The sequence below is a fragment of the Adlercreutzia sp. CNCM I-6207 genome (genome assembly GCF_977072305.1).
The window spans coordinates 56,905-141,883 of sequence record NZ_CDRVLZ010000006.1 but is presented as its reverse complement, the minus strand read 5'-3'; the positions used below and the strand labels follow the sequence as shown (position 1 = coordinate 141,883).

The following is an 84,979-nucleotide window of genomic DNA, read 5'->3' as shown; positions in this document are numbered from 1 at the left end:
TCGAATCTAGACAACTCGAATCATACCGAAGGCCGGAGCCGTGTCTTTTGGTATCTAGGCTATGCTGCTGTGAAAGTGCGCAAGAGATTGTACGTTACCTGTGTAAAATGCGGATGCCCGCTTGGGGGCGATGCCGATGAGGGTAGTGGGACAGTGATTGTCTACGGGCTCTCGCAAATGAACCTCATAGGCGGCTCCCTCAAGATATACGCTAATGGCGTTCATGCGGGCACGGTTAAAAAACATGGCGTACTTGAGTTCTCAATCAGAGAGAATTCCATCATCACTGCAAAATGCGGCATTAATCCTAGCAAAGGGGTCATTGAGGTCAAAGTTGGAAGAACCACCAAAATCAAGTACGATTACAATCGTATAACTGGTTGCTTGGTCCCCCAGATTGTCGATGAGGTTGTCAACCGGCCGGCGTTTTGAGTCTGGGGCGTATTCTGGGAAAGATATGAAGTTTGTGGGAGTTGCGGGCAAGCAGAGAAAAACGTATATCGTCATTTGGCAAGAAACCCGTGGAGAGAATGGGGGTCGGTATGGACGGGAAGGATGTTGCAGAGGCAGTAGCAGCTGTGGCGGCAATGATGGGTAAGATTCAGAATCCGAAGGTCAAAGCTGCTGCAAAGGTGGTGCATAAGGCCGCTCCTGCGGTTGCGGTGGCTGCGCAGGTTGCTCCTGCAGCCGCCAAGGCGGCGGCACCAGTCGTAAAGAAGGCCGGTCGTGCTGCAGCTGGAGCAGCTGGCGCCGCGAAGGACAAAGTTGTTGAAGTTGTCGGAGACGGCAGGGATAAGATGAGGGAAAAAAGCCGAGCAGCCTCTGAGAGAAAGCAACAGCAGATGGCACAAGTTGAGGCTCGGAAGGAATTGCTCGCGTGTGCTCCGGTGGTTATCGACGCTAAGACGCTGAAGCACGACTCTGGGGATTGCGGAGATGTAAGCGCAGGTCGGTTTGTCAGCTTCCCCGGCTGCTACGTCGCGATAACCTATGGGGAAAAGTTTAGCGGGAAGCATATTGCCGAATATCGCGAGGCTCGTGTGTTCTATTCCGATAATATGGGACGCTCGATCATCGATGATATAGAAGGGCGAGGAGATGCCGACATCTACGCAGATGTAAAGTATGGCCAGGGTGTCAGATTCTACCTATTCCCTTGTGATGAGGAGAATTCTGCCAAGCTTTTAGAGTCTTTGTCGCAAGTGCTGGTCGAAGACGACAGCGTAGAAGCGCGCGCCTGATGTCTATTATCGCGAACATAATCTGGATCATCTTCGGCGGGCTGGTCACGGCGATTGGGTGGTGTCTTGCGGGGATTGTGTTCTCCATCACCATCATTGGCATTCCGCTCGGACGGCAGTGCTTTAAGATGGCATCGCTCACGCTGGCGCCCTTCGGGAAGACGATCGTCTACGGCGGCGGTGCGCCGTCGCTTATCGCCAACATATTCTGGCTCATCTTGGCCGGCCTGCCCATGGCGGTTTCCTACGCGGTGCTCGGTGTTCTCTACTGCATCACCGTCATCGGTATCCCCATTGGCCTCCAGTGTCTTAAGATGGCGAAGCTGTCGCTTTTGCCCTTTGGCGCGCAGGTGATGTAGCCGTCGCACGATATGGCGGACGGCGGTGGGGGCGTGCTCGCCCGATTTAGGCTGCCTCGGGGTTCTCGTTCGGCCCTAAATCCTCGGGGACGGTTTGCTCCTCGAACTCGGTCTGCTGCACCTTCTCGGCCTGGGTGGGGTTCATCCAGTCGCCGGCGGCGGCGAAAGCGATGCAGAGCGCGATGACCGCCACGATGGCGATGATCGCCCATATGAGCCCGGGATGCTTGCGCGTGTTCGCTTTGGGGCCGCCCTCGTCTACCTCGAACTCCTGCGTGGCGGGAAACTCCGGATCGCTTGCGGAGGATTCCAAGACATCGGGCTCCTCGGCGGTCAAGGGGTCGCGCTCGGCGAAGGTCTCATGGTGCTTGCGACCTTCGCGGGCCTTCTCGTGCTCGTTGTGCGTGTGCTCGCTCATGGTACGTCCTCTCTCATCGACGCGCCGCCGCTGTGTGCGTTCGCGTGTTTCTGCCGTGCGTTGCCGCGGCTTCTCCTCCTGCGGCCCGACCTTGTTGTATCCTATGGTGACCCATTCAACGATCCCCAAACGGCGCGGTTGGCGCATTGTCGCCAACCGCTTTGCTGTCTGTCGAAGAAGTGAAAGAAACAGGAGCGCTCCATGCCCATCGACATCGACACCTTAAACGGCCCGCAGCGCGAGGCGGTTGTGACTACGGAAGGTCCGCTTCTGGTGCTGGCCGGCGCCGGTTCCGGCAAGACGCGGGTGCTCACCTACCGCATCGCCAACATCCTGGAGCAGGACCTGGCGGCCCCGTGGGAGATCCTCGCCATCACCTTCACCAACAAGGCGGCCGCCGAGATGCGCGAGCGTTTGGCGCAGCTCGTGGGCACGCGCTCGCGGGGCATGTGGGTGTCCACCTTCCACTCCATGTGCGTGCGCATGCTGCGGGCCGACGCCGAGCGGCTGGGCTTCACGAAGAACTTCACCATTTACGACACGGACGATTTGAAGCGGCTGTACAAGGACATCATGGCCGAGTTGAACATCGATCCGAAGCGCTTTCCCGTGAACCAGCTGATGAACCGCATCTCCCAGGCGAAGAACGACCTCGTTACCCCCGGCAACTTCGACGCCCACGACCCGGTGGGCAAAGTGGCCGAGCGCGTGTACGAGCGGCTGCAGGAGCGCCTTCGGGCGGCCAACGCCTTCGATTTCGACGACCTTCTTCTGTACGGCTACCTGCTGTTGAAGAACCACGAGGACGTGCGCGAGGCCTATCAGGACCGCTTCCGCTACCTTATGGTGGACGAGTACCAGGACACCAACCGCGCCCAGTACGCCATCACCCAGCTGCTCGCCGCCAAGAACCGCAACATCATGGTGGTGGGCGACGACGACCAGTCCATCTACTCGTGGCGCGGCGCCGACTTGCGTAACATCTTGGAATTCGAAAGCGACTACCCCGAGGCCAAGGTGGTGAAGCTGGAGCAGAACTACCGCAGCGTGGGCAATATCCTCGCCGCCGCCAACGCTGTCATCGCCAACAACCAGCATCGCAAGGAGAAGCGCCTGTTCACGGACTCGGGCGACGGGGAGAAGATCTCGGTGTATCTGGCCACCGACGAGCGCGACGAGGGCCGCTGGATCGCCGGGGAGATCGACCGGCGCCGGGCCGAGGGCACTTCCTACAACAACATGGCCGTGTTCTACCGCACCAACGCCCAGTCGCGTATGCTCGAAGATATGCTGTTGCGCGCCGGCGTGCCCTACCGCATCGTCGGGGGCACGCGCTTCTTCGATCGCGCCGAGATCCGCGACGTGATGGCCTACCTCACGCTGGTGGTGAACCCGGCCGACGACATCGCGGCCAAGCGCGTCGTCAACGTGCCGCGCCGCGGTATCGGCAAGACCACCATCGAGCGCATCGACCAGTACGGCCGCGAGATGAACATGCCGTTTCTTACAGCGGCCGAGCTGGCGGTGGTCGATCCGGACATCCGCGCCTCTACCCGCAATGCCGTGGGGGAGTTCATCCAGGTCATCAAGGACGGCGCCACCTACGGGGGCGATCTGCGCAAGGTCGTGGAGATGATCATCGACAAGGCCGGCCTCATCCGCGCCCTGCAGGACGAGGGCACCGACGAGGCGCGCGGGCGCGTCGAGAACATCCAGGAGTTTCTGGGCGTTGTGGACGAGTTCGTGCAGACCCACGATGCGGAGGAGTCCGACTTCGCCGCGCCGACGGTGGGCGAGGACGAGTCCGCCGAGCCCGTGCGCGTACTGCGCGGCGACTCGCTGGCCGATTTCATCGAATGGGTGCGCCTGCGCACCGATCTGGACACGGTGACCGAGGACGGGCAGGCCGTCACCCTCATGACCGTGCACTCGTCCAAGGGCCTGGAATTCGACTGCGTCTGGGTGGCCGGCATGGAGGAGACCCTGTTCCCCCACATGAACTCCGTGGGCGACGCGGCGGCCGTGGAGGAGGAGCGGCGCCTCGCCTATGTGGCCATCACCCGCGCCCGCAAGCGCCTGTGCCTTACCTGCGCCCAGCAACGGCAGATTTTCGGTCAGACGCACGCGAACCCCGTCTCGCGCTTCATCGGCGAGATCCCCAGCGAGCTGCGCCAGACGAGCGGACTGGGCTCGGCGGGCTTTTCCGGCACCGGCTGGGAGAAGCGCGGCAGCCGCCGGGGCATCGCCGGTTCGGGCACCGAGGCGGGGGAGGGCCGCGTGTTCGGGCGCTCGAGCGCCTCGGGGGCGCAGGGGCGCTCGTTCGCCGAGTACCGCGCGGCCACGGGTACGGGGCGTGCGGCCGGCAGCGTCGGCGGCGCATCCCGCGGCGGTTTGGGTTCGGGCTCGGGTCGCATTGGCGCGGGGGTGAACCCGAATGCGGGGAAGAAGGCCGCTGCGCAAACGACCTTCGCCGCCGGGGACGCCGTGGATCACAAGACCTTCGGGCGCGGCACCGTCGTGAAGGTTGACGGCGACACCCTGCACGTCAAGTTCGCCAAGACCGGCCAGACTAAGAAGCTGCTGAAAGACTACGCCCCCATCGTGAAGATCGGGTAGGCGCCCTGCCAAGAAGACGGCGGCCCGGATCGCGTCGATCTGGGCCGCCGTGCTGGAAGCGTCTGTCGCGTTACCCTAGCACCCCGCGCAGAAGGCGCAGGCGGACGGGGCCTTGGCGATGCCGCCGAGGGCCGTCTCGCGCAGCTCGGGGGGAAGGCCCCGGCCCACTTCGTCCATGACGGCCACGGCCTCGTCGAAGCTGATGAGGTTCTGGACGCCGGAAAGGGCGATCTGGGCGCTGACGAAGGCGACGGAGGCCGCCGTGGCGTTGCGCTTCTGGCAGGGCACTTCCACAAGGCCCCCCACCGGGTCGCATACCAGGCCGAGCAGCGACATCATCACGTTCGCGCCGGCGGCCAGGCAGCGGTCGGGGGCACCGCCCGCAAGCGCGACGGCCGCCGCGGCCGCCATGGCCGCCGCGCTTCCCACCTCGGCCTGGCAGCCGCCCTCGGCGCCGGACACGCTGGCGTTGCGGGCGATGAGGTAGCCCAGGCCCGCGGCGGTGAGGATGCCCTCGCGCAGCTGGTCGTGGGAGAAGCCGCGCTCGTCGCGCAGGGCCAGAAGCACGCCGGGGAGCACGCCGGCCGAGCCCGCGGTGGGGGTGGCCACGATGACGCCCATGCGTCCGTTGGTCTCCAGGGTCGCCAGGGCGTACTGAGCCGCTCGGGCCGCCAGGGGATCCACCAGGCGGTGTTGGGGATCGGCATCTTCCAAAGCCGCCCGCAGTTTCGCCGCCTCGCCGCCGATGAGGCCGCCCACGGAGGGCTGCGGGTTACCCAAGGGCTCGGTGGCGGCGTTGCCCATCACTTCTAGAACGCGATCGAGGTAGGCGTCGATGCCCGCTTCGGTGCCCTGCTTGGCGCACAGTGCCTCCTCGCGGGCGCGGAAGGCTTGGGCGATGGTGACGTGCTCGCGCTCGCACAGCGCCAGAAGCTCCTCGCCGGATGCGTAGTCCCAGCGGGCGAACCGTTCCTCGGCATCCTCGGGCACGGGCACCTCCTCGCCGTCGCCGGCGCAGGTGGCGGGTACGACGCGCGCGTTGATGATGTCCGGGTGGTCCATCAGAAGCTCGCGCACGCTCGCATCCACGGCGCTATCGGTCTCAAGGACGGTGTAGGCGTCGCCGCGCTTGGCCGTGCGGTGCAGGTTCGCGTTGGCGATGTTGATGCCGCAGTCGGCCAGCACGCCGGCGATGTGGGCGAGCACCCCGCGCTCATCGCGCTGGTGCACGACCACGCTCGTGCGTTCCCCGGTGATGTCCACGTCGATGCCGTTGATACGCCGAATGACCGCCGCGCCGCCCCCGATGGAGACGCCCCGCATCTCCAGGGCGCGTCCCTCGCAGCTCTCGCAGCGGATGTCCACGGTGTTGGGGTGCGCCACCTCGGTGGTCGTGTCCCAGACGATGTCCACCTGCACGCCGGCTGCCTTCGCTAGGGCGAAGGCGTCGGCCACGCGCGGGTCGTCGGTCGCAAGCCCCAGGATGCCGGCCACCAGCGCCTTGTCGGTGCCGTGGCCGGATCCGGTGGCGGCGAAGGAGCCGTACAGGGTGAAGACGGCGCGTTCGGGCTGCTCGCCGAAGAGCTTCCGCGCCATGGAGGCGAGGGCCAAAGCCCCCGCCGTATGCGAGCTGGACGGTCCCACCATGATGGGGCCGATAATGTCCCTCAGACCATAGGTTTTCACAAGAGCTCCTTTCGCGTTTCCCATCCGCAGAGCAGTTCAGGGCTTCATTTCATCGAAGAAGCCTATCATAGCCCATCGCCTAACGGGTGCAGAGGCGCTATACTGCCTCAAAACCGTAAGTTGGTGAGAAAGGGGAACCTTCATGTCTTCCAAAATCCTCGTCGTGGGCCATCGCAACCCCGACAACGACTCCATCGCCGCAGCCGTGGGCTACGCGCATCTGAAGAATGCGCTGGCCGCCCGCGACGGCGAGGCCGACGCCGTCGAGTACGTGCCCGCCCGTCTGGGGCCGCTGCCGGTGGAAAGCGCCTGGATTCTGGAGCAGAACGACATCGCCGAGCCGGTGCTCATCGAAAACGTGAACCCTGTCGAGCGCGATGGCGAGGAAGTCAAGCAGAAGGTCATTCTCGTGGATCACAACGAGATCGGCCAGGCGGCCCCGGGTATCGAGAACGCCGATGTCGTCGAGATCATCGACCACCATCGCATCGCCGATGTTTCCACGGCCAACCCCATCCTCTTTTTGAACCTCCCCATCGGCTCCACGGCCACCATCGTCACGCTTCAGTTCCGCCAGACCGGCATCGAGCTTCCCGATTCCATCGCCCGCGTGCTTCTGTCGGCCATCCTCACCGACACGGTCATCATGAAGTCGCCCACCTGCACCCAGGTGGACGTCGACCAGGTGAACTTCCTCGCCGGCAAGCTCGGCATCGACGCGGTGGAGTACGGCATGGACATCTTCCGCACCCGCGGCGGCGAGGACAAAATGCCCATCGCCAAGTTGGTCGAGGCCGATTCCAAGGAGTTCAAGGTCAACGACGACGTAACGGTGCTCATCGCCCAGCGCGAGACGGTAGACCTGCCGACTGTGATGGCCCGCGAGGCGGAGATTCGCGATCACATGAAGAAGCTCGTGGAAGACAACGGCTACGAGTTCGCCCTGCTGCTCGTCACTGACATTCTGGCCGAGGGCTCGCAGTTCATCGTGGAGGGCGATCCGGCCCGTGTGAACCGCGTCTTCGAGATCGAGTGCTGCGAGGGCGGCAACTGGATGCCCGGCGTCCTCTCCCGCAAGAAGCAGGTGGCGGCCCCCATTCTTGCCTCGTAATAATTCCTTGAGGAATTATTACGCGACGCTGCGGGTCCGACAGGCACCTGGCGTTGCCCCTTGTTTTTGCCACGGCGCGGCACGAAGGCCGCTTGGGCAAAAGGCGGGGCAAATCCAGGCACCTGTCGGACCCTCGCTGTTTTCCTTGGGCGCATCCCTGCGACAAAAAATTTAGGAATTTTGAAAGAAGGAACCCTTATGAACCCCGATCGCGTGCTTGATTCGTTTTTGGAGATGGTGGCCATCGAGAGCCCGTCATGGCACGAGGCTCCCATGGCAGCTTATTGTGCAGAAAAACTGGCGGAGATGGGATTCACGGTCACCTTCGACGCTTCTGCGGCGGAAACGGGGTCGGATACGGGCAACCTCATCGCGCATTTGCCCGGCACGGTACCGGGGCGCATCGGATTCTCGGCGCATCTGGACACGGTGAAGCCCTGCGCGGGCATCGAGGCGGTCATCGAGCAGCGCCATATCTGCGACGACGTCACCTGCCGCATGGCCGAGGTCGTCTGCTCGGCGGGGGAGACGATCCTCTCGGCCGATGACAAGGCCGGCATCGCCGCCATTTTCGAGGGGCTGCGCTCGGTGCTGGAGTCCGGCACGCCCCGGCCCGGCATCACGGTGCTGCTCACCACCTGCGAGGAGCAGAGCCTGCTAGGGGCCGGTGCCTTGGCCGAGGGCGCGCTCGCGTGGCCGAAGGATCTGCCGGCGGCTACCCCGGAAGCCGAGCGCGACGGACGTTTTCCGCTGTTCGTGCTCGATGCAGACGGGGCGCCGGGCACCATCATCATGGGCGCGCCCTACCACTGGACGCTGCGCGCTCGCATCGAGGGCCGTGCCGCCCATGCCGGCGTGGAGCCCGAGGAGGGCGTCTCCGCCATTCAGATCGCCGCAGCCGCCGTGGTCGCCATGCCGCTTGGGCGCATCGACGAGTGCACCACGGCCAACGTCGGCCGCATCGAGGGCGGCGTGGCCGTGAACATCGTGCCCGCCGTCGTGGCGCTCATGGGGGAGTGCCGCTCGCTGTACGAGGATCGCGTGCTCGCCCAGCGCGACGCCATGACCCGCGCCTTGGAAGAAGCCGCCGCTCGCTTCGGCGGCCAGGTGGAAGTGGCCTGGGAGCTGGACTACCCGGCTGTCGTGCACGAGCCCGGCGACGCCATCGTCGCGCATTTGGAGGCCGCTGCGGCCACTTGCGGCCTTGAGTCCCGCCACGCCACCTCCGGCGGCGGGGCCGACGCGAACATCCTCGGCACGAAGGGCGCCGACGCCATCACCCTCGGCATCGGCATGACCAACTTCCATTCCGTCGACGAGTATATAGAGGTAGCCGACCTCCAGAACATGGCCCGCTACGTCGAGGCCATCATCGCCGAGTACGCGGGGTAGCTTCAGGAGCGATCCCGTGGGGGGGGGCGACCTTGGTCGCCCCCCTTGCACGGCCTTTTCCGGCAGGGAGAGCCTTGTCCCGGCACCTGCGGGGACAAGGCTCGGATTTTGGCAGATGCGGGTACCAAACCGCCTGTTTTGCCAGGCGCAGGGAACCAAACCGCCCGTTTTGGCTGAACTGCGACAAGCCATCTACCAGGCATTATAGGAAGTTTTCCCAGATCAGAGCTTCGGGCGAAACTGGAGGTTAGGTACCCGTGGACTGCCAAAATCCGAGGTTTGGTATCGTCTAAGACAAGATCGCGTGAAAGGCTATGCTTCAGTTTCCGGTATGCGTAGGGATACGCGTCGGGCTCGCTCTTCGACGAGATCGCCAAAGACGCTGCGAGCAAACTCAAATTCGTTTTCGTGGCGACGCAAGAAGTTGCGCATGCGCAGGTAGTCGCGCACTTCTACGGCGTCTTCGCTCTCGTCCTCCATGACTTCTTGGGCGAAGGCGCGGGCGCGTTCGATGGAGTCGGCGTCGTCGGCTTCGAGTTCAGCCACATATTGCGTGCGTTCGCCTGCTGGCGCGTAGAACAGGAAAAGGTTGGCGAACTTCCCTTGAGGTCCCTCGGAGAGGCCTTGGGCGGCCTTCTGCTCCGCAGCGGCGCGATCGACGAGAATCTTGCCGTTGTCGCGGCGGCCGGGCAGCACGCCCGAGGCCACCATGGCATTCACGCGAAAACGACTCACGCCGAGTATCTCGCCAGCTTCGGCAGACGAGATGAGGTCGCTGTCCTCGTCGGCTATCCTTCCCACTTTCAGGCCAGCTGTTGAAATCGGTGGGGCCAGCTCCAGGCTGCGCTTCGCCTCCTCTAGGGTGGTGAGCTTTTTGAGGGGAAGGTGCGGATAATGGATCTCGAACCCTTCGGCGGTTTTCTCGATATAGCCGCCCGGCACGGGGCGGTCGTTGATGGACAGATCCCAGCGCGAGGGCTCGCCCTCGGCGCCGCAATACTCGGTCCAGGTTCTGACTTGGGTAGACATAGGGTTCCTCCTCGCGTTTACAGAGATTGGAATGGGTTTTCAAGGGGCGTCTTTGAAAAGGAGCGGCAAACAGGGTAGCTGCCTCCGAATTGCGCTTCGATGGCGGCGATCATCGACGTCTGCCCCATATCCTCGAGCATCTCGCGGGTGATCCAGCCATAGCCCAGAAGCTCGTCGGCCAATTCGGCACAATAGGCGCAGCGCTGGCATTGTCTGTTGCAAGTGGAGGTGCGTTTGAAGAAATTCGTCCTGCCAAGTGCCTTGTTGTCGATGTGCGCGCGGAACTCGATGCCGTAATAGCCGATGGAGCTGCACAGCAGATCGAAGAGGTTGCCGTCGTAGGACTCGTCCAAGTAGGCTTCGGTGCAGCGAAGCACTTTGCTCGGCATCATATCGCGGCCGACAATTTTGAAGAAGCTTGTGATGCCCTCGTAGCGGCGCATATCTTCGGGCCTGATCCAGTTCGATTTGAAAATCTGCCCGGCATCGCGGCCGATGATGTCGCCGCAAGCGAAAGAGAAGGCGTTGCCCTCGTCGCGCTCTTCGTGGGATTTATGGGAGATCAAGTTCATGTGGAACTTGCGGTAGGGGCATTTGTTCAAGCACCCCTCGTTTACCATGAGCTTGAGCTCTACGCCAAGTTTCTCGCGGATTTGCCGCAAGAGCTTCAGGTCGCGGTTGATGCTCGTGTCCACGGTCATAGTGGTGGCGCCTGCTAGCGCGAAGGCTTCGGCGCGGGAAAAGCAATCGATGTCAGCGAGGACTGAGGCGCTGATTTCAAGGTTCGGACAGGTTTGGCGCGCTTGTTCGATGAGGAAGGGATTGGCCAGTGTCACTGCCTCAATGCCGTGTTGCTCGTGCATATCGCGAATGAATCCGATTTGGCGATTGAGGGTCTCCTCGGCGTACCAATCCCCGCCATCGCACGTGGAATTCATCGTGATGTCGACGCGGATGCCCGCCTCGCGAATGACGCTGACCACTCCGACGAACTCGTCGAGGGTCGTCACGTTTCCAACGCGGCCCGAACCGGTGATGGCTTGCGGCGCATTCAGGTAGATCTCCCGAATAACGTTGCCGTTGCGTTTTTGAAGCGCGATCAGCTGCCGCAGCGTGGCGGCGTCTCCGTTGTAAGGAACGGAAAACTCGAGTTGAGCCACAGAGCCCCTCCTTCCTCTCTCGTTTAGAAAAAGGGCCCGCTTTTCAAGAGCGGGCCCGCTTGTGCTCATCGGCGCCAGGCCGGGTCTAGGCCTCGGTCGCGGCATCCCAGGGTTCGAGGGCGGCGGCATTGCGGCCGGCGATACGGCCAACGCACCAGTTCTCGGAGCCATTGCCGCCGGTGATGGCGTAAGTGTGGCCATTCATGTTGCCGAACGAGCCGGCGGAGTACAGGCGCGGAATCGGGTTGCCGCTCGGATCGACGATGTTGGCGTTCTCGTTGCGGCGAGCACCGCCGATGGTATTGCAGATGCCCGGGTACAGCGGAATGGCGTAGAACGGACCGGTCTCGACCTTTGCCAGCTGCTGGCGGCCGAAGTCCTCGTCAGCGCCCTTGTCGCACAGCTCGTTCCAGCGGGCAACGGAGGCCTTCAGCTTCTCAGCGTCCATCTTGTCGTCCCATTTGCTGGCGGCGATGTTGGCGGCCAGCTCGTCCAGGGTGGCGCCGGTGGTAATCCAGCCACGCTCGAGCTCCCATTTGTTGTCGGCAGACCATCCGGCCCAGCCACCGAGTTCGGGATCGAGACCCTCGGTCATGTAGCCGATGCCCATGCCACCGTTCTCGGTGGCCGCGCCGCCGACCATGCCGCCCCAGGAGCCGCCGTCGAAGGAGGTCTGATCGAAGATGTACCAAGAGGGAATACGGTCGAAATCGCAGATCTCCTCATCGAAATTGGCGTAGGGCTTCCAGCCACCATGGGGGCTGAAGATTTCCTCGTTACCCCAGCGTTCGCCTAGGCGAGATACTTTGATGTAATTGGGCGTGGGGCTCTGCACGGAAACGCCCCCGGGCACGATCTCCGGATCGTCGAACCAGGCGTCGTCGCCGCCACAGACCTGCTGCATGTGCCACAGGTCGGCACCCACCTTCTGGGCCATGGTGATGCCGTCGCCGGTGTTGTACTTCCAGCCGTAGAAGCCGCGCATCGGGTAGCACTTCAGATACTTGGCCTGCAGCTCCTCGTTGAATTCGAAGCCGCCAGTGCACAGGATGACGCCCTTGGAGGCCTTCACGGCCTTGGGGGTCTCGTCGGTTCCCATGAGGGTGTAGCAGCCGACGATCTCCTTGGTGACGGGGTTCTGGATGAGCTCCTCGTCGTGGCATTCGAACAGCACCTCGATGCCGCGGTCGGCGCGATGTTGGTCCATGGCCTCGAAGAAGCCCGCGCCGTAGCCGTCGCCGGAACCGACGTACATCTCCTCGTAGCCAGTGAAGATGTTGTACTCGGCACGGGGGCTATCGCCCAGGGTGTACTCGAGGCCGTACTCGTCGGCGTAGTCGGGGTTTTGCACGGCTTCCTCGGCCCAGGCCTGGCAGACCTCCATAGGTGTCTGCCCATGGAAGGCCTCGAAAGCAAACTGAGCGGCCGCGTCGGCATCGTGGGGGGCAGTCCACTGACCCATGTTGATAGACGAGGACCCGCCTCCGCGGAACGGCGATTTCTCCAGATAGAGCACTTGAGCGCCCTCGTCGAAGGCGGTGATGCCGGCCCACAGGCCCGCTCCGCCGTAGCCGATCACCAAAACGTCGGTCTCGTAGTCCCAGGTCTCGGGCATCCACTCGGGGGTGCTGCCAGTCTCAGAGAGCGCAGCGTCGTTGTTGGCGCACCCGGCCAGGGCGGCGGCGCCGGCAGCGCCGGCGGCAGCCAGGGCGGAGCCCTTCAAAAAAGAGCGGCGAGATACTTCCTCCATGTTTTCCTCCTTAATAAGGCTTGCTATGTCATCCGCCGGAGTGCGGATGATGCTGAGATGGGAATGGCCTCACTCGGGCCCCGTAGGGGGAGGGATTGACGGGGTCCGGGCGGAACCGGAGTCAATTAAATGCGCCGGGCCTTACTCGTGGCAGGTGTTGCACTCGTAGACGTCCATGTGGTGGCAGCCCTTGCATGCCTTCTTTGCCGTGTCCTCGATGGTGTCGTCGGAATGCATGCTGTGACAGCTGCCGCAGTCGATGGTCGTATGATCTTCGTTCTCGGGCAGGGCGTGGGGGTTCACTACCGTGCCGTTGGCGTCGGTGAGGATGGCGCAGGCTTCAGTCTTGGCGGCCAGGTCCTCCTGGCTGCCGTGGCAACCGCTGCTGAAGCAGGCGGTGGTATCGATGGTGGTCTTTTTCAGCCGTTTGGGCGTCTTGTCGCCGAACTGCACGCCATCGTGGGCGGTCGCCAGGCTGTCGATGTCGCTATGGCAGGTGGTGCACTCCTGCGTCGCATGGTTAGATGCGGGCATCGTCGCGTCGCCGAGCGAGTCGCCCTCGGTGCTGTGGCAGGTGGTGCAGTCGGCATCTGCGGAGAACGCGAAGTCCCCTGTCATTGCGGCGTTCTCGTCGGCTTCAGCCTGTGAGCCGCTGCCCGTTTCGCTGAGATCTGCCGTTTTCGGGGCGCAGCCGACAGTGCCCAGGGACATAAGTGCGATGACACCCGCGACAGCGGAGGCAAGAACGATCTTGCGCAGGGATACGTGAGCCATGCTCCTCTCCTTCCAAGTGGCTCCGGCGGCTCTCTCGTCGTCCCGCCGGATTGAATTCGATGGGCGGCATTGTGCGTCCTCGTCGCCGAAATGCCATCATCCAAAGCCGATGCTTCGCGGGAGGAGACAGATTATTTTGCTGCCAAGCCATCATCTGAAAAGGATGAAAGACCAGGTGGGATAAGGGATGACGAAGGACAGATTGTGGGTGGTTCTCGGCCTTGCCCTTGCTATACTGCCCTTGACCGCACATCGATACGGGAGGGTCGGCGATGGTAGGAATTACGAAGGACGATGGCGCGCTACCGTCTCGGGGGCTAGGAGGGGCTTCCGAGAAGAGCGGGCTTTTGGTGGTTCTCGGGTATATTGGCGCCCAAACGTGGCTTCCCATTGTCGGCGTGGTAGCCGATATGTATCGCGGGGGCGATCTGGCGCTGTCGGGGCTGAACCCCCTTCTCTTTTCTTATCTTGTTGTTTTGGGGACGACGGCGTGCGCAGCGTCTTTCGCGCGTTGGAGGGACGAATGGTCTCGAGGCGTCTTCGGGGCGTTTGCGGGCGCGTTGGCTGCCATCGCCGGCGCAGCGCTTCTGCTCGTTCCCGAACGGGGCGCCTCTGTGGCAGTTGCGGTTCTACGCGTCGTGTCCGGCGCGCTGCTCGGCTTGGGCGGCGGTTTGCTCACCATGGTATGGAGCGAACGCTTTGGACGGCTGGATGCTCCGGCGCGCTCCCGGGTTTCGTTTCTCGTCGTACTCGCTGCCTGCCTGCTGGCGGCCTTCGCTCAGTCCATAGGCATCCACTGGTTGCTGCTTGCAGTGGTCGCCGTGTTCTCGGCGGTGTCCAGCGCCTTGTTCATGGTGTCGGCGTCTCGCGGTGAGGCTCCTGCTAAAACCTCTTCGCCAGTGACGCATCTGCAGGGGGCTTTTGTTCGCATTATCGCGTCCTATGGCCTGTTCGGCCTTGTCTTCGCCCTGATGATCACGCAGTTTCTCATTGCGCGTCACGGTCACGCCCTGTCGTGGACGTGGCTTTTGAGCCTTTCGGGCGTCGTTATCTCCCTCGTGGTCGAGGTTGTGGCAAAGGCGCTGCTCAAACAGGGATTCAGCTGGCTGCTCCTTCTGCGCTTTGCGGCCATACCGATACTTGTGGCTTTTTACCCCTTCGATGCCGGAAGCGAGTTCTCCCTGCGCTTTGCCATGGGGGCCTCGGCGGTGGCTCTGTGGGTGTACCTTTCCTTGGTGGTGGGAGTCGCGGCGGAGGCGGCCGGGCAGATTCGCGTACCTTTTGCTATCGTGTGGGGTGTGGCTCTGGGCGCGCTTGCCCTGGGCGCGGCTTTGGGGTCGAGTTTGGCGCTTATGATGGAGAGCCTCGATCTCCAGGGCCACGTGAGCGTGACGGCCATCGCGGCCATGGTGCTTGCTGTTATCGCGTCGGATGTGGTGTTGACGCGCGGAAGTTTGGCGCGGGCCTACAAGAGGGCCGTAACTGCCGCAGGGGGCAAAGAGGCGGAGTCTGCTGACGGCGGTACGCCTTTCGATGAGCGGGTCGCGGCCGTGGCTGAGGTCTACGCGCTGACTGAGCGAGAGGCAGAGGTTCTGGGCATTCTGGCGCGCGGGCATGGGCTGGGTCGCGTTCAGGAGGTGCTTTTCATTGCCGAGGGAACCGCCATTACTCATCGTCGGCACATTTATCAGAAGCTCGATGTCCATTCCAAGGCCGAGCTCATCGATCTCGTCTCCGGCTTCGGAGATGATGGGATAGATGACGATTGAAGTCGGTTTAGATGACCGAGGGCGCTGGCCTTCATCGGTCGGGAGGGCCGACCAAGGTCGGCCCCTACGGGAAAAGCGCGTCAGTCCTCGTCGGCCTCTACGAGAAAGCGTGCCAGTCCTTGTCGGTCGGAAGTGCGTGGGGCTTCCTTGCCTGCACTTCCTGCGATTATGGACAAATTGTGCCGCTCGCCGGAGGGGATGGATACGCCCGGGTGCGTGGCGTTTGACACACAGCGGAAACCCTCGTAATATACCCCCTCACGCCTCACAGAGGCGCTTGTTTTGTGCAGTGCAAGCCCGTGGAAAAAGGAAAGGAAAAGAGTCTTGCCTACAATTAACCAGCTGGTCCGCAAGGGCCGCAAGAAGACGGTCGACAAGTCGAAGACCCCGGCGCTCAAGGGCAACCCGCAGAAGCGCGGCGTGTGCACCCGCGTGTACACCACGACCCCCAAGAAGCCGAACTCCGCTCTTCGAAAGGTCTGCCGTGTGCGTCTCGTCAACGGTATGGAGGTCACGGCCTACATCCCCGGCGAGGGCCACAACCTCCAGGAGCACTCCATGGTGCTCATCCGCGGCGGCCGTGTAAGGGACCTTCCCGGTGTCCGTTACAAGGTCATCCGCGCGGCGCTCGACTGCGCTGCGGTGGACAACCGCAAGCAGGCCCGCAGCCGCTACGGCGCCAAGCGCCCGAAATAACGTTCGTTAAGCCGCGCGGGCCGGTAGAGTCTGGGTAAGGAGCCCCACCGACCTAATGGACGCCGAACCGGTGCCCCGAAGCGCGCAGAAGCAAAAGGAGTAACTACATGCCGCGTCGTGCAGCAGCAGTCCGCCGCGAAACGCAGCCGGACGCAAAGTTCAACAACCGTCTCGTCACGCAGCTCATCAACAAGGTTCTGCTTGACGGCAAGAAGTCCATCGCCGAGAACATCGTCTACGGCGCCTTCGACCTGGTCCAGGAGAAGACCGGCGAGGATCCGCTGACCGTGTTCAAGAAGGCCATGGACAACGTCCGCCCCACCCTCGAGTGCAAGCCGAAGCGCGTGGGCGGCGCCACTTACCAGGTGCCGATGGAAGTCAACTCCCGTCGTGCCACCACATTGGCGATCCGCTGGATCGTCGACTTCTCCCGCAAGCGCAAGGAGCACACCATGCGCGAGCGTCTCGCCAACGAGATCATCGACGCCTCCAACAACACGGGCGCCGCTGTGAAGAAGCGCGAGGACATGTACAAGATGGCCGAGGCTAACCGTGCGTTCTCGCACTATCGCTTCTAAGGCTGGTGAAGATACATGGCTAAAATCGATCTGAGGGATACGCGCAACATCGGCATCATGGCCCACATCGATGCAGGCAAGACCACCACGACCGAGCGCATCCTCTACTACACGGGCAAAACTCATAAGATCGGCGAGGTGCACGACGGCGCTGCCACCATGGACTGGATGGTCCAGGAGCAGGAGCGCGGCGTGACCATCACCGCTGCAGCCACCACCTGCTTTTGGAAGTACCCCGGCGGCAAGGCCGACGGCAAGGAGTACCGCTTCCAGATCATCGACACCCCCGGCCACGTGGACTTCACGGCCGAGGTAGAGCGCTCCCTGCGCGTGCTCGACGGCACCGTCGCCGTATTCGATGCCGTTGCCGGCGTGCAGCCGCAGTCCGAGACGGTGTGGCGCCAGGCCGAGCGTTACGGCGTGCCCCGCATCGCCTTCATCAACAAGTACGACCGCGTGGGTGCCGACTTCTTCCATGCCATCCAGACCATGCGCGACCGTCTGGATGCGAAGGCCGTGGCCGCCCAGATTCCCATGGGTGCCGAGGATAACTTCTGGGGCATCGTGGACCTCGTGACCATGACTGCCTGGGACTTCAAGGCCGACGACAAGGGCATGACCTACCCCGAGCCGATGGACGAGATCCCGGCCGAGTTCAAGGAAGATGCCGAGCTGTACCACCAGGAGCTGCTTGAGGCCGCCGCCGACTGCGACGACGAGCTGATGGAGAAGGTCCTCATGGAGGAGGAGATCTCCGTCGACGAGCTGAAGGCCGCCATCCGCAAGGGTGTTATCGCCTGCCAGATCAACCCCGTGTTCGTGGGCTCCGCCTACAAGAACAAGGGTGTGCAGGAGCTGCTGGACGCCGTGGTCGACTACACGCCCTCCCCGGTGGACATCCCGCCGATCAAGGGTACCAACCCCGACACCGGCGAGGAAGAGGAGCGTCCGGCCGATCCGAAGGCTCCGTTCGCTTCGTTGGCCTTCAAGATCATGACCGACCCCTATGTGGGCAAGCTCACCTACCTGCGTGTGTACTCCGGCCATCTGGACGCCGGCAGCTACGTGCTGAACGCCACGAAGGGCAAGAAAGAGCGCATCGGCCGTCTGCTGCAGATGCACTCCAACCAGCGCGTCGACATCGACGCCGTGTCCGCTGGCGACATCGTTGCTGTTGTGGGTCTGAAAGACACCTCCACCGGTGACTCCCTGTGCGCCGAGGACGCTCCCATCATCCTGGAGTCCATGGAGTTCGCCGATCCGGTTATCGACATCGCCGTGGAGCCCAAGACCAAGGCCGAGCAGGACAAGATGGCCATCGCCCTGCAGAAGCTCGCCGAGGAGGACCCGACCTTCCGCGTGTCCACCAACCATGAGACTGGTCAGACCATCATCGCCGGCATGGGCGAGCTGCAGCTCGAGATCATCGTCGATCGCCTGCTGCGTGAGTTCAAGGTCGAGGCGAACGTGGGCAAGCCGCAGGTAGCCTATCGCGAGCGTCCGGGCCACGAGGTCATGAACGCCGAGGGCAAGTTCGTTCGCCAGTCCGGCGGCCGCGGCCAGTACGGACACGCGGTCATCAACATGTACCCGCAGGAGGCTGGCAAGGGCTACGAGTTCGTCAACAAGATCGTCGGCGGCGTGGTGCCCAAGGAGTACATCCCCTCCATCGACAAGGGCATCCAGGAGGCGCTGAACTCCGGCGTTCTGGCCGGCTACCCGGTCGAGGACGTGAAGGTCGAGCTGATCGACGGTTCCTACCACGACGTGGACTCCTCCGAGGCCGCCTTCAAGGTGGCCGGTTCCATGGCCATCAAGGACGCCCTGCGCAAATCCAACCCGGTCATCCTGGAGCCCGTCATGGCTGTCGAGGTTGAGACGCCCGAGGAGTACACCGGCTTCGTCATGGGTGACATTCCCAGCCGTCGTGGTCTTATTCAGGGCCAGGAGCAGCGTGGAAACGCCGTCGTCATCGAGGCGAAGGTTCCGCTGGGCAACATGTTCGGCTACGCGACCGACCTGCGTTCCGGTACGCAGGGCCGCGCCGTGTACACCATGCAGATGGACTCCTACGAGCCCGTGCCCAAGTCCGTGCAGGACGAGATCATCAGCAAGGCCGGCGGCAACGCCTAAGGCGCCCTCAGAGAAACTTCTATTTGGAGGTAATGTAAGTGGCAAGTCAGAAGATTCGCATCCGTCTCAAGGGATACGATCATGAGATCGTGGATCAGTCCACGCGCCTCATCGTCGATACCGCTCAGAAGACGGGTGCCAAGGTTTCCGGTCCTATTCCGCTGCCGACGGAGCGCAACCTGTACTGCGTCATCCGTGGGCCCCATGTGAACAAGGACTCCCGCGAGCAGTTCGAGATGCGCACCCACAAGCGCCTGATCGACATCCTCGAGCCGACCCCCAACACGGTTGACTCCCTGATGCGTCTCGATCTCCCCGCTGGCGTTGACATCGAGATCAAGCTGTAAGGAGGTTTGGGCATGATTAACGCTATCTATGGCAAGAAGATCGGCATGACCCAGATCTTCGACGACCAGGACCGCATCGTCCCGGTCACCGTTATCCAGGCCGAGCCGAACACCGTGTGCCAGGTGAAGACCGTGGATACCGACGGCTACGAGGCCGTGCAGATGGGCTTCGGCTACATCAAGCCCCGTCGCGTGAACAAGCCCATGCAGGGCCACTTCGACGCCCAGGGCGCCGAGCCGAAGCGCTACCTGCGCGAGGTTCGCGTCGAGAACGCCGGCGAGTACAAGGTGGGCGACGAGCAGACCGTCGCGGCCTTCGCCGACGTGAAGAAGGTCGACGTGACCGGCACGTCCAAGGGCAAGGGCTTCGCCGGCGTCATGAAGCGCTACGGCTTCGCCGGCGGCCCGGGCGGCCACGGCGCGCACTTCCATCGCGCCCCCGGTTCCGTGGGCCAGTGCGCCACGCCGTCCCGCGTGTTCAAGGGCCTGCGCCTGCCTGGCCACATGGGCTGCGACACCGTCACCGTGAAGAACCTCGAGGTTGTTCGCATCGACGAGGAGCAGAACCTCATCCTGGTCAAGGGTGCGGTGCCCGGCGGCAAGAACGGCATCGTCCGCGTCCGCATGGCTTAATTGGAACGATCGGTAACAAGGAGTTACAGCAACTATGGCAACTATTGAGATTAAGGACGTGAAGGGCGCTGCCGCCGGCACGGTCGAGCTTTCCGACGCCGTGTTCGCCATCGAGCCGAACGTGCCTGTGATGCATCGCACCGTGAAGGCGCAGCAGGCATCCTGGCGCCAGGGCACCGCCAACACGCGCACCCGCGGCATGGTTCGCGGCGGCGGCAAGAAGCCGTGGCGTCAGAAGGGCACCGGCCGTGCCCGTCAGGGTACCATCCGCGCTCCCCAGTGGGTCGGCGGCGGTACCGTGTTCGGCCCCCACACCCGCAGCTACGACCAGAAGGTCAACAAGAAGGAGATCAAGCTGGCCATGCGCTCGGCTCTCTCCGCCAAGCTGGCCGACGGCGAGCTGTTCATTGTGAAGGACATGGACTTTGAGAAGCCCTGCACCAAGGACGCCGTGGCGCTCATCAAGGCGCTCGGCCTTGAGGGCAAGCGCATCTGCGTGGTCATCGGCAATGAGGACATCGAGGCCTTCCTCTCCTTCCGCAACATCCCCGAGGTGAACATTCTGCCGGTGGGCGATATCAACACCTACGAGCTGGTCGACAACAAGGCCCTCGTTATCGCCGAGCCGTGCCTGGCCCGCATTGAGGAGGTGCTTGCATAATGGAGAAGGATCCCCGCGACGTCATCATCCGCCCCGTCATCACGGAGCACAGCTACGACGCTATGGAGAACAACGTCTACACCTTCGAGGTGGCCAAGGATGCCAACAAGGTTGAGATTCGCCAGGCCATCGAGGCTATCTTCAACGTGAAGGTGGTCAAGGTGAACACCCTGAACGTGAAGTCGAAGCCGAAGCGCGTCCGCTACCAGGAGGGTCGCACCCGCACCTGGAAGAAGGCCATGGTCACTCTGGCCGAGGGCGAGACCATCGAGATCTTCGCTTCCTAGCTTCAAGCGCTCATCGCGCCAAGGGCCGAAAGCCCGAGAAACCAAGGCCGGCTCCCGCAAGGGGCCGGCCTTTTTGCTGCAATTGCGGCTTGATCTGCTTCAACGGGACTGGCCTGTGAGCTCACTGGAAGCACTTCGATTTCTCGCTAGCTTTGGCATGGCTGCATGCAAGGAGGCTTCTGAAAGCAGAGGAGGCCTTGGATGCAAAAAGCACTAATTTCGGAAATAGATGGAAGTTTCGAGCGCCGAGAGCGCTGGATTCGGAAATAGATGCGAGTTTCGAGCACGAAAGAGCTGCATTGTGCCTAAAATGACGCTCTAAACTCGTAACTGTTTCCGGGGAGGGTCGCTTCAGCGCTCTAAACTCCCATTTATTTCCGAAAGATGCTGCTTTGCCGCTCAAAATTCCTGTCTATTTCCGGGGGGGGGTGTCTCAAGAGTCTGAGAACCAAGGGGATATGAGAAAGGCCCCGCAAACACGAGGGCTTGCGGGGCCGATGAGGTTTCCGCATCCAGGGTGTCGCGGGCGATGGCCTGGATGCGGGCGATGACGGCCTAGGCGCAGGCCATCTGAACGAGGGTTTCCAGAGAGACGCCCTCGACCTCGGCGTTGGCGATGGCGCCGCCGCCGGCAACGTTGGTAGCGCAGGAGCAGGCCATCACGTAGGAGGTCGCTTCCTCCTCGCCGGCCAGCTCGTCCACGGTGGTCGTGAACGAGGCGTTGGGGCCCGCCACGGTGACGGCTGCGGCCTTGACGGCCTCGCAGCCGTACGTGGGCAGCGACGCGCATAGCGTGGCGGCCGCCTTGCAGAAGACGCCGCTTATCTCGGCGTTGGAGGACACGGCGTCCTGCGTGTAGCTAAAGGTTCCCTCCACGGCGCGCGCCGGGGCCTCGGTGTCTGCGGCGTCTGCGGCAGCCAGGGTGGTCGCAGCGGCTGGAGCGGCTGCCGCGGGTTCGATGGTAGCGGCCTGGGCCACGCCGGCGCCTCCGGAGATGAGGGCCACCGCGCTCATCACGCCGCCGATGGTCCTAACAGTTTGAGATTTCATGGAATGTCACCGTTCCTTTCTATTCCTCGACGTTCACGAACAGCGTGACGGGCTTCTTCATCTGGACGCCGTTCACGTCTGTGGCCTGCAGCTTCACCTGGTACTTGCCCGCCTTGCTCGGCGTCCAATCCAGGGAATAGGTGACCCACTGGAACGGATCGAAGTCGGTGACCTGATCGGCGATCTTCACGTCTTGCCAGGTCTTGCCCATGTCGAAGCTGAAGTTGACGCTGGCCAGGTCTCCCACGACGCGGTTCCAACTGTACACGGCACCGGTCAGGGTCACCGGCTCGCCCACCTTGGCGGTGACACCGTCTTCCTGGAACCACATGCCGTTGATGGGATAGCTTGGGGAGGGCTCGTCGGATTCGGCCATCATCGGGCCCTGGAAGAACGCCTCGTCCTGGGTGAAGTCGATCGACTTGATGTGCTTCACCTGACGGGCGCCGGGGTTGCCCAGGGATACGAGGGTCATGGGGGCGCCGTCATCCTGGCTTAAGTCCTCGCCGTAGTACTTCAGGGCGATATAGGCGTTCTCGGTGTAGGTGCTCGCCTCCAGGTTCATGGGCGGGAAGGCCTGCCAGCCGTCGTAGCCCGTGGCGTTCACGGCGTTCACGCCGTCGGCCAAACCTCCGCACTGCTCGATGAGGTAGGCCACCGACACACCGGACATGGGGATGTTGGACACGAGCGAGCCGCCGCGGCCGTTGGTGGCGCAGGCGAGCGCCATGGTGAACTCGGTCTGGGGCATGGCAAGAAGTTCGGCCTTCGTGAACGAGCGGGGGTTCTTCACGCCGGTGAGGCTTACGGTGTTCTCCTCGCTGCACACGGCATCGAAGCTGAAGGGCTCGCCGTTCTTCTCGGTGACCTCGGGGCCCCAGTTGTTCACGATGAACACGTCGTCGTGATCGGTGACGGCCTGGTCGAGCTTGACATCGATGGCGGGCGCCTCGTCCTGGGTCATGCCGTTCACAAATCCGCCGAAGAAGCCGCGGGAGTCGACCCAAGCCTGCTCCATCTCGTTGCCGTCGATGTTCGGGTAGCCGCCCAGCGCCGGCTCATCGTAGAAGTCGTCCCACAGCACCAGCTGATAGTCGCCCTGGCCGCCGGCGGAGTTCATGGCATGGCAGCTCCAGCAGTTGCCGTTGGCCTCTTGGAAGACCTTGCTGCCATAGTGGGCCGCATGGATGAGGTCGCCCAGATACGGGCCGGTGAGCGCCGTATGGCCGCGATGGCACGGCTCGCAGTCCTGGTAGGTGAGGGCCTTGTCGTAGCCCACGTGGGTCAGGATGTGCTTGTAGCCGTCCTTCATGTTCATGACATCCCACAGATCCTCGTGGCACGCATTGCAGCCGCGGTTGCCCGCGTTCAGCATGTCGGTGGTGCTGAAGGTGTCGTTGAAGTTCCCAGAGGTCCTATCAGTGAAGTCCGGGTACATTGACGGCGCGGCCTCCTCCGTCGCCTCCGCATCTCCGCCCGTCGCGGCCATGCTCGTGGTGGCTTGGGGCGCGCACCCCCACAGCGCGAGCGCCAGGGCTGCTACGGCCGCCATCACGGCTACGGCCACGAGCAAGCGGGACGTGCCCTTGCTTTCTTGTGCTTTCATCCTCTTCTCCTTCCTTTCCGTTGAAGATGTTTGCCTTTCGCCGATCGGGGCGCATCAAGGGAGGCGTGGTGCGCCCCAGCCGGCAAGCGTCACTTTAAATGCGGGCGGCCGATTGAAAATCAGCAACGTTTGTTGAGGTTGGTCAGCCATCTCAACAACTCTTGTTGATTTCAGGGAAATGCCAGATGATATGATTGAGTCGGCTGAATAGCGCTCGGCGAGGCGCCTCGAGGGTCGCAAGAGGTTGCGTCGGCGATGGCGGCCCGCGGGCGCTTCGTGTTGCGCTGGAAAGAGAGAACCGGTTGCGAGGGGTGGGGTTGAGGAACGTGGATGAGGCAGGGAAGACGACGGCCCGCGCGCTGAGGACATTCGAGGGGGCGCCGAAGGGCTATTGGTGGATCGTCGGGGCGCTCGTGGCGCTGGCGTCGGCCGCCATGCTTCTGCACGAATCGGGAAGCTGGACGCTCGATCTCGCGCCGCTGTGGGGCGCGTCGGTCAACATCCGCGCCTTCTCCTGCGACGCCCATTCGCTCGGACTCGTCTTCGGCTATGCGGTAACGCAGATCAATGGACGGAAGTTCGCCCGCCTGGTCGGCGACGGCCTGTTCTGGCTCATCTTCTTCATCGCGCAAGTGGGCAACGTCCTTCTGTTCTATGGCTGTCTTACGGTGCTGGACGCGCCCTTCGCCATCGTTGCCGTGCAGTTTGTTGGCGCCGCCTCGGGGGCATGGTTTTTCGTGGCCGCTAGCCAGGTGGCGTGCATGGTCGGCCCCGCGCTGTTCATGGGCACCATCGTGGCCGTGGTGGCGCTGACCACCCTCATCGTCCAGGGTCTGTTCAGCATGCTGGAGGCCACCTCGCCTCTGCTGGTCTCAGAGCTTCTGCATCTGGGGCTGGTGGTGGCAGCGGGGCTGTGCCTCGTGAAGGCCATGGCGCCGGGCTCCTGCTTTCCCGAGAGCTACCGTCGCTCGTTTGCGCCCATTCGCACCCGCGAGGACGGAGGAGGGGAGACGACGGAAGAAAAAAGGGGAAGTGCTTCCAGCGACCGACGGCCGGATGACCTCGCGCCCTCGCGCCGACGGGCGCCCCTGTGCGTCCGACTCTTCGTCATCGTCGGCTCCTACGGTATAGTGTTCGGCTTTCTCCACGTCATTCCGCTGGCGCTGCCCTTGGGCGTCGTGGCGCGGGTGGCCTCGTTTCTGGTGGGGGCTGTCGTCGCGCTTGCGCTCTTCATCGTTACGCTCCGTCGCGGGCGCCCCGTGGACGTGTCGCTCATTTGGAACCGCTTCTACCGCTTCGTGTTCCCCGTGGTCTGCGTGGCGGCGCTCTTGGGTCCTCTCACCAACAGCAGCGAGTTTCTGCCGGCTCTTATCATGCAGGCCTGCGCCCTCTACTACTTCGATGCGCTGCTCGCCATGGCCTGCTCGGTCATCGGCCAGGCCATTAACGCCGCTCCGTCCCAGGTGTTCGGACGGGCCTTCCTCATTCGATCGATCGGCTTTCTGCTCGGCAATCTCGTCGGCAGCACGGTGTACGAGCGCGTAGTGCTGGATGCCGCGGCCTTCTCCGTCATCGGCACGGCGGTGTTCGTCCTGCTTGTGCTCGTCACCTTCAACATGAACTCGGAGAAGTACGCCAAGACGGTTTGGGGCCTTCTGCCCCACGAGGATCCGCGTGGCCGCTACGAGCGCACCCGCGACGAGCGCTGCTCGGCCCTGGCGGATCAGTTCGGCCTGACCGAGCGTGAGACCGAGGTGCTGCGCCTGCTCGCCCGCAACAAGCGCCCCCGCGAGATCAGTGATGTGCTGGTGGTGTCGGTGGCCACGGTGCGCTCGCACGTTCATGCCATTTACACGAAGACGGGCGTGCACTCGGCTGCCGAGCTGGCCAAGCTTGTAGAATGTCCCCAGGACAAAAGCTAGAGAAGGGGATTGCCGTGGAAAAGGAGCGTGCGGAAGGCCTGGCGGCTCGTGCGGAGGAGGCCGTGGAAGGCGCGACGGCTCGGGTTGCTGCCGAGGGAGGCGACGGTGCCGCGGTCGTTAGCGACCCGGAGAAGTGCAACACCGTCACGTTCGTGGGGGCCGACGGGATGGAGCAGAGCTTCCCTCTGGACTTTTTGCTGGAGCGCGGCGCCATCGTGGCCAACCGCGTGAACGGCGAGGACATCATGAGCGTCATGGGCGCTACCAATCAGCTGTGGGTGCCGGGGCTGCCGGCCAAGTACTTCGTGCGCGACATCCGCGAGATCCGTTTCACCAATGAGGAGGTGCCCCCGGTCATCGGGCCGTTCGTCGACGACGGCCACGACTACACCAACCGCCCCAACGTGGCGGCGAAGGCGGAGTACGTGGGGCGCGTTGGCGAACCCATGGAGTTTTCCGGCTGGGCCCACGACTTCGACAAGCGCATCATCGCCGTGGAGTTCTCGCTCGATAACGGCGAGCATTGGACGCGCTACGATTTGGGCGACACCACGGCCGACCGCTGGGTGTCCTGGACCTTCGCCTGGACGCCCGAGGCCTCTGGCGCCTACCAGATGAAGGTGCGCTCGGTGAACGAGGACGGCGACGCGTCCCCTATCGCCGCCGTGCACACCTTCGAGGTGTTGTAAGACGCGAGCTGCGTTGATCTATGCTAACGAGGGGTATCTCTCGATGACGCGACTCGATCTTTCTGCAGGGCCGCAATAGGGCCGTAATATCCGCGCAGCGCGCAAACGGGCCCCGGAAGGGGGAGGCTTCCGGGGCCCGTAGGGGAGGGGTAAGGAAAGGTTTGGTGTGAGGCGCTCTAGGCGCAGGCCATCTGCACAAGGGTCTCCAGCGAGACGCCCTCGACCTCGGCGTTGGCGATGGCGCCGCCGCCGGCGACGTTGGTGGCGCAGGAGCAGGCCATCACGTAGGAGGCCGCCCCCTCCTCGCCGGCCAGCTCGTCCGCGGTGGCCGTGAACGAGGCGCCGGGGCCCGCCACGGTGATGGCCGCGGCCTTGGCGGTCTCGCAGCCGTAGGTGGGCAGCGACGCGCACAGCGTGGCCGCCGCCTTGCAGAACACCCCGCTGATCTCGGCGTTGGCGGTCACGGCGTCCTGATCGTAGCTGAAGGAGCCCTCCACGGTGCGTGCGCCGGGGGCCTCGGGGGCCGCGGAGTCCGAGGCAGCCGTGACGACCGGCATGGCCGGCGCGGGCGCGGCCGAATCTACCGTGGCGGCCTGGGCCACGCCGGCGCCCCCGGAGATGAGGGCCACGGCGCTCATCACGCCGCCGAGTGTCTTAATCGTTTGGGATTTCATGAACGTCACCGTCCCTTTCTTACTCGGAAACATGGACGAACAGAGGCACGGAGAAGGGCATCTCGTTGCCAAGGTCGTCCGTGGCTGCCATCTTGACCAAGTAGGTACCGGCCTTTGCGGGCGTCCAGTCCATGGAGAAGTTGACCCATTGGTAGGGATCGAAATCGGGCACTTCCTTGTCCACGTCGTACTCGACCCAGGAGGTTCCCATGTCGAAGCTGAACTTGATCGTATCCAGGTTGCCCCACATGCGGTTCCAGCTGTACATGGCACCCGTGAGATTCACCGGCTCGCCAACTTTGGCCTCGACGCCGTGCTCCTGGAACCACATGCCGTTGATGGCGTAGTTGGGGGTGGGCTCGTCCGATGCGCCCATGAGTGCGGCCGTGAACGGCTCGTCATCGTGCATGAAGTCGATTTGCTCGACGTGCTTGACCTGCCATGCGCCGATATTGCCAAGGGAGATGAGTACCATGGGGGCGCCGTCGTCTTTGGAGAGCTCCTCGCCGTAGTACTTGAGGGCGATGTAAGCATCTTTGGAATAGGTGCTGGCCTCTACGGGCATTGCGAAGGACTTCCAGCCGTCGGAGGCGGTGGCCACAACGGCGTTGCTGTCGTCGAGAAGGCCGCCGCACTGTTCGATGAGGTATTCCATGGAAACACCCGACATGGGGATGTTCGACACGAGCGAGCCGCCGCGTCCGTTGGTGCCGCAGGCCAAGGCCATGGAGAACTCGGTCTGGGGCATGGCGAGCAGCTCTTCTTTCGTCCACGTCTTCGGATTCTTCACGCCGGTGATCGTCAAGGTATTGTCCTCGCTGCACACTTCGTTGAAGTCGAAGGGCTCGCCGTTCTTCTCGGTCACTTCCTCGCCCCAGTTGTTCACGATGAAGACATCCTCATGATCGGTGACGTCTTGGGCGAAGCTGACGGATATGGTGGGGTTCTGCTCGGTGTCCATGCGATTGTTGAATCCTATGGCATCGCTGGAATCCTTGCCACGAACGCTCAGCCAGTAGCGGGTGGTCTCGTCGTTGGCGATGCTGGGGTAGCCGCCCAGCGCCGGGCTGTCGTAGAAGTCGTCCCAGAGCATGAACTGGTAGTCGCCTTGGGAGCCGGCGGAATCCATGGCGTGGCAGCTCCAGCAGTTGCCGTTGGCCTCGACAAACTGCTCGCTGCCGTAATGGGCGGCATGCAGCAAGTCGCCGAGGTAGGGCCCGGTGAGCGTCGTGTGACCGCGATGGCATGGCTCGCAGTCCTGGTAGGTGAGCGCCTTGTCGTAGCCCACGTGGGTCAGGATGTGGTTGTAGCCCTCCTTCGTGTTCATGATGTCCCACAGATCCTCGTGGCACGAGTTGCATCCGCGGTTGCCGGCGTTCAGAAGCTCGGTAGTCTGATAGGTGTCGTTGAAGAGCCCCGAGCTCTTCTCGGTAAAGTCGGGGTACAATCCGACTACTGCCTCCTCGCTCGCCGCTGCTTCTTCGGCGCCTCCTGTGCTGCTGAGCTCGGCATGGGGCGCGCAGCCCCAAAGGGCCAGGGCGAGGCCGATGACGGCCGCCATGACGCCGAGGGCTGCGAGCAGGTGCCTGCGTCGCTGGTTTGCTGTCGTGTCCATCCTCTTCTCCTTCCTTGTTAGGAACCAACTCTGTCCGCCTTCGCCTGGCTGCTTGGTGGCGCAGCTGCGGGAGGCGGTGCTTAAAAGTCTAGGGAGAGGGCGCCCTCGCCGTGATCGCCAAAGAATGCGGAGATGGCAAAATCTCCTCCTCAATTTTTGAGGATATCGAGAAAAGCCTGATGAGAGCCTATGCCTGAGCCGTATTTTCGCTGGGGTTGTGTGGTAGTCTCCTCTTGTGCGATAGGGCTCGAATGCGCTGGTGACGAGGAGGGCGAGGGTTGTGGAAGCTTTGTTGGGAAAGGCGGAAGAGCGCAAGAGCGGGAAATCGTCAGCGTCGCGCCCCAAGGGCTATTGGGCCGCCTTCGGCGCTTGTGTCCTGCTCGTCTCGTCGGCCCAGCTGCTGCACGAGTCGGCGAGCTGGTCTCTGGACTACGGCACGGTGCTCGGGACGTTCATCAATCTGCGCGCCCAGTCATGCAACGCCCACGCCGTCGGACTCATCTTGGGCTACGCTTTGGCTCAGATGCGCCCCGACCGACTGAGGGCTATCGCTCTGAACGACCGCTTCTGGGTGTTTTTCTTCGCGCTGCAGACGGCCAATGTCATGGCGTTCTATTGGTCGGTGGGGACCTCCAATGTGATGACTATGATAATTGTGCAGGTGGCGGGGGCTGCTTCGGGTGCCTTCTTCTTCGCGCTGAGCTGTCAGGCGACTGCCGGAGTGGGCGCGCGAGTGTTCCTCGCGACCGTCGTAGCGCTTGTGGCTCTTACTACGCTCACGGTCCAAGGACTGTTCAGCATCTTGGAGGCCGGTGCCCCGGCTTTGGTTTCCGAAATACTCCATATGGCGCTTGTTGCCGGATCTGCCGCCTGTTTTGTTCGGGCTATGGGGGCGGGTGCCTGCTTGCGAGTGCAATTCGAACGCGAGCCCTATGCTCCGATGGGAGCGCCGCGACGCAGGGGGGAATCGCAGGGTCGTCATCGTGGAGCGCCCTCTTTCGCCCTGTTCCTCATCATAGGCGCCTACGGGGCAGTGTTCGGATTCCTCCACGTGGTACCTCTAGCTCTGTCCCTAGATGTCTCGAGCCGTGTCACGGCGTTCCTCTTCGGTGCGGTAGCGGCCCTCGGGCTGTTCTCGGCGACGCTTCGGCAAAGTGACGGCACTGATGTGGTGCGTCTCTGGAACCGTTTCTATCAATACGTTTTCCCCATCGTCACGGTGGCGGCTCTCCTCGGTCCTCTTACCATGGACACGGAGTTTCTTCCGCTTCTCATTTTGCAGGCGTGCGCCCTGTACTATTTCGATGTTCTGCTCGCCGTTGCGAGCTATACCATTGCTCGTGTCATCAAAGCCTCTCCGACGCAAGTGTTCGCCCGCGCGTTTCTCGTCAAGTCAGCGGGATTCTTTCTGGGGTGCTTAGTGGGATTCGGTGTGCATGAGAGCGTCGTTCTCGACGAGACCGCTTTCAGCGTCATCGGTGCTGCCATCTTCGTGATACTGTCCCTGGTCACTTTCCACACCAATTCGGAGAAGTTTGCCAAAACGGTTTGGGGCCTTCTTCCTCACGAGGACGCCCATGGAAAGTTGGCGAGCCGGCGGGCGGAGTGCTGCCGCCGTCTGGCCCGATCTTCTGGCTTGACCGACCGTGAGGCGGAGATACTCGAGTACCTAGTCGCAGGAAAGAGGCCGAAGGAAATCAGTGAAATGTTGGTGGTGTCCATCACCACGGTGCGGTCTCATGTGCGAGCTATTTACGCGAAGACCGGGGTTCACTCCCATGGCGAGTTGATGCACCTTCTGGACGAAAAGTAGGTGTGGAGGGTATTTGCGGGGGTGCCCTCTTGGTTCCTTATCGTGTATCTTAAGGATCGAGAGAAAAGCGCCCGGGCGGGGCGCCGGGTGTTGGGAGGAACCATGGCCTTCGTGGAATTCGCCGACGTGAGCAAGATCTACCAGATGGGCGAGGTGGAAGTGGCCGCCGTGCGCGACATGAGCTTCACTATCGAGCGGGGCGAGTTCGTGGTCATCGTGGGGCCCTCCGGCGCCGGCAAGACGACGCTTTTGAACATGCTCGGCGGCATGGACTCGGCCACCTCCGGCACCATCACGCTGGACGGCGCGCGCGTCAGCTCCTTCAACCGCAAGCAGCTCACCCAGTACCGCCGCCACGATATCGGCTTCGTCTTCCAGTTCTACAACTTGGTGCAGAATCTGACGGCCCGCGAGAACGTGGAGCTGGCAAGCCAGATCTGCCGCGACCCCCTTGATGCCGACGAGGTGCTGGCAGCGGTGGGCCTGGCCGACCGGGTGCGCAACTTCCCCGGGCAGCTGTCCGGCGGCGAGCAGCAGCGCGTCGCCATCGCCCGCGCCTTGGCGAAGAACCCCAAGCTCCTTTTGTGCGACGAGCCCACCGGTGCTCTGGACTACGAGACGGGCAAGGCCATCCTGAAGCTTCTGCAGGACACCTGCCGCGACACGGGGCGCACGGTCGTGGTCGTCACCCACAACAGCGCGTTCACCGCCATCGCCGACCGTGTCATCCACGTGCGCGAGGGCTCCGTGGCCGCCGTGGAGCTGAACGAGGCGCCCCTTTCCGCTGACGTGCTGGAGTGGTAGCGTGAAGGCGTTCAACAAAGATATTGTCCGCTCCATCCGCCACTCGCTCGGGCGCTTTGTCGCCATTGCCGCCATCGTGGCGCTGGGCTGCGGCTTCTACGCCGGGCTGCGCATGACGGCGCCGGATATGAAGCTGGCGGCCGACGCCTACTACGACAGCACCGATCTCATGGACATCCGCGTCGTCTCTACCTTGGGTCTCACGGATGAGGACATCGAGGCCCTGCGCGATGTGCCTGGCGTCTCGGGCGTGGAGGCGGCCTATTCCGCCGATGTGCTGGCCACCCTGAACGACGAGCAGTACGTGATGCGCGTGCACTCGCTGTCGCCTTCGGCGGCGACGGCGGTGAAGACGGACGCGGGCGCCATCTCCTCCGATGACGCGAATTATCTCAACCGGCTCGATCTGGTGGAAGGCCGTTGGCCCACCTCGGCCAACGAGTGCGTCATCTTCAACGACCGCGTTATGAGCGGCCCCTCCTCGTTGGGGGACACGGTGACGGTTGATCCGTCGGTGGGCAACGTGCAGGACACGCTGGCGGAAACCGAGTTCACCGTGGTGGGACGCGTGCACTCGCCGCTCTACGTCAGCTCGACGTCCATGGGCACCTCCACCATCGGCTCGGGCACCATCGAGCAGTTCATGTACGTGCTGCCGGAGGCCTTCGATGCGGACATGCCCTATGTGGAGGCCTACGTCTCCGTGGAAGGGGCGGCAGAGCTTCCCGCCGACAGCGATGCCTACGACGATCGCGTGGCCGGCGTTGTGGCCGCCATCGAGGGCATCGCGCCGGCTCGGGAACAGGCCCGGGTGGATGGCCTGAAGGCCGAGGCCCAGGCCGATTTGGATGAGGCGCGAGCGGAATATGAGAAAGAGGAGGCCCGCGCGAAGACCGAGCTCGCCGATGCCCGCGCCGAGTTGGATGCGGCCAAGGAGGAGCTGGACGAGGGCCAGCGCAAGCTGGATGCAGCCGCTTCCACGCTTTCTGCGAGCGAGAAGAAGATCAAGGACGGCGAGAAGGAGTACGCCCAGGGCACGGCATCGCTTTCCAAGCGCAAGGCCGACGCCGAGGCGCAGTTCGCCGAGGCCGAGCAGCAGATCGCCGCCAATGAGGCGAACCTCGCCGAGGCCAATGCGGCATTGCCGACGCTGCAGGACGCCCTGGCCCAGGCCGAGGCCGCCTTGCAGGTGCCGAACCTTCCCGCCGAGCAGCGCGCGGAGCTTGAGGCGACCCGCGCCGACCTGGAGCAGAAGATCGCCGACATTGCGGCTGCGGCGACGGCCTTGGAGGAGGCGAAGACGCAGCTGGCGCAAGAGCGCGCCTCCGCCGACGCGCAGATCGCCGCGGCTCAGGCTCAGCTCGATCAGGCCAAGACGAGCGTCGAGGAGGGCAAAAAGCAGCTCGAGGAGGGTAAGGTCGAATACGAACAGGCCAAAGCCGACTTGGAGGCGGGTCGGGCCGAGTACGAGCAGGGCGTGGCCGACTACGACGCCGCCGCGGCCGAGGCCAACGAGGAGCTGGACAAAGCGGAGCAGGAACTCGCCGACGCCCAGAAGGAGATCGACGACATCGAGCCGCCGGATTGGCTCGTCATGGACCGCACGAAGAACTTCGGCGTGGTGAGCTTCGCCTCCGATGCCGATCGCATCGACGCCATCGCGTCGTTCTTCCCCTTCATTTTCTTCCTCGTGGCGGCGCTCGTGGCCCTTACCACCATGACCCGCATGGTGGAGGAGGAGCGCATGCTCATCGGCACCTTCAAGGCGCTCGGCTACTCGCGGGCGCGCATCACGTCGAAGTACCTCATCTACGCCGCCCTGGCCGCAGGGCTCGGCAGCGTTCTCGGCATCGCGGTGCTCTCCCAGGTGCTGCCCTGGGTCATCATGGAGGCCTACTCCATCGTCTACTACGTGCCCCGCGCCGCCATGCCCATCGACTGGCCCATCGCGCTCGCCGCGGCCGGACTCGGCATCGGCATCACGCTCTTGGCCACCTGGGCTGCCGCCGCGGCCACCCTGCGCGAGACTCCGGCCGCCCTCATGCAGCCGCCGGCGCCCAAGGCCGGCAAGCGCATTCTGCTGGAGCGCGTCGGGCCCCTGTGGCGCCGTCTCTCGTTCTCGTGGAAGGTGACGTTCCGCAACATCTTCCGCTACAAGCGCCGTCTCGTCATGACGTGCGTGGGCATCGCCGGCTGCACGGCGCTTCTGCTGACGGGCCTGGGGCTGCAGAATTCCATCAACGACATCATCGATGTGCAATACGGCGAGCTGGTGGACTACAACGTCGTCATCTCCGAGAAGGACGACGCCGCAGACGACGAGCGCGAGGCTGCCGCCGCCCTTCTGGGCGACGCCGAGAAGCTGCCTGTGGCCGTCCGTACCACCGAGGCCTCCATGATCGCCCAGGGCGCCGATGGCACCGAGGCCATGACCACCATCGTGGCGCCGTCCGACCCCGAGGCGTTCAAGGAGCTGTGGCGCTTCCGCACCCGCGAGGGCCACGATGAGGTGGGGCTGACCGACGCCGGCGCCATCGTCACCGAGAAGCTGGCCACCAAGCTGGGGCTTTCGGCGGGCGACGCCATCGTGTTCGCCGAGCAGGACGATTTGGGCAATGCCACGGCGACGACTTATTCCGTGCCCGTGACGGGCATCATCGAGAACTATATCGGCGATTATGCCTTCATGACGCCGGAGACCTACGCGCGCACCTTCGGGGAGGAGCCGGACAACCTCACGGTGTACGCCCGGGCCACCACCGACGAGGGGGAGCGCTCTGCGCTCTCCGAGGCCCTGCGCGCTACGGGGGCGGTGGACACCGTAGCCTTCAACGACGAGGTCATCGACTCCTACAAGCAGATGCTGCGCTCGGTGAACATGGTCGTGGTGGTGCTTGTGGTGGCGGCGGCCGCGCTCGCGTTCATCGTGCTGTACAACCTGACGAACATCAACATCACCGAGCGGGCCCGGGAAATCGCCACGTTGAAGGTGCTCGGCTTCACGCCCCGCGAGGTGAACGCCTACATCTTCCGCGAGATCGTGCTTCTGGCTATGCTGGGCGCGCTTGTGGGCCTGGGCCTCGGTGTGGTGCTGGAAGGCTTCGTCGTGGTGACGGCGGAGGTGGATCAGGTCATGTTCGGGCGCACCATTCACTGGGATAGCTTCGTCATCGCCTTCGCGCTGACGATGGTGTTTACCGCCGTGGTGATGCTGGCGATGCGCCCCAAACTCTCCCGCATCGACATGGTAGAAAGCCTCAAGAGCAACGAATAACCCGCTCGTTCCTCAGCCCGGCCGATTCGACACCCCCCGACTCGCGGGTGGGATAAATCCCGCCCCTACGGTGGTGCCCCGGACGACGGGAGTGATACCCCATCGGCCCGTAGGGACGGACTTCAGCCCGCCCTGTCCTCGGCCGTTCGTCCATTCTGGCTGACGTTTGCCTTCGCAATGGAGGATCTTAAGAATTGGGAAAGATTTTCCTAATGAAAACTAAGGATTCCAAGCATAGTGATTAACCAATATGGTAAGTAATCTTTCTCTCGTATTCGAGGCTTCGGCTTCGAGGGGAAGACGAGAAGAAGGAGGAGCTATGACGAGCTTTCTCGACAAGGTTCGCGCGTCGTCGGAAGTGAGCCGTCGCAGTTTCGTGAAGGCGTCCGCTGCGGCTTCAGCGGTGCTGGCGGCTGGGGCGATGGCCGGCTGTGCGAACAAGGTAGAGATGGCCGATACGGGAGCATCGGCCGGCAACGAGAACACGTCCGAGACCGACTACGGCCGCGATCTCACCGAGGGCACGTGGGTGAGCGCCGCCTGTTGGCATAATTGCGGTGGCCGCTGCATGAATAAGGTACTGGTGCAGGACGGCGTCGTCGTGCGTCAGAAGAGCGACGACACTCATGAGGATAGCGCCGACTATCCTCAGCAGCGTGGTTGCGTGCGTGGTCGCTCCCAGCGCATGCAGGTGTTCGGCGCCGATCGTCTGAAGTACCCCATGAAGCGCAAGAGCTGGAGCCCTGATAACCCCAACGGGCATCTGCGCGGCAAGGACGAGTGGGAGCGCATCAGCTGGGACGAGGCTTTCAAGTACGTGGGCGACCAGCTGCGCCGCGCTTACGACACCTATGGACCGCGCAGTGTGCTCGCCCATTCCGGCAGCTATGTCAGCTACAACGCCATGCGCCCCCTTTTGGCACTTGGCGGCTATGTGAGCATTACGGATACGACGTCCATGGGCACGTACAATTTGGACACGACCAAGCTGGGGCTTCCCTCCAAGGACGGGGGAGCCGCATCGGCCAATGATCGCTACGACATGCTGAATGCCGAGACGATCGTCTTGCAGGGATGCAATCCTGCGTGGGCGTCGGCGGGCTCCACCTGTCTGAACTTTCTGAATGCCAAGGCTGCGGGGGTGTCGTTCGTGGTGATCGCACCGAGCTACAACGCCACGGCCCAGTTGCTGAACGCGCGCTGGATTCCGCTGCGAGCCGGCACGGATACCGCCTTCATGATCGCGGTGGCCTATGAAATGATCAAATTGGATGAAGAGCTCGGCAATATCGTGGATTGGGATTTCCTGAACACCTACTGCGTGGGATTCGATGCCGACCACATGCCGGCTGATGCCACGACGGACGAGAACTTCAAAGATTACTTGCTGGGCGTCTACGACGGCACGCCGAAAACGGCCGAGTGGGCAAGTGAGATCTGCGGAACGCCTGTGGAGGACATCCGGTGGTATGCCGAGGCCGTGGGCAAGGAGCATAAGGTGATGCTGCTGCACAGCTACAGCTTCGCCCGCTGCCACGATTCCGAGGATGTGCCCCAGATGTTCATGACCCTGGGTGCCATGGGAGGTCACTTCGGCAAGAGCGGTCATGCCTGCGGCACGGCCTATTACGCCCAGGCGGGCAATGGCGGTCCGGCGCTGGTGGCTTCGGGGATGGCGAACGTGCCGCCTATTGAGAACGGTGTTGACGACCTGGTTGTCGGTCCCATCCTATGGAAAAGCATGCTCGAGAAGAAGTACCCCTTCGTCGGTAATATCTGCGGCGTGACTCAGCCTCGAGAGGAGCGCGATCTGGATATTCATGTGATCTTCTGGGAGCACACGGCGCGCTTGCAGACCACTCCCGATATTCTGCGCGGCATCGAAGCTCATCGTGCGGTCGATTTCGTGTTTTGCAATGCCCAGTTCCTCACCACTCAGGCCAAGTATTCCGATATTGTGCTGCCCGTGACCACCGAGTGGGAGCGCCCGGGACGCTTTGGCCAGCTGAGCAACCGCGAGACGCTGCTCATCTACTCTCAGGTCATCGAGCCTCTTTTCGAGGCGAAGACCGATCAGGAAATCGGCCGGGGCATTGCCGAGGCGTGTGGCCTTAATCCGGACGAGGTATATCCTCTTTCGGAAAAGCAGCAGTTTATGAACGAGATTCTCGGCGCGACGGTGACCGATGGCGCAGAGATGGTGCCCCTCGTTACCGTGACGGCCGATGACCTGGCGGCATGGGAATGCGAGGGCGAGCCCCAGGAGGGGAAGGTTTCCTTGGCGGAATTCATGGAGCGCGGTTCTTATCAGGTGGAGCGCTCCGCGGGCGACGAGCATAGTTTCATCGCCTACGCTGATTTCGTCGCCGATCCCGTCGCCAATCCGCTTCCCAGCAATTCAGGCAAGTTCGAAATTTACTGCCAGTGGAAAAAGGACACGTTGGATTCGCTGGGCTTCTCGGACAATTTCAAGCCCTATCCTTCGTATCATCCCGCAGTAGAGGGATGGGAGACGCGCAGCGACGAGTATCCCTACGTGGCGTACAATCCCCACTACTACCGTCGTTCCCATAGCGTGTACGATAACGTCACATGGCTGCGGGAGGCATGGCCCAATCCCGTGTTCATCAGCGCGAAGGATGCGGCTGACAAGGGAATTCAGACGGGCGACGACGTGGTGATCTACAACGCATACGGCAAGATCGTTCGCACGGCCAGCGTGCTCCAGACGCTGATGCCGGGCATGGTGGGAATTCCCCACGGCGCCTGGGTGAACCTCGACGAGAACGAGGAGTACGATCTCGGGGGAGCCGACAACGTGCTGTGCGGTCCCTCGGTGAGCGGCATGGGCGTTTCCGGCTACAACAACTACAACTGCAATTTCGAGAAGTACACTGGTGAGGCGTTGGTGCCCGACTGCGAGCAGCCGCAGCGCATCATCGAGCTGTAAGGAGGAGCGAGCTATGGCGAACGAAACTGTTGCGCGCAAGGGGTTCTTCTTCAACCAGGACAATTGCATCGGGTGCCGCACCTGCCAGATTGCCTGCAAGGACAAGAACGATAACGAAATCGGCGTGATTTTCCGGCACGTCGAGGACTATGAGGTGGGTACGTACCCGGCGGTAAAGGGTTTTCACTACGCCGCGACCTGCAACCATTGCGAGAACCCGGCTTGCGTTGAGGTGTGCCCCAACGAGGCTACCTATGTGAACGAGGCCGACGGCACGGTGCAGCACGACGACAGCAAGTGCATCGGTTGCGAGTACTGTGTGAAGGCGTGCCCCTATGGCCATCCGCAGCTGGTGGAGAGCCTTCACGTCGTGCATCGCTGCAACGCCTGCATCCAGCTGCGTGAGGCAGGGGAGAAGCCAGCGTGTGTGGCAGCGTGCCCCATGCGTGCCCTTGAGTTCGGCGATATCGAGGAGCTGCGCGCCGCGCACCCCGAAGGCGTGAACGAGCTGCCCTTCCTGCCCAGCGCCTCTCAGACCAACCCATCGGTGGTTATCGCTCCTAAGGAGGCGGCCACCGAGGCCGGTGCCGTCCCGGTGATTCTGTAGACGGTTGCAAGCGTTGAGCGGCGGCGGCACCCTCCCCTCTGGTCGCCGCCGCTTCCCTTGAGGAAAGAGGTGCGGGTATGGAAGAGAATCCAAGGGGCATGGCGAGCGCCGGCGACGACGCCGTGGCTTCGCTGCTCGCCTTACGGCAGACGCTCTATGCGCTCACGGCCCGCGCCTTCGCAGCCGAGCCGGATGACGCTTTTGCCGCGTGGTGCGCTACCGAGGGCGTGCGGGAGGCAGTGGACTTTTTAGCGCAGAACTTCGAAGGTGCCATTGCTGCCATAGACGGAGAGGCCCTAGCCGTTTCGGTAGCGCGGAGCGCGGGCGACAGGACGATCGGCACTGAGTACACCAAACTGTTCGTGGGACCCGGAGCGCCCCTAGCACCTCCGTGGGAATCAGTGTATCGGAATGCCGACGGGTTGCTGTTCCAAGCATCGACCTTGGCCGTGCGTCGCGCTTATCGGGCCGCGGGCTTCGCCGCAGCAGGCTACCCTCACGAGCCCGATGATCATTTGGGCACTGAGTTGGGCTTTATGGAAGCTCTCGCCGCCAGCACGCTGCGAGCGTGGGAGGCGGGAGATCTCGCCCGCGTGCGGTGCAATTTGCAGCATCAGGCTACGTTTCTCGAAGAGCATCTGGCCGTGTGGGTCGGTGCATTTCGCGATCGTGTTGCAGCGGCTGTGGATCAGGGCGCTGCAGGCGGCTTCTACCTTGATTTCGCGGAAATCGCGTGCCTCCTGGTCGCCCATGATGATGGTATGATCGACGAGGCAATTGGTGAGCTGGGGAAAGACTCAGCGTAATGAGGCGATAGCAAGCGGTGAGGGGGGTCCATGAATGTGCGTGGACTGGGAAATATCAGACTGAAAACAAAGTTCGGCCTGTTGATCGGGTTGCTCGTCGTCGTGTCGCTCGTGGCGAACATCGGATGGACTTCGATGAATGCGCGGGCGCAGATGGAAAACGAGCTGCGCGAGAAAGGCCAGGTACTTGCCCAGCAGATGGACGCCGTCTGGGAGTTCATGGCCTCGAACCAGGATCGTCTCGAGCAGATATCCTATACGAGCGAAGGCGTGTACCAGGGACTGCACTGTGCCATTGTGGGGCGCAGCATCGGCGCCTTGTTCACATCGCAATCGACTTATTCCACGAAATTCGTCAACTTCAACCCCCGCAATGCCGCCGACGAGCCCGACGACTTCGAGGCGGCGGCATTGACGGCTTTCAACGAGGGTTCGACGGGGGAGTATTACGAGATTGCCACGGTCAACGGAGAAGAGGTCTTTCGCTATGTTGCTCCCATGCGCATCGAAGCGAACTGCCTGGAATGCCATGGGGAGCCGGCGGGTGAGATCGATGTCACGGGTTTTCCCAAGGAAGGGTGGAAGCTGGGCGATGTGGGAGGTGCCATTTCCCTGTTGATGCCGCTAGATGTGTACGCCGAGAGCGAGCGGGCCAGCGTGGTGCAGGATGTCATCTTCTTCTCGGGCATGTTGGTGGTGTGCCTGCTCGTGGTCTACTTGGCGCTTACCTATCTGGTCACCCGTCCCCTGGCGCGCATTCAGCGCGGCGTGGAAAGCATCCAGCAGGGAAATTTGGACGTGCATTTTGCCTACTCCCAGTCGTCGCGCGAGATGAACGATCTGATGCGGGAATTCAACGCCATGGCTGCCGAGCTATCCGACAGCTACGAACACCTGGAAACGCAGGTGGCCGATCGTACCGAGCAGCTGGCCCGTACTAATGAGGTGCTGGAGCGTCAACGGGCTCAATTGGAAGAGGTGAACCGTCGCCTTCGCGAGGACAACCAGTACAAATCGGACTTTCTGGCCATGATGAGCCACGAGCTGCGCACTCCGCTCACGAGCATCATCGCCTTTGCGGAATTGCTGAACAGCGAGAGCGCGCCGGCGAACGAGAAGGAAGCTGAGACACGTCGGGAGATCGAGGCGAACAGCCGGGCTCTGCTGCTGATGATCAACGATATCCTCGAGATGAGCCGACTGGATGCGGGGAGGACGGAGATGACCGTTGAGGTGATCGATCTCGGAGATATGGCCGGAATGGTATGCGATGTGGTGCGTCCTCTTGCCCAGCGCAACGGCATTGAATTCACCTGCACCATTGCTCCCGATGTGCCGCTCGTGCGGGCCGATTTCGAGAAAGTGCGTCATGTGGTGGAAAATCTCTGCGGCAACGCTATGAAGTTCACGCCGGCGGGCGGCTCCGCCCGTCTGGACATCGAATGCGCGCCCGAGGGCGATGAGGTGCTCATTCACGTGACTGACACGGGCATCGGCATTGCGGAGCGGGATCAACGGCGTATTTTCGAGCGCTTCGTGCAGGCCGACTCATCGGTGTCTCGCCAATACAGTGGCACGGGCCTCGGCTTGGCACTGGCCAAGGAGTATGTAGAGATGCACGGCGGCTCTATCGGGGTGGAAAGCGAGTTGGGGCGTGGAAGCGTGTTTACTGTGAGGCTGCCTATCCGGGCGAAGGAGGCATGAGGTGGATCAATCGATGGCAACGCCGGGTCGCGGGACGGCTAAAGTGATGTTGATCGACGATGACAAGAGCCTACATGTGCTTATGCGGCGCATTATGGAGGGCGCTGGATATCGGTTTTGCGGTGCCATGGATGGCGTTGCGGGATTGGCTCTTCTCGCGGATGAGAAACCCGACTTGCTGCTGCTGGATGTGATGATGCCCGGTATGAACGGTTTCGAGGTGTGTCGCACCATGCGTGAGGGTGGACGGCGCATTCCCGTTATATTTCTCTCGGCCAAAGGCGATATCGTCGATAAGTCCATCGGCTTCAACGCCGGGGGCGATGACTATGTGGTAAAGCCGTTCAGTTCCGATGAGTTGCTGTTGCGGGTGCAGGCGCACCTGCGTCGCCATCGAGACGACCTCGCGTTTGCGAAGGCGGTCAGCCGCGAGGGAACAAGCCACACGGGCGATCTGGAGATACGCTTCAATCAGTACGAAGCGTACCTTCGCGGTGAGCCTGTGAACTTGACGGCCAAGGAGTTCGAGATTCTGGCTCTTTTAGCGGCTAATCCAGGGCAAGTGTTTACGCGCTCTCAGATTTACGAGCATATCTGGGGCGAGGATTCTTCAGTCGACGAGAGCACCATCACCGTTTTCATGCGCAAGATCCGCGAGAAGATCGAGGACAATCCCTCGCAGCCGAAGTATCTTCTCACGGTTTGGCGCGTCGGCTACAAGTTCGCAGAGAAGGTGTGAAGATGGCTTATGTCGAAAGAAAGGCCGAGCTGGCCGCCAGTGAGAATGCCTTCAAACGCGAGGTTGAGAAATTCGGTCTACCCTTCGAGAAAGAGGAGAGCCAGTTTCGTCGTCTGCGTAGCGAAGCGGCGAGTTCTGCGAGCGCTCGCTGCGAGAACGGGGGCGCGAGCCTCGTGCGCGGTTGGTTGTCGCCGGCTTGTGTTGCCTGCAGAAAAGGAGAGCGTTCGGCGACATTTTTCATATCCCTTCAGTGCACGCGATCCTGTTATTTCTGTTTTAATCCCAACCAAGAGGATTACGCCTACCACTGTCTCCATTGTCGCGATATTGCCGAAGAGCTGCGTCGCGCTCATCGAGAGGGGAAGGAGTTCGCCTATCTTGCGGTAACTGGAGGAGAGCCCTGCCTTCACCCCGAGGAACTCTGTGCTTTCGTGGCCGTTGCCAAGGACCTTTATTCGAATGCCCATGTGCGGATTTACACTAGCGGCGATCGACTTACAGATGATCTTATGGATGAGTTGAGCTGCCTCGGTCTCGACGAGATTCGTTTCAGCGTTAAACCCGAAGAAAGTCCTGAAGCTCTTGAGGAATTGCTGGGTCTGATTCGACGGGCAGTGGCGTGCTTTCCGGCCGTCATGGTGGAAATGCCGGTTATTCCTGGCTCTCTTGAGGACATGAAGGCGCTCCTTGCGTCGCTTGACGCCATAGGAGTCAAAGGCATCAACCTCCTCGAGTTCTGCTTTCCCTTGCATAACGGAGAGGAATTTGGTCGTCGGGGGTTCTGTCTGAGGGCTCGACCCTATGAGATACTCTATAACTACTGGTATGCGGGCGGCCTTGCCGTTGCAGGAAGCGAGGCTGAGGCTCTCCAGCTGCTTCGTTTCGCTCACGATGGACAGCTGAAATTGGGAGTGCACTATTGCAGCCTTGACAATAAACATACCGGACAGATTTACCAGCAGAACAAGATACTGCTGCGAGAGCCTGTTGCGCAGATGTTCCCCTGGCTCTCACTTGAGCGCGACGGATATTTCGCTCGCTGCGCTAAGGTGTTCGACGATGATGTTTGGCGAGTCCGGGAAATCTTGTATGCTCTTCGGGAATCGAGCGCGATAGAAGTTTCTGGAAGCAATGACGTGTCGGGGTGGTGTTATCTCAACGAGGCCGCCGATATGCTCTCCTTTCCATTAAGGTGGGCTGAGATGGTGCATCAGCGAGATGGTTCGATCGAGATAGCGGAAAGTTTCAATGTTCTTGAGCCGGCGGACGATGGTATCGCTGTCCGTGAAGTGGAGCTGAGGCGCTTTCGCGTCAATTGTGGGCTTTGAGGCGCCCCTGCGGGCCACGCCGACGCCTGTGCTACCATAGCGGGCAAACCTTTGAGGGCCCGCACAAGGCGGCCCCGCCCGTGAAGGAGGAGCACCGAACCCATGAGAGTTACCGAGAAAAAGCTGGCCGACGGCGTCATCAAGCTGGACTGCGAGGCGACGGCCATCGAGGTGAACAACGCCCTGAAGGAGGCCGGCGAGGCCTTCGCGATGTCCATGGGCGTGCGCCCCATGCCGGGCAAGACCATCGAGCAGCTCTGCCAGGAGCAGCTGGGCATCAGCGACTTGGACAAGATCGTCGAGACGAACGCCATCGAGGTGCTCGTGCCCCGCGCCCTCGACCGCCGCAACCTCGTGCCGGCCTTTCCGCCGAAGGCAACCCCGCAGGTGAAGTTCGAGCGCGGCAAGAAGTTCTCGTTCACCCTGAACGTCACCGTGAAGCCCACCTACGAGCTCACGAGCTACGAGCCGGTGGAGATCACCGTGGCGCCCTTCGTCTTCGACGAGAGCCCCATCCACCAGCAGCTGGAGGAGATCGCGAAGAACTCCGTCACCTACGTGGTGGCCGACGCCAAGCCGCTTGCGGCGGGGGACGCCTGCTCCATCGCCATGAAGTGCTTCGACGACGGCGAGGAGATCAAGGCGCTCACCTGCGAGGACCGCACCTACCTCATGGGTCGCGGGTACATGCCAGAAGGCTTCGACGAGGCGCTCGTCGGCATGGAGCCGGGCCAGACCAAGGAGTTCACCTTCGAGGCTCCCTTGGGCACCGAGAACGGGGAAGTGGTGAACAAGCCCATCTCCTGCACCGTCACCGTGAAGGAGATCCAGCAGGAAGTCGTGCCGATCATCGACGACGCTTGGGTGAAGACGAACATGCCCATGTTCGCGAGCCGCGAGGCGCTCATCGCCGATATGCGCCGCGTTTTCGAGGCCCAGCAGCGCGAGGCCTACGAGGGCTACGTGCAGCAGATGGCCGTGGGCCAGCTCACGCGCCGCTTCGAGGGCCGCATCGCCGACGAGATCTACGAGGCCACGCGCGACCAGCTCATGCAGAACCTGCGCATGGAGCTTCAGCAGGCCGGCATGACCTGGGAGCAGTTCGTGGCCCAAAACGGCGGCGAGCAGCAGTTCGGCATGATGCTCATGATGCAGACCCGCGAGGTGCTGGTGCAGGGCTTCTGCCTGGACGCGGTGTACCGCCACGAGCACATGACGCTGACCGACAAGGATCTGGAGGACGCCTGCCTGGGCATGAATCCCCAGGGCAATCCCAAGATGATGCGCCAGCAGCTGGAGGACTCGGGTCGCGGCTTCGCTCTGCGCGAGACGGCCGAGCGCCTGAAGGCCGCCCGCTTCGTGGCCTCCCAGGCGAAGATCACCGTAGCCGACGCGCCCGCGGCACCCGCTGACGCGCCCACGGCGCCCGCCGACGAGGCGAAGGCGGCCGACGAGAACTAGCTTACGGGCCGATATCGGCCTTGCGCCATAACCACACGCCAGGGCGGGGGCTTCCCCGCCCGTTTCTATGAAGGACGTACTCTCTGTGTCTAAGAAGCCCGCGCCCCAATCTCATCGCAGTCCCAAGCGCCCGGAAAAGGGCGCTCCGAAAAACGCGCGTCCCTCCCTGCCGGCTTCGGCGTTCCTGCCCACCACGCGGGCTGAGGCCGATGCGCGCGGCTGGGGGCAGCTCGACTTCGTCTACGTCTCCGGCGACGCCTACGTGGATCATCCCTCCTTCGGGAGCGCCATCATCACGCGGGTGCTGGAATCCCACGGCTACAAGGTGGGCTTCATCGCCCAGCCCGATTGGAACGACCCGGAAAGCATCGCGGTGTTCGGCGAGCCGCGGCTGGGATTCCTCGTGTCGGCGGGCAACATGGACTCCATGGTGAACCACTACACGGTGAACAAGAAGCGCCGCCACGACGACGCCTACACGCCGGGCGGCAAGGGCGGCGCGCGCCCCAACCACGCGGCCGTGGTCTATTCGAACCTCATTCGCCGCACCTTCAAGGAAACGCCCATCATTTTGGGCGGCATCGAGGCGAGTTTGCGCCGGCTCGCCCATTACGACTACTGGTCCGATTCCCTCAAGCGCTCCATCTTGCTTGATTCCGGGGCCGATCTCATCTCCTACGGCATGGGGGAGCGCTCTATCGTCGAGATTGCCGATGCCCTCGCCGCGGGCCTTTCCGTGAGCGACCTCACCTTCATCGATGGCACGGTGTTTCGCACCCGTTCGCTGGAACACGTGGTTGACTACGAGATGTTGCCCAGTTGGGAAGAGGTTTCGGGCGACAAGCGCGCCTTCGCGGAGAGCTTCGCCACCCAGTACCGCGCGAGCGACCCGGTGTGTGGCAGTCGCTTGGTGGAGACCTATCCCCATGGCGTGTATGTCGTGCAGAACCCGCCGGCTGCGCCGCTGACCCAAAATGAGATGGACGCCGTCTACCGCCTGCCCTATGCGCGCACGTGGCATCCTTCCTACGACGAGGCCGGCGGCGTGCCGGCGCTTTCCGAGGTGAAGTTCTCGCTCACCTCCTGCCGCGGCTGCTTCGGCGAGTGCGCCTTCTGCGCGCTCACTTTCCACCAGGGGCGCATCGTCACGGGCCGCTCCCACGAGTCGCTGCTCGACGAGGCCCGCGTCATGACGGCCGATCCCGAGTTCAAGGGCTACATCCACGATGTGGGAGGTCCCACGGCCAACTTCCGCGGGCCGGCTTGCGCCAAGCAGCGCACACGAGGCGCCTGCACAGACCGCCGCTGTTTGGGCACGAAGCCCTGCCCGGCAATGAAGGCCGATCATCGCGATTACACGGGTCTTCTGCGCAAGCTGCGGAAGCTGCCCGGCGTGAAGAAGGTGTTCGTGCGCTCCGGCATTCGCTTCGACTACGTCATGGCCGACCCCGATCCCGATCGCACGTTTCTGCGCGAGCTGGTCGAGCACCACGTATCCGGCCAGCTGCGCGTGGCCCCCGAGCATGTGTCCGACACCGTGCTTGCTGCCATGGGCAAGCCGCCTCGGGCCGTCTATGACGCGTTCTGCGACGCTTTTGAGGAAATCAATCGCGAGACGGGCAAGAAGCAGTTCGTCGTGCCCTATCTCATGTCGTCGCATCCGGGCAGCACGTTGGCCGAGGCCATCGAGCTGGCCGAGTACGTGCGCGACATGGGCTTCAACCCCGAGCAGGTGCAGGATTTCTACCCCACGCCCTCGACGATTTCCACGTGCATGTACTACACGGGCCTCGATCCGCTCACCATGGAACCCATTTACGTGCCGAGGACCCCGCATGAGAAGGCCCTGCAACGGGCGCTCATCCAGTACCGCAACCCCGCCAACTACGATTTGGTGCGCGAGGCACTCGTGAAGGCTGGGCGGACCGACCTCATCGGCTGGGATGAGCAGTGTCTCATCCGTCCCAAGCGCCCCAAGAAGAGGGAAGGGGAGGACGGCGGTGCCCCGCGCAAGGGGAAGGGAAGGTTTGCGAAGGGCGGACCTGCCAAGGGAGCACCTTCCAACCGTCCCGGCCCTGCTTCGGCTCAGCGCGCCGGCAAGCCGCCCAAGGCCAACGGTCGCAAAGGCGGCATCCGCAAAGGTCGTTAAGTCGCCTATTCCCGTGACGAGCCTAAGTGTGCGGGAAATGTGACGGTTGGCCGCTTGTCGAAAAAGTTCTTGAGGCGGTTGCCCCCCACCCCTATAATGCTTCTTTGCGTCTGTGTGCCCAGCGATGGATACACCCGGGCGCGTGGCAAGACGGCGTCGCAGCGTAGAGCCTCCATCTGCGCCGGTCGGCAATCGCCTGGCCACTACCGTAGGGGAGGTTTCGGTGTGCGGAGAGGCGCGCGAGCGGAAACTCCAAAGGAAAGGGGCGCACGTGTCCCGCTGGTTGCCGTTACCGGCCGGCGAGCGCGGAAGCCCGAAGTCAAGAAAGGTTGTTACTGTGGGAATCAAACAGTACAAGCCGACGAGCCCCGGCCGACGTTTCCAGACGGTCTCCGATTTCTCGGAGATCACCACGTCCAAGCCGGAGAAGTCTCTTCTGGCCCCGAAGCCGAAGAAGGCCGGTCGCAACTGCTATGGCCGCATCACCACCCGTCACCAGGGCGGCGGCAACAAGCAGCGCTACCGCATCATCGACTTCAAGCGCAACAAGGACGGCGTGCCCGCCAAGGTTGCCACCATCGAGTACGATCCCAACCGCTCGGCCCGTATCGCTCTTTTGCACTACGTTGATGGCGAGAAGCGCTACATCATCCATCCGAAGGGCCTGAAGGTCGGCGACATCGTGGTCTCCGGTCCGGAAGCCGACATCAAGCCGGGCAACGCTCTGCCTTTGGCGAATATCCCCGTCGGTACGCTGATCCACAACGTGGAGCTGCAGCCGGGTAAGGGTGCCGCTATCGCCCGTTCCGCCGGCACTTCCATCCAGCTCATGGGCAAGGAGGGCAACTACGCCATCCTGCGCATGCCCTCTTCCGAGATGCGCCGCGTGCTCATCACCTGCCGCGCCACCATCGGCGAGGTGGGCAACGCCGAGCACTCCAACATCAAGATCGGCAAGGCCGGCCGCAAGCGCTGGATGGGCGTTCGTCCCTCTGTCCGCGGTACGGTTATGAACCCGGTCGACCATCCGCACGGCGGCGGCGAGGGCAAGAACAAGTCCGCTGGTCGTCACCCGGTCACCCCCTGGGGCGTGCCGACCAAGGGCCATCGCACCCGCAACAAGAAGAAGGCCTCGAGCCGTCTCATCATCCGTCGTCGCAAGAAGTAGCGGAATCCTAAGGAGTCATAGTGAGCAGAAGTTTGAAAAAGGGTCCTTTCGTAGAACCGCGCCTTCTTGCCCGCATCGAGGCAATGAACGCGGCCGGCGAAAAGGAAGTCATCAAGACATGGTCTCGCGCGAGCACCATCTTCCCGGAAATGGTGGGTCACACCATCGCCGTGTACGATGGCCGCAAGCACGTGCCGGTCTACGTTACCGAGTCCATGGTTGGCCACAAGCTGGGCGAGTTCTCGCCGACCCGTACCTTCAAGGGTCATGCGGCCGACAAGAAGAAGCGATAGGGCATAGGTGAGAAGTTACATGGAAACTAAAGCAGTATCGCGTTACGTCCGCATCGCTCCCCGCAAGGCCCGCATCGTGGTCGACCTGGTTCGCGGCAAGTCCGTGCCCCAGGCCCGCGAGATCCTGGCGTTCTGCGAGCGCGCCGCCGCGGAGACCGTCGTGAAGACGCTGAACTCCGCCGTGGCCAACGCCGAGCACAACAATCACCTTCGCGGCGACAACCTGGTGGTCAAGGCCGCCTACGTCGACGAAGGCCCGACCCTGAAGCGCATCCGTCCCCGCGCCAAGGGCTCCGCGTCGCGCATCAACAAGCGCACGTGCCACATCACCATTGTCGTCGCACCCCGAGAGGAGGCATAAGGTCCATGGGTCAGAAAGTCAGCCCTACCGGATTCCGCCTCGGTATCACCGAGGATTGGCGCAGCCGCTGGTACGCCGGTAAGGATTACGCCAAGACGCTCGAGAACGATATCGCCATCCGCAAGTTTCTCGACAAGCAGCTCGCCCGTGCCTCTGTGTCTCGCGTGGACATCGAGCGCGCCGGCGACAAGATCAAGGTGACCATCACCACGGCGCGCCCCGGCGTGGTCATCGGCAAGAAGGGCGCCGAGATCGACGCTCTGCGCAAGAAGCTCGAGAAGGTCGCCGACGGCCCGGTCTCCATCGACGTGGTCGAGGTGAAGCGTCCCGAGCTGGACGCCGAGCTCATCGCCCAGTCCGTGGCCGAGCAGCTCGAGGGCCGCGTGGCCTTCCGCCGTGCCATGCGCAAGGCCGTGCAGTCCGCCATGAAGTCCGGTGCCAAGGGTATCCGCATCCAGTGCTCCGGTCGTCTGGGCGGCGCCGAGATGAGCCGCCGCGAGTGGTACCGCGAGGGTCGCGTGCCGCTGCACACCCTCCGCGCGAAGATCGACTACGGCTTCGCCACCGCCGCCACCACCATGGGCTCCATCGGCGTACAGGTGTGGGTGTACCACGGCGAGGTGCTGCCGGGCCAGAAGGCTCCCCAGCCCGCGCTCGAGGGTTCGTCCCGCCCGAACCGTTCCCGTCGTAATGATCGCCGCGAGAGGGGTGACAAGTAAATGCTCGTACCTAAGCGCGTAAAGCACCGCAAGGTGCAGCGTGGTTCCATGAAGGGCAAGGCCAAAGGTGGCACCCGTCTGAACCACGGCGAGTATGGCATCCAGGCCCTCGAGGCCCACTGGATCACCAACCGTCAGATCGAGGCAGCTCGTATTGCCATGACCCGTCACATGAAGCGTGGCGGCAAGGTCTGGATCACGATCTTCCCCGACAAGCCCATCACCTCCAAGCCCGCCGAGACCCGCATGGGTTCCGGTAAGGGCAACCCCGAGGGCTGGGTCGCTGTCGTGAAGCCCGGCCGCATCATGTTCGAGATCGCCGGCGTCGATGACGAGACCGCCCGCGAGGCTCTGCGTCTGGCCATCAACAAGCTGCCCATCAAGTGCAAGATCGTCACTCGTGAAACGGAGGGGCAGCAATAATGAAAGCAGCAGAGATTCGTGAACTTTCTGCCGAAGACCTGCAGGTGAAGCTGAAGGAGGCCAAGGCGGAGCTGTTCAACCTTCGCTTCCAGATGGCCACCAGCCAGCTGGACAACACTGCCCGCGTCAAGCAGGTTAAGAAGGACATCGCGCGCATCATGACTGAGATGCGGGCTCGCGAGCTGAGCGCGTAGCTTAAGGAAGGTGCAAGAAATGACTGAAGAGCGCAATCTGCGTAAAGTACGTCAGGGCGTCGTCGTCAGCGATGCCAACGACAAGACCATCGTGGTGGCCGTCGAGGAGCGCAAGCCCCATCCCATCTACAAGAAGATGATCACCTCCACCAAGAAGTTCCATGCCCATGACGAGAACAACGAGGCCGGCGTCGGCGACACCGTTCAGATCATGGAGACGCGCCCGCTGTCCAAGATGAAGCGCTGGCGTTTGCTGAAGATCGTCGAGAAGGCCAAATAGTTTGAGTGCTCCGGCACGAGGACTATTGATAAGGAAAGTAGGAACATCACATGATTCAGATGCAATCCATGCTCGCCGTGGCCGACAACTCCGGCGCTCGCAAGGTGCAGTGCATCAAGGTCCTGGGCGGCTCGAAGCGCCGCTATGCGGGCCTCGGTGACGTGATCATCTGCAGCGTCAAGGAAGCGATGCCCAACGGCAACGTCAAGAAGGGCGAGGTCGTGCGTTGCGTGATCGTGCGCGTGAAGAAGGAAGTCCGTCGCGCCGACGGCTCCTACATCCGCTTCGATCAGAACGCCGCCGTGCTCATCAACAACGACGGTTCTCCGCGCGGCACCCGTATCTTCGGGCCCGTCGCCCGCGAGCTGCGCGACAAGAAGTACATGAAGATCGTGTCTCTGGCACCGGAAACGCTGTAGGGGAGGTGTCAGAATGGCTCAGAACAAGATGACGATCCGCAAGGGCGACACCGTCAAGGTCATCGCCGGCAAGGACCGCGGCAAGACTGGAAAGGTGCTGCGCTCGGTGCCCGAGAAGTCCCGCGTGGTCGTGGAGAAGGTGAACATGGTCAAGAAGGCCATGCGCCCGACCCAGGCCAACCCCCAGGGCGGCATTTCTACCGTCGAGGCGCCCATCCACGTGTCCAACGTGATGCTCGTGTGCCCCAGCTGCGGCGAGGCCACCCGCGTGGCCCGTCGCCGCGAGGACGGCAAGCTCGTCCGCGTCTGCAAGAAGTGCGGCAAGGACATCCCCGCCGTCGAGGCCTAAGATAAGGCACTCAAGGCTCTGAACAGACCGCCTGCTACCGAATTTGTGTAGCGGGCGGTTTTTACTTGGAAAGTGTCTCGTTTTGTGGGACAATTTCCAATCGCGCGCAAGCGCCATGGCCCTGGGAAGGTCCCAGGGACGCCGGGTCGGAAATCCGGCGTTTAATCCATCGGAGAAAGGTTTGAAGAAAGATGGCTGATACCCCCCGCCTCAAGGTGAAGTACCAGACCGAGATCGTCCCCGCGCTCGTCGAGCAGCTCGGCATCAAGAACATCAACTGCGTGCCGAAGCTGGAGAAGATCGTCGTGAACATGGGCGTCGGCGCCGCCGCCGGCGATTCCAAGCTGCTTGATGCCGCCATGAACGACATGCGCATCATCACCGGCCAGCAGCCCTGTGTGACCCGCGCCAAGAAGTCCATCGCCGGCTTCCATGTGCGCGAGGGCCAGGCCATCGGCTGCAAGGTGACCCTGCGCGGCGACCGCATGTGGGAGTTCCTCGATCGCCTGCTGGCTACCGCCCTTCCGCGCGTCCGCGACTTCCGCGGCATCTCGCCGAAGAGCTTCGACGGCCGCGGCAACTACACCCTGGGCATCACCGAGCAGCTCATCTTCCCGGAGATCGAGTACGACAAGATCGATCGCACCCGCGGCATGGACATCACCTTCGTGACCAATGCCGGCGACAACGATTCCGCGTTCGCTCTTCTGTCCGCCCTCGGGTTCCCGTTCAAGAGCAAGTAAACCGACCGGGGCCCACTTATGCCCCGCGTCGCGCAACCTCGGTCACAAGTCCGCGATAAGGCTGCGGGCTTAAGGACATAAAGAAAGAAGGACATGCATGGCTAAGAAATCGATGATCGCCAAAGCCAAGCGCGAGCCGAAGTTCTCTACGCGTCAGCACAACCGCTGCACCCGTTGCGGACGTCCCCGCGCCTACTATCGCAAGTTCGGCCTGTGCCGTATTTGCGTGCGTGAGTTGGCTAACAAAGGCGAGCTGCCCGGCGTGACCAAGGCTTCCTGGTAGAAGACGCGGACGCTAAGGGTGTGCCGACGTTAAAGGCGGAGGCGCTATGGGCGCCGACGAACCGAACGCCGGTTCATCACGGATCAAAGGAGAAAACAAACATGACAATGACCGACCCCATCGCAGACATGCTTACGCGTGTGCGTAACGCCCAGTCTGCCGGCAAGGACACCGTGTCCATGCCGACGAGCAAGAAGCTCGTCGAGATCGTGCGCATTATGGAGCAGGAAGGCTACATCCAGCGCTTCGATGTCATCGACGGCGAGCCCCGCGGCACCCTTGAGATCACCCTCAAGTACGGCCCGAAGAAGGCCAAGACCATCCGCGGCATCAAGCGCATCTCCAAGCCGGGTCTGCGCATCTATGCCGGCAAGGACGATCTGCCCCGCGTGCTCGGCGGCCTCGGCACGGCAATTATCTCGACCAGTCGCGGCGTCATGACCGACCGCGATGCCCGCAAGCAGGGCATCGGCGGCGAGGTCATCGCCTATCTGTGGTAGGAAAGGAAGGTATCTAGTATGTCTCGTATCGGCAAGATGCCCATCCCCGTTCCTGCCGGCGTCGATGTGACCATCGACGGCCAGACGGTGACGGTGAAGGGCCCCAAGGGGGAGCTTACCCGCACGTTCCTGCCGTCCATGACCATCACCCGCGACGGCGATGAGCTTATCGTCACCCGTCCCGACGACACCCGTGAGTCCAAGAGCGCCCACGGCCTGACCCGCACCCTTCTCGCCAACATGGTGGAGGGCGTGTCGAACGGCTTCTCCAAGAAGCTGCAGCTCGTCGGCGTTGGCTATCGTGCCGCACTCAAGGGCAAGGATCTCGAGATGCAGCTCGGCTACTCCCATCCCGTGCTGGTGGAGGCTCCCGAGAACATCACCTTCGAGGTGCCCTCTCAGACCGAGATCGTCGTGTCCGGTCCGAGCAAGGAGCAGGTCGGCCAGGTTGCCGCGAACATCCGCAAGTGGCGCAAGCCGGAGCCCTACAAGGGCAAGGGCATTCGCTACGAGGGCGAGCATGTCCGCCGCAAGGCTGGCAAGGCCGGCAAAGACTAAGTGCCTATTCGGTAGCTGATTGAAGGGATTAAACCTATGAATAAGCAACAGGAGAAGCAGGCCCGTCTTGCCCGTCGCCATCGTCGCGTGCGCGGCAAGATCTCCGGCACTGCAGCTCGCCCGCGTCTGTGCGTGACGCGGAGCAACAGCAACATGTACGTGCAGGTCATCGATGACGTGGCCCACACCACCATCTGCGGCGTCTCTACCCTCGGGGAGGCCTTCAAGGCCACCGGCAAGAGCGGCGCGACCGTCGAGGGCGCAGCCGAGCTCGGCACCATCGTTGGCAAGTTGGCTCAGGAAAACGGCGTGACGGAAGTTGTGTTCGACCGTGGCGGCCACCTGTATCATGGGCGCGTGAAGGCTCTGGCCGAAGCTGCCCGTGAAGCAGGATTGAAATTCTAGAAGGGGTTTTAGCTTATGGCTCGTAACAACAACCGTCAGCAGGAGAGCACGACTCCTGAGCTTCAGGAGCGCGTGGTCTTCATCAATCGCGTCGCGAAGACCGTCAAGGGCGGCCGTCGCATGCAGCTCTCGGCCCTGGTCGTCGTCGGCGACGGCAACGGCCGCGTGGGCGTGGGCATGGGCAAGTCCGCCGAGGTGCCCACCGCCATCAAGAAGGGCGTCGAGGACGCGAAGAAGAACATGTTCACCGTCCCTGTGACCGCCGAGGGCTCGGTGCCCCACGAGATCATGGGCGAGTACGGTGCCGGCCGCGTGCTGATCAAGCCCGCTGTTCCCGGTACCGGTGTGCTCGCCGGTGGCCCGGTTCGCGCCATCATGGAGCTGGCCGGCGTTCAGAACGTGATCACCAAGTCGCTGGGCACGGACAACGCCATGAACATCGTGAAGGCTGCCGCCGAGGGTCTCAAGAACATGGAGAGCCCCGTCCAGGTCGCCGAGCGCCGCGGCATCTCCGTGGCCGAGATGTTCGGCGGGAAGGAGAACTAATGGCTGAGACGAACAAGACGCTGCGCCTCACCCAGGTGAAGAGCGCCATCGGCCGCAAGCCGAACCAGGGTCGCACCCTGCGCGCGCTGGGCCTGCACGGCATCGGCAGCACCACCGAGCAGGTGGACAACGAGAGCGTGCGCGGGATGATTTTCACGGTTAAGCACTTGATTGAAGTTGAGGAAATCTAAATTTCCCCAACTTCAATCCCGACGCTGCGGTTCCGACAGGCACCTGGCCTTGCCCCTTGTTTGGGGCACGGCGTTGGCCTAAGCCAACTTGGCCCCAAGGCGGGGCAATTCCAGGCACCTGTCGCAACCTCGCTGACTCCCTTGGGCGAACCAGTGAGTCTATGAATTTAATAATGTGTCGGGATGAAAGATGACAATCGGCGTGTCTGAACAGACACGCCGTTGCCATGATAGATGGAAGTTTGCTAGCGGCGAGCTGCTAGCACTGACTGAGGGAAGAGAAAATCCCCGGTCAGAGAGCGAAAAGGAGATTTACTTACATGGAACTCAAGGATCTGCGCCCGGCCGAGGGCTCGACGAAGAACCGCAAGCGCGTGGGCCGCGGCCCCGCTTCCGGCACCGGTAAGACCGCCGGTCGCGGCATGAACGGCCAGAAGTCCCGTGCCGGTGGCGGCAAGGGTGCCGGCTTCGAGGGCGGCCAGACGCCGCTCGCCCGTCGTCTGCCGAAGCTGCCCGGCTTCCGCAACTTCAACCGTGTGGAGTACCTGCCCGTGAACGTCAGCCGTCTCGATGCCAAGTTCGAGGCCGGCGACGTGGTGGATGGCGAGTCCCTGAAGGCCAAGGGCATCATCAAGCATGCCGACGCGCTGGTGAAGGTGCTCGGCGACGGCGAGATCACCAAGGCTCTCACTGTCCGCGTCGATAAGGTGTCCGCTTCCGCCAAGGCGAAGATCGAGGCGGCCGGAGGAAAGGTCGAAGAGCCTTGCTAAGCTCAATCATTGACGCATTCAAGGTTCCGGAGCTGCGCAAGAAGATCCTCTTCACCTTGGCTATTCTTGCGCTGTACCGCTTCGGTGCCTACGTGCCGGTGCCGGGCATTCCCTTCCATGAGTTTGCCACGGCCTTCCAGGACACGGGCGTGGCTATGACCATGCTCGACCTGTTCACCGGTGGCGCGCTGTCGAACTTCTCGGTGTTCTCGCTCGGCATCATGCCCTACATCACCGCATCCATCATCATGCAGCTGATGCAGGGCGTCATCCCCGCCGTGGGCCGCTGGGCTCGCGAGGGGGACACGGGCCGTCGCAAGATCACCCAGGTGACCCGCTACCTGACGCTGGGTCTCGGCCTCATCAACGCGGTGGGCTACCTGCTGCTGTTCAAGTCGCCGGCCTACGGTGTGCAGTTCTCCACGGAGGTGCCCGAGGCGCTCACGAACATCATCATCGTGTTCACCTTGGTCGCCGGTACCGCCTTCATCATGTGGATGGGCGAGCTTATCACCCAGCGCGGCATCGGCAACGGCATGTCGCTCATCATCTTCGTGAGCATCGTGTCCCGCGTGCCGTCGGCCATCTTCTCGTCGGCTACCCTGACGAGCGATCTGGGCACGGGCATCGCGCTCACCATCGTGATTTTGGCCGTGGTGCTCGTCTGCATCCCGCTGATCATTTTCGTGGAGCGCGCCCAGCGCCGCATTCCGGTCAACTACGCCAAGCGCGTCCAGGGCCGCAAGATGATGGGTGGCCAGTCCACCTACATTCCGCTGAAGGTGAACGCGGCCGGCGTTATCCCGATCATCTTCGCGAGCTGCATCATCTACTTCCCGGCGCAGCTGGCGGCGATCTTCAACGTCGATTGGTTGACCACCTTCGCGAACTGGTGCTCCACCGGCTGGCTGAACTGGCTGCTCACCGTTGCACTCATCGTGTTCTTCGCGTACTTCTACACCTCCATGGTATTCAATCCGGAGGAGACGGCGGACAACATCCGCAAGCAGGGCGGCTTCATCCCCGGCGTGCGTCCGGGCACGGCCACGGTGCAGTACATCAAGAACGTGATCAACCGCGTGACGCTGCCCGGCGGCATCTTCATCGCGCTGATCGCGGTTGTGCCCACCATCATCTTCTACTTCACCAACAACCAGCTCATCCAGGCCTTCGGCGGTACGTCCATCCTCATTATGATCGGCGTGGCGCTTGACACCATGAGCAAGGTGGAGAGCCAGTTGAAGATGTACAACTACGAAGGCTTCTTTAAGTAAGGCGGACGCGCAGTCCGAATAGGAAAGGATGTTTGCTATGAACATCGTGCTTTTGGGGGCGCCGGGTGCCGGCAAGGGTACTCAGGCCGCCAAGCTGGTGGAGGAGTTCTCCACGCCCCATATCTCCACGGGCGACATGCTGCGCGCCGCCGTGGCCGCCGGCACCGAGCTGGGCCAGAAGGCCAAGTCCTACATGGACGCCGGCGACTTGGTGCCCGACGACGTCATCATCGGCCTGGTGACCGAGCGCCTGCAGGACGACGACACGGCCGCTGGCTTCATCCTGGACGGCTTCCCGCGCACCTCGGCTCAGGCTGTGGCGCTGGACGCGGAGCTCTCCAAGTTGGGCCGTCCGCTGGACGCCGCCCTGCTCATCGATGTGGATCCCGAGGTCATTGTGGCCCGTCTCACCTCTCGTCGCATGTGCCGCGACTGCGGCTACATCGGCAGCGCCGCCGACGGCGACGCCTGCCCCAAGTGCGGCGGCGAGATGTACCAGCGCGACGACGACAACGAGGCCACGGTGCGCAACCGTCTCGACGTGTACGAGACGTCCACGAGCCCGCTGATCGACTACTACCGCGGCTGCGAGCTGCTCGTCACCATCGACGGCGACCGCGACCCGAACGTGGTGTACGCCGACGTCAAGGAGGCCCTCGACCTGTAGGCCGGAGAACGCGCAGCCAAACCCGTAGGGGGCGACCTTGGTCGCCCCTTTTTTGTCGTGCGCTGTCGTTCTGCTTGCGAGGGCTGACCAAGGTCAGCCCCTACGGTATAATCTCCCTCATGCCCACTGTGCGCGAGAACATAGCCTACACCTTCGAGCATTTCATGCTCGTCTACCGCGGTACCTTGTTGAAGGTGGCCCGGGCGGTGGCGATCATTGCTCTTATCGCCCTGGCGTTGGAGGTCTTCGTCTTCAATATCAACTTCTTCACTTCGTCGGGCTATCGAACCATCAACTTGGACGACCGTATTCAGCTCCAGCGCAACGACGAGGGTGCCTTTCTGCTCACTGATGTGGATCACACGCTCGAGTTCTCCAGCCTGAACACCGAGGTGCGCAACATCCGCATCGATTTCAACGCCGATCAGCCGGCCCAGAACATCGCCGTGAAGATCCAGTTCACCGACTCGGCCCACCAGACCTATTTCGACACCACGGAGTACACCGTCGGCATCCCCGATGCGAGCGTGTCCACGGTGGTGGATCCGAGCAAGTTCATCAACCTGCAGACCGCCGGGTATGTGGAGAACTTGCGCATCGAGGTAGTGGGGGAGGACGTCTCCTACCCCATCCTCTTGAACGGCGTTTCCCTGAATGCCCACCGCCCCTTCGCCTTCAACCCGTTGCGCTTTGTGGCCGTTTTCGGGCTGCTGCTTTTGGGCTACGCGTTCCGTCCCAAGTCGGCCATCTACCGCATTCGCATTGTCGAGAACCCGCGCAAGTCGAAGGCGGGCATCATCTTCGCCGTGGCCATCGAGCTGGCGCTTACGACGACGTTCCTCTTCTACGGCTCGAACCTCGTGGGCGTGGCCACCTCTTCCTACAACTACGGCGCTTGGAACGGCACGTCGCTCGTGAACACCTTCGAGGTGGGCGGCGACAACGCCCAGCAGTACGCCATGCTGGCCCAGGCCATGGCCAAAGGCCAGCTGTATCTGGAGGAGGAGCCGCCCCAGTGGCTCAAGGACATGGAGGATCCCTACGACAAGGGCGCCCGCGACGAGGCCCAGAAGGAGACCGGCGAGCCCTACCTGTTCGATGTGGCCTACCACGACGGGCACTACTACGTCTACTTCGGCGTGGTGCCGGTGCTGCTGTTCTACCTGCCCTTCTATCTGCTCACCGGGGCCAATTTCCCCACGGCCATCGGCGTGCTCGTCATGGCGCTGCTGTTCATCTTGGGGGCCACGGCCCTTCTCGACCGATTCGCCCGCTACCATTTCCGCTCGGTGAGCCTCGGCGTGTACCTGCTGCTTCAGATACCGCTCGTGTTCTGTTGCGGCATCATGTACCTCGTGAAGTTCCCGACCTTCTACTCCCTGCCCATCATGTGCGGCCTGGCGTTCTCGGTGTGGGGCCTGTATTGCTGGATGCGCTCGCGGCTCGCCGCGCACAAGTGCGGCTGGCTGTTCGCCGGGTCGCTGTGCATGGCGCTCGTGGCTGGCTGCCGTCCCCAGCTGCTCGTGCTGTCACTTCTGGCCTTCCCGCTGTTCTGGCGCACCTACATCACCGAGCGCCGGCTGGCCACCCGCCGGGGTATCGTGGAGTTCGCCTGCCTGGCGGCCCCCTACGTTTTGGTGGCCGCGGGCATCATGGCCTACAACTACGCGCGCTTCGGCTCGCTGACCGATTTCGGCGCGAACTACAACCTGACGGTGAACGACATGACCAAGCGCGGCATGAACGTCGGTCGCCTGGCCCCGGCGTTCTTCACCTACTTCCTACAGCCGCCCTGCATGACCGGCGTCTTCCCGTTTTTGCAGCCGGCGCTCTTCGAGACCACCTACATGGGACAGACCATCAAGGAAGTGACCTTCGGCGGCATTCTCGCCTGCCTGCCCATTTTGTGGGTGCTCGCCTTCACGCGGCGCATTCTGGGGATGCGGGCGCGTCAGGCCGAGACGCGTACCATCTTCGGCATCATCGTGGTGCTGGTGGCCTCCGGCGTGCTCGTGGCGCTGCTCGATGCGGAGCTAGCGGGCATCCTGCAGCGGTACTATGCCGATTTCAGCTTCATGTTCCTGGCCGCCGCCGTGCTTCTGTGCTTCGTGGTGAACGAGTCGCTGGCCGACCGGGCGGCCCTTCACGATCTCATGCTGAAGCTTCTGCTCGTGCTCGTCGGCGTATCGGTGGCCTACAGCGCCCTGCTCTGCCTTGCCCCGGAAACCGGCTGGTACTCGGATGTGTACCCGTGGGCCTACCAGGGGCTGCTCGACGCGGTGGTCTTCTGGCGCTAAATGGGATCGGCGTCGCGCATGGGCGTCGTGCCGAGGAAGTTGAGTCCCGTGGCCGAGATGGGGTCGTAGTCGTCCAGCTGGGCCGTCCACCAGGCCGTGGCCGTCTCGCGATGAAACAGCGGATAGAGGGGCACCTCGGCGGCGATGATGTCGAAGCATTGGTTCCACAGGGGCTGCTGCTCGTCCTCGGAGGTCTTCGACCGCGCCTCGGCCAGAAGTTCTGCCATCTCCGCGAAGGCCGGGGTGGTGGCCCAGCGGCTGCGGGCGCGCGTCCACACGTTGTCGCCGTACCACCAGCTGATGATGAGGTCGGCGTCGTTTCCGAAGCACGACGGGTCGCCGGGGGAGAGCACGACGTCGAAGGGCAGAAGCGTGCCCGGCTCCGGTTCCGTGGATAGGTCCGCAAACAGGGCCGTCGTGTCCAGGAGCACCACCTCGGCGGTGACGCCCACGGCCTTCCAGTCCTCTGCGATGGCGGGGGCGAGCGTGCTCACCCAGTTGTCGTTCGCGCGCAAGGTCAGCGCCAGCTCATCGACGCCGGCCTCGGCCAGAAGTTTGCGCGCTTTCTCCGGGTCGTAGCTGTAGACCGTGGCCGCGCGGTGGTAATGCCGGAAGTAATCGGGCAGAAGGGACGTGGCCGCCCGCGCGTGGCCCGCCATGTACGTGCCGATGAGCGAGTCGACGTCGATGGCGTACAGCAGCGCCTGGCGCACGCGCACGTCGTCGAAGGGCGGCTTCTCGCAGTTGAACATGAGGAAGGGGAGGTTGAACCCGGGCACCCATTCCACCGTGGCCCCCGCATCGGCCAGCTCCTCGGCGCGCACGACCGGGGCGGCCTCCATGACCATGACGTCTTTGTCGATAAGCTCGTCAGTGCGGCGCGTATCGTCCAGCAGCACCGACCATTCCATGCGCTCGCAGGTGGCTGGCCAAGGGCCGGTGTAGCGGTGGTTCGCCGTGAAGGAGATGCGGCCCCCGTCGGCGGCGTTGATGGTCTCGTAGCACCACGGACCCGAGCCGACGGGTTTGCTTGCCAGCTCCTCGTCGGTGATCGTCGCCGGGAACACGCGAACGAGGGCCAGGCGCTCCTGCAGCACCGAGCCCATGGGGGCGTTCAGTTTGAAGTGCACCGTGCGCTCGTCGGGGGCCGACACTGCCGTGATGAACGAGAGGAACGCGCCGTACAGGTCGCTTTCGCCGTTGCGCTCGAAGGCGTTCACGACATCGGCGGAGGTGAGCGGCGAGCCGTCGGAGAAGACGGTGTCCTCGCGCAGGGTCACCTCGTATTCCAAGTCGTCTATCTGAACGGGCGCGTCGGCTGCCAGGCCGCACTCGGCCCGATAGGTATGCATGTTCAGCTCGTAGAGCCCCTCGAAGACGTGCCAGCCGGCCGCGAGAAAGACGCCGGAGCTCGTGCCGATGGGGTTCGGATCGCTCCCCTCGTAGGCCACGGCGGCCGTGAGCGTTCGGGCCACGCCGCTCTGCGCGGCCACGGGCTCGGTGGGCGCGTTGTCGTCGGCCGGATCTGCCGGTGCGGGCCCGGGCTCGATGGGCTGCTCCACCGAGCAGCCGGCCAGCGTCAACGCGCCTCCGGCCGCCAGCGCCGCCGTCCCGGCCACAAAGGCCCGCCGCGTGAGGGGGAAGTTCAGCATCGTAAAGGCTCCTTCTTTGTTTTCCGCAGCCTATTATATAGAAAGTTGGAGCAGCTCGAAGAAAGCCCATGACAAAGATGCAGGTGCCCCGCCGACCGACGGGGATAAGCCTAGCGCGGCCCGCCCGTGCGTTGACGGCGCGTTGGCGCGCGCGGGCTGCTAATATCGGACAGGTATTTCTGTTCGCAGAGCAAATCCGACCCGCATCGTCGGACGCGCTTCGTCCCTCCGACCTCTCCGCGACAGTACCACCCGCGCGTTGAGCGACGAGGCCGCAAGCCGGCCGATGCCGTGCGGGCCAGATAAGGAGAGGAACATGACGAGAGAACTCAAGTCGATGGACGGCAACAACGCCGCAGCGCATGTCTCGTATGCGTTCACGGAGGTTGCCGGCATCTACCCGATCACGCCTTCCAGCCCCATGGCCGACTTCGTCGACATCTGGGCCGCCCAGGGCCGCAAGAACATCTTCGGCACCACGGTGAAGGTGTGCGAGATGCAGTCCGAGGGCGGCGCGGCCGGCGCGGTTCACGGCTCTCTGGCCACCGGCGCGCTGACCACCACCTACACGGCCAGTCAGGGCCTGCTCCTCATGATCCCCAACATGTACAAGATCGCCGCCGAGCAGTTGCCGACCGTCTTCCACGTGTCGGCCCGCACCGTCTCCACCCAGGCGCTCAACATCTTCGGCGACCACTCCGACGTCATGGCCTGCCGCCAGACCGGTTTCGCGATGCTCGCCGAGGGCAACGTGCAGGAGGTCATGGATCTGTCCGCCGTGGCGCACCTTGCCGCCATCAAGGGCCGCGTTCCCTTCCTGAACTTCTTCGACGGCTTCCGCACCTCCCATGAGATCCAGAAGATCCAGGTGTGGGACTACGACGACCTCGCCGAGATGTGCGACATGGATGCCGTGCGCTCCTTCCGCGAGCACTCCCTGAACCCGGAGCGCCCGGCCATGCGCGGCTCCCATGAGAACGGCGACATCTTCTTCCAGCACCGCGAGTCCTGCAACTCCATCTACAACGACCTGCCGGCCGTGGTGGAGGAGTACATGGAGAAGGTGAACGCGAAGCTGGGCACCAACTACCAGCTGTTCAACTACTACGGTGCCCCGGATGCCGAGCGCGTCATCGTGGCCATGGGCTCCATCTGCGACGTGGCCGAGGAGGTCATCGACTACCTCACCGCCCAGGGCGAGAAGGTGGGCCTCGTGAAGGTGCGCTTGTACCGCCCCTTCGTCACCGAGAAGTTCGTGGCCGCCCTGCCCGAGACGGTGAAGAAGATCGCCGTGCTCGACCGCACCAAGGAGCCCGGCTCCATTGGCGAGCCCCTGTACATGGACGTCGTGAACGCGCTGTCCGTGGAAGGCCGCGAGGGCATCACCGTCATCGGCGGCCGCTACGGCCTCGGTTCCAAGGACACTCCGCCGTCCTCCGTGTTCGCCGTGTACACCGAGCTTGAGAAGGACGCGCCGCGCCGCCAGTTCACCATCGGCATCGTCGACGACGTGACGAACTTGTCGCTGCCGGAGGTTCCCGCCCCCAACACCGCCGCCCCCGGCACCATCGAGTGCAAGTTCTGGGGCCTCGGCGGCGACGGCACCGTGGGCGCGAACAAGAACTCCATCAAGATCATCGGCGACCACACCGACAAGTACGTTCAGGCCTACTTCCAGTACGACTCGAAGAAGACCGGCGGCGTGACCATCTCGCACCTGCGCTTCGGCGACAGCCCCATCCGCAGCCCCTACTACGTGAACAAGGCCGACTTCGTGGCCTGCCACAACCCCTCCTACATCACCAAGGACTTCCCCATCGTGCGCGATGTGAAGCCCGGCGGCGCCCTGCTCATCAACTGCCAGTGGACGCCCGAGGAGTTGGAGGAGCACCTGTCGGCCGCCGCTAAGCGCTACATCGCCGAGAACGACATCAAGCTCTACCTCATCAACGCCATCGATTTGGCCATCGAGATCGGCATGGGCAAGCGCACCAACACCATCCTGCAGTCCGCCTTCTTCACTCTGGCGAAGGTCATGCCGCAGGAGGAGGCCATCCAGTACATGAAGGATGCCGCCACGAAGTCCTACGCCAAGAAGGGCGCCGACATCGTGGACATGAACCACAAGGCCATTGACGCCGGCGCCACTGCCTTCGTGCAGGTGGACGTGCCCGAGGCGTGGAAGACGGCCGAAGCGGCGCCAAAGACCTCCGACATCGATGGCCGTCCCGAGACGGTGGCGCTCGTCACCAACGTCATGGAGCCCGTGGCCCGCATGGACGGCGACTCGCTGCCCGTGTCCGCCTTCGTCGGCTACGAGGACGGCCAGTTCCCGCTGGGTGCTTCGGCCTATGAGAAGCGCGGCGTGGCCGTGTCGGTGCCTGAGTGGAACCCCGATACCTGCATCCAGTGCAACCAGTGCTCCTTCGTCTGCCCCCACGCCACCATCCGTCCCTTCGCGCTGACCGACGCCGAGATGGCGCAGGCTCCGGCCCAGACCAAGCACGTGCCGGTGAAGGGCAAGGTGGGCGCTGACATGCAGTACGTGCTGGCCGTGTCGCCGCTGGATTGCATGGGCTGCGGCCTGTGCGTCATCCAGTGCCCGACCGACTCGCTCACCATGATGCCCATCGCCGATGAGCTGGACGAGCAGCCGGTGTTCGACTACTGCGTGAACAAGGTGGCGGCCAAGCCTGAGCTCGAGGGCACGTCGGTGAAGGCGAGCCAGTTTAAGAAGCCGCTGCTTGAGTTCTCCGGCTCCTGTGCCGGTTGCGCCCAGACCTCCTATGCGCGCCTGGTCACCCAGCTGTTCGGCGACCGCATGTACATTGCCAACGCCACGGGATGCTCCTCCATCTGGGGCGGTCCGGCGGCCACCTCTCCTTACACGGTGAATGCCGACGGCCACGGCCCGGCCTGGTCCAACTCGCTGTTCGAGGACAACGCGGAGCACGGCATGGGCATGCTTCTGGGTTATGAGGCTGTGCAGGACAAGGTCGTGGTCGATTCCGAGGCGCTCATCGAGTGCGCCGGAGCGGCCGGTGAGCTGGCCGACGCGGCCCGCGCGTGGCTTGAGGCCCGCACGGATGCCGAGGCCTCCAAGACGACGGCTGCGGCTTATGTGGCGGCCTTGACGACGGCGGCCGAGGGCACCGGCGAGGTGGCCGAGCTGGCGGCAGGCATCCTGGCCAACAAGGAGTACCTGACCAAGAAGTCCGTGTGGATCTTCGGCGGCGACGGCTGGGCCTACGACATCGGCTACGGCGGACTCGACCACGTGCTCGCCTCCGGCAAGGACGTGAACGTGTTCGTGTTCGACACCGAGGTGTACTCCAACACCGGCGGCCAGGCCTCCAAGGCCTCTAATCTCGGCCAGGTGGCGCAGTTCGCCGCCGCCGGCAAGGACGTGAAGAAGAAGTCGCTGGCCGAGATCGCCATGACCTACGGCTACGTGTACGTGGCTCAGGTGGCCATGGGCGCGAACCTCAACCAGACCATTAAGGCCATCACCGAGGCCGAGGCCTATCCGGGTCCCTCGCTCATCATCGGCTACAGCCCGTGCGAGATGCACTCCATCAAGGGCGGCATGACCAACTGTCAGACCGAGATGAAGAAGGCCGTCGACTGCGGCTACTGGAACCTGCTGCGCTTCAACCCCGAGGGCGCTCCGGGCAAGAAGCTCGTCATCGACTCGAAGGATCCGGCCGAGGGCGAGTACCAGAACTTCCTCATGAACGAGGCCCGCTACAGCCGCCTGACCCGCGAGTTCCCCGAGCGCGCCGAGGAGCTGTTCGCCGAGAACGAGCAGGCCGCCATGGCCCGCTGGTCGCACCTGCAGAAGCTTAAGGACCTCTACGCCGCCGAGTAGGTGCTCGCGGACAGATCGCCTCACCCGAAGGGAGTCGGCCTTTGCGCCGGCTCCCTTTTTCTACCCTTACCAGCTGGTAATCTTCCTTACTGAATTACCAGGGCGGTTACCTTCATGGTATCTTGTTGACCGCAGAACCGCTCCGTATATTTGTCCTTGCAAGAGCCAGGGCGCGGCCTTGGCTGAGTCGAGCAAGGAAAGTAGGGGGACGCAATGGACGATTCTCAGAACGTGTTCGAGCCGGGCGCTCTTTCGCGTCGCGGGTTTTTGAAGGGCAGTGCCGTCGCCGCTGTTTCGGCGGGGGCCCTGTCGTCTCTGGTCGCTTGCGCGCCGAGCTCTCCGGCCCCGAAGGAAGGCCTGGCCGGTACCGCCGGCGCCACATCGGTGGACGAGGGTATCTGGATTGCTGCAGCATGCTGGGACAACTGCGGCGGCCGCTGCGTGAACCGCGTGCTCGTGCGCGACGGCGAAGTGGTGCGCCAGGGCAGCGAGACTTCCCATGAGGACAGCTTCGAGTGGCTGCAGCAGCGCGGATGCCCGCGCGGGCGGGCACGGGCCCAGCAGGTCTTCGGCGAAGATCGGGTGAAGTTCCCCATGAAGCGCAAGAGCTGGCAGCCCGGCGGCGGTGCCAATGCCCACGGTGAGCTGCGCGGGCGCGACCAATGGGAGCAGATCAGCTGGGAAGAGGCCATCGACTACATTGCCCAAGAGGCCGAGCGCATCTACGGCGAGTTCGGCCCTGCGGCCGTCATCGGCACCAAGGCCTTGGCCGTGGGCAAGATTCTCCACCAGCTCGGCGGCCACATCTCCCTTTCCGATACGAGCTCCATCGGAACCTACGCCTTCAACATCGTAGCGCTCGGGCTTCCCTCCCAGGATCCGGGCGAGCTGAACGACCGCTTCGACAACAAGAACGCCGACACCATCGTGATCATGGGCGGCAACCCCGCCTGGTCCTCGGGCGGCTCCACCATGAACAACTTCAACGAGGCCCGCGATGCCGGCGTGCAGTTCGTCTACGTCGGGCCCTCTTACAACGCCACGGCAGCGTACTTCGAGGCCCGCTGGGTGCCGGTGCTGCCCGGCACCGATACGGCCTTCATGCTGGGCGTGTGCTACGAGATGATCGAGCAGGACGTGGTGGACTACGACTTCCTGAACACCTACTGCGTCGGCTTCGACGGCGATCACATGCCCGCCGACGCCACCCTGCAGGAGAACTTCCGCGGCTACCTGGTGGGCGACTACGACGGCACCCCGAAGACGGCCGAATGGGCCAGCGCCATTTGCGGAACTCCCGTAGAGGACATCCGCTGGTTCGCCGAGACCGTCGGTAAGGATCACAAGGTCATGCTCATGCACAACTACGCCTTGGCCCGCTGCGCCTCGGCCGACAACATCCCCCAGCTCTTCATGACCATGGGGGCCATGGGCGGGCACATGGGCAAGTCGGGCCATGCCTGCGGCGGTGCCTACAAGACCTACGACGGCGCCGGCGGCCCCGCGCTGGTGAAGTTCGGCGAGACGGGCCTGCCGGCCACGAAGAACGCGCTGGCGGACACCATGCCCGAGCCGCTCATGTGGCAGTGCATCCGGGAGGGGCGCTACAACTCCACCGGTGCCGCCTACGGCGTGAACTTCAACGCCGAGGACATCAAGGAAACTGAGTTCAAGTGGCTCAACATCGAGGGGCGCAACACGTTGCAGACGGCGGTGGGCCTAAGCGATGCGCGGGAGGCCATCCAGAAACTCGATTTCGTCACCGACCTCGCCTACACCTTCGACACGTCCGCGGCCTATGCCGACATCGTGCTGCCCTGCGCCACGGAATGGGAGCGCGTGGGCGGCTTTGCGGGACACCAGCGCTCGCGCGAGACGGTGGTCGTCTACAGCCGCGTCACCGAGCCTCTGTGGGAGGCCAAGACCGAGTTCGAGATCGGGCGCATGCTCGCCGCGCGTTTGGGCATGGACCCCGACGAGCTGTGGCCCATCACCGAGGAGCAGGCGTTCTTCAACCAGATCGTCGGGTGCACCTATGTGGATGCCGCCGGCGAGGAGAAGCCCCTGGTGACGATCACCGCCGACGATATCGCGAAGTGGGGCGTGGACGCTGAGCCCCAGGAGGGCGACATCGCCCTGGACGACTTCCTCTCAGCGGGCTGCTACACGGTCAAGCGCGCCGAGGGCGACGGCTATTCCTACATCGGCTACAAGGACTTCGTGGACGACCCGGAAGCCAATCCCCGCGAGAGCGCCTCGGGCAAGCTGGAGATCTACTGCCAGTACAAGGGCGACATGCTGAACTCCATGGGCTACAGCCCCGCCGGTACCTTCAAGCCCTATCCCACCTATGTTGCCTCCCCCGAGGGCCGCGAGGGCATGTTCGCTGACCGCCAGATCGGCGGGGCGGCCAGCGAGTACCCGCTCATCGTGTACAACCCCCATTACCTGCGTCGTGCCCATGGCGTCATGGACAACGTGCCGTGGCTGCGCGAGGCATGGTCGGCGCCGGTGTTCGTGAGCGCCGCCGATGCGGCCGCGCGCGGCGTGGCCGACGGCGATACCGTGCGGGTGTACAGCGCCCACGGCTCGGTGCTGCGCACGGCCTCGGTGGTGGAGATGCTCATGCCCGGCTGCGTCGGCCTTCCCCATGGGGCCTGGGCCGATTTCAGCAAGGACGACGGCATCGACGTCGCCGGTATGGACAACGTGCTGTGCGGCTCGGTGACCAGCGGCATGGGCACCTCGGGCTACAACAATTACAACTGCAACTTCGAGAAGTACGAGGGCGAGGCGCTCGTGGCCGACTGCGAGCTGCCCTGCCGCACCGTCGCCATGGCGTAGGAGGGGACACTCATGACTCAGATAGGTTTTTACTACGATCAGACCCGTTGCGCCGGCTGCAAGACCTGCCAGGTGGCCTGCAAGGACAAGAACCGCCTGGGCGTGGGCCCGGTGCTGCGCAAGGTGGCGAGCCGCCAGGTGGGAACCTACCCGGCCGTGAAGCTGTACCATCTTTCCGCCTCCTGCAATCATTGCGAGAGCCCGGCCTGCATGGCGAAGTGCCCTACCGGGGCGCTCTCCAAGACCGACGAGGGAGCGGTAGTGCGCGACGCCGAGGCCTGCATCGGCTGCTCCAGCTGCGTGAACGCCTGCCCCTACGGGCACCCGCAGATCGATGAGACCACGGGGCTGTCGGTCAAGTGCGACGCCTGCTCCGAGTGGCGCGCCGCCGGCTACCTTCCCGCCTGCGTGGAGGCGTGCCCCTACCGGGCGCTCGATTTCGGCGACGTGGAGGAGCTGCGCGCCAAGTACGGCGCGGAGGCAGTGAGCTCCATTCCCGCCCTGGGCGAGGACACCACCGGCTCGCACACGCTCATCAAGGCGCGTGCCGCGGCCTTGGAAGACGAGGGCACGCCCGTGACCCTGTAGCCTTTCCCGTTCCCGAGCGATGCCGCAAGTCCGAGGTGGGCTTGCGGCTCGCCGGGGTTTCGGGATAAGCTGGCACGGGGCGCGGGAAGCGTGGGAAGAAGAAAGTTCGGAGGCATCTTATGGGGGATGGGGCAAAGCCGCGCCGCAGCCGGCCTTTGGTGGTGCGCTATATCGCTCTCATGACCGCGGTGGCGGTGGTGCTCGTAGCGCTGTTCGGCTGGATGTCCTATCAGGAGCAGTCGCGCCATATGGAGGAGCAGATGCTCGCCGAGGCCCGGATTCTGGAGAAATCGGTGCGGGCGACGTGGGATTTCATCGACTACGAACAGCCCAATATCAACTATGACCGCGACGGGACCTACAACTTCAAGGGGCTCTACTGCTCGCTGGTGGGAAAATCGGTGGGCAAGCTGTTCACCTTGAGCACCGACGGCCGCTACACGCTCCGCTATACGCGGCTCGATCCCCGCAACGCCCTCGATGCCCCCGACGAGTTCGAGCAGCGGGCCCTCGACGCGTTCTACCACGAGGGCGCCTCCGAGTACACGGGCTTTGTCAATGCCGCGGACGGTTCCCGGGAGTACCGCTATGTGGGGGCCATCTACCTCACGGACAGCTGCCTTGAGTGCCACGGTGCCCCGGCCGGCGAGCTGGATGTGACGGGCTTTCCGAAAGAGGGGCTTTCCGCCGGCGATATCGGCGGTGCGGTGAGCATTAGCATGCCGACGGATCTGTACCAGGCGGGCATCAACCGGAACACGGTGCTCATCATCGGCTTTTTCGTGCTCTTCCTCACGATCACATTTTTGGCGAGCCTGCTGTTCTTCCGCCGCCGCGTGACCGAGCCGCTCACGTCTCTGGAGGCCGCCGTGGAGCAGATGGGTCAGGGGAATTTCAGCACGCCTGTGCCGGAGGGCGGTTATTCCCGCGAAGTCGACGAGCTCGTGCAGGGTGTGAAGGCCATGGCCGGCGAGCTCGATTCGCTGTACACCACCCTTGAGGAGAAGGTGGGCTCGCGCACGCGGCTCTATCGCGAGGCCAACGAGATGCTGGAAGAACAGCGGGCCGCCCTGGCGCGCACCAACGAGCTTCTGGAGCAGACCAACGGCAAGCTCGCCCAGGAAAACGAGTACCGCACCAACATCGTGGCCATCTTGAGCCACGAGCTGCGGACGCCTTTGACCTCCATCCTCGCCTTCGTTGATCTGTGGGAGGCGTCGGGGGAGGAGCACAGCCCGGAGAGCCGCGAGTGCCTCGAGAAGATCAAGACCCAAAGCCAGGTGCTCCTCGAGATGGTGAACAACGCCCTCGATATGGTGCGGGTGGAATCCGGTGCGCTTGAGTTCGCCCGGGACCCCGTCGACGTGACCGACCTGGCGGCCGTGACCGTCGGCGCGGTCGGGCCCATTGCCGAGCAGAAGGGCGTGGGGGTCGACTTCGCCATCGCGCGCGAGGTCCCCCTCATCCGCGGCGACTGGGCGCAGCTGGAGAAAATCCTCACCAACCTGCTGAGCAACGCCGTGAAGTTCACCGGCGCCGGGGGCATGGTGTGGTTGAAGGCAAGTTATGACGGGCGGAGGCGGGAACTCACGCTTGCCGTCGAGGATGAGGGCATCGGCATCGCGAAGGAGCGGCAGGAGGGCATATTCGACCGCTTCGTGCAGGCCGACGCCTCCATTTCCCGGAAATACCGGGGCAGCGGCCTGGGGCTTTCCCTTGTGAAGAAGACGGCGGAGGCCCTGGGCGGGTCGGTATCGGTGGAAAGCGAGCCGGGGCGGGGGAGCACCTTCACCGTCACGCTGCCCGTCACCCCCATCGAGGAGGATGAAGATGAAGATTCTCATTGCTGACGACGAGCGGGACATCTGCGAGGCGGTGTGCAAAATCGTCGAGCGCGCGGGGCACACCTGCCTGTGCGTCTACGACGGCGCCCTGGCCCTCGCGGCCTTCGAGCGCGAGCAGCCCGATGTGGTCATCCTCGATGTGATGATGCCTGAGGTGAACGGGTTCGATTTGTGCCGCGATCTGCGCGCCCGCGACCCGCATGTGCCCATCATGATGCTCTCGGCGAAAAGCGACATCGTCGACAAGGGCGTCGGGTTCGCCGCCGGCTGCGACGATTACGTGGCAAAGCCCTTCAACAGCCAGGAGCTGGCCATGCGCATCGAGGCTTTGCTGCGCCGCGCCCGGCTGGCCGACGAGGGGCGCGAGCCGCGCCGGAGCCGTGCGGTGGTGCGCCTGGGCGACATGGAGATTCGCCTCAAGCGCAACGAGGTGCTCGTCCACGGCCGCTACGTCAACCTCACACCGAAGGAGTTCCAGATCATCGCGTTTCTCGCCAATCATGTGGGGGAGGTGTTCTCGGCCCAGGACATCATGGCCAACGTGTGGGGCGAGGCCTATCGGCCCGAGTCGGCGAGCATCGCCGTGTTCGTGCGCAAGATTCGCAACAAGATAGAGGACGACCCCAACAAGCCCCGCTACCTGCAAACCATCTGGCGCGAGGGCTACCGCCTCGGCGACGCCTCGATGATCGAGGGAGACTGACGAAGGAATCGCCGCGGCGCACGGCTTCGAAGCGCGGCGTGTCTGCGTTAGCATCTCGGGGCGCCTCAGCTCGAGAATGGGGTGCACCCACATTTCTACTCTCCTCGACAGCACTACAAAAATTTCCTGGGAGGTTTTCGGCAACGTTTGTTTGGCGCACGGGGCACGGCAGCGCTATAGGAGTCATGAGAAAAACCGTCAAATAGGGGACTGTTGCGCCGCGACCGGCTCTGGCTCGGGCTTGGCGGCAGGGAGGGGTCGTCTCGGCAGCGTGGTTGCGCAGAAATGCCGCACCAGAGACACAGTTTCTCTGCGCTAGACACAATTTCGGCTGAAATCCTTCCGTATTAGCTACATAGAACGTGGTATTCTTTCTGTGTTGGAAACAGTTACCTGATGAAAGCGGTGTTTTCCATGGCTGCAATTCGACGTAAAATGCTTCAGGTACTTGAACGCTGGAACGAAAGCAAGGCAAAGAAGGCCTTTCTGCTCGTGGGAGCGCGACAGACGGGAAAAACTTATATCGTGAGAGAATTTGCTCGCGAACACTTCGCTCATCTTGCCGAAGTGAACTTTCTGGAGGACGAGAAGGCCATTCGGGTTCTTTCGGAAGCACAGGATGCGGAAGACTTCGTCTCGCGTCTCTCTCTGATTTGCGGCATGCCTGTAATTCCTGGAGAGACGCTTGTCTTTCTCGATGAGATACAGGAGGCACCCGATCTTATTACCGCTGTGAAGTTCCTCGTCGAGGATGGCCGTCATCGGGTGGTGATCTCCGGATCGATGCTGGGTACCGAAATGAAGGGCTTTCGCTCTTTCCCGGTAGGCTATGTGCAGATCGAGCGCATGTTCCCTCTCGATTTCGAGGAGTTCTGCTGGTCGCAAAACGTGCCACAGGCGATCATCGACGACATCAGAGAGGCGTTTGATGCTCGAAAGGGGCTGGATGCAGGACTTCACGAGAGGCTTTCCGGCTTGTTCAGGTACTTTGTAGCTATTGGTGGAATGCCTGAGGCGGTGAGTGCGTATCTCGACTCCTCCTACGACATGATGGCGGTGCGCGCTGTTGCTTCGCAGATCGTGGAGCAGTATCGGTTCGATATCGCGAAATATGCCCAAGGTCGCGCACCGCAGATTCGGCGGGTATTCGATGCCGTCCCCTCGCAACTCGATAAGGTGAACAAGCGCTTTCGCATGGACGCTTTGAAAAGCGGGGCCGTGTACGATCGCTACGCCAACGATTTCGCGTGGCTCATCGATGCGGCGGTTGTGCTGCCGACTTATCAAGTGAGCGAACCGAAACGCCCGCTTAGGCGAACGGCCCAAGAGAACAAGTTCAAGCTTTACGAGGCCGACACGGGGCTCTTGCTATCGCAGTACGCGCCCCAGACAATGCTGGATGTCATCGCCGACGCACCCTCGGTGAACTTCGGCTCGGTCTACGAAAATGCCGTCGCCCAGGCGCTCAGTAACGAGAACCCCGATCTGTTCTATTTCTGCAGCAGCCGAAAGGGCGAGGTGGATTTCATCGCGCAGCGCAACGACGGCGCTCTTGTGCCCATTGAGGTCAAGTCGGGGAAGGACTACAAGCTGCATACGGCTCTCAACAATTTGTTGGGCACGCACGACTTCGAGATAGGGGAGGCCTGCGTGCTCTCCTCGGCGAATGTGGAGCGGCGTGAGCGCGAGGGTAAGCCCATATGGTATCTGCCTCTTTACATGGCGTTCTGCATTGCCGAGCAAACAAGTGGCACCTTCGGCTCCATGCATCTGGCTCCTCCGACGTTTTAGAAGGCCCACGACGTTCTGAAGCGTTTACGCCGGGGCGGCTTCCAGGTCGAGGTCGGAGGCTGCGGCGGCTGGTTCGGCCAGACGGTCGGCAGCGGCCTTGCGCAGGCGCAGGACCACATAGGCGCCCATGACAACCGAGTACACGGCGATGGAAAGCACGGCCACCTCGTTGCCGGCCACAGCACTGGGCATGAGCAGCAGCGCCAGATGCACGTAGGTGAGCACGTAGAAGGGATAGGCGAGCCGCTGCACGCGCTTCCAGCTGGCCGCCTTCATGGCGTGCTTCACGCGCTGGGCCGAGGTGACCCACAGCACCACCATGAGCGCGGTGATGAGCGCCGCGAGCCCCAGGGAGAAGGCCAAGTTGCCGGAGAAGGCGCTCGCCAGGCGCGGCAGGTAGGAGGCGCCGTAGAAGGCGATGTGCCCGCAGGCGAAGATGCAGGCGAGGATGGACAGCTGCCGGCGGATGGGCATGAGGTGGGTGCGCAGCGGGTTCCCCTCGCCGAGCACGCCCACGAACATGACCACGGTGAACAACAGGAAGGCCAAAGCGCAGCGCTGCATGAGCGGCTGGAAGTAGGACCAGGCCTCGCCGCGCACGCCGGCGGACACGCCCCAGAAGTACAGGGCCACGAGCGCCACAGCGCAGACATAGAACGGGACGGGGTGCTTCTTCAAGGGTTTCGCACAGGCCCAGACAAGGGCAAAGGACACAACGAGGGCTACGATAAATCGCATGATGACTCCTTCAATTCAGATAGACCGATTGCAACGACTATCTCCCTCTGCTCGATAAGGTACCACAGGAGGAATTATCCGGCAACGAGAATTGTTTGAGCGGTCTTAGTCTTGAGAAATACGCTTGGAAATCTAGAATACACCAATAGGACACTATTACAGCAGAGAGAAGATGCGAAAGAGAGAGTAATTACTTGCAATATTGGGCATCAATAGTAGTTGACTGTCCTAGATTTGCATGATAGTATGGGCGCTGTAACCGTCATACAAGTTTAGGACGGTTGCACCTATGCATGGGTCGTACTGGAGAAAAGAGGGGAAACGACCTTGCCGAGGGAGCTTTCCCTGCGATCGGAAGAGGAGGGTCATGTATGAGTAATGAACTGACTCGACGCAGCTTCGTCAAGTGGGGCACTGCCACTGCGGGCGCCACGGCGCTGGCAGGGCTTACCTCCTGCGCTCCCGCAAAGGAAGAGGAGCTTTCGGAGACGGGCGGCACAACCCAGGATTTCGGTTATCCCGGCGAGAAGGGCAACGGGCAGTGGCTCACGGGGGCCTGCATGAACAACTGCAGCTGCGAGCACTCGCGCTGCCTTCTGCGGGTGTACGTGGAGGACGGCGTTCCACTGCGTATCCGTACCGACGAGGAGGAAGACTCCATTGAGGTTCCCCAGCGCCGAGCCTGCCCGCGCGGCCGCGCCCAGATCAGCAACATGACCTCCCCGGCGCGCATCAAGTATCCCATGAAGCGCAAGGGTTGGAGCCCCGACGCCCCCAATGGCGAGATGCGCGGTCGTGATGAGTGGGAGCGCATCAGTTGGGACGAAGCGCTCGACTATATTGCCGCGGAGATGCAGAAGGCCTACGATAATTGGGGCCCGAAATCGATCCTCGCTGCCGCCTATAGTGATATCGGCGAGGAATACTTCGATCCCATTGTGTGCCTGCTGAACGCCAAGGGTGGCGCGGTACATCATGACTTGGGCACGGTGTCGCTGGGCTCGTGGCCCTGTGTGGAGCTGTTCATGACTGGCAGCATCTTCGAGGCTCCTGATGCCTTGAGCCTCGCCGAAAGCCAGCTGCACTTCCATTTCGGCAACAACTGGGCGGCGAACAAGGCCGGCAACACATCGCTTCAACTGAATTACGCCAAGGAACAGGGCGGCAGGCTTGTCATCATCGACCCGTGGCTCAACCAGACGGCTGCCGCCATCGCCGATGAGTGGGTGCCCATTCTGCCCGGTACCGATACGGCGTTCTGCCTCGGTATGATGTACCACCAGGTGGAGAACAACCTGCAAAACCAGGAGTTTCTGGACACCTACTGCGTGGGGTTCGATGCCGAGCATATGCCCGAGGGGGCGGACCCCAAGGAGAACTTCAAGGACTACCTGCTGGGCACCTACGACGGTGAGCCGAAGACGCCGGAATGGGCCGAGGCTATCTGCGGTGTACCTGCGGCCACTACGCGCCGTCTCGCCGAGGAGATCGCTAAAACCGAGAAGGTCGATTTCTTCGCTGGTCAGTCCACCACCAAGATTCCCGCTGGCGAGATGTTCGGTCAGGCTTTCTACACCTTGGCCTTCATGCACGGCGTGGGAACCCCGGGCAACTATGTGGGATGGCTCGGTATGCACGAGCACGGCTATTCCACTACACCCTACTGCTTCGCGGGGGATGCCTCCAACGGTGCCGGCAAGAACCCTGTCAACCCGCTGGCTCCCCCGGTCATCGTGTTTGTGCCCAATTGGGCTGAAATTACCGACAAAGACTCCTGGGAAAAGGTGGACTACACCGAGTGCTGGCAGTCCATTCTCGACGGGGCCTACGGACGCGACACCTGGCCCGGCGGCAAGAAGCCCCTTGACATCCACGTCATCTACACGGGCGGCTACGAGAACAGTCTGAACTCGCTGCCCAACGCGAATGCCGGCATCAAGGTCTTCCGCAAAGTCGATTTCGTGTGGGGCGCCGCGCCCTTCTTCGATGCCTCGCGCCAATACTGCGACATTGTGCTGCCCGTGGCAACGTGGTGGGAGAAGGGCAACATAGCCTGGAGCGTGAATGCCGAGACGGTGTACTGGGCCGACCGCATTATGGAGCCGCTGTACGAGGCGCGCCCTGAGACCGAGATCGCCGAAGAGCTGGCGAGCCGCCTCGGCCTCGATCCGAAGGCCGTAAACACCATGACCGACGCCGAGCGCACCTACTATTCCTTCGCCGGCGCCATCAAGATGACCGACCAGGCAACGGCAGCATACGAGCCGCTGTTCACCATCACCCAGGAAGACATTAACGCCCTGGGCGTGGAGGGCGAACCGCAACAAGGCAGCATCACCATCGCCGAGTTCAAGGAAAAGGGCTGCTATAAGACCCAGCGATCCAAGGGGGACGCGCTCACCTATCGGCCGTTCGAGGCATTCATCGCTGATCCGGTAGCCAATCCCGCTGCCACGGCATCGGGCAAGTTCGAGATTTACAGCGCGACGCTCTCGGCAGTTGTAAGTTCGCTGGGCTATTCCGCCATTCCGCCCATCGCGAAGTGGCAGATCGGCGACCCCGAGCAGGGTGCTGGTACTCAGACCGACGCCTATCCGCTGCTGCTGTGGACGCCGCACTCCCTGCGTCGCTCCCATACGGTGAACGACAACGTTGTCTCGCTGCGCGAGGCATTCCCCCAAGAGTGCTTCATGAGTACCGTGGATGCCGAGGCCCGGGGCATCAAGAGTGGGGACACAGTGTTGATGACGAGCCCCTACGGCAAAGTGCTGCGCCCGGCCAAGGTGCTGCCCACCATTGTGCCCGGTGCCGTGGCGCTGCAGGACGGCGCCTGGATTCGCATCGACGAGGAGACGGGCATCGATTTGGGTGGCGATCCGAATATTCTTCAGGCGCCGAAGGCGTCGGGGCAAGCCTCCCAGTCGTGGACGGGCACGCTCGTGCAGGTGGAGAAATACGATGGGCCGCTGACACTTAAGCCCGACAAGGACATGCCTATAGTTATGCCTGTAGGCATTGAGGAATAGGGGGCGCATCATGACTCAATACGCATTTCATTTGGATGGTGGCAAGTGCACTGGTTGTAAGACGTGCCAGGTTGCATGCAAGGAAACGTATAAGTTGCCAGTGAGCAACCTCTACCGCAAGGTGTACAACTACCAAGGTGGCTCATGGAAACCCACTGAAGCTGGCCACTATGTACCCGACGGTGTGTTCGGTTATTTTGTGTCTCTGGCCTGCAACCACTGCTCGAGCCCGGCCTGCGTGGCGAACTGCCCCACCGGTGCCATGCAGAAGGACGAGGAGACCGGCATCGTTTGGACCGATCACGACGTGTGCATCGGCTGCAAGACCTGCGAGACCGCTTGCCCCTATGGCGCGCCGACCTACGGCGAGGAAGAGGGCTACATGTTGAAATGCGACATGTGCCGCGGCGAAGTGGCCGCGGGCGGCAAGCCTATCTGCGTAACCGGCTGTCCCATGCGCGCGCTGGACTTCGGCACTCGCGAGGAGATGATCGAGAAGTACGGCGAGGGAGATGTTGAGGTGGAGCCGCTGCCTGCCGACACCACGGGCCCCAACCTGATCCTGACGCCTCATCGCGACGCTCAGAAGTCGGGATCGGGCACTGGCTCAGTGGTCAATCTCGAGGAAGAGCTGTAGCGGTTTCCGGGAAGATACTCGCTCGGTGCGAGAGGACTGCGAGGGGCGCAGATCGCTGCGCGAAGCAGTAACCGTTGCGGCAGGATCTGTGCCCCTTTCATGAACCTTTCCAATACCGAGAAGAATGCTTTCCAACCCTGTATAATCCCACGTTAAGGCGGGCACCGGACAGATTCACCCCCCTCCCTCCCGATTTGCCCGGTGCCCCGCCCTTTCTTTTTTCCGAGGTGCCCCATGAACACTCCTTTTGATTCCGATACGCTGGCTGCGGCCGAGGTCTGCTTTGCTGTCGCCTCGCAGTTGCTGTACCTTGAGCCGGAGATCGCGCCGGTGGCCGAGCAGGTCGCAAGCCGTCAGTTCGCGAGCGCTCCCTTTGGCGAAGGTAACGACGATGAGCGGCAGGGCCTGCATCTTCTTGACGGGTGGTGTGCAGTCGCCCTGAACGCATCCGAGGTGCCCGAGGAGGCAAGCGCCGACGAAGCGGCCGCGCGTCTCGTGGAAAGCCCCGCATTCGCCGAAGCCGTGGCTGAATTGCGCCGCGAATGGCTGCGCCTGTTTGTCGGCCTGGGCACGCCCGAGGCGTCGTGCTTAGAGTCGTTCTACGTGGAGCCCAACAGCCATATGTTCGGTAAGAACGTCATCGCCGTGCGCGAGGCCTATCGCCGCCATGGCCTTGAGATTGAGCGACTGCACCGCGAGCCTGATGACCATCTAGGCCTCATGCTGGGCTTTCTCTCGCGCCTGATGGCCGAGGAGCGCGAGGCCGTCGAGGCCGGCGATATGCAGCAGGGCGCTGCACTCGCTGACGAGCAGGACGCGTTCCTGACCGAGCATGTCCTTCCCTGGCTGGCTCCGTGGCGCTATGCTGTCGAGAAATACGCGCGCACCGATTACTACCGTGGTGTCGGAGCGTTCGTTTTCGGCCTGATTGCCTGTTATGCCGAGCGTTTCGGCATTCGCTTCGACGGAAAGGCCAGCGCGTTCAAGCGGAGGAAGTAGCGTCGGTGCCTTTGAGGGGAGGCGCGTATGTTGGGGACGTTCGTGGTGCTGTACCTGTTTCTAGGCGGATGCGGGGCTGCCGCGCTGTTCGTGACGGCTGTATGGTCGCTGCTGTTCCATCGCACGGAAACGCGCACCTTCCAGCAGAGCCGCGCCTTCTGGGATCTGGCGGGGAAGCTTTACCTCGCTAGTTTCGGGCTTCTGGCTCTTTCGGCATTCTGCCTGCTTCTTGATCTTGGTAGCCCCCACCGCTTCTTCCTGTTGTTCCTGCGCCCGACGGCATCGCTGCTGTCGGCGGGCTCGTTCGTGCTGTTGGCGGCACTGCTCGCCTCAGGCTGCTTGGCAGCGGTTCATGCTCTCGGCTGGCCTGCGCCCTCATGGGCGCGCAAGGGGTTGGAAGCGCTTTGTGCGGTGCTGGCGACGGTGCTGATGGTATATACCGGCCTGTACCTGGCGTGGATGGAAGCCGTGCCCCTTTGGAGCAATGGGGCGCTCCCGGCTTTGTTCGCGCTCTCGTCGCTCTCTTCGGGAATGGCTGCAGTGCTTCTCGCGGCGCCTTTTGTGCGCGATTGGGCACTTTTGTCCGGCTGGATAGGCGGCTTGCACCGGGCGCATCTGGTGGTCCTGGGACTCGAGTTTCTGGCGCTTGTCGTCTTTCTCGCCCTGGCCGCGATAAACCCATTCGCCGGTCCGGGCCTCGCGCAGCTTGTTTCGCCCGATGGCCAAGCCCCCTGGTTCTTCGCGGGGTTCGTACTGGGCGGCATCATCGTTCCCTTCGCCGCTGAAACGCTGCGCCCCTTCACGGGCCGTGTCGCGCCCGTGGCCGCATCCGAGGTGCTCTGCCTCTTCGGAGGACTGATTCTACGGTTCTGCCTGGTGCTGGCCGGAAGTCACTGGCTCGGGTGATACAATGCGAGCCGATGTGAAACCGACGCGCCCGATGGGCGCGCAAGCAGGAAGGCACAGGAGAGCCCATGGCCCTGTTCGAGATAGACGAATCAAGCGGACTACCCGTTTGGGTGCAGCTGCGCAACCGGTTCGTGTATCTCATCAAGACGGGCCACTACCAGCCGGGCGACCAGCTGCCCAGCGTGCGCACCCTGGCCGCCGAGGCCGCCATCAACTACAACACCGTGAGCAAGGTGTACGTCAATTTGGAAAGCGACGGCTACGTCGAGTCCGTGCGCGGCCGGGGCGTGTTCGTGCGCGACATCGGCGGGAAGGCCGATGACGTGCGTTCCATCGCCGACACCGAGATCGAGGGCTGCATCCGGCGCTGTCTGGCCCTGGGAATGACCATAGACGAGGTCACCCTGCGCATGATGGACGTGGCCCACCGTTTGAAGGACGAAAAGTCCTGATCCTCGAAGAGGGGAGAGTTCCATGCTAAACCGCACTGCGAAGACCGAGCGCGAGGGCCGCACCCGTCGCGCCGCCGGCATCGAGAAATACAATTCTAACGTCGACCGTCGCACCTCCCAAAACGGGCCGCTTATTTTCTCGGCCTTCATCGCTGTGGTGGTGTTCTCCTGCGTGTTCGTGGGCGGGTTCGCGCTGATGGGGGAATTCAACGTCTGGTGGCTTTTGGGCGCGCTGGTAGTGGCCTGGGCTGCCACCATGTGCGTGCACATCGCCATGCAGTGGGAGAAGGTGGTCATCTTCCGCTTCGGCAAGTTCGACCGCATGGCGGGGCCTGGGTTGTATTTCACCATTCCCTTCATTGAACAGACGGCGCTCAAGGCCGATCAGCGCATCATGGTCACCGGCTTCGGCGCCGAGGAGACCTTGACGAGCGATCTTGTGCCCATCAATGTGGACGCCGTGCTGTTCTGGATGGTGTGGGACGCGAAGAAGGCGTGCCTGGAGGTGGAGAACTACTACAACTCCGTGTCGCTGGCGGCCCAGACGGCCCTGCGCGATGCCATCGGACGAGCGAGCGTGTCGGAGGTGGCTATCCGCCGCAACCAGCTCGACCAGGAGCTGCAGGAGGTCATCGAAGAGCGCACGAGCGTGTGGGGCATCACCGTCATGTCCGTGGAGATTCGCGACATCGTTATCCCGCAGGAGCTGCAGGAGGCCATGTCCGCCGAGGCCCAGGCCGAGCGCGAGAAGAACGCCCGCATGGTGTTGGCCGAGGTTGAGAAGGACATCTCCTCGATGCTGGTGGACGCCGCCAATGTGTACGACGAGAACGAGTTGGCGGTGCGGCTGCGTACCATGCACCTGCTGTACGAGTCGGTGAAGAACTCCGGCGGCACGGTGGTCATTCCGAGCGCCTATTCCGAGGGCTTCGCCGACGCCGGCCTCGACCGCGCTCCGGACAGTCTGAAGAGCGGAAAATAGAACGTTCGAAACCGGCTGTCTCCCGCGGTCGGGAGGGCAGACCAAGGTCTGCCCCTACGGGGTGTTGCGATAGGTTGTTCTGCGTTGCGCGAGCCTTCTATCCGTAGGGGCGGACCTTGGTCCGCCCTTGAAGCGTGGGAGGCATTCAGCCGAAGTACTGCTCGTGCCAGATGAGGAAGCAGTAGGCTGACCAGATCTTCTTCATGTGGGAGCAAGCGCTGCGCTGGTGCTCGTCGAGCAGGGCATTCAAACGTTCGGTGTGGAAGAGGCGACGGGCGCGCTCGCTGTTCAGCACCTCGCGGACCTGGGCGTTCCACGGCTCTTCCCTCAGCCACTGGGCGAGCGGGGTGATGAAGCCCTGCTTGGGCATGGCGGCCGTGGCTTGCGGCAGCATGCGGGCCGCGGCGGCGCGCAGGGCGATTTTCGTCTCGTGGCGGCCGACGCGCTGGGCGGCGGGAAGCGTGCTCGCCAGGGCGAACACCTCGCGGTCGAGGAAGGGAACGCGCAGCTCCAGCGACGACGCCATGGACATCTTGTCCGCCTTCAGGAGGATGTCCTGCTGAAGCCAGGTGAGAATGTCGGCGGTCTGCATGGCCGTGACCTCGTCGGGCGCATCCCCACACGCTTTCCCGCTGCCTACGATTTCCGCGAACAGGGGCGCTGTGAGCTCCCAGGGTGCCGGGGCCGCCGCGCATCGGGCGCCCACCTCCGGCGCCAAGAGCCCCAGCGCTTCGGCCCAGGCGAAATTGTACTCCAATCGGATATAGCGCTCGGGTAGCCCATGGGCCCCGCGCAAAAGGAAGCGCCGCCCGTGGGTGCCCTCGGGCAGGTGCCGCGCGGCGGCGCTCGCGGCCCGGCGCATGGGTACGGGCACGGCCATGTAAGGCGCAAAGGCGAGGCACTCCTGGTAGTAGGGATAGCCGCCGAACAGCTCGTCGGCCCCTTCGCCCGACAGCACCACCTTCACTGACTCGGCGGCCATGGCGCACAGGTGGTACAGCGGCACCGCCGAGGGGTTCGGCAGAGGCTCGTCCATGGCGTACTGCACGGCGGGCACCGAGGCGAAGAACTGCTCGGCGCCGAGAATGCACCCCTCGTTCGGCAACCCGGTGGCCCGGGCGAAGGTTGCAGCGGCCTCCAATTCCGAAAAGCGCCCCTCGCCCCAGCCGATGGTGAACGTGCGCGCCTCCATGATGCGGGCGGCCTCCCGGGCCACGAGGCTGGAATCCACCCCGGCCGAGAGGAAACAGCCCACATCTACGTCGGCGATGGCATGGGCCGCCACCGACTCCCGCAAGGTAGCCTCGATGGCCTCGGCGCTCTCCTCCAGACTGCGGCTCGCATCGGGGACGAAGCGCGGGGCGAACCATCGGCCGCATTCGGCGCGGCCGTCGCGCCATCGCAGCCAATGGCCGGCGGGCAACTTGCGGACGCCTTCGAACAGGGTCTCCTCGTCGGGCAGGTACTCCATGCACAGCCAATGGGCGAGTCGCCGCTCGTTCAGGCTCCGGTGCGCGCGCGGATGCGTGATCAGCCCCTTGATCTCGGAGCCGAACAGGATGCGCTCGCCTTCCACGGCATAGTAGAGGGGCTTGATGCCGAAGGCGTCGCGCGCGCAGAAAAGCTCTCCTGCGGCTGGGCGATACAGAGCGAACGCGAACATGCCGCGCAAGCGGTCGAGCACCCCTTCTCCCCACTGCTCGAACCCGTGGAGTATCACTTCCGCATCGCCCTGGGTGGAGAAGGTGTGACCTGCGGCGATCAGCTGCCGGCGTAGTTCCTGGTAGTTGTAGATTTCGCCGTTGAAGACGAGCACGAGCGAGCGATTCTCGTTATAGAGGGGCTGGTTCGCACCGGCCAGATCGATGATGGCCAGGCGCCGGAAGCCCAAGGCGGCGCGGCCGTCGCTGAAATACCCTTCCGAATCGGGCCCGCGATGGGCGATGGCATTGGCCATAGCGACGATGGTGGCGCGGTGGTCGTAAGTCTGGTCGTTCTCGTCGATAAAGCCGACAAAGCCGCACATAAGGGATCCTTCCTGAAAGCTCGTGCCGAAAAACGTGGAAAACTTGCCAAGCTTCTGACCTGGTGATATCGAAGGAAATCTCAGGTCAAAAGGCTAGTTTCGAAGTGACAAGTTTTTCGAGGTTTTCGGCGGCCGCCCGGCACGCATGATGACGCAGTCGGCTAGTACGTCCAGGGCGTCTACCACGGGAAGTCCTGCCGCCCGCGTCACGCCGCCGAAAGCCAAGGACAGCTCGGTGCAGCCGAGCACGACGCCGTCGCAGCCCGCTGCGCGCAGCGGGGCCGCCAGCGCCTCGAGAGCCGCTGGCTCTACGAATCGCCCCGCCTTCACTTCGTCAAAGATGATGCGGTTCGCCCGCGCTTGCGTGGCGCTATCCGGGTAAAGACAGTCCACGCCGAGTCGTGCGGCCTCGTGCCCGTACAGATCGGCGGCCACGGTGCCGCTTGTGGCCAGCACGCCGATGCGCGCCAAGCCCACAGCGGATGCGGCGGCGGCAGTCTCGCGCACCATGTGGACGACGGGGATGCCCAAGGCGCCCTGCAGTTCGTCGAAGAAGCCGTGGGCCGTGTTGCAGGGCAGCGCCAGAAGATCGCAGCCGCAGGCTTCCAGAAGCTGACCGTCCTCGATAAGCGCTGCGAGGGGAGAGCGGTCGCTTCGCCCCAGCAGGAATGCCGTGCGATCGGGGATGGCCGTGTCGTTGAAGGCAAGGGTGCGCACGTGGTCCTGGTCGCAGCGGGCCTCGGTGCGCTCGACGAGCCGCTGCAGGAAGTAGGCCGTGGCCGCAGGTCCGGTGCCTCCGAGCACGCCTACCAAGAGCCCGCTCATGATGCTGCTTTCGCGCGGGCCGCCAGCCTGTCTGCCAACGGGAGCTCCGGCGAGACGCAGGCAACGCACTCGTCGTCTTTGCCGGAGACAGTCCCCTTCGTACGGCGATCGACTATGGCCCCGGCACCTTCCAAATCTTCCACTGCTTTCTCCCGGGCCCGCTTATCTGCCATGGCGGCCCGGCAGGTCTTCCATTGGCGGAACGCGAAAACGAGCGGATACAGGCGCCGACGCAGGCTCTTCTCGGCCGGGTAGTCCAGCGGGTCGGCATCGCGGCCCAGCGCGTACAGCCCCCGCACCTCCTGACGCAGGGCGTCGTCGCGGATGTAGTCGAGCAGGATGGCCTTGGGCGCCACGGTGTAGAGCGACTCGCCCCGGGCTATCGTGAGCCCTTCGGGCAGGGGTCGGCCCAACACGAGGTCGTCCATGAGCCAGCGGGCCACGTTGTCGCCGGCGGCGGTCACATAGTAGTTGCTGCGGCCCAGACGCGTGTTTATCTCGAGGAAGCGATGGCTGTCGTCGCGCGGGTCCACCTTGATGTCGAAGTTCGCGAACCCGGTGTAGCTCACGGCCTCCAGAAAGCGCGCGGCCTCGGCCACGATCGTCTCGTCGGTGCGGCTCACGATGGCGAGCGGGTTGCCCACGCCCATGGGCCGCATATCTTCCAAAAGCGTCTGTCCGAAAGAGGCGAAGCGCACCTTTCCGTTCTGGTCAGAGTAGGTAGTGAGGATGCGCATGCTCGTGTCGTCGCCGGGGATCATCTCCTGGATGAGGAACTTCCCCTCGTAGCGGCTGCTCTGCACGGCCGCAAGCGTCGCCCGAAGCTCCGTCGCGTCGCGCAGGAAGAACACCTTCTGCTTCCCGGGGAAATCGGCGTAGTGGTAGGCCGCCGAGGAAGCGGGCTTGGCCACCACGGGGAAGGAGAAGGGAAGCGCGAGGGCGGCCGGGTCGTCGCCGCCCGTGCGGGCATCGAACACCACGGTGCGCGGCGCGGGCACGCCGACTTCCGCGCACAGTTCGTAGAAGCGATCCTTCTCGGTGAGCCGGTTCAGCAGATCTTCGCCAATGTAGGGGATGATGAAGGACTTCTCCAGCACGGCACGGTTCTCAACGATGAGCCGCACGTACCAATCGCCGCAGCCGAGCAGAAGCAGCGGGCGGTCGCTGAAGCACTCGGCAGTGTTGGCCAAGGTGGAGAGGAGCACCGCCGGCCGTTCCAAATGCGGCACCACGCGGTTCACAAGGATGGAGGAGTCGCCGCACATGTGGCAGTCGGCCTGGGAAAACACCAAGGGCACGATGCCGTAAGCCTCGTGGAAGGCCCGGGCGAGGCTGTAGGCGCCGATGTCTCCGCCGAGGATCACCGGCAATACATCGGGGGCGTCGATATTCTCCATAGGGCTCATCTCCTGACCTTTGCTCGTCTGCGTTCAGGAGAAATGATAGGAAAGCCCTCCATTACGCTTCCCATAGCAAATGCTGACGAAAGCGTAAGGAGGGCGTAACTTTTCCTTACGGCGGGACGATGCAGCTCTCTGGCGGGGGCACACCCCGTGCTCAAGCAATGGCTCGCTCGGCGGAACAGGACATTTAGTCCTGTTCCGTTCGCTGCGCAACCTGCGCGCGGGGCGCGCCCCCGCCAGAGAGCCGCATCGCGAGCCCGTTCGGGGCCGAAAGCCTTATTCCTCGACGAGCTGTTCCAGGGCGGCCAGTTTCACGCAGCAGGTGAAGACATCCATGGCGGCGTCAAGCTCTTCCAAGGGCGGCAGCGAGGGTGCGATACGGATGTTGGAATCGGCCGGATCGTCGCCGTAGGGCCAGGTGGCGCCGGCATCCGTCATGGTAACACCAGCGTTCTTCGCCAGCTCCACGATGCGGCGCGCCGTGCCAGCGGGCCCCTCGAAGCTCACGAAGTAGCCGCCGCGCGGATTGGTCCATGTGGCGATGCCGGCCTCGGCAAGCTCCTCGGCCAGTTTCTTTTCGACGAGCTCGAACTTCGGGCCCATGAGCGCGCCGTGAGCGGCCATATGCTCGGGCAGGCGCGCGCCCTCTTCCAGGAAGCGGGCGTGACGCAACTGGTTGAGCTTGTCGTGGCCGATGGCCTGAACGCCCAAGTGCCGCTTGATCTCGGCTATGTTGGCGGGGCTTGCGGCCAAAGCGGCCACGCCCGCGCCGGGGAAGGTGATCTTCGACGTGGAGCCGAACTTCAGATAGCGATCGGGGTTGCCCGCCTCGCGGCAGGCTTCGGCGATATCGAGCACGATGTCCTGCTCGGCTGGATCGCCGGAGAAATGGTGCACGGCGTAGGCGTTGTCCCAGAAGATGCGGAAATCGTCGGCGGCGCACTCCATGGCGGCGAGGCGGCGCACCGTCTCATCGGAGTAGGTGATGCCGGAGGGGTTCGAGTACTTCGGCACGCACCAGATGCCCTTGATTGCGTCGTCGGCGACGACGAGGCGCTCCACTTCTTCCATATCGGGGCCGTCCTCGCAAAGGGGGACGGGAATCATCTCGATGCCGAGATCTTCGCAAATAGAGAAGTGACGGTCGTAGCCGGGGACGGGGCAGAGCCATTTCACCTCGGGCAAGCGCCCCCAGGGCGTACTTCCCAGGGCCCCGAACACCAGGTAGCGCACCATGGCGTCGTACATGGCCGTGAGGCTCGCATTGCCGAGCACGATGACGTTCTCTGGCTCATCGTCCAGAAGCGCCGCCATGAGCCGCTTCGCCTCGGGGATGCCGTCGAGCACGCCGTAGTTGCGGCAGTCGGTGCCGTCCTCGGCGGCAAGGTCGGCTTCGGAGTCCAGCACGTCCAGCATAGGCA

The 84,979-nt window shown here is 63.1% G+C and carries 75 protein-coding genes (1 of these 75 cut by a window edge); 59 read left to right on the top strand and 16 right to left on the bottom strand.

Features of this window, described 5'->3' with window-relative positions; all coding sequences use genetic code 11:
* The 3 genes from ACW4QM_RS04990 to ACW4QM_RS04980 all read left to right on the top strand — a co-directional run.
* On the top strand, window positions 1–432 hold a 432-nt coding region (locus tag ACW4QM_RS04990), incomplete at its 5' end, for a hypothetical protein (RefSeq protein WP_455798241.1).
* A gap of 110 nt (window positions 433–542) precedes the next feature.
* Window positions 543–1,241: a hypothetical protein gene (locus ACW4QM_RS04985; protein ID WP_147270644.1), complete on the top strand. Its 699-nt coding sequence runs from the start codon at window positions 543–545 to the stop codon at window positions 1,239–1,241.
* Window positions 1,241–1,600, top strand: coding sequence for a YccF domain-containing protein (locus ACW4QM_RS04980; protein ID WP_114548617.1), 360 nt, complete (start codon window positions 1,241–1,243; stop codon window positions 1,598–1,600). Before ACW4QM_RS04985 ends, ACW4QM_RS04980 begins: the two co-directional genes overlap by 1 nt.
* 46 nt (window positions 1,601–1,646) lie before the next feature.
* Here the strand turns inward: ACW4QM_RS04980 and ACW4QM_RS04975 are convergent, their stop codons facing one another.
* Window positions 1,647–2,018, bottom strand: a complete 372-nt coding sequence (locus ACW4QM_RS04975) for a hypothetical protein (protein WP_455798240.1) — start codon at window positions 2,016–2,018, stop codon at window positions 1,647–1,649.
* Between the two features lie 201 nt (window positions 2,019–2,219).
* On the opposite strand from ACW4QM_RS04975, the gene ACW4QM_RS04970 reads away from it, so the two are divergent.
* Complete coding sequence (locus ACW4QM_RS04970; RefSeq protein WP_455798239.1) at window positions 2,220–4,634, top strand: ATP-dependent helicase; 2,415 nt, start codon at window positions 2,220–2,222, stop codon at window positions 4,632–4,634.
* A gap of 75 nt (window positions 4,635–4,709) precedes the next feature.
* On the opposite strand, the gene sdaAA is transcribed toward ACW4QM_RS04970, so the two are convergent.
* On the bottom strand, window positions 4,710–6,320 hold the full coding sequence (gene sdaAA / locus ACW4QM_RS04965; RefSeq protein ID WP_455798238.1) for an L-serine ammonia-lyase, iron-sulfur-dependent, subunit alpha: 1,611 nt from the start codon (window positions 6,318–6,320) through the stop codon (window positions 4,710–4,712).
* Between the two features lie 142 nt (window positions 6,321–6,462).
* Here sdaAA and ACW4QM_RS04960 point away from each other — a divergent pair, with 142 nt between their 5' ends.
* Together ACW4QM_RS04960 and ACW4QM_RS04955 are read left to right on the top strand one after the other, a co-directional pair.
* Window positions 6,463–7,431, top strand: coding sequence for a manganese-dependent inorganic pyrophosphatase (locus tag ACW4QM_RS04960; protein ID WP_412324076.1), 969 nt, complete (start codon window positions 6,463–6,465; stop codon window positions 7,429–7,431).
* A 198-nt stretch (window positions 7,432–7,629) separates the two neighbouring features.
* On the top strand, window positions 7,630–8,823 hold the full coding sequence (locus ACW4QM_RS04955; RefSeq protein ID WP_455798237.1) for a M20/M25/M40 family metallo-hydrolase: 1,194 nt from the start codon (window positions 7,630–7,632) through the stop codon (window positions 8,821–8,823).
* Between the two features lie 312 nt (window positions 8,824–9,135).
* Here the strand turns inward: ACW4QM_RS04955 and ACW4QM_RS04950 are convergent, their stop codons facing one another.
* From ACW4QM_RS04950 to ACW4QM_RS04935, 4 genes are all read right to left on the bottom strand, one after another.
* Window positions 9,136–9,852 (bottom strand): helix-turn-helix domain-containing protein, encoded by a 717-nt coding sequence (locus ACW4QM_RS04950; protein WP_223900146.1) that lies wholly within the window; start codon window positions 9,850–9,852, stop codon window positions 9,136–9,138.
* 17 nt (window positions 9,853–9,869) lie between these two features.
* On the bottom strand, window positions 9,870–11,162 hold the full coding sequence (locus ACW4QM_RS04945) for a U32 family peptidase (protein ID WP_455798236.1): 1,293 nt from the start codon (window positions 11,160–11,162) through the stop codon (window positions 9,870–9,872).
* Window positions 11,098–12,762, bottom strand: coding sequence for an FAD-dependent oxidoreductase (locus ACW4QM_RS04940; protein WP_161127327.1), 1,665 nt, complete (start codon window positions 12,760–12,762; stop codon window positions 11,098–11,100). Before ACW4QM_RS04940 ends, ACW4QM_RS04945 begins: the two co-directional genes overlap by 65 nt.
* A gap of 141 nt (window positions 12,763–12,903) precedes the next feature.
* Window positions 12,904–13,536, bottom strand: coding sequence for a cytochrome c3 family protein (locus tag ACW4QM_RS04935; protein WP_114539972.1), 633 nt, complete (start codon window positions 13,534–13,536; stop codon window positions 12,904–12,906).
* A 272-nt stretch (window positions 13,537–13,808) separates the two neighbouring features.
* Here ACW4QM_RS04935 and ACW4QM_RS04930 point away from each other — a divergent pair, with 272 nt between their 5' ends.
* From ACW4QM_RS04930 to rplW, 8 genes are all read left to right on the top strand, one after another.
* A complete protein-coding gene (locus ACW4QM_RS04930; RefSeq protein ID WP_223900934.1) occupies window positions 13,809–15,305 on the top strand; it encodes a response regulator transcription factor in 1,497 nt (498 codons plus the stop codon).
* 324 nt (window positions 15,306–15,629) lie between these two features.
* Window positions 15,630–16,001: a 30S ribosomal protein S12 gene (gene rpsL, locus ACW4QM_RS04925; RefSeq protein WP_157012296.1), complete on the top strand. Its 372-nt coding sequence runs from the start codon at window positions 15,630–15,632 to the stop codon at window positions 15,999–16,001.
* A gap of 107 nt (window positions 16,002–16,108) precedes the next feature.
* On the top strand, window positions 16,109–16,579 hold the full coding sequence (rpsG, locus tag ACW4QM_RS04920; RefSeq protein WP_022740352.1) for a 30S ribosomal protein S7: 471 nt from the start codon (window positions 16,109–16,111) through the stop codon (window positions 16,577–16,579).
* 15 nt (window positions 16,580–16,594) lie between these two features.
* Entirely contained in the window at window positions 16,595–18,712 is a 2,118-nt protein-coding gene (gene fusA / locus ACW4QM_RS04915) for an elongation factor G (protein ID WP_455798235.1), read from the top strand.
* 38 nt (window positions 18,713–18,750) lie between these two features.
* Window positions 18,751–19,059 carry a 30S ribosomal protein S10 gene (gene rpsJ / locus ACW4QM_RS04910; protein WP_016309237.1) on the top strand — a complete coding sequence of 103 codons (309 nt, stop codon included), beginning with the start codon at window positions 18,751–18,753 and terminating at the stop codon, window positions 19,057–19,059.
* Between the two features lie 12 nt (window positions 19,060–19,071).
* The gene (gene rplC, locus ACW4QM_RS04905) at window positions 19,072–19,692 is read left to right on the top strand and encodes a 50S ribosomal protein L3 (RefSeq protein WP_022740350.1); all 621 of its coding nucleotides are present in this window, start codon (window positions 19,072–19,074) and stop codon (window positions 19,690–19,692) included.
* A 34-nt stretch (window positions 19,693–19,726) separates the two neighbouring features.
* Entirely contained in the window at window positions 19,727–20,353 is a 627-nt protein-coding gene (gene rplD, locus ACW4QM_RS04900; protein WP_114539968.1) for a 50S ribosomal protein L4, read from the top strand.
* Window positions 20,353–20,640, top strand: a complete 288-nt coding sequence (gene rplW, locus ACW4QM_RS04895; protein ID WP_022740348.1) for a 50S ribosomal protein L23 — start codon at window positions 20,353–20,355, stop codon at window positions 20,638–20,640. The genes rplD and rplW overlap by 1 nt, the downstream gene beginning before the upstream one ends.
* 555 nt (window positions 20,641–21,195) lie before the next feature.
* Here rplW and ACW4QM_RS04890 read toward each other — a convergent pair.
* Both ACW4QM_RS04890 and ACW4QM_RS04885 read right to left on the bottom strand, forming a co-directional pair.
* The gene (locus tag ACW4QM_RS04890; RefSeq protein WP_114539967.1) at window positions 21,196–21,690 is read right to left on the bottom strand and encodes a molybdopterin-binding protein; all 495 of its coding nucleotides are present in this window, start codon (window positions 21,688–21,690) and stop codon (window positions 21,196–21,198) included.
* A gap of 19 nt (window positions 21,691–21,709) precedes the next feature.
* Window positions 21,710–23,296, bottom strand: coding sequence for a molybdopterin-dependent oxidoreductase (locus ACW4QM_RS04885; RefSeq protein WP_114539966.1), 1,587 nt, complete (start codon window positions 23,294–23,296; stop codon window positions 21,710–21,712).
* A 326-nt stretch (window positions 23,297–23,622) separates the two neighbouring features.
* On the opposite strand from ACW4QM_RS04885, the gene ACW4QM_RS04880 reads away from it, so the two are divergent.
* Both ACW4QM_RS04880 and ACW4QM_RS04875 read left to right on the top strand, forming a co-directional pair.
* Window positions 23,623–25,218 (top strand): response regulator transcription factor, encoded by a 1,596-nt coding sequence (locus ACW4QM_RS04880; protein ID WP_455798234.1) that lies wholly within the window; start codon window positions 23,623–23,625, stop codon window positions 25,216–25,218.
* A 14-nt stretch (window positions 25,219–25,232) separates the two neighbouring features.
* A complete protein-coding gene (locus ACW4QM_RS04875) occupies window positions 25,233–25,907 on the top strand; it encodes a molybdopterin-dependent oxidoreductase (RefSeq protein ID WP_161127320.1) in 675 nt (224 codons plus the stop codon).
* 176 nt (window positions 25,908–26,083) lie between these two features.
* On the opposite strand, the gene ACW4QM_RS04870 is transcribed toward ACW4QM_RS04875, so the two are convergent.
* Both ACW4QM_RS04870 and ACW4QM_RS04865 read right to left on the bottom strand, forming a co-directional pair.
* Entirely contained in the window at window positions 26,084–26,581 is a 498-nt protein-coding gene (locus ACW4QM_RS04870) for a molybdopterin-binding protein (protein WP_147272703.1), read from the bottom strand.
* A 19-nt stretch (window positions 26,582–26,600) separates the two neighbouring features.
* Entirely contained in the window at window positions 26,601–28,196 is a 1,596-nt protein-coding gene (locus tag ACW4QM_RS04865; RefSeq protein ID WP_455798233.1) for a molybdopterin-dependent oxidoreductase, read from the bottom strand.
* Window positions 28,197–28,476: 280 nt separating this feature from the next.
* Here ACW4QM_RS04865 and ACW4QM_RS04860 point away from each other — a divergent pair, with 280 nt between their 5' ends.
* From ACW4QM_RS04860 to ACW4QM_RS04710, 31 genes are all read left to right on the top strand, one after another.
* On the top strand, window positions 28,477–30,009 hold the full coding sequence (locus tag ACW4QM_RS04860) for a response regulator transcription factor (RefSeq protein ID WP_022740341.1): 1,533 nt from the start codon (window positions 28,477–28,479) through the stop codon (window positions 30,007–30,009).
* 102 nt (window positions 30,010–30,111) lie between these two features.
* Window positions 30,112–30,813, top strand: a complete 702-nt coding sequence (locus ACW4QM_RS04855) for an ABC transporter ATP-binding protein (RefSeq protein WP_114539963.1) — start codon at window positions 30,112–30,114, stop codon at window positions 30,811–30,813.
* A 1-nt stretch (window position 30,814) separates the two neighbouring features.
* Window positions 30,815–34,087, top strand: coding sequence for an FtsX-like permease family protein (locus ACW4QM_RS04850; protein ID WP_455798232.1), 3,273 nt, complete (start codon window positions 30,815–30,817; stop codon window positions 34,085–34,087).
* 319 nt (window positions 34,088–34,406) lie between these two features.
* On the top strand, window positions 34,407–37,037 hold the full coding sequence (locus ACW4QM_RS04845; protein ID WP_455798231.1) for a molybdopterin-dependent oxidoreductase: 2,631 nt from the start codon (window positions 34,407–34,409) through the stop codon (window positions 37,035–37,037).
* Window positions 37,038–37,050: 13 nt separating this feature from the next.
* Entirely contained in the window at window positions 37,051–37,644 is a 594-nt protein-coding gene (locus ACW4QM_RS04840) for a 4Fe-4S dicluster domain-containing protein (protein ID WP_455798230.1), read from the top strand.
* A gap of 77 nt (window positions 37,645–37,721) precedes the next feature.
* On the top strand, window positions 37,722–38,450 hold the full coding sequence (locus ACW4QM_RS04835) for a TorD/DmsD family molecular chaperone (protein WP_455798229.1): 729 nt from the start codon (window positions 37,722–37,724) through the stop codon (window positions 38,448–38,450).
* Window positions 38,451–38,531: 81 nt separating this feature from the next.
* Entirely contained in the window at window positions 38,532–40,154 is a 1,623-nt protein-coding gene (locus tag ACW4QM_RS04830; protein ID WP_455798228.1) for a c-type heme family protein, read from the top strand.
* Window positions 40,155–40,200: 46 nt separating this feature from the next.
* A complete protein-coding gene (locus ACW4QM_RS04825; RefSeq protein WP_455798242.1) occupies window positions 40,201–40,893 on the top strand; it encodes a response regulator transcription factor in 693 nt (230 codons plus the stop codon).
* Window positions 40,894–40,895: 2 nt separating this feature from the next.
* Window positions 40,896–42,221, top strand: a complete 1,326-nt coding sequence (locus tag ACW4QM_RS04820) for a radical SAM protein (RefSeq protein ID WP_455798227.1) — start codon at window positions 40,896–40,898, stop codon at window positions 42,219–42,221.
* Between the two features lie 102 nt (window positions 42,222–42,323).
* Window positions 42,324–43,682 carry a trigger factor gene (locus ACW4QM_RS04815; protein WP_455798226.1) on the top strand — a complete coding sequence of 453 codons (1,359 nt, stop codon included), beginning with the start codon at window positions 42,324–42,326 and terminating at the stop codon, window positions 43,680–43,682.
* A gap of 85 nt (window positions 43,683–43,767) precedes the next feature.
* A complete protein-coding gene (locus ACW4QM_RS04810) occupies window positions 43,768–45,831 on the top strand; it encodes a YgiQ family radical SAM protein (RefSeq protein WP_455798225.1) in 2,064 nt (687 codons plus the stop codon).
* Window positions 45,832–46,168: 337 nt separating this feature from the next.
* Complete coding sequence (rplB, locus tag ACW4QM_RS04805) at window positions 46,169–46,999, top strand: 50S ribosomal protein L2 (protein ID WP_022740333.1); 831 nt, start codon at window positions 46,169–46,171, stop codon at window positions 46,997–46,999.
* Between the two features lie 20 nt (window positions 47,000–47,019).
* The gene (rpsS, locus tag ACW4QM_RS04800; protein ID WP_022740332.1) at window positions 47,020–47,292 is read left to right on the top strand and encodes a 30S ribosomal protein S19; all 273 of its coding nucleotides are present in this window, start codon (window positions 47,020–47,022) and stop codon (window positions 47,290–47,292) included.
* A gap of 19 nt (window positions 47,293–47,311) precedes the next feature.
* Window positions 47,312–47,653: a 50S ribosomal protein L22 gene (gene rplV / locus ACW4QM_RS04795; RefSeq protein ID WP_114539954.1), complete on the top strand. Its 342-nt coding sequence runs from the start codon at window positions 47,312–47,314 to the stop codon at window positions 47,651–47,653.
* Window positions 47,654–47,658: 5 nt separating this feature from the next.
* Window positions 47,659–48,372 carry a 30S ribosomal protein S3 gene (gene rpsC / locus ACW4QM_RS04790; protein ID WP_022740330.1) on the top strand — a complete coding sequence of 238 codons (714 nt, stop codon included), beginning with the start codon at window positions 47,659–47,661 and terminating at the stop codon, window positions 48,370–48,372.
* Window positions 48,373–48,795: a 50S ribosomal protein L16 gene (gene rplP / locus ACW4QM_RS04785; protein ID WP_016309215.1), complete on the top strand. Its 423-nt coding sequence runs from the start codon at window positions 48,373–48,375 to the stop codon at window positions 48,793–48,795.
* Complete coding sequence (rpmC, locus tag ACW4QM_RS04780; protein WP_016309214.1) at window positions 48,795–48,989, top strand: 50S ribosomal protein L29; 195 nt, start codon at window positions 48,795–48,797, stop codon at window positions 48,987–48,989. Before rplP ends, rpmC begins: the two co-directional genes overlap by 1 nt.
* Before the next feature lie 19 nt (window positions 48,990–49,008).
* Entirely contained in the window at window positions 49,009–49,269 is a 261-nt protein-coding gene (gene rpsQ / locus ACW4QM_RS04775) for a 30S ribosomal protein S17 (protein ID WP_016309213.1), read from the top strand.
* 50 nt (window positions 49,270–49,319) lie between these two features.
* On the top strand, window positions 49,320–49,688 hold the full coding sequence (rplN, locus tag ACW4QM_RS04770; protein WP_022740329.1) for a 50S ribosomal protein L14: 369 nt from the start codon (window positions 49,320–49,322) through the stop codon (window positions 49,686–49,688).
* Window positions 49,689–49,701: 13 nt separating this feature from the next.
* Window positions 49,702–50,037 carry a 50S ribosomal protein L24 gene (gene rplX, locus ACW4QM_RS04765; protein WP_022740328.1) on the top strand — a complete coding sequence of 112 codons (336 nt, stop codon included), beginning with the start codon at window positions 49,702–49,704 and terminating at the stop codon, window positions 50,035–50,037.
* Between the two features lie 191 nt (window positions 50,038–50,228).
* A complete protein-coding gene (rplE, locus tag ACW4QM_RS04760; protein ID WP_041714614.1) occupies window positions 50,229–50,780 on the top strand; it encodes a 50S ribosomal protein L5 in 552 nt (183 codons plus the stop codon).
* A 97-nt stretch (window positions 50,781–50,877) separates the two neighbouring features.
* A complete protein-coding gene (locus ACW4QM_RS04755; protein WP_013980746.1) occupies window positions 50,878–51,063 on the top strand; it encodes a type Z 30S ribosomal protein S14 in 186 nt (61 codons plus the stop codon).
* A gap of 101 nt (window positions 51,064–51,164) precedes the next feature.
* Window positions 51,165–51,563 (top strand): 30S ribosomal protein S8, encoded by a 399-nt coding sequence (gene rpsH / locus ACW4QM_RS04750; RefSeq protein ID WP_022740326.1) that lies wholly within the window; start codon window positions 51,165–51,167, stop codon window positions 51,561–51,563.
* Window positions 51,564–51,581: 18 nt separating this feature from the next.
* On the top strand, window positions 51,582–52,121 hold the full coding sequence (gene rplF, locus ACW4QM_RS04745) for a 50S ribosomal protein L6 (protein WP_022740325.1): 540 nt from the start codon (window positions 51,582–51,584) through the stop codon (window positions 52,119–52,121).
* A gap of 36 nt (window positions 52,122–52,157) precedes the next feature.
* The gene (rplR, locus tag ACW4QM_RS04740; protein ID WP_016309207.1) at window positions 52,158–52,526 is read left to right on the top strand and encodes a 50S ribosomal protein L18; all 369 of its coding nucleotides are present in this window, start codon (window positions 52,158–52,160) and stop codon (window positions 52,524–52,526) included.
* Window positions 52,527–52,541: 15 nt separating this feature from the next.
* Window positions 52,542–53,072: a 30S ribosomal protein S5 gene (rpsE, locus tag ACW4QM_RS04735; protein ID WP_022740324.1), complete on the top strand. Its 531-nt coding sequence runs from the start codon at window positions 52,542–52,544 to the stop codon at window positions 53,070–53,072.
* Window positions 53,072–53,263, top strand: coding sequence for a 50S ribosomal protein L30 (gene rpmD, locus ACW4QM_RS04730; protein WP_022740323.1), 192 nt, complete (start codon window positions 53,072–53,074; stop codon window positions 53,261–53,263). Before rpsE ends, rpmD begins: the two co-directional genes overlap by 1 nt.
* 320 nt (window positions 53,264–53,583) lie before the next feature.
* Entirely contained in the window at window positions 53,584–54,033 is a 450-nt protein-coding gene (rplO, locus tag ACW4QM_RS04725; RefSeq protein WP_022740322.1) for a 50S ribosomal protein L15, read from the top strand.
* Window positions 54,027–55,307: a preprotein translocase subunit SecY gene (secY, locus tag ACW4QM_RS04720; protein ID WP_173112366.1), complete on the top strand. Its 1,281-nt coding sequence runs from the start codon at window positions 54,027–54,029 to the stop codon at window positions 55,305–55,307. The genes rplO and secY overlap by 7 nt, the downstream gene beginning before the upstream one ends.
* Before the next feature lie 37 nt (window positions 55,308–55,344).
* A complete protein-coding gene (locus ACW4QM_RS04715) occupies window positions 55,345–55,974 on the top strand; it encodes an adenylate kinase (RefSeq protein ID WP_157012270.1) in 630 nt (209 codons plus the stop codon).
* 119 nt (window positions 55,975–56,093) lie between these two features.
* On the top strand, window positions 56,094–58,271 hold the full coding sequence (locus tag ACW4QM_RS04710; RefSeq protein ID WP_173112369.1) for a cytochrome C oxidase Cbb3: 2,178 nt from the start codon (window positions 56,094–56,096) through the stop codon (window positions 58,269–58,271).
* Here the strand turns inward: ACW4QM_RS04710 and ACW4QM_RS04705 are convergent.
* Complete coding sequence (locus ACW4QM_RS04705; RefSeq protein ID WP_227070485.1) at window positions 58,268–59,923, bottom strand: ABC transporter substrate-binding protein; 1,656 nt, start codon at window positions 59,921–59,923, stop codon at window positions 58,268–58,270. The two genes, ACW4QM_RS04710 and ACW4QM_RS04705, sit on opposite strands and share 4 nt — an antisense overlap.
* A gap of 316 nt (window positions 59,924–60,239) precedes the next feature.
* Here ACW4QM_RS04705 and nifJ point away from each other — a divergent pair, with 316 nt between their 5' ends.
* The 6 genes from nifJ (at window position 60,240) to ACW4QM_RS04675 (ending at window position 71,561) form a co-directional block, all read left to right on the top strand.
* Window positions 60,240–63,791 carry a pyruvate:ferredoxin (flavodoxin) oxidoreductase gene (nifJ, locus tag ACW4QM_RS04700; RefSeq protein WP_302222612.1) on the top strand — a complete coding sequence of 1,184 codons (3,552 nt, stop codon included), beginning with the start codon at window positions 60,240–60,242 and terminating at the stop codon, window positions 63,789–63,791.
* A 213-nt stretch (window positions 63,792–64,004) separates the two neighbouring features.
* Window positions 64,005–66,635: a molybdopterin-dependent oxidoreductase gene (locus ACW4QM_RS04695; RefSeq protein WP_455798224.1), complete on the top strand. Its 2,631-nt coding sequence runs from the start codon at window positions 64,005–64,007 to the stop codon at window positions 66,633–66,635.
* Between the two features lie 12 nt (window positions 66,636–66,647).
* A complete protein-coding gene (locus ACW4QM_RS04690; RefSeq protein WP_157012260.1) occupies window positions 66,648–67,223 on the top strand; it encodes a 4Fe-4S dicluster domain-containing protein in 576 nt (191 codons plus the stop codon).
* A 119-nt stretch (window positions 67,224–67,342) separates the two neighbouring features.
* Window positions 67,343–69,073, top strand: coding sequence for a sensor histidine kinase (locus ACW4QM_RS04685; protein ID WP_157012258.1), 1,731 nt, complete (start codon window positions 67,343–67,345; stop codon window positions 69,071–69,073).
* Window positions 69,054–69,770, top strand: a complete 717-nt coding sequence (locus tag ACW4QM_RS04680) for a response regulator transcription factor (protein WP_157012256.1) — start codon at window positions 69,054–69,056, stop codon at window positions 69,768–69,770. The genes ACW4QM_RS04685 and ACW4QM_RS04680 overlap by 20 nt, the downstream gene beginning before the upstream one ends.
* 396 nt (window positions 69,771–70,166) lie before the next feature.
* Window positions 70,167–71,561, top strand: a complete 1,395-nt coding sequence (locus tag ACW4QM_RS04675; protein WP_157012254.1) for an ATP-binding protein — start codon at window positions 70,167–70,169, stop codon at window positions 71,559–71,561.
* Between the two features lie 24 nt (window positions 71,562–71,585).
* On the opposite strand, the gene ACW4QM_RS04670 is transcribed toward ACW4QM_RS04675, so the two are convergent.
* Window positions 71,586–72,299, bottom strand: a complete 714-nt coding sequence (locus ACW4QM_RS04670; protein ID WP_157012252.1) for a ferric reductase-like transmembrane domain-containing protein — start codon at window positions 72,297–72,299, stop codon at window positions 71,586–71,588.
* Window positions 72,300–72,670: 371 nt separating this feature from the next.
* On the opposite strand from ACW4QM_RS04670, the gene ACW4QM_RS04665 reads away from it, so the two are divergent.
* The 6 genes from ACW4QM_RS04665 (at window position 72,671) to ACW4QM_RS04640 (ending at window position 79,304) form a co-directional block, all read left to right on the top strand.
* Window positions 72,671–75,325, top strand: coding sequence for a molybdopterin-dependent oxidoreductase (locus ACW4QM_RS04665; RefSeq protein WP_455798223.1), 2,655 nt, complete (start codon window positions 72,671–72,673; stop codon window positions 75,323–75,325).
* Between the two features lie 10 nt (window positions 75,326–75,335).
* Window positions 75,336–75,962, top strand: a complete 627-nt coding sequence (locus tag ACW4QM_RS04660) for a 4Fe-4S dicluster domain-containing protein (protein ID WP_157012248.1) — start codon at window positions 75,336–75,338, stop codon at window positions 75,960–75,962.
* 234 nt (window positions 75,963–76,196) lie between these two features.
* Window positions 76,197–76,961: a TorD/DmsD family molecular chaperone gene (locus ACW4QM_RS04655; RefSeq protein ID WP_157012246.1), complete on the top strand. Its 765-nt coding sequence runs from the start codon at window positions 76,197–76,199 to the stop codon at window positions 76,959–76,961.
* A gap of 27 nt (window positions 76,962–76,988) precedes the next feature.
* Entirely contained in the window at window positions 76,989–77,867 is an 879-nt protein-coding gene (nrfD, locus tag ACW4QM_RS04650; RefSeq protein ID WP_157012245.1) for an NrfD/PsrC family molybdoenzyme membrane anchor subunit, read from the top strand.
* Between the two features lie 68 nt (window positions 77,868–77,935).
* Window positions 77,936–78,322, top strand: a complete 387-nt coding sequence (locus ACW4QM_RS04645) for a GntR family transcriptional regulator (RefSeq protein ID WP_157012244.1) — start codon at window positions 77,936–77,938, stop codon at window positions 78,320–78,322.
* A 22-nt stretch (window positions 78,323–78,344) separates the two neighbouring features.
* A complete protein-coding gene (locus tag ACW4QM_RS04640) occupies window positions 78,345–79,304 on the top strand; it encodes a slipin family protein (protein ID WP_157012243.1) in 960 nt (319 codons plus the stop codon).
* Window positions 79,305–79,449: 145 nt separating this feature from the next.
* Here ACW4QM_RS04640 and asnB read toward each other — a convergent pair whose 3' ends face one another.
* The 4 genes from asnB to ACW4QM_RS04620 form a co-directional block, all read right to left on the bottom strand.
* Window positions 79,450–81,330 carry an asparagine synthase (glutamine-hydrolyzing) gene (asnB, locus tag ACW4QM_RS04635; RefSeq protein ID WP_157012242.1) on the bottom strand — a complete coding sequence of 627 codons (1,881 nt, stop codon included), beginning with the start codon at window positions 81,328–81,330 and terminating at the stop codon, window positions 79,450–79,452.
* A gap of 93 nt (window positions 81,331–81,423) precedes the next feature.
* Window positions 81,424–82,155 carry a cysteate racemase gene (cuyB, locus tag ACW4QM_RS04630; RefSeq protein ID WP_157012241.1) on the bottom strand — a complete coding sequence of 244 codons (732 nt, stop codon included), beginning with the start codon at window positions 82,153–82,155 and terminating at the stop codon, window positions 81,424–81,426.
* Window positions 82,152–83,552 carry a carboxylate--amine ligase gene (locus tag ACW4QM_RS04625; RefSeq protein ID WP_157012240.1) on the bottom strand — a complete coding sequence of 467 codons (1,401 nt, stop codon included), beginning with the start codon at window positions 83,550–83,552 and terminating at the stop codon, window positions 82,152–82,154. Before ACW4QM_RS04625 ends, cuyB begins: the two co-directional genes overlap by 4 nt.
* Window positions 83,553–83,834: 282 nt before the next feature.
* Window positions 83,835–84,979, bottom strand: the 3' portion of a protein-coding gene (locus tag ACW4QM_RS04620; RefSeq protein WP_157012239.1) for an aminotransferase class I/II-fold pyridoxal phosphate-dependent enzyme. Its footprint extends 145 nt past the window's final position; the window shows 1,145 of its 1,290 coding nt (coding positions 146–1,290); its start codon lies beyond the right edge, outside the window; the stop codon is at window positions 83,835–83,837.

Coding starts and splice junctions, on each gene's coding strand:
- rplE (WP_041714614.1), top strand. CDS start 50,229: ATGGCTGATACCCCCCGCCTCAAGGTGAAGTACCAGACCGAGATCGTC.
- ACW4QM_RS04845 (WP_455798231.1), top strand. CDS start 34,407: ATGACGAGCTTTCTCGACAAGGTTCGCGCGTCGTCGGAAGTGAGCCGT.
- ACW4QM_RS04960 (WP_412324076.1), top strand. CDS start 6,463: ATGTCTTCCAAAATCCTCGTCGTGGGCCATCGCAACCCCGACAACGAC.
- ACW4QM_RS04685 (WP_157012258.1), top strand. CDS start 67,343: ATGGGGGATGGGGCAAAGCCGCGCCGCAGCCGGCCTTTGGTGGTGCGC.
- cuyB (WP_157012241.1), bottom strand. CDS start 82,155: ATGAGCGGGCTCTTGGTAGGCGTGCTCGGAGGCACCGGACCTGCGGCC.
- rplC (WP_022740350.1), top strand. CDS start 19,072: ATGATTAACGCTATCTATGGCAAGAAGATCGGCATGACCCAGATCTTC.
- ACW4QM_RS04815 (WP_455798226.1), top strand. CDS start 42,324: ATGAGAGTTACCGAGAAAAAGCTGGCCGACGGCGTCATCAAGCTGGAC.
- ACW4QM_RS04935 (WP_114539972.1), bottom strand. CDS start 13,536: ATGGCTCACGTATCCCTGCGCAAGATCGTTCTTGCCTCCGCTGTCGCG.
- ACW4QM_RS04930 (WP_223900934.1), top strand. CDS start 13,809: ATGGTAGGAATTACGAAGGACGATGGCGCGCTACCGTCTCGGGGGCTA.
- rplD (WP_114539968.1), top strand. CDS start 19,727: ATGGCAACTATTGAGATTAAGGACGTGAAGGGCGCTGCCGCCGGCACG.
- ACW4QM_RS04940 (WP_161127327.1), bottom strand. CDS start 12,762: ATGGAGGAAGTATCTCGCCGCTCTTTTTTGAAGGGCTCCGCCCTGGCT.
- ACW4QM_RS04755 (WP_013980746.1), top strand. CDS start 50,878: ATGGCTAAGAAATCGATGATCGCCAAAGCCAAGCGCGAGCCGAAGTTC.
- rplF (WP_022740325.1), top strand. CDS start 51,582: ATGTCTCGTATCGGCAAGATGCCCATCCCCGTTCCTGCCGGCGTCGAT.
- ACW4QM_RS04710 (WP_173112369.1), top strand. CDS start 56,094: ATGCCCACTGTGCGCGAGAACATAGCCTACACCTTCGAGCATTTCATG.
- asnB (WP_157012242.1), bottom strand. CDS start 81,330: ATGTGCGGCTTTGTCGGCTTTATCGACGAGAACGACCAGACTTACGAC.
- rpsQ (WP_016309213.1), top strand. CDS start 49,009: ATGACTGAAGAGCGCAATCTGCGTAAAGTACGTCAGGGCGTCGTCGTC.
- ACW4QM_RS04695 (WP_455798224.1), top strand. CDS start 64,005: ATGGACGATTCTCAGAACGTGTTCGAGCCGGGCGCTCTTTCGCGTCGC.
- rplP (WP_016309215.1), top strand. CDS start 48,373: ATGCTCGTACCTAAGCGCGTAAAGCACCGCAAGGTGCAGCGTGGTTCC.
- ACW4QM_RS04820 (WP_455798227.1), top strand. CDS start 40,896: ATGGCTTATGTCGAAAGAAAGGCCGAGCTGGCCGCCAGTGAGAATGCC.
- rpsG (WP_022740352.1), top strand. CDS start 16,109: ATGCCGCGTCGTGCAGCAGCAGTCCGCCGCGAAACGCAGCCGGACGCA.
- ACW4QM_RS04840 (WP_455798230.1), top strand. CDS start 37,051: ATGGCGAACGAAACTGTTGCGCGCAAGGGGTTCTTCTTCAACCAGGAC.
- ACW4QM_RS04985 (WP_147270644.1), top strand. CDS start 543: ATGGACGGGAAGGATGTTGCAGAGGCAGTAGCAGCTGTGGCGGCAATG.
- rplO (WP_022740322.1), top strand. CDS start 53,584: ATGGAACTCAAGGATCTGCGCCCGGCCGAGGGCTCGACGAAGAACCGC.
- ACW4QM_RS04970 (WP_455798239.1), top strand. CDS start 2,220: ATGCCCATCGACATCGACACCTTAAACGGCCCGCAGCGCGAGGCGGTT.
- ACW4QM_RS04660 (WP_157012248.1), top strand. CDS start 75,336: ATGACTCAATACGCATTTCATTTGGATGGTGGCAAGTGCACTGGTTGT.
- rplN (WP_022740329.1), top strand. CDS start 49,320: ATGATTCAGATGCAATCCATGCTCGCCGTGGCCGACAACTCCGGCGCT.
- ACW4QM_RS04680 (WP_157012256.1), top strand. CDS start 69,054: ATGAAGATTCTCATTGCTGACGACGAGCGGGACATCTGCGAGGCGGTG.
- ACW4QM_RS04870 (WP_147272703.1), bottom strand. CDS start 26,581: ATGAAATCCCAAACGATTAAGACACTCGGCGGCGTGATGAGCGCCGTG.
- rplV (WP_114539954.1), top strand. CDS start 47,312: ATGGAAACTAAAGCAGTATCGCGTTACGTCCGCATCGCTCCCCGCAAG.
- rpmC (WP_016309214.1), top strand. CDS start 48,795: ATGAAAGCAGCAGAGATTCGTGAACTTTCTGCCGAAGACCTGCAGGTG.
- fusA (WP_455798235.1), top strand. CDS start 16,595: ATGGCTAAAATCGATCTGAGGGATACGCGCAACATCGGCATCATGGCC.
- rpmD (WP_022740323.1), top strand. CDS start 53,072: ATGGCTGAGACGAACAAGACGCTGCGCCTCACCCAGGTGAAGAGCGCC.
- ACW4QM_RS04980 (WP_114548617.1), top strand. CDS start 1,241: ATGTCTATTATCGCGAACATAATCTGGATCATCTTCGGCGGGCTGGTC.
- ACW4QM_RS04715 (WP_157012270.1), top strand. CDS start 55,345: ATGAACATCGTGCTTTTGGGGGCGCCGGGTGCCGGCAAGGGTACTCAG.
- ACW4QM_RS04855 (WP_114539963.1), top strand. CDS start 30,112: ATGGCCTTCGTGGAATTCGCCGACGTGAGCAAGATCTACCAGATGGGC.
- ACW4QM_RS04835 (WP_455798229.1), top strand. CDS start 37,722: ATGGAAGAGAATCCAAGGGGCATGGCGAGCGCCGGCGACGACGCCGTG.
- ACW4QM_RS04825 (WP_455798242.1), top strand. CDS start 40,201: ATGTTGATCGACGATGACAAGAGCCTACATGTGCTTATGCGGCGCATT.
- ACW4QM_RS04640 (WP_157012243.1), top strand. CDS start 78,345: ATGCTAAACCGCACTGCGAAGACCGAGCGCGAGGGCCGCACCCGTCGC.
- ACW4QM_RS04885 (WP_114539966.1), bottom strand. CDS start 23,296: ATGAAAGCACAAGAAAGCAAGGGCACGTCCCGCTTGCTCGTGGCCGTA.
- rplX (WP_022740328.1), top strand. CDS start 49,702: ATGGCTCAGAACAAGATGACGATCCGCAAGGGCGACACCGTCAAGGTC.
- ACW4QM_RS04955 (WP_455798237.1), top strand. CDS start 7,630: ATGAACCCCGATCGCGTGCTTGATTCGTTTTTGGAGATGGTGGCCATC.
- rplW (WP_022740348.1), top strand. CDS start 20,353: ATGGAGAAGGATCCCCGCGACGTCATCATCCGCCCCGTCATCACGGAG.
- nrfD (WP_157012245.1), top strand. CDS start 76,989: ATGTTGGGGACGTTCGTGGTGCTGTACCTGTTTCTAGGCGGATGCGGG.
- ACW4QM_RS04975 (WP_455798240.1), bottom strand. CDS start 2,018: ATGAGCGAGCACACGCACAACGAGCACGAGAAGGCCCGCGAAGGTCGC.
- rpsC (WP_022740330.1), top strand. CDS start 47,659: ATGGGTCAGAAAGTCAGCCCTACCGGATTCCGCCTCGGTATCACCGAG.
- ACW4QM_RS04670 (WP_157012252.1), bottom strand. CDS start 72,299: ATGCGATTTATCGTAGCCCTCGTTGTGTCCTTTGCCCTTGTCTGGGCC.
- ACW4QM_RS04645 (WP_157012244.1), top strand. CDS start 77,936: ATGGCCCTGTTCGAGATAGACGAATCAAGCGGACTACCCGTTTGGGTG.
- nifJ (WP_302222612.1), top strand. CDS start 60,240: ATGACGAGAGAACTCAAGTCGATGGACGGCAACAACGCCGCAGCGCAT.
- ACW4QM_RS04865 (WP_455798233.1), bottom strand. CDS start 28,196: ATGGACACGACAGCAAACCAGCGACGCAGGCACCTGCTCGCAGCCCTC.
- ACW4QM_RS04665 (WP_455798223.1), top strand. CDS start 72,671: ATGAGTAATGAACTGACTCGACGCAGCTTCGTCAAGTGGGGCACTGCC.
- ACW4QM_RS04655 (WP_157012246.1), top strand. CDS start 76,197: ATGAACACTCCTTTTGATTCCGATACGCTGGCTGCGGCCGAGGTCTGC.
- rplR (WP_016309207.1), top strand. CDS start 52,158: ATGAATAAGCAACAGGAGAAGCAGGCCCGTCTTGCCCGTCGCCATCGT.
- ACW4QM_RS04625 (WP_157012240.1), bottom strand. CDS start 83,552: ATGGAGAATATCGACGCCCCCGATGTATTGCCGGTGATCCTCGGCGGA.
- rpsH (WP_022740326.1), top strand. CDS start 51,165: ATGACAATGACCGACCCCATCGCAGACATGCTTACGCGTGTGCGTAAC.
- rpsE (WP_022740324.1), top strand. CDS start 52,542: ATGGCTCGTAACAACAACCGTCAGCAGGAGAGCACGACTCCTGAGCTT.
- ACW4QM_RS04705 (WP_227070485.1), bottom strand. CDS start 59,923: ATGCTGAACTTCCCCCTCACGCGGCGGGCCTTTGTGGCCGGGACGGCG.
- ACW4QM_RS04675 (WP_157012254.1), top strand. CDS start 70,167: ATGAAAGCGGTGTTTTCCATGGCTGCAATTCGACGTAAAATGCTTCAG.
- ACW4QM_RS04950 (WP_223900146.1), bottom strand. CDS start 9,852: ATGTCTACCCAAGTCAGAACCTGGACCGAGTATTGCGGCGCCGAGGGC.
- ACW4QM_RS04690 (WP_157012260.1), top strand. CDS start 66,648: ATGACTCAGATAGGTTTTTACTACGATCAGACCCGTTGCGCCGGCTGC.
- ACW4QM_RS04890 (WP_114539967.1), bottom strand. CDS start 21,690: ATGAAATCTCAAACTGTTAGGACCATCGGCGGCGTGATGAGCGCGGTG.